At 47.2% G+C, this 113,338-nt stretch carries 107 protein-coding genes, 1 riboswitch and 2 other annotated features; of the genes, 85 read left to right on the forward strand and 22 right to left on the reverse strand.

Translation table 11 applies throughout. The features are described from left to right. Positions 1–227: group II intron maturase-specific domain-containing protein (locus BMW43_RS11805; protein ID WP_281246128.1), on the forward strand; the 227-nt coding region annotated here is incomplete at its 5' end. A 158-nt stretch (positions 228–385) separates the two neighbouring features. Here BMW43_RS11805 and BMW43_RS11810 read toward each other — a convergent pair. Then, on the reverse strand, positions 386–2,713 hold the full coding sequence (locus BMW43_RS11810; RefSeq protein ID WP_091747563.1) for an anaerobic ribonucleoside triphosphate reductase: 2,328 nt from the start codon (positions 2,711–2,713) through the stop codon (positions 386–388). A gap of 286 nt (positions 2,714–2,999) precedes the next feature. On the opposite strand from BMW43_RS11810, the gene BMW43_RS11815 reads away from it, so the two are divergent. Together BMW43_RS11815 and BMW43_RS11820 are read left to right on the forward strand one after the other, a co-directional pair. Then, complete coding sequence (locus tag BMW43_RS11815) at positions 3,000–3,500, forward strand: ferritin-like domain-containing protein (protein WP_091747566.1); 501 nt, start codon at positions 3,000–3,002, stop codon at positions 3,498–3,500. Between the two features lie 20 nt (positions 3,501–3,520). Further along, positions 3,521–4,669 (forward strand): 1-deoxy-D-xylulose-5-phosphate reductoisomerase, encoded by a 1,149-nt coding sequence (locus BMW43_RS11820; RefSeq protein WP_245732407.1) that lies wholly within the window; start codon positions 3,521–3,523, stop codon positions 4,667–4,669. 84 nt (positions 4,670–4,753) lie between these two features. Here BMW43_RS11820 and BMW43_RS11825 read toward each other — a convergent pair whose 3' ends face one another. Beyond that, a complete protein-coding gene (locus BMW43_RS11825; RefSeq protein WP_091747572.1) occupies positions 4,754–6,007 on the reverse strand; it encodes a dicarboxylate/amino acid:cation symporter in 1,254 nt (417 codons plus the stop codon). A 725-nt stretch (positions 6,008–6,732) separates the two neighbouring features. On the opposite strand from BMW43_RS11825, the gene BMW43_RS11830 reads away from it, so the two are divergent. Further along, a complete protein-coding gene (locus BMW43_RS11830) occupies positions 6,733–8,130 on the forward strand; it encodes an S-layer homology domain-containing protein (RefSeq protein WP_091747575.1) in 1,398 nt (465 codons plus the stop codon). 96 nt (positions 8,131–8,226) lie between these two features. Here the strand turns inward: BMW43_RS11830 and BMW43_RS11835 are convergent, their stop codons facing one another. Further along, on the reverse strand, positions 8,227–8,862 hold the full coding sequence (locus BMW43_RS11835; RefSeq protein WP_091747578.1) for a flavodoxin family protein: 636 nt from the start codon (positions 8,860–8,862) through the stop codon (positions 8,227–8,229). A 151-nt stretch (positions 8,863–9,013) separates the two neighbouring features. Here BMW43_RS11835 and BMW43_RS11840 point away from each other — a divergent pair, with 151 nt between their 5' ends. The 16 genes from BMW43_RS11840 (at position 9,014) to BMW43_RS11915 (ending at position 27,243) form a co-directional block, all read left to right on the forward strand. Further along, positions 9,014–9,727: an IclR family transcriptional regulator gene (locus tag BMW43_RS11840; RefSeq protein WP_091747582.1), complete on the forward strand. Its 714-nt coding sequence runs from the start codon at positions 9,014–9,016 to the stop codon at positions 9,725–9,727. A 522-nt stretch (positions 9,728–10,249) separates the two neighbouring features. Beyond that, positions 10,250–11,638, forward strand: a complete 1,389-nt coding sequence (locus BMW43_RS11845; RefSeq protein WP_091747585.1) for a PTS mannitol transporter subunit IIBC — start codon at positions 10,250–10,252, stop codon at positions 11,636–11,638. A 165-nt stretch (positions 11,639–11,803) separates the two neighbouring features. Continuing rightward, positions 11,804–13,885, forward strand: coding sequence for a BglG family transcription antiterminator (locus tag BMW43_RS11850; protein ID WP_091747588.1), 2,082 nt, complete (start codon positions 11,804–11,806; stop codon positions 13,883–13,885). 17 nt (positions 13,886–13,902) lie between these two features. Continuing rightward, positions 13,903–14,343 (forward strand): PTS mannitol transporter subunit IIA, encoded by a 441-nt coding sequence (locus BMW43_RS11855; protein ID WP_091747591.1) that lies wholly within the window; start codon positions 13,903–13,905, stop codon positions 14,341–14,343. A 17-nt stretch (positions 14,344–14,360) separates the two neighbouring features. Further along, a complete protein-coding gene (locus BMW43_RS11860) occupies positions 14,361–15,086 on the forward strand; it encodes a ribulose-phosphate 3-epimerase (RefSeq protein ID WP_245732409.1) in 726 nt (241 codons plus the stop codon). After that, a complete protein-coding gene (gene hxlB, locus BMW43_RS11865) occupies positions 15,083–15,658 on the forward strand; it encodes a 6-phospho-3-hexuloisomerase (protein WP_245732411.1) in 576 nt (191 codons plus the stop codon). The genes BMW43_RS11860 and hxlB overlap by 4 nt, the downstream gene beginning before the upstream one ends. 22 nt (positions 15,659–15,680) lie before the next feature. Next, positions 15,681–16,850 (forward strand): mannitol-1-phosphate 5-dehydrogenase, encoded by a 1,170-nt coding sequence (locus BMW43_RS11870; protein ID WP_245732420.1) that lies wholly within the window; start codon positions 15,681–15,683, stop codon positions 16,848–16,850. A gap of 418 nt (positions 16,851–17,268) precedes the next feature. Further along, a complete protein-coding gene (gene phnD / locus BMW43_RS11875; RefSeq protein WP_143050615.1) occupies positions 17,269–19,182 on the forward strand; it encodes a phosphate/phosphite/phosphonate ABC transporter substrate-binding protein in 1,914 nt (637 codons plus the stop codon). A 168-nt stretch (positions 19,183–19,350) separates the two neighbouring features. After that, positions 19,351–19,899: a hypothetical protein gene (locus tag BMW43_RS11880; protein ID WP_177173576.1), complete on the forward strand. Its 549-nt coding sequence runs from the start codon at positions 19,351–19,353 to the stop codon at positions 19,897–19,899. Between the two features lie 202 nt (positions 19,900–20,101). Beyond that, on the forward strand, positions 20,102–21,490 hold the full coding sequence (locus BMW43_RS11885) for an amino acid permease (protein WP_091747600.1): 1,389 nt from the start codon (positions 20,102–20,104) through the stop codon (positions 21,488–21,490). 180 nt (positions 21,491–21,670) lie between these two features. Then, positions 21,671–22,288: an outer membrane beta-barrel protein gene (locus BMW43_RS11890; protein ID WP_091747603.1), complete on the forward strand. Its 618-nt coding sequence runs from the start codon at positions 21,671–21,673 to the stop codon at positions 22,286–22,288. Between the two features lie 236 nt (positions 22,289–22,524). After that, a complete protein-coding gene (locus BMW43_RS11895; RefSeq protein ID WP_091747605.1) occupies positions 22,525–22,908 on the forward strand; it encodes a bacteriohemerythrin in 384 nt (127 codons plus the stop codon). Positions 22,909–23,068: 160 nt separating this feature from the next. Continuing rightward, the gene (locus BMW43_RS11900) at positions 23,069–23,836 is read left to right on the forward strand and encodes a DeoR/GlpR family DNA-binding transcription regulator (RefSeq protein ID WP_091747608.1); all 768 of its coding nucleotides are present in this window, start codon (positions 23,069–23,071) and stop codon (positions 23,834–23,836) included. A gap of 232 nt (positions 23,837–24,068) precedes the next feature. Continuing rightward, positions 24,069–24,752: a deoxyribose-phosphate aldolase gene (deoC, locus tag BMW43_RS11905; RefSeq protein ID WP_245732413.1), complete on the forward strand. Its 684-nt coding sequence runs from the start codon at positions 24,069–24,071 to the stop codon at positions 24,750–24,752. Between the two features lie 12 nt (positions 24,753–24,764). Further along, the gene (locus tag BMW43_RS11910) at positions 24,765–25,787 is read left to right on the forward strand and encodes a Gfo/Idh/MocA family oxidoreductase (RefSeq protein ID WP_218140669.1); all 1,023 of its coding nucleotides are present in this window, start codon (positions 24,765–24,767) and stop codon (positions 25,785–25,787) included. Between the two features lie 13 nt (positions 25,788–25,800). Continuing rightward, a complete protein-coding gene (locus BMW43_RS11915) occupies positions 25,801–27,243 on the forward strand; it encodes a PTS mannitol transporter subunit IIBC (RefSeq protein WP_245732414.1) in 1,443 nt (480 codons plus the stop codon). A gap of 54 nt (positions 27,244–27,297) precedes the next feature. On the opposite strand, the gene BMW43_RS11920 is transcribed toward BMW43_RS11915, so the two are convergent. Further along, positions 27,298–28,080, reverse strand: a complete 783-nt coding sequence (locus tag BMW43_RS11920; protein WP_091747611.1) for an epoxyqueuosine reductase — start codon at positions 28,078–28,080, stop codon at positions 27,298–27,300. Positions 28,081–28,426: 346 nt separating this feature from the next. Here BMW43_RS11920 and BMW43_RS11925 point away from each other — a divergent pair, with 346 nt between their 5' ends. The 5 genes from BMW43_RS11925 to BMW43_RS11950 all read left to right on the forward strand — a co-directional run bounded on the left by BMW43_RS11925 (position 28,427) and on the right by BMW43_RS11950 (position 34,176). Further along, positions 28,427–29,446, forward strand: coding sequence for an asparaginase (locus tag BMW43_RS11925; RefSeq protein ID WP_342725544.1), 1,020 nt, complete (start codon positions 28,427–28,429; stop codon positions 29,444–29,446). A gap of 302 nt (positions 29,447–29,748) precedes the next feature. Beyond that, positions 29,749–30,014 (forward strand) — a binding site (T-box leader). A gap of 211 nt (positions 30,015–30,225) precedes the next feature. Then, positions 30,226–31,065 (forward strand): 3-deoxy-7-phosphoheptulonate synthase, encoded by an 840-nt coding sequence (gene aroF / locus BMW43_RS11930; protein WP_091747617.1) that lies wholly within the window; start codon positions 30,226–30,228, stop codon positions 31,063–31,065. Between the two features lie 7 nt (positions 31,066–31,072). Then, a complete protein-coding gene (locus tag BMW43_RS11935) occupies positions 31,073–31,522 on the forward strand; it encodes an aminoacyl-tRNA deacylase (RefSeq protein WP_091747620.1) in 450 nt (149 codons plus the stop codon). 406 nt (positions 31,523–31,928) lie between these two features. Beyond that, positions 31,929–32,804 carry a PHP domain-containing protein gene (locus BMW43_RS11945; RefSeq protein ID WP_091747626.1) on the forward strand — a complete coding sequence of 292 codons (876 nt, stop codon included), beginning with the start codon at positions 31,929–31,931 and terminating at the stop codon, positions 32,802–32,804. A gap of 76 nt (positions 32,805–32,880) precedes the next feature. Next, positions 32,881–34,176: a glutamate-5-semialdehyde dehydrogenase gene (locus tag BMW43_RS11950; protein ID WP_091747629.1), complete on the forward strand. Its 1,296-nt coding sequence runs from the start codon at positions 32,881–32,883 to the stop codon at positions 34,174–34,176. A 62-nt stretch (positions 34,177–34,238) separates the two neighbouring features. Here the strand turns inward: BMW43_RS11950 and BMW43_RS21170 are convergent, their stop codons facing one another. The 4 genes from BMW43_RS21170 to BMW43_RS11965 form a co-directional block, all read right to left on the reverse strand. Continuing rightward, positions 34,239–34,379 carry a hypothetical protein gene (locus BMW43_RS21170; RefSeq protein ID WP_177173577.1) on the reverse strand — a complete coding sequence of 47 codons (141 nt, stop codon included), beginning with the start codon at positions 34,377–34,379 and terminating at the stop codon, positions 34,239–34,241. Between the two features lie 2 nt (positions 34,380–34,381). After that, the gene (locus tag BMW43_RS11955) at positions 34,382–35,545 is read right to left on the reverse strand and encodes a GerAB/ArcD/ProY family transporter (RefSeq protein WP_177173578.1); all 1,164 of its coding nucleotides are present in this window, start codon (positions 35,543–35,545) and stop codon (positions 34,382–34,384) included. Between the two features lie 110 nt (positions 35,546–35,655). Next, a complete protein-coding gene (locus BMW43_RS11960) occupies positions 35,656–36,900 on the reverse strand; it encodes a Ger(x)C family spore germination protein (RefSeq protein WP_091747635.1) in 1,245 nt (414 codons plus the stop codon). Next, entirely contained in the window at positions 36,897–38,477 is a 1,581-nt protein-coding gene (locus BMW43_RS11965; protein WP_218140670.1) for a spore germination protein, read from the reverse strand. Before BMW43_RS11965 ends, BMW43_RS11960 begins: the two co-directional genes overlap by 4 nt. Before the next feature lie 448 nt (positions 38,478–38,925). Between BMW43_RS11965 and BMW43_RS11970 the strand changes: the two genes are divergently transcribed. Further along, positions 38,926–39,888, forward strand: a complete 963-nt coding sequence (locus BMW43_RS11970) for a sugar ABC transporter substrate-binding protein (protein ID WP_177173579.1) — start codon at positions 38,926–38,928, stop codon at positions 39,886–39,888. Positions 39,889–39,938: 50 nt separating this feature from the next. Further along, positions 39,939–41,645 carry a methyl-accepting chemotaxis protein gene (locus tag BMW43_RS11975; RefSeq protein ID WP_091747641.1) on the forward strand — a complete coding sequence of 569 codons (1,707 nt, stop codon included), beginning with the start codon at positions 39,939–39,941 and terminating at the stop codon, positions 41,643–41,645. Between the two features lie 141 nt (positions 41,646–41,786). On the opposite strand, the gene BMW43_RS11980 is transcribed toward BMW43_RS11975, so the two are convergent. Further along, positions 41,787–42,239: a hypothetical protein gene (locus BMW43_RS11980; RefSeq protein WP_091747644.1), complete on the reverse strand. Its 453-nt coding sequence runs from the start codon at positions 42,237–42,239 to the stop codon at positions 41,787–41,789. A 247-nt stretch (positions 42,240–42,486) separates the two neighbouring features. On the opposite strand from BMW43_RS11980, the gene BMW43_RS11985 reads away from it, so the two are divergent. Beyond that, complete coding sequence (locus tag BMW43_RS11985; protein ID WP_091747647.1) at positions 42,487–42,909, forward strand: hypothetical protein; 423 nt, start codon at positions 42,487–42,489, stop codon at positions 42,907–42,909. A gap of 235 nt (positions 42,910–43,144) precedes the next feature. On the opposite strand, the gene BMW43_RS11990 is transcribed toward BMW43_RS11985, so the two are convergent. Beyond that, positions 43,145–44,629 carry a glutamate synthase subunit beta gene (locus BMW43_RS11990; protein ID WP_091747649.1) on the reverse strand — a complete coding sequence of 495 codons (1,485 nt, stop codon included), beginning with the start codon at positions 44,627–44,629 and terminating at the stop codon, positions 43,145–43,147. 15 nt (positions 44,630–44,644) lie between these two features. Beyond that, the gene (gltB, locus tag BMW43_RS11995; protein ID WP_091747652.1) at positions 44,645–49,234 is read right to left on the reverse strand and encodes a glutamate synthase large subunit; all 4,590 of its coding nucleotides are present in this window, start codon (positions 49,232–49,234) and stop codon (positions 44,645–44,647) included. A 482-nt stretch (positions 49,235–49,716) separates the two neighbouring features. On the opposite strand from gltB, the gene BMW43_RS12000 reads away from it, so the two are divergent. Beyond that, positions 49,717–51,168: a nicotinate phosphoribosyltransferase gene (locus tag BMW43_RS12000; RefSeq protein WP_091747655.1), complete on the forward strand. Its 1,452-nt coding sequence runs from the start codon at positions 49,717–49,719 to the stop codon at positions 51,166–51,168. Between the two features lie 62 nt (positions 51,169–51,230). Here BMW43_RS12000 and BMW43_RS12005 read toward each other — a convergent pair whose 3' ends face one another. Then, positions 51,231–51,692, reverse strand: a complete 462-nt coding sequence (locus BMW43_RS12005; RefSeq protein WP_091747658.1) for a hypothetical protein — start codon at positions 51,690–51,692, stop codon at positions 51,231–51,233. A gap of 196 nt (positions 51,693–51,888) precedes the next feature. On the opposite strand from BMW43_RS12005, the gene BMW43_RS12010 reads away from it, so the two are divergent. Together BMW43_RS12010 and BMW43_RS12015 are read left to right on the forward strand one after the other, a co-directional pair. Further along, positions 51,889–52,185: an ArsR/SmtB family transcription factor gene (locus BMW43_RS12010; protein WP_091747660.1), complete on the forward strand. Its 297-nt coding sequence runs from the start codon at positions 51,889–51,891 to the stop codon at positions 52,183–52,185. A gap of 86 nt (positions 52,186–52,271) precedes the next feature. Beyond that, a complete protein-coding gene (locus BMW43_RS12015) occupies positions 52,272–53,288 on the forward strand; it encodes an NADH:flavin oxidoreductase (RefSeq protein ID WP_177173580.1) in 1,017 nt (338 codons plus the stop codon). Positions 53,289–53,527: 239 nt separating this feature from the next. On the opposite strand, the gene BMW43_RS12020 is transcribed toward BMW43_RS12015, so the two are convergent. Then, positions 53,528–53,860, reverse strand: coding sequence for a winged helix-turn-helix transcriptional regulator (locus BMW43_RS12020; protein WP_091747663.1), 333 nt, complete (start codon positions 53,858–53,860; stop codon positions 53,528–53,530). A 111-nt stretch (positions 53,861–53,971) separates the two neighbouring features. Here BMW43_RS12020 and BMW43_RS12025 point away from each other — a divergent pair, with 111 nt between their 5' ends. The 3 genes from BMW43_RS12025 to BMW43_RS12035 all read left to right on the forward strand — a co-directional run bounded on the left by BMW43_RS12025 (position 53,972) and on the right by BMW43_RS12035 (position 55,960). Continuing rightward, positions 53,972–54,640: a flavodoxin family protein gene (locus BMW43_RS12025; protein ID WP_091747668.1), complete on the forward strand. Its 669-nt coding sequence runs from the start codon at positions 53,972–53,974 to the stop codon at positions 54,638–54,640. Beyond that, on the forward strand, positions 54,627–55,439 hold the full coding sequence (locus BMW43_RS12030; RefSeq protein ID WP_091747671.1) for a nitroreductase family protein: 813 nt from the start codon (positions 54,627–54,629) through the stop codon (positions 55,437–55,439). The genes BMW43_RS12025 and BMW43_RS12030 overlap by 14 nt, the downstream gene beginning before the upstream one ends. A gap of 314 nt (positions 55,440–55,753) precedes the next feature. Beyond that, on the forward strand, positions 55,754–55,960 hold the full coding sequence (locus tag BMW43_RS12035) for a small, acid-soluble spore protein, alpha/beta type (protein ID WP_245732416.1): 207 nt from the start codon (positions 55,754–55,756) through the stop codon (positions 55,958–55,960). Positions 55,961–56,129: 169 nt separating this feature from the next. On the opposite strand, the gene BMW43_RS12040 is transcribed toward BMW43_RS12035, so the two are convergent. After that, a complete protein-coding gene (locus BMW43_RS12040; protein ID WP_091747677.1) occupies positions 56,130–56,921 on the reverse strand; it encodes a hypothetical protein in 792 nt (263 codons plus the stop codon). Positions 56,922–57,329: 408 nt separating this feature from the next. Next, on the reverse strand, positions 57,330–57,713 hold the full coding sequence (locus BMW43_RS12045) for a carboxymuconolactone decarboxylase family protein (RefSeq protein ID WP_091747680.1): 384 nt from the start codon (positions 57,711–57,713) through the stop codon (positions 57,330–57,332). A gap of 75 nt (positions 57,714–57,788) precedes the next feature. Here BMW43_RS12045 and BMW43_RS12050 point away from each other — a divergent pair, with 75 nt between their 5' ends. Next, a complete protein-coding gene (locus BMW43_RS12050) occupies positions 57,789–58,157 on the forward strand; it encodes a MerR family transcriptional regulator (protein ID WP_091747682.1) in 369 nt (122 codons plus the stop codon). 535 nt (positions 58,158–58,692) lie between these two features. Further along, positions 58,693–59,373, forward strand: coding sequence for an HAD family hydrolase (locus BMW43_RS12055; RefSeq protein WP_091747685.1), 681 nt, complete (start codon positions 58,693–58,695; stop codon positions 59,371–59,373). A 169-nt stretch (positions 59,374–59,542) separates the two neighbouring features. Here the strand turns inward: BMW43_RS12055 and BMW43_RS12060 are convergent, their stop codons facing one another. Next, the gene (locus BMW43_RS12060) at positions 59,543–60,301 is read right to left on the reverse strand and encodes a DeoR/GlpR family DNA-binding transcription regulator (protein ID WP_091747688.1); all 759 of its coding nucleotides are present in this window, start codon (positions 60,299–60,301) and stop codon (positions 59,543–59,545) included. Positions 60,302–60,648: 347 nt separating this feature from the next. Here BMW43_RS12060 and BMW43_RS12065 point away from each other — a divergent pair, with 347 nt between their 5' ends. The 15 genes from BMW43_RS12065 (at position 60,649) to BMW43_RS12135 (ending at position 74,380) form a co-directional block, all read left to right on the forward strand. Continuing rightward, positions 60,649–61,503, forward strand: coding sequence for a sugar phosphate isomerase/epimerase family protein (locus BMW43_RS12065; RefSeq protein WP_091747691.1), 855 nt, complete (start codon positions 60,649–60,651; stop codon positions 61,501–61,503). Positions 61,504–61,527: 24 nt separating this feature from the next. After that, positions 61,528–62,397 carry a class II fructose-bisphosphate aldolase gene (locus tag BMW43_RS12070; RefSeq protein WP_091747693.1) on the forward strand — a complete coding sequence of 290 codons (870 nt, stop codon included), beginning with the start codon at positions 61,528–61,530 and terminating at the stop codon, positions 62,395–62,397. Positions 62,398–62,416: 19 nt separating this feature from the next. After that, positions 62,417–62,905, forward strand: coding sequence for a PTS sugar transporter subunit IIA (locus tag BMW43_RS12075; RefSeq protein ID WP_091747695.1), 489 nt, complete (start codon positions 62,417–62,419; stop codon positions 62,903–62,905). 109 nt (positions 62,906–63,014) lie between these two features. Then, positions 63,015–63,323, forward strand: a complete 309-nt coding sequence (locus BMW43_RS12080; protein WP_091747698.1) for a PTS fructose transporter subunit IIB — start codon at positions 63,015–63,017, stop codon at positions 63,321–63,323. A gap of 5 nt (positions 63,324–63,328) precedes the next feature. Beyond that, a complete protein-coding gene (locus tag BMW43_RS12085) occupies positions 63,329–64,354 on the forward strand; it encodes a PTS fructose transporter subunit IIC (RefSeq protein ID WP_091747701.1) in 1,026 nt (341 codons plus the stop codon). 23 nt (positions 64,355–64,377) lie between these two features. Further along, positions 64,378–65,295, forward strand: coding sequence for a cupin domain-containing protein (locus tag BMW43_RS12090; protein ID WP_091747704.1), 918 nt, complete (start codon positions 64,378–64,380; stop codon positions 65,293–65,295). A 93-nt stretch (positions 65,296–65,388) separates the two neighbouring features. Continuing rightward, the gene (locus tag BMW43_RS12095; protein ID WP_091747707.1) at positions 65,389–66,399 is read left to right on the forward strand and encodes a dihydroxyacetone kinase subunit DhaK; all 1,011 of its coding nucleotides are present in this window, start codon (positions 65,389–65,391) and stop codon (positions 66,397–66,399) included. A 1-nt stretch (position 66,400) separates the two neighbouring features. Further along, the gene (dhaL, locus tag BMW43_RS12100; protein WP_091747709.1) at positions 66,401–67,051 is read left to right on the forward strand and encodes a dihydroxyacetone kinase subunit DhaL; all 651 of its coding nucleotides are present in this window, start codon (positions 66,401–66,403) and stop codon (positions 67,049–67,051) included. Further along, positions 67,038–67,700 (forward strand): HAD family hydrolase, encoded by a 663-nt coding sequence (locus BMW43_RS12105; RefSeq protein ID WP_091747711.1) that lies wholly within the window; start codon positions 67,038–67,040, stop codon positions 67,698–67,700. Before dhaL ends, BMW43_RS12105 begins: the two co-directional genes overlap by 14 nt. A 50-nt stretch (positions 67,701–67,750) precedes the next feature. Then, on the forward strand, positions 67,751–68,821 hold the full coding sequence (locus BMW43_RS12110; RefSeq protein WP_091747714.1) for a zinc-dependent alcohol dehydrogenase: 1,071 nt from the start codon (positions 67,751–67,753) through the stop codon (positions 68,819–68,821). Between the two features lie 657 nt (positions 68,822–69,478). Further along, complete coding sequence (locus BMW43_RS12115; RefSeq protein WP_091747717.1) at positions 69,479–70,876, forward strand: PTS mannitol transporter subunit IIBC; 1,398 nt, start codon at positions 69,479–69,481, stop codon at positions 70,874–70,876. Between the two features lie 104 nt (positions 70,877–70,980). Continuing rightward, complete coding sequence (locus BMW43_RS12120; protein ID WP_091747720.1) at positions 70,981–71,502, forward strand: PTS mannitol transporter subunit IIA; 522 nt, start codon at positions 70,981–70,983, stop codon at positions 71,500–71,502. A 209-nt stretch (positions 71,503–71,711) separates the two neighbouring features. Then, positions 71,712–72,170, forward strand: coding sequence for a MarR family transcriptional regulator (locus BMW43_RS12125; protein ID WP_091747851.1), 459 nt, complete (start codon positions 71,712–71,714; stop codon positions 72,168–72,170). Between the two features lie 19 nt (positions 72,171–72,189). Continuing rightward, complete coding sequence (locus tag BMW43_RS12130) at positions 72,190–72,753, forward strand: cyclase family protein (RefSeq protein WP_091747722.1); 564 nt, start codon at positions 72,190–72,192, stop codon at positions 72,751–72,753. 427 nt (positions 72,754–73,180) lie between these two features. Further along, positions 73,181–74,380, forward strand: a complete 1,200-nt coding sequence (locus tag BMW43_RS12135; RefSeq protein ID WP_091747724.1) for a GGDEF domain-containing protein — start codon at positions 73,181–73,183, stop codon at positions 74,378–74,380. A gap of 94 nt (positions 74,381–74,474) precedes the next feature. Here BMW43_RS12135 and BMW43_RS12140 read toward each other — a convergent pair whose 3' ends face one another. Both BMW43_RS12140 and BMW43_RS12145 read right to left on the reverse strand, forming a co-directional pair. Then, positions 74,475–75,800, reverse strand: a complete 1,326-nt coding sequence (locus BMW43_RS12140) for a DUF1254 domain-containing protein (RefSeq protein ID WP_177173581.1) — start codon at positions 75,798–75,800, stop codon at positions 74,475–74,477. Between the two features lie 201 nt (positions 75,801–76,001). After that, positions 76,002–77,198: an MFS transporter gene (locus BMW43_RS12145; protein ID WP_091747730.1), complete on the reverse strand. Its 1,197-nt coding sequence runs from the start codon at positions 77,196–77,198 to the stop codon at positions 76,002–76,004. A 176-nt stretch (positions 77,199–77,374) separates the two neighbouring features. Here BMW43_RS12145 and BMW43_RS12150 point away from each other — a divergent pair, with 176 nt between their 5' ends. Beyond that, positions 77,375–77,956, forward strand: a complete 582-nt coding sequence (locus BMW43_RS12150) for a TetR/AcrR family transcriptional regulator (RefSeq protein WP_091747733.1) — start codon at positions 77,375–77,377, stop codon at positions 77,954–77,956. A gap of 167 nt (positions 77,957–78,123) precedes the next feature. On the opposite strand, the gene BMW43_RS12155 is transcribed toward BMW43_RS12150, so the two are convergent. Beyond that, positions 78,124–80,079, reverse strand: a complete 1,956-nt coding sequence (locus BMW43_RS12155; RefSeq protein WP_245732418.1) for a TonB-dependent receptor plug domain-containing protein — start codon at positions 80,077–80,079, stop codon at positions 78,124–78,126. Positions 80,080–80,692: 613 nt separating this feature from the next. After that, positions 80,693–80,950, forward strand: a binding site (T-box leader). A gap of 62 nt (positions 80,951–81,012) precedes the next feature. Here BMW43_RS12155 and BMW43_RS12160 point away from each other — a divergent pair. From BMW43_RS12160 to eutJ, 6 genes are all read left to right on the forward strand, one after another. Beyond that, positions 81,013–82,395, forward strand: a complete 1,383-nt coding sequence (locus tag BMW43_RS12160; RefSeq protein WP_091747735.1) for a TrpB-like pyridoxal phosphate-dependent enzyme — start codon at positions 81,013–81,015, stop codon at positions 82,393–82,395. Between the two features lie 176 nt (positions 82,396–82,571). Continuing rightward, on the forward strand, positions 82,572–83,171 hold the full coding sequence (locus BMW43_RS12165; protein ID WP_091747738.1) for a hypothetical protein: 600 nt from the start codon (positions 82,572–82,574) through the stop codon (positions 83,169–83,171). A gap of 310 nt (positions 83,172–83,481) precedes the next feature. Next, positions 83,482–84,699, forward strand: a complete 1,218-nt coding sequence (locus BMW43_RS12170) for a sensor histidine kinase (protein WP_091747741.1) — start codon at positions 83,482–83,484, stop codon at positions 84,697–84,699. 237 nt (positions 84,700–84,936) lie between these two features. After that, the gene (locus BMW43_RS12175; RefSeq protein ID WP_091747744.1) at positions 84,937–86,583 is read left to right on the forward strand and encodes a response regulator transcription factor; all 1,647 of its coding nucleotides are present in this window, start codon (positions 84,937–84,939) and stop codon (positions 86,581–86,583) included. Between the two features lie 170 nt (positions 86,584–86,753). Beyond that, complete coding sequence (locus BMW43_RS12180) at positions 86,754–87,836, forward strand: guanine permease (RefSeq protein ID WP_091747749.1); 1,083 nt, start codon at positions 86,754–86,756, stop codon at positions 87,834–87,836. A 29-nt stretch (positions 87,837–87,865) separates the two neighbouring features. Next, positions 87,866–88,681: an ethanolamine utilization protein EutJ gene (eutJ, locus tag BMW43_RS12185; RefSeq protein WP_091747753.1), complete on the forward strand. Its 816-nt coding sequence runs from the start codon at positions 87,866–87,868 to the stop codon at positions 88,679–88,681. A gap of 86 nt (positions 88,682–88,767) precedes the next feature. On the opposite strand, the gene BMW43_RS12190 is transcribed toward eutJ, so the two are convergent. Next, positions 88,768–89,928 carry an iron-containing alcohol dehydrogenase gene (locus BMW43_RS12190; RefSeq protein ID WP_091747755.1) on the reverse strand — a complete coding sequence of 387 codons (1,161 nt, stop codon included), beginning with the start codon at positions 89,926–89,928 and terminating at the stop codon, positions 88,768–88,770. A 327-nt stretch (positions 89,929–90,255) separates the two neighbouring features. Between BMW43_RS12190 and cobS the strand changes: the two genes are divergently transcribed. The 21 genes from cobS (at position 90,256) to BMW43_RS12295 (ending at position 107,252) form a co-directional block, all read left to right on the forward strand. Beyond that, positions 90,256–91,020: an adenosylcobinamide-GDP ribazoletransferase gene (gene cobS / locus BMW43_RS12195; RefSeq protein WP_091747758.1), complete on the forward strand. Its 765-nt coding sequence runs from the start codon at positions 90,256–90,258 to the stop codon at positions 91,018–91,020. 119 nt (positions 91,021–91,139) lie between these two features. Then, a riboswitch (cobalamin riboswitch) is annotated at positions 91,140–91,341 on the forward strand. A gap of 125 nt (positions 91,342–91,466) precedes the next feature. Further along, positions 91,467–92,495, forward strand: a complete 1,029-nt coding sequence (locus BMW43_RS12200; protein ID WP_091747760.1) for a nicotinate-nucleotide--dimethylbenzimidazole phosphoribosyltransferase — start codon at positions 91,467–91,469, stop codon at positions 92,493–92,495. A 300-nt stretch (positions 92,496–92,795) separates the two neighbouring features. Next, a complete protein-coding gene (gene eutS / locus BMW43_RS12205) occupies positions 92,796–93,137 on the forward strand; it encodes an ethanolamine utilization microcompartment protein EutS (protein ID WP_091747763.1) in 342 nt (113 codons plus the stop codon). Between the two features lie 3 nt (positions 93,138–93,140). After that, complete coding sequence (locus tag BMW43_RS12210; protein WP_091747766.1) at positions 93,141–93,584, forward strand: EutP/PduV family microcompartment system protein; 444 nt, start codon at positions 93,141–93,143, stop codon at positions 93,582–93,584. Further along, complete coding sequence (gene pduA, locus BMW43_RS12215; RefSeq protein WP_091747769.1) at positions 93,577–93,849, forward strand: propanediol utilization microcompartment protein PduA; 273 nt, start codon at positions 93,577–93,579, stop codon at positions 93,847–93,849. The genes BMW43_RS12210 and pduA (BMW43_RS12215) overlap by 8 nt, the downstream gene beginning before the upstream one ends. A 32-nt stretch (positions 93,850–93,881) precedes the next feature. Then, entirely contained in the window at positions 93,882–94,670 is a 789-nt protein-coding gene (gene pduB, locus BMW43_RS12220; RefSeq protein ID WP_091747772.1) for a propanediol utilization microcompartment protein PduB, read from the forward strand. A gap of 21 nt (positions 94,671–94,691) precedes the next feature. Beyond that, entirely contained in the window at positions 94,692–96,362 is a 1,671-nt protein-coding gene (locus tag BMW43_RS12225; RefSeq protein WP_091747774.1) for a propanediol/glycerol family dehydratase large subunit, read from the forward strand. A 23-nt stretch (positions 96,363–96,385) separates the two neighbouring features. Then, positions 96,386–97,033, forward strand: coding sequence for a propanediol/glycerol family dehydratase medium subunit (locus BMW43_RS12230; RefSeq protein WP_091747776.1), 648 nt, complete (start codon positions 96,386–96,388; stop codon positions 97,031–97,033). 19 nt (positions 97,034–97,052) lie between these two features. Next, positions 97,053–97,568: a diol dehydratase small subunit gene (locus tag BMW43_RS12235; protein WP_091747779.1), complete on the forward strand. Its 516-nt coding sequence runs from the start codon at positions 97,053–97,055 to the stop codon at positions 97,566–97,568. Between the two features lie 17 nt (positions 97,569–97,585). Beyond that, entirely contained in the window at positions 97,586–99,409 is a 1,824-nt protein-coding gene (locus BMW43_RS12240; protein ID WP_091747782.1) for a diol dehydratase reactivase subunit alpha, read from the forward strand. Positions 99,410–99,414: 5 nt separating this feature from the next. Beyond that, positions 99,415–99,942: a glycerol dehydratase reactivase beta/small subunit family protein gene (locus BMW43_RS12245; protein ID WP_091747785.1), complete on the forward strand. Its 528-nt coding sequence runs from the start codon at positions 99,415–99,417 to the stop codon at positions 99,940–99,942. Further along, positions 99,924–100,550 carry a BMC domain-containing protein gene (locus BMW43_RS21870; protein ID WP_091747788.1) on the forward strand — a complete coding sequence of 209 codons (627 nt, stop codon included), beginning with the start codon at positions 99,924–99,926 and terminating at the stop codon, positions 100,548–100,550. The genes BMW43_RS12245 and BMW43_RS21870 overlap by 19 nt, the downstream gene beginning before the upstream one ends. Further along, entirely contained in the window at positions 100,550–100,837 is a 288-nt protein-coding gene (gene pduA, locus BMW43_RS12255; RefSeq protein ID WP_091747791.1) for a propanediol utilization microcompartment protein PduA, read from the forward strand. The genes BMW43_RS21870 and pduA (BMW43_RS12255) overlap by 1 nt, the downstream gene beginning before the upstream one ends. A 51-nt stretch (positions 100,838–100,888) precedes the next feature. After that, positions 100,889–101,503 (forward strand): phosphate propanoyltransferase, encoded by a 615-nt coding sequence (gene pduL, locus BMW43_RS12260; RefSeq protein ID WP_177173585.1) that lies wholly within the window; start codon positions 100,889–100,891, stop codon positions 101,501–101,503. A gap of 20 nt (positions 101,504–101,523) precedes the next feature. Further along, positions 101,524–102,333, forward strand: coding sequence for a flavoprotein (locus BMW43_RS12265; RefSeq protein ID WP_091747794.1), 810 nt, complete (start codon positions 101,524–101,526; stop codon positions 102,331–102,333). Between the two features lie 18 nt (positions 102,334–102,351). Beyond that, a complete protein-coding gene (locus BMW43_RS12270) occupies positions 102,352–102,636 on the forward strand; it encodes a EutN/CcmL family microcompartment protein (protein WP_091747797.1) in 285 nt (94 codons plus the stop codon). A gap of 4 nt (positions 102,637–102,640) precedes the next feature. Then, positions 102,641–103,621, forward strand: a complete 981-nt coding sequence (locus tag BMW43_RS12275) for a cob(I)yrinic acid a,c-diamide adenosyltransferase (RefSeq protein WP_091747800.1) — start codon at positions 102,641–102,643, stop codon at positions 103,619–103,621. A gap of 24 nt (positions 103,622–103,645) precedes the next feature. Further along, complete coding sequence (locus BMW43_RS12280) at positions 103,646–105,055, forward strand: aldehyde dehydrogenase family protein (RefSeq protein ID WP_091747803.1); 1,410 nt, start codon at positions 103,646–103,648, stop codon at positions 105,053–105,055. A gap of 37 nt (positions 105,056–105,092) precedes the next feature. After that, positions 105,093–105,638, forward strand: coding sequence for a BMC domain-containing protein (locus BMW43_RS12285; protein ID WP_091747805.1), 546 nt, complete (start codon positions 105,093–105,095; stop codon positions 105,636–105,638). Between the two features lie 59 nt (positions 105,639–105,697). Further along, entirely contained in the window at positions 105,698–106,276 is a 579-nt protein-coding gene (locus BMW43_RS12290; RefSeq protein WP_177173582.1) for a manganese efflux pump, read from the forward strand. A gap of 337 nt (positions 106,277–106,613) precedes the next feature. Beyond that, a complete protein-coding gene (locus BMW43_RS12295; RefSeq protein ID WP_177173583.1) occupies positions 106,614–107,252 on the forward strand; it encodes an N-acetylmuramoyl-L-alanine amidase family protein in 639 nt (212 codons plus the stop codon). 361 nt (positions 107,253–107,613) lie between these two features. On the opposite strand, the gene BMW43_RS12300 is transcribed toward BMW43_RS12295, so the two are convergent. Then, positions 107,614–108,597, reverse strand: coding sequence for a P1 family peptidase (locus BMW43_RS12300; protein WP_091747814.1), 984 nt, complete (start codon positions 108,595–108,597; stop codon positions 107,614–107,616). Positions 108,598–108,897: 300 nt separating this feature from the next. Between BMW43_RS12300 and BMW43_RS12305 the strand changes: the two genes are divergently transcribed. The 6 genes from BMW43_RS12305 (at position 108,898) to agaV (ending at position 112,949) form a co-directional block, all read left to right on the forward strand. Next, on the forward strand, positions 108,898–109,629 hold the full coding sequence (locus BMW43_RS12305; protein WP_218140671.1) for a GntR family transcriptional regulator: 732 nt from the start codon (positions 108,898–108,900) through the stop codon (positions 109,627–109,629). Positions 109,630–109,840: 211 nt separating this feature from the next. Continuing rightward, positions 109,841–110,311, forward strand: coding sequence for a PTS galactosamine transporter subunit IIB (gene agaB / locus BMW43_RS12310; protein ID WP_091747819.1), 471 nt, complete (start codon positions 109,841–109,843; stop codon positions 110,309–110,311). Between the two features lie 26 nt (positions 110,312–110,337). Continuing rightward, complete coding sequence (gene agaC / locus BMW43_RS12315; protein WP_091747822.1) at positions 110,338–111,135, forward strand: PTS galactosamine transporter subunit IIC; 798 nt, start codon at positions 110,338–110,340, stop codon at positions 111,133–111,135. After that, positions 111,122–111,919, forward strand: coding sequence for a PTS galactosamine transporter subunit IID (agaD, locus tag BMW43_RS12320; RefSeq protein ID WP_091747825.1), 798 nt, complete (start codon positions 111,122–111,124; stop codon positions 111,917–111,919). The genes agaC and agaD overlap by 14 nt, the downstream gene beginning before the upstream one ends. 1 nt (position 111,920) lies before the next feature. After that, positions 111,921–112,352, forward strand: a complete 432-nt coding sequence (locus BMW43_RS12325; protein WP_091747828.1) for a PTS sugar transporter subunit IIA — start codon at positions 111,921–111,923, stop codon at positions 112,350–112,352. 123 nt (positions 112,353–112,475) lie between these two features. Beyond that, entirely contained in the window at positions 112,476–112,949 is a 474-nt protein-coding gene (gene agaV / locus BMW43_RS12330) for a PTS N-acetylgalactosamine transporter subunit IIB (protein WP_091747831.1), read from the forward strand. 164 nt (positions 112,950–113,113) lie between these two features. Here agaV and BMW43_RS12335 read toward each other — a convergent pair. Beyond that, on the reverse strand, positions 113,114–113,338 hold a 225-nt coding region (locus BMW43_RS12335; protein ID WP_143050578.1), incomplete at its 5' end, for a transposase.

The following is a 113,338-nucleotide window of genomic DNA, read 5'->3' on the forward strand; positions in this document are numbered from 1 at the left end:
CCTTGATCAAACAGATAAATGCCAAGCTGGTTGGGCACTTTCGCTACTATGGGGTAACCGACAACAGCAATGGAATCCATACCTTTGGATACTGCGTACGGCGTAAATTGTTTGAAATACTCAATCGCAGAAGCCAAAAGAAGAGCTTGACGTGGGAAGGATTTGCAAAACTAACAGATAGATTCCCGCTAGCAAAAGCGAGAATCTATGTGAATATCTATGGCTAAACGTAAGTAAATGCTGCTATGAAGAGCCGGATGCCTTAATAGGGCAAGTCCGGTTCCGTGAGGGGGGCTGGAATGTGAGTTCCGCCTCTACTCGACCGCCTTGAGGAAAAGAAAACTCCTGTCCAATCCCCTAGCGGATTTGACAGGAGTCTGTTCAATTAGTGATTTTTATTGACATTAAAGTGCTTGTATCTGTCTCTGACTTCGGCTCGTTTAGCGTTGTTGAACCGGTCAAGCGTACCGACAAGGTAGCCGGTGATGCGGCGAATCCGTTCAAACGGTATAGAGCCGGTCTCGCTGCGGCCGCATTTGGGGCAGGTTTCACCGATGATTCCTTTATAGCCGCATACGGGGTCACGATCGACCGGGTGGTTGATCGAACCGTAGCCTACACCTTGTTCTTTCATGCAGCGGATAACCGATTCAAAGGCGTCCAGGTTATCGGAGGGATCGCCGTCCAGCTCAATGTAGGTAATGTGGCCGCCGTTAGTAAATTTGTGATAGGGGGCTTCCAAACGGATTTTTTCAAAGGCGCTGAGCGGATAGTACACGGGAATATGGAAGGAGTTGGTGTAATATTCGCGCTCGGTGATGCCCGGCAGGCTGCCGAAACGTTTACGGTCGATTTCAATAAATCTTCCCGACAGACCTTCCGCCGGTGTGGCAATTAAGGAGAAGTTCAGCCGGTATTTGGCCGCTGCATCGTCCATGCGCCGACGCATATGAGCGATGATTTCCAGGCCAAGCCGTTGCATTTCTTCCGATTCGCCATGATGTTTTCCCGTAAGGGCTTTCAGGCATTCGGCCAATCCGATAAAACCAACCGTCAGGGTGCCATGCTTCAGCACTTCCCGTATTTCGTCATCAGGACCCAGTTTTTCCGAATCAAGCCAAACGCCGTCCCCCATCAGGAAGGGGAAGTTGCGGACTTTTTTGCGACACTGTATTTCAAACCGGTCTAATAGTTGATCAATGCATAAATCAATCAAATGGTCCAGGCGAGTATAAAATTCGGGTATGGTGTTGCTTTCAATACCAAGGCGCGGCAAATTAATGGAAGTAAAGCTAAGGTTGCCCCGGCTGTAGACGATTTCGCGGGTGGGATCGTTCACATTGCCGATGACGCGGGTACGGCAGCCCATATAGGCGATTTCGGTTTCAGGTTGTCCGTCTTTGTAATATTGGAAATTAAACGGAGCATCAATAAACGAGAAGTTGGGAAAGAGCCGCTTGGCGCTGACCCGGCAGGCCAGTTTGAACAGGTCATAGTTAGGATCGGTGGGGTGATAGTTAATGCCCTCTTTGATTTTAAATATTTGGATTGGAAAAATCGGAGTTTCTCCATAGCCCAGGCCAGCTTCGGTCGCCAGCATAACATTCTTGATGACCAGCCGTCCTTCCGGTGAAGTATCGGTGCCGTAGTTGATCGAGCTGAACGGAACCTGCGCCCCGGCGCGGCTGTGCATGGTATTTAGGTTGTGAATAAGCGCTTCCATCGCTTGATAGGTCGCCCGGTCGGTTTCGGTCAGGGCTTGTTCAAAAGCAAAGGCCTGGGCCTTTTGCAGCAGGCCGGTGTCAAAGGTACGGGAAAGGAGCGTTGCTTCTTCCGCCAGATAGCCGTTGGTGTTGGAAATTTCCGGCGTCAGGTGAAGGCGTTCACCAATATCGTTGGCGGTTTCGGCCACCAGGTCTTTGACTTCCTGTTTACTGCCGGCGGAGAAGGAAAGAATCTGGATTAGACTATCCAGGTATTTTCGGGCAAAGGTTTTACGGACGCCGTCGGACAGACCGTAGTCAAAATTGGGAATGCTTTGTCCGCCATGTTGGTCGTTTTGGTTGGACTGGATGGCGATGCAAGCCAGTGCCGAATAGCTGGCAATATCGTTTGGTTCACGCAGGTAGCCGTGACCGGTTGAAAATCCGTCTTTAAATAATTTTTGGATATCAATTTGACAACAGGTGGTAGTCAGTGTATAAAACTCAAAATCGTGAATATGAATATCGCCATCGCGATGGGCTTTGGCATGCTCCGGTTTGAGCATATACATTTCATTATAGATTTTAGCACCTTCGGAGCCATACTTCAGCATGGAACCCATGGCCGTGTCGCCGTCGATGTTGGCATTGTCCCGCTTCAAATTGCTTTCCCGGGAATCGCTATGAGTGATTTCCTCATAGGTTCTCATCAGGCGGGTGTTCATTTCCCGGGCCCTGGTCCGTTCCGCCCGGTAGAGAATATACGCTTTGGCTGCTTTCGACAGGTCGGCGTCGATCAGGACTTTTTCAACAATGTCCTGGATTTCTTCCACCGAAGGAGAATTCGTTGTGACCTGCGATGCCTCCTGGGCAACTTGACCCGCTAAGGTCATCGCCAGTCTTTCGTCACCGTTGCCTGCTGCCTGCAGGGCCTTGTTAATAGCTGTACTGATTTTTTCCAGATTGAAGGGAACTTCCCGTCCGTCACGTTTTACTATAGTTGTAATCATCGTTAATCGGGGCGCGGCATGCCGCTACCCGCCCTTCCTCCTCTGCATTTGGTCTCTTATTCATCATATTACCATATATTGTGTTTGTCAATATATTGACAAACTAGATGTTGTGTAGTAAGGAGCGGCTTTTCACAGATTGCAGTAAGTGCCGGGAAGCGAGGCAGCATCGGCCTAGGAAGGATTTTCCTCGGCTTGTAGAGAATATACAGAAAAAAATAGCTGGTTCTTCTCATGACTGATATTTCTATATATGGAAGCTAAAAAAGCGGGGGAGGTTTGACAAATGAACTTGTTTGATTTTGCCTTGACCATGGAACTGGATGGGGAGGCCTATTATAAGGAGCTGGCCGCCAAGACTGTACATCCTGATTTAAAAGCCGTGCTGGAGGGGCTGGCGGCGGAAGAACGGCGCCATTATGATATTATCAAGGCAGCTCAGGGCGGAGAATGGGGGATCGTGCCGGAGCAGCCGGCGCTGTCTGACGTGCCGAATGTTTTTGCTGACAAAACGTTTGATTTGGCTGATCAGGAGCGCACTATTCCGAGGCTTAAAGCGGAACCCATCGACTTGTACCGGGCGGCACTGGATAAGGAAAAAGAGAGCGTCAGCCTTTATCAGGAATTGGCCCAAAAGGCAGCAAGTCCGGAGGAAACGGCACTTTGCCAAAAACTAAGGGAAGAGGAAGCAAAGCATGTGGAGTTAATGGATAACATTGTTGAAATGCTAAACCGTGTACAGGATTGGGTCGAGTCGGCCGAATTCAACCATCAGGAAATATACTAACAAGAATGAGGTGGCCTTTTTTGGCAAGAAACATAGCAATATTAGGATCGACAGGCTCGATTGGAACACAGACCCTGGATGTGGTAAGACATGTTCCGGGGCTGAAAGTCTGGGGTTTGACGGCCCATGAAAATATAGATTTGCTGGAAAAACAGGTGCTGGAGTTTGAACCTGTTCTAGTTGCCGTTATGAATGAGCGGAAAGCGGAAGAACTCAGTATGAGACTAAGCGGCAGAACGGTGAAAGTGCTCGCTGGTTTGGAAGGGCTTGTGCAGGTGGCGACGATGGCGGAAATCGACACCGTAGTGACTTCGGTAGTGGGCAATGTGGGATTGAAGCCGACCTTTGCGGCGATCCAGGCCGGCAAGGACATCGCTCTGGCTAATAAGGAAACTCTGGTATCGGCTGGCGAATTAATGATCAACGCAGTCAAACAGTATCAGGTTAATATGTATCCGGTCGACAGCGAGCATTCCGCGATATTTCAGTGTCTCCAGGGTAACAGCGGCAATCCAATCAGCCGGCTGCTATTGACGGCTTCGGGCGGGCCGTTCCGGGGCAGAACCCAAAATGAGTTAAAACATGTAACTGCCGCGGATGCCTTAAAACATCCGAACTGGAGTATGGGTAAAAAGATCAGTATTGATTCAGCTACCTTGATGAACAAAGGGCTGGAAGTGATCGAGGCCAAGTGGCTGTTTGATGTGGAACTTTCCCAGATTGAGGTGCTGGTTCATCCGCAGAGTATTGTTCACTCGGCGGTGGAATATGAAGATCATTCGATTATTGCGCAGCTTGGCGAGCATGACATGCGCGTGGCCATTCAATATGCTCTCACTTATCCGCAGCGGGTAGTCAATCCCTATCCGAAAGTGGATTTTACGGTTAGAAATAACCTTACCTTTGAAAAACCGGACATGGAGACCTTTCGTTGCTTAAAACTGGCCTACCAGGCCATCGAAACAGGCGGTACGATGTGTGCCGTATTAAACGGTGCCAATGAGGTGGCGGTAGAGCGGTTCCTGGCCGGTGAAATCGGCTTTTTGGATATTGCCGTCGTGATTGAGCGGACTATGCAGGCCCATACGGTCATTTATCAGTACAGCCTGGAAGATCTGCTTGCCGCCGATGCGTGGGCCAAACAGCATGCGGCGCAAATTAAATTCTAAAGCGGATAAAAAGAATAATTCTATATGAAAAGGGCTGTCCCACGGCAAATACCGTGAGACAGCCCTTTGCTATGCACGAGAAGTCTATGATTCCTTTAATACGCGCTGGAGTTTTTCCTTATCCAGTTCATTCTCCCATTTGGATACCACTACAGTAGCGACGCCATTGCCAATCAAATTGGTTAAGGCCCTGGCCTCGGACATAAACCGGTCGATACCCAGAATTAAGGCCAGGCCGGCAACAGGGATGGCGGGAATGGCCGATAAGGTAGCCGCCAGTGTAACAAAACCGCTGCCGGTTACGCCGGAAGCTCCTTTGGAGGTTAGCAGGAGAACAGCAAGAATGGTCAATTGATGAGTCAGGTTAAGATCGGTGTTCGTTGCTTGGGCCACAAAGATAGCCGCCATGGTTAAATAAATGGAAGTGCCGTCCAGGTTAAAGGAATAACCGGTTGGGATAACCAGGCCGACAACCGATTTGGAGCAGCCCAGATTCTCCAGTTTGCGCATGATTCCCGGTAAAGCGCTTTCGGAAGAGGACGTGCCCAGGACAATTAACAGTTCTTCTTTGATATAATTAATAAATTGAAAGATATTAAAGCCGGTAAAGCGGGCGATCAGACCGAGTACGATAAAAATAAACAGTAAACAGGTCAGGTAAAAGCTGCCCATTAGTTTAGCCAGCGGCAGCAGCGAGGCCAGTCCGTATTTTCCGATAGTGAACGACATGGCGCCAAAGGCTCCCAGGGGAGCAAATTTCATAATCAAATTAACGATGGCAAACAGTACATGGGAAATTTCATCAATAAGCCCCAGCAGGCGGTTGCCTTTATCACCCATGGCCGACAGGCCGAACCCGAATAACAGGGCAAACAGCAATACTTGCAGGATGTCGCCTTTGGCAAAGGCGTCAACGACGGTATTGGGGATAATATTCATCAGGAAATCCACTGTTGTGTGCGTTGCGGCCTCTTTCGTATAGGAGGAGACTGCATTGGCATCCAGTGAGCTGATATCGGCATTCATGCCGGCGCCGGGCTGAACGACATTCACAATAATCAGGCCGATAACCAAGGCTACGCTGGAGACCAGTTCGAAATACAGCAAGGCTTTGCCGCCGACACGGCCTACCTTTTTCATAGAGCCCATACCGGCGATGCCGACCACAACGGTACAAAAAATAATTGGCGTAATGATCATTTTAATTAATTTAATGAAGCCATCACCAAACGGTTTCATTTGTACGGCCAGTGACGGATAAAAATGTCCTAAAAGAACCCCGACTCCAATAGCGAATAGAACTTGGAAATAAAGATATTTGTAAATAGGTTGTTTCATTTGCTAGATATAGCTCCTTTCACTTAGCTAAACTCCGGTTATGGCCGGTTAACAGCTAAAATCGGGGGAAATCAATCCCCTATCTAAATATAGCATCTTTTTTGGTAAAGTAAAGAGCAAAAAACTGTATACAAGATTGCCCTGTAGGCAGGAAAAATAGCGTAACCTACCGTTCTTGTCATAGTTTGTCGTACTGGTTCTAAAAAAACTCCTAAGAGGCAAATGGATTCGACAAATTGGTGAAAATAAAGGAATATTATAGGAGAAAAAATATAGGTAATTGATGGGATGGCATATGAAAATAGTCGGGACCTGTTGGCCCGACCAAGGCCAGATTAAAGTGGATGCGAGCGAGAACATACCTGAGATTGAATAAATGTATGAAAAGAGACTGCCGCCATTTTTTTATTGTGCAGTCTCTTTTTTATGGTGAAGTGTTTAATTATATTAATAAAATTTAACAAATAATGGACAGCCTTAAGTGTTTATTAAGAAACGGTTAACTCGCTGGATTGCCGCATTTTGGTATGATACTATGAAGCCGGAATGAATTTCCTGGCGTTCCAACCTCAAATATCATGCGGGAACAGAGTGCAAAAGAATCTTTCAATCGGCTTAGCATGGTGGACAAAGAGGAACTCAAAGAAACCAGCGAGGAAACGTGGAAACTCAATTGGTTTTTGAGAGTATTAAGGAAAAGAAAAAACTCTCAAGGAGCGAAAAGAATGAAAAAGAAGTTAGCGATTGCCTTAGCACTTATGTTTGTAACTACCACGGCTGGAACGGTGTTTGCTGCGGAAAACAATCCGTTTAGCAGCGTTCCGACCAACCACTGGGCCTATCAATCGGTTAATAAGCTGGTAAAAGCCGGTCTAATTGACGGTTACGGCGACGGCGATTTCCGTGGCGACAAACCCATCACCCGTTATGAAATGGCCAGTCTGGTAGCCAAAGCCATGTCTAACGAAGAGAAGGCTGATGCTGGTTTAAAAAGCGAACTGACTAAGCTGGAAGGCGAATTTTCCGACGAACTGAAAAATCTGGGCGTTCGGGTAACCACCCTGGAAAAAAACCAACCGAATTTCAAAATGAATGGGTCGTTTGATGTACGCTATACGGACAAGAGTTTCCCGGATGCCAATTCAAGCGGAGTGAAAAAAGCCACTGATGTTAAAGGGGAATACCGCCTAAGACTGAATGGTGAAGCAAAAGTCGACAGTAAAACAACCTTTGGCATGCGGATTGTAAACAACGGACCGAATAGTTCTAATTTTAATAACAATACCTGGCAAATTTTTGGTAACTCGGATAACAGTAATAGCAGCAGTACCGATAATGCCCGGATAGATCGTGCTTATTTTAATACTAAAATCGGTGTGTCCGATGCTACTATTGGCCGTCAGGCGTTAAAGCTAGATGCCAATGATTTGTTGGTCGATAGTGGTGCGTATAGCTATGACGGTATTAAATTGGCTACTAAGGTTAATAAATTTACCTTTGCCTTTAATCACGGCCGTTTTGCCAATGGCGTGACCTTTAAGAAAAATGATGGTACGGATATAAGCACAGCTACCGGAACTTACTATAATAACTATAGGAATATGGATGTAGATTCATTAGGGGTAAGTTATGCAGATAAACAATTTAACGCCGGCGTAACTTACGCTCAGTTGAAAAATTTCTCCAAGGATGATATGGATTTGAAAAAGTGGGTGGCTGTCAATGCCGGTTATTTGTTGAATCCTAAATTATCCGTTGCTGCCGAATACGTTACCAATAGCGCCGACCCGGTAAGCACTGGCGTAACCGGTGGTGATGATGCCTGGTTTGCCAAAGTTCTCTATGGTGACCAAGCATTGAAAAAAGCAGGACAGCAAAATATTGCTTTAAAGTATTATGATGTAGGCGCTAATTCCATTGTGCCGGCATTATTTGGTCCGGATCCGCTGACAAGAGACGGTGGCAGCATGGTTCACGATTTTAAAGGCTTGGGTGTAGATTATAATTATGCCTTTAGTCCAACCTTTACTGGAGAATTCAACTATCTGAAAGTGGACGATCAGGTTACTAGTGCCCAAAGCAGCTATAATTACTACAGAGCCGCTTTACACGTAAAATTCTAATTTCCTCATTGACAACTACATAGCTTCAGGCAGGCAACCCTCAGCCTTGCCGTCAATAAAGCCCGGACTTAGTCCGGGCTTTGGTTTATGTAGTGATTAGTGAATAAAGTTCATAAATACTTTTTCTTCGATTGCCGGCTCGGGGAAATTTGCTTTGCCGGACTCAACCAGTTTCAGCAGCCAGGCCATATTTTTACCTAGTATCCGCATAATCTGTTTTCCTTCTTCATCCTGATTGGCTTCGCCGGGTACTGTTCCGTGAATGACATTCCAATAGTTTGAGGTGGGTACCAGCATTTCGGCATAATTAATGAAATTGTTAAGCTGCTGGTAGGTGGGAAGACCGCCGGAACGTCTGACGGCGACAACACTGGCACCTACCTTGTGACGGAGCATACCGCCGTTTACCGAGGTAACATAGAAGGCGCGATCCAAAAAGGATTTCATCGTGCCGGCAATACCGGAAAAATAGACGGGAGAGCCGAGAATAATGCCATCGGCCTGTTTCATTTTTTGAATCCATTCGTTTACGGAATCGGTAGCGATAACACATTTTTCATTTAGATTTCTGGCACAGCCGTTACAGGCAATACAGCCGTGTATAGTCGAGTTACCGACATGCACAATTTCCAGATCGATGTTTGCCTTTTCCAGTTCCTGCGCTACCAGACGCAACGCGGTATAGGTATTTCCTTCTTTTTTGGGACTTCCGTTAAATGCGACAACTTTCATATGTTTTGACCTCCTTGAATATAAAAAATAAACTTCGATATTATCGAAGTTTATTTATCTATAGTGAATTAATAATAATCCCAACTATTGCTTTTTGTCAAGAAGCCATGTATAATGCCAGATATAAAAATGGCATCATAGCGGAGGTTGTATGAAAACCATTCAATCCATTGACAGAGCGATGCTGATACTGGAGTATATTGCTCAGCATAACAATACATGTACACTTACCGATATTAGTACGGCCCTGGAATTAAAACTTCCTACCCTCCATGGTTTTTTAGTAACATTGGAAGCCTGGAATGTAGTTAGTAAAAACGGCAATAAATATTCTCTGGGAGGAAAACTTTTCGAGTTAGGCAAGGTTTTTGAATCCCATTTGTCTGTACAAGCTATACTGCATCCTTATTTAGAGCAACTGGCCGCTGAATTTGATGAAACCATTTATTTGGCGATACCCAGCAATAAAAAATTGCTTTATATTGATGAAGTGGAGTCTAAGCATCCGTTGCGGTTATCTTCCATTGTGGGGACTACGGAAGCTTATGAAACGTCAGCTATTGGTATGGCCGTATTAGCCAATTTGCCGGAAGCTTTCTGGCAGGAAACAGCAGCACAAAGCGGTATGGAACTTGAACTGCTGCAAAGTAAATTGCTTGACATTCAAAAGAAAGGGTACTATATTCACCGTAAACCCAATTGTGACTGTTATTGTATTGCGGTCGCCTTATCCGGTATTCATCATACTACGATTGGTATTAGCATGTTTATTCCTGCTTATCGCTATACAGAAGAACTTGCGCAAAAGGTGATAGATGTAATGGTTAAGATGCGGGGGAGAATTAGGGCGGAATGGAAACGGTAATAGTCCTTGTTTAAATTAAGGTAGTACCATAAAAGTATAAATCTTGTATAACAAATGCTCCGGAGCTTAAAGCCCGGAGCATTTGTTATACAAAGAGTGATTGGAATTTTTAATTTTGACACTTGCCCTTCCTGACATTATGGTAGTTTCTTTTGATTGAAAACTCTGTAAACTCACCCTATAATAAGGCTGTACATGACCAGTGGTCTATTAATTTTGAAGTTGCAATTACTTTACGGATCTTTTTCCGCAAGGCTTCGTTACCAGCGATTTACCTTATGAAAAAGCCTCCGTGAATTAATTGGCACTTTCGAAGTTGACGGCCCACTAGTACCTTGCACTACTTAAAACATAGGTAAAGCTTGTAAGGACTTTTTCGTCCCCAAGGAGGAGCCGTGCATGTGGGACAGAGGGAAGGCGATGGCAACGAAGCGGAAGGGAAAAGACTACAGGATGCTTCATGTATTTAGGGGGGCAGGTACTAATGTACAAATACATAAACAGGAAGGGGCTAGAAAATGAATGATCACAAGAGCTAACATTCAGGCATTTGGCGGATTTCTCACAGGCATGGTGTTGCCTAACATTGGGGCCTTTATTGCCTGGGGGCTGATTACGGCGCTGTTTATTCCAACAGGCTGGGCTCCCAATGCCGACATTGCCAAACTGGTAGGACCGATGATTGTGTACCTGCTGCCGATGCTCATTGGCTATACCGGCGGCAAGGCGATAGCCGGTACCCGGGGCGGTGTCATGGGAACGATTGCCACCATGGGAGTTATTGTCGGTTCCAGTATACCCATGTTTATCGGTGCGATGATCCTGGGCCCGTTAGGTGGGTATGTCATCAAAAAGTTCGACGAAAAAATGGAAGGCAAAATTCCGGCCGGTTTTGAAATGATTGTAAACAATTTCTCCATCGGTATTTTAGGCATGATTCTGGCTGTTGCCGCCTATAAGACTATCGGGCCGGCTATTTTAGCGGTGAATGAGGTTGTCAGGGTGGGAATTGAAGCACTGGTACAGGCTAATTTGCTGCCTTTGCTGTCGATCTTTAATGAACCGGCCAAGGTCTTATTCCTCAATAACGCCATTGACCAGGGAATTTATGCACCGCTTGGTGTGCAGGCTGCTTTGGAGCAGGGTAAATCTATCTTCTTTATGGTCGCCTCCAGCCCTGGACCCGGCTTGGGTTTATTACTGGCCTACTGGATGTTTGGCAAAGGAGTCAGTAAGGAATCAGCGCCTACGGCTATCATCATCCACTTCTTTGGCGGTATTCACGAATTATATTTCCCTTACGTTCTAATGAAGCCCAAAATGATTGTGGCCATGATTCTGGGCGGCATGAGCGGTATTCTGACTTTCCAGGCTTTTGGCGCCGGGTTGGTTGCCTTCCCTTCACCGGGCAGTATTATTTCCTTTCTGGCAATGACTCCCAAGGGAGGCTATCTGGCAACATTAGCCGGTGTGGCGGTCGGCACGGCCGTATCATTCGTAGTATCTTCCTTCTTGTTGAAACTGGATACGCAGGAAGTAACGGAAGAAGACTTCGCGTCCTCCAAGGACCTTATGCAGCAGCTTAAAGGAAAAAAGACGGCAACCAGTGTTACGGCGACTCAAACTGTGGCGAAAGATATCAATTTAATTGTGTTTGCCTGTGACGCCGGCATGGGATCAAGTGCCATGGGCGCTTCCGTATTGCAAGAAAAGCTGAAAAAGTCCGGTGTGGATGTAAAAGTAATGAATACATCGGTAGAAAAAATTCCACAGGACGCCGATTTGGTGATTTGCCATGAAAGCCTTTTGGAGCGAGCAAAACGGGCCGCCGCACATGTGGAATTTATTACAATCAAAAACTACGTTGCGGCACCGCAATATGATGACCTGGTAAAACGGCTTTCTCATTAAAATAAAAAAAGGCAAATACAACGACTCGGGAGTGGAGTCCCGTTAGTTGCATTGCCTGGCTACTGAACAGCGGTTTTTGATGTATAGTTTCCCGCTACCATAAAGGCCGCTGTTCAGATAACAACAAGTAGAGAGTTTCCGGTTTAACGCGGAAGGAATGGTGTTATGGATAAGCAAGTAATGGCTATTTTAGAATTATTACTCAGTGAATATGAATACATCACGTATAGTTATATTTCGGACAGATTGGATATCAGTGTCCGGACGGTTGCCCGGCATATCAAGAGTCTGGAAGGGTATTTTCATAATCACCGTATCCAAGTTGACACCAGACGCGGCGAGGGAATCCGGTTAATTCTCCCTGACGAAGAACGAACGAAGCTGAAAAAACTGGTCAATAAGAATGACAGCAGCGGGTTACCGGCTGTTGAGCGTAAAATCGTCCTGATTTGTGAACTGCTAGGCCTGCAGGAACCGGCAAAATCGTATTATTTTTCATCGGCTTTAAAAATATCACTCGGTACGGTTGGCCGGGACCTGGAGGAAATAGAGCCATGGTTTTCCCAGCAAGGGCTGGTTCTTGTACGCTGTCGTGGCAACGGTCTCTTTGTGACAGGCGCTGAGAAAGCTTTTCGGGATGCCATCGTTAATTTGCTGATCAGCCATATTGATACGAGGAATATTCATTACAGCTATATTGAGTTTATGGGTCCTGACTTCTTTAAAAAGGAGCTATCGCGCTATACCAAAATCAAGCTGGCCGGATTGATGGATGGCCACCTGCTCGAAAATATCAAGAAAATAGTAGATAACTATGATAAGAATATCAAAGAAACACTTGTGGATGAATCATACTTTAAGCTGATTTTGCTATTAGGCCTGATGGTCCAAAGACAGGAGAAAGAACTTGTCCTGGACCGGGAAAACGTACAGGCGGTCAAAAGTTTTACCCAATACGATTATATCATAAAACTGCTGCGGGTTATTGAAAAATATTACAATCTGACTCTGCAGGACTGCGACGTATACAACATTTTGATTCATTTTGTGGCGGCGCGCCGGCGACAGGGCCTGGCCTTAGAACAGTCGCAGGCTGACAGCCAACTGGCGGAGCTTGCTTACAAGATCATCAATAATATTCAGCAGGAATTGCAGGTCAAACTTGACTATGACAAAGATTTGTTGAAACGGCTGCTTGACCATCTAAAGCTGTTAATGATCCGGGCCAGTATGGAAGTGAAGGTGACAAACAATTTTCTGGAACCGATTAAGACCGATTACCGACACATTTTTGAGGTAGTAAAAAAACATATTGCTTTTTTGGAAGAGGTTATCGGTAAGCCGGTCAGCGACGAGGAAGTGGGCTATATTACCATTCATTTTGCCGCATCGCTGGTTGCCCTGGAAAACAATGCAAAATCAATCCGGGCTATCGTGATCTGCATGAGCGGCATTGGCACTTCCAAAATACTGGTGGAAAAAATCAAACAGGAAGTTAAGCCGGTGAATATTGTGGCGACCATATCCAGTCATGCGATCAATGAAATTGAACTGTCGGAACAGGGGATTGATTTAATTATTTCTTCCGTGAAGATCGAAACCTTTATCCTTCCCGTAGTCGTGGTCAATCCACTGCTCAGGGAGGAAGACAAGCTGCGGTTGAACCGGAAAATCAATGAAATTGAAGAACGGAAAAACATTGTTTCCATTACGAAAAGAGTTACCGATAAGGCAGTTCAAACCAAGCAGCCCGAGACTGGTGGCAAGGATACGGGATATTATCTGGCGCTCATTCATCGACTGCTGGAGAATTTTTACTATCAGTACCGGCTTGTTGTGAAAACAAAACAAGAATTGATTGGCCACATCGCGAGGACCATTGTTGATACCGAGGTCCTGCAGGCAACAATTTTAAGAAATCTGCTTAAGAGAGAGGAATACGGCAGTACGGTCATTGATGAGAAAGGCCTGGTTTTATTGCACTGCCGGGCCGGTGATTGCCTGCGGGTGGGGATTGCCAGACTGGCTGTTCCGGTCGACGATTTGACTAACGATCCGCCGGCGAAAATCCGCACCGCCTTTATTGTTGTTCTGCCACAGGAAGATGATGACCGGATCGTAGAAATGGTCAGCCAGATCAGTAAAGCCTTAATCGTTGATAAAACATTCTTATATGAGGTTTGTGACGGGAATAAGGAAATAGCGGTAGAAAGCATCAGTCGCATTCTGTTTAACTTTATATCATAAGTCTGGGGGAAATGGATATGGAACAAACTATTTTATTGCCGGAAAATATTGCAATCAACCTGGCAACCACATCAAAGGAAGCAGCGATTATAGCGGCAGGGAACATGCTGGTAGATAGGGGTTATGTGCGCAAATCCTATATACAGGGCATGCTGGAACGGGAAACAGTTTGTAATACGTATATCGGCAATGGCGTTGCCATTCCTCACGGAACTCATGGAGCTAAACAGGAAATTCTCCGGTCCGGGATTGTTGTGCTGCAGTATAAAGAAGGAATTGACTATAACGGAGATAAGGCCTATTTAGTCATCGGCATAGCCGGTGCCGGCGACGATCATCTGGCGATTCTGTCCCGAATCGCCCTAACTATTCAAGATATGGCTACGGTCAACCGTTTGGTACAGACCGAGCAGGCTGCTGAAATATATGAAACTTTATTAAAACTTAATGAAGTCTGAGAAAGTGAGGAAAGCATGTGGGAAAGGCAGAAATGATAAAGCAAGAATTGGTAGAAATTTCTCCTTCGCTGATTTGTACGGACCTGTGCAATGTGGCTGAGGAAGTACAGCAATTGGAAGCGCTCGGCATTCGTTCGCTGCATGTCGATTTAATTGACGGCCACTTCAGTCCCAGCATGCCGTTGGGGCTGGCTACAGTGGCACAATTGCGTAAACGGTGCCGAATGGATTTTGATGTACATGTTATGGCTACCGATAATGAGTTTTTTATTAGGGAATTGCTGGCTATCGGAGTGCAAAGTATTACGTTCCATTATGAGGCGGCTTTTCATGTGGAACGGCTGCTGCAACTGATTAAGGCAGCCGGCTGCCAGGCAGGAATTGCCCTGAATCCGGCGACTCCTTTGTCGGTGCTGGATTATGTGCTTGAACACTGTGATTATGTATTGCTGATGTTGATTAGTCCGGGCTATGCCGGAAACCAGGGGGAGGCCATGGTGCCCTATGCTCTGCGAAAGATTGAGGAATGCCGGCAATATATCCGGCGCAGCGGCCGGGCGACGCGAATTATGGTGGATGGGCGGGTTTCCCTGGAGGCTATTCCGGCGGTGGTTGCTGCCGGGGCCGACTGCCTGGTGGCCGGAAGCACCAGCCTATTCAGCCGGGAACGGACTCGGGCTGAAAACTACCGTCAAATGAAGGACAAAATTGCCCAGGGTCTGGCGGCGAGGAATTTTTCGTGAAAGGATGGGTGACTATGAGTTACCGGGAGACGTATCAAACGATTCTGGAAGAATGCGAAACGGCACTGGGAAAAGTGAAGGAAGACGATGTGAAGCAATTTATTGAGCTGCTGCTAGAGGCAGAGAAGGTCTTTTTCATTGGTGTCGGCAGAGTGAAGCTGGCGGTGGAAGCCTTTGCCAAACGGCTGGCTCATTTGGGCATTGCTACTTATATTGTCGGTCAGATTACTGAACCGGCGATGACCGATAAGGATATGCTGGTAGTGGCATCAGGCAGCGGCGAATCGCTGGTTCCGGTAGCTATTGCCCGTAAGGCAAAACAAATCGGTGGCAAAGTCGTTCACCTGGGATCTAATCCACAAAGTTCATTGGCACCGATTACCGATTTGATGGTGAGAATTCCCGTCCAGACCAAGCTGTATTTAGCCGATGAAATCCAGTCCCAGCAGCCCATGTCGAGTTTGTTTGAACAAACGCTGCTGCTTTTGGGCGATACCATTGCCAAAATGATTGTGGAAAAAGAACAAATTGAGCTTAAAAGTCTGTGGCAGTTTCATGCCAATTTAGAATAGCGGCAGGGAGATGGATACTTTGATGAAGGCGGTGCATTTCGGCGCAGGCAATATTGGGCGTGGTTTTATCGGCAGCCTGCTGCACCATTCGGGCTATGCGGTTACTTTTGTCGATGTTAACAAAACGTTGGTGCAGGCCTTGCGTGAGAAGAAAAGCTATGAAGTGGTATTCATTGATGAACAGGACGGCAGGGAAGTCATTTCCGGTGTTTCGGCTCTTGATGCCGGTGAGGAACAGGCAGTTATTGAGGCCATTGTCAAGGCTGATTTGATTACCACGGCAGTATTTGTGACCATGCTGGACCATATTGCCGGTGCCATTGTCAAGGGCTTGCGGGAAAGAATAAAGAAAAATCAAAAGCCCTTGCATATTATGGCCTGTGAAAACGCGATTAACGCCAGTTCGGTTTTAAAAGCGGCGGTTTACCGGCAGCTTACACCGGCAGAACAACAGGCGGTTGAAGGAGTAATCGGCTTTCCTAATGTAGCCATTGACCGGCAGGCGATAAACAGGCAACAAGGAGAGATAACGACAGCCTATGTGGAACGGTTTTATGAAATGACCGTTAATGAAAGTCAGTTGATTGACGGTATAAAACCGCTGCAGAATGTCAGCTATGTGCGGGATCTGGAACCATATATTGAAAGAAAGCTGTTTTTAGTCAATGCCGCCCATGCCATAACAGCGTATATGGGTTATTTATACCAGTGTGCAACCATCCAACAGGCGTTGGAGCAGCCGGAAATTCTAACCGTTGTAAACCGGGCGTTGGCGGAGACCGCTTGCCTGTTACAGGTGAAACACGGATTTTCCCCGGTAGAGTTACAAACGTATATTCAAACGTTACTGCGGCGGTTTGCCAATCCTTTATTATCTGACCAGATAGCAAGAGTGGCCCGCTCACCCCTTCGTAAGCTGGGAATGAATGAGCGCCTTGTTGGTCCGGCCAGGCAACTGCTAGCCAGAAATCTGCCGGCCGAGTATGTAAGTATGGGGATTGCGGCTGCTTTGCTGTATGATGCGGAGCAGGATGAGGAAGCGGAACAATTGCAAATCTATTTGAGGGACAACGGTCTGGAGCAAACTTTGCTACACTACAGCGGTTTGGACAAGGAAGAGCCCCTGCTGAATTTGATTAAAGCAAAACTGGATGAGTTACGGAAATTAACGGGAAGGACTGGCAGGATATAAGCTGGTATGGCTGGCCGGGGAAAAGGGGTTTTACGGCGGCAATTAAGGGTTTTTCTAATATTTCACGCAAATCGCTTTATTGACAAAAAATAAAAAATTCTGTAAACTGTAGATGGTTGCAAATGTAAAAATAGAATAGCGGTTCGTGATTCGATATAAAAATACATAGTTACAATTGCATAAATAAACAGGATGGATAACTAGAGAATCCCCTTGTGTTCGTGGCAACGAGTACAAGGGGGTTTTATCTATATAAATAAGGCTGTTATACATGCAAAGATGGGGGCTGCAGGCAAACGACGGGGAGGAAGTGAGAGTGCGGTAACCGGACAGAGGCGAAGCCGGGCGACAGAAGTCTTTTCAGCCATCGCATGCAGAGGCATGTATAAAGTATACCAGGAGTAGAGGAGAGGTTGCATTGCAGACGAAATTGATCGGCTGTTTTGTTACGGTTTTAATTGTTACGGGAGTGTTGGCTGCTGTTATAGCGCAACAAGCGAGCTTTTTTTGGTCTGTTGGTGTAGTCATTTGCCTGGCAACCGTGGCAGGTGTCATCTTGTCCCGGCTTTCGCCTGAAGAAGCCAGGGAAGTTCCTGTAGCGTCAGAGCGCAAAGAAGCTGTTGTGCCCCAGGACGAAACGATTGATATGTATGGAATTGCGGAATCATTGTCTTTTATTTCCCAACAATTGGCCTGGGTTGTCGGCCAAAGCAGCACAGCCTTAAAAAAGATGACGAACATGTCCCATGACATTGCCCGGGAAAGTGAAACGACCGCCAGCAGTGCCGAGGAAACTTCGGCGGGGGTAGAGGAAATCGCCGCCAATTCGGCTGTAGTTGCCAATGCTTCCCAAGCGGCGCTGGAGCAATGTCAAGAGTCCTGTAGCTTGACGGTGCATAATCAGCGGGAAATTGTCAAATCCAGCAATAGTATGCTGGAGGTGGCAGAGGTGGTGCAGGACTCGGTAGTGGCGATGGATGAATTAATTGCAGCGTCACAAAAAATCGGTGAATTTGTCGGCAAAATCCAGGGCATTGCCAGCCAGACCAATTTATTGGCCTTGAATGCGGCTATTGAAGCGGCTAGAGCCGGTGAAGCCGGGCGTGGCTTTGCGGTGGTTGCCGAAGAGGTACGGAAATTATCCGGGGAAAGTGAAGCGGTAAGCCGGGAAATTGAGGAAACGGTAAAAGATATTACCGCCAAGACGCAGGCTGCCACAGCCAGTATGCAAAGCGGCAAGACAAAAATTGAAGGAATCGGGCAGATGGCCAAAGCTTCGGCCGAAGGGATGCAGGTGGTCGTGGGACGGGTTCAGCAGATTGAGGAAACGGTAGCCAAGCTGTGCCAGCTTTCTACAGATCAGCAAAGAACCACCGGTCAAATGGCCACTGCTGTGGAAAGCATCGGCTCGGCCACCGTGGAAATCGCCGGCGGCACGCAGGAGGCGCTGCAGAGCATTGCCCAGCAGGAAAAAAGCATGGAAGAAATTCTGTCCCATGCCAAGCAGATGACGGCTACGGTGGATAAAATTCAGGAAGTGGCTGTTCACTTTAAAAAGGCAAATGAATTGGTGTTCGGGTTTAATCCTTTTACTAACCCTCAGAATATTAAGGAAAACTATACGCCGCTGTTGGAAGCGGTGGGGCGGAAACTGGGCCTCCAGGTTCGTGTCATTATCGTTTCCGACTACGATTCGCTGGGGCGGTCTTTATTGCATAATACCATCGATTTAGGCTGGTTTTCTCCCTTTGCCTATGTTTCGGCCAAATCGAAAGGCAATGTGACCCCCTTGGTTACCACGGTAGTCAATAACAATGCATCCTATGTCGGATACATTGTTGCCCGCAAGGACAGTGATATTCAGTCGCTGGAACACCTGCGCAATAAACGGTTTGCCTTTGTGGACAAGCAATCGGCTTCCGGTTATATTTATCCCCGGGCGATGCTGCTACAGGCTGGTAAGGATCCGGAACACTTCTTTAGTGAATCGGTGTTCCTTGGCAGCCACAACCGGGTTATCGAGGCCGTCCTGGACGGAACGGTTGATGCCGGCGGGACCTATTCGGAAGCGGTCGATGCCGCGAAACTTGCCGGCCGGCCGGTGGACAATCTGCGCATTCTCACCAAGACGGAACCTATCCCCAAGGACGCCATTGCAGCACGTCCGGGCCTGGAGCCGGAAATTATACGGCAGATACAGCAAGCCCTGATGGCGATGACGGCACAAGGCGAAATGGGAGCAATTATGAAACGCAGCGGGCTGACTGGATTTATTGAAGCGAAAGACGAGTACTATGATGTGATCAGAAAGGTCGCCAATAGCAGCCGGTAAACAACGGAAAATAGCGAATGCGCAAAGGACAATCTTTTTTAGATTGTCCTTTGTGGTTTTTTGAAGGATTTGCCGGGAGGGCGTAAGAAGCACATGAATAGGTGCGGGCCCGGTGGTTATAATAGTATAAATTGAGAAAAAAGCGGATTTTTGCAAGGAGGATAACATATGACGGCAAATTTAATTCCGTTTTATTATACCATCGGTTTCACGGTGATTCTGGTAGCCCTGGTTCCCCGTCGGGATATTCGCCGTCTGGCTATTTACGGCATGATCTTTGGCGGCCTGGCCGATATTTTGGTAGTTAGCTTTGCCAATTATATTGGTGAGTTCCGGTACATTAATTATGAACCTTTTGGCTTGTTCGGCATACACTTTATGGCCCCGATTGCCTGGACGGTTTTTTTTATGCTGTATTTTTATTTTCTGCCGTCAGAGACTGTATACCGTTATGTTTATACGGTTATGGGCATGTTGTATAGCATGATGTTCTGCCAGACCATTACCAAACTGGGAATCCTGTCGCTGGCCAACGGTCTGATTGATTCGATTGCTCCCTTTGTTCCCTGGTATTTGGTGGCAACCTGGGGCTATATTAAGCTAACCGAAGAGGAGGAGCGACAGCCACGACGCAGCGGGACGTTTGCCGTATTGCAGCCGGCGGCTAAGCCGCTGCCGCCGGAGAGTGAGAAACTGCCGGATGGATCAAAATCTTGATCTATCCGGTTTTTTGTTAGTTTTAAGAATAAAGAAAGGGTTTTGTGTTTTTTAAATGAACAAAGAATAGAAATATATTGAAAAAACAGTATGAAGAAGGCTGAATTTTCTAAAATAAGCTGCGGAAAATAATGACAGGAAATCGGTGTTGTGTTAATATAAATAACTGGAGTTACTTTTTTGAACGAATGGGGAGATTGCCATGAAAAGGGAAAGTGCTTTGCAGGAAGAACTGCATCGCGGTCTGGAGGAGCGGCATATTCAGTTGATCGCGCTGGGCGGAGCCATCGGTGTTGGCTTATTTCTAGGCTCAGGGGCCGCCATCAAGACGGCCGGACCGTCTTTGATGCTAGTGTACGTGCTGGCGGGACTTATTATGTTTTATATTATGCGGGCTTTAGGCGAAGTAGCTGTTGCTTATCCGGTCTCCGGTTCGTTCAGCGCCCATGCCCATATTTTTTTAGGACCGGTGTATGGCTATATTACCGGCTGGACTTACTGGTTTATGTGGGTGGTTACCTGTATGGCTGAAATTACCGCCGTCGGAGTGTATGTGACTTACTGGCTGCCGGAAGTACCGCAGTGGATTCCGGCGCTGTTGGCGCTTGTGGCAATGACCGGTGTAAATATCATCAGCGTCCGTGCTTTTGGAGAGTTTGAGTTCTGGTTTGCGCTGATCAAGATAGTTACCATCCTGGCGATGATTGTCATTGGAGCGGGTATGATTCTATTTGGCCTGGGCAATGGCGGTGTGGCGATCGGCATATCCAATCTCTGGGTTAATCAGGGTTTTTTCCCTCATGGGGTGGAAGGGATGGCGATGGCCTGTGTAATGGTCATGTTTTCCTATCTGGGTATTGAACTGGTCGGCGTAACAGCCGGCGAAGCGAAAAATCCGGAAAAGTCGTTGCCTGCCGCCATTGATAAGGTGTTTTGGCGTATCCTGATTTTTTATGTTGGTGCGCTGTTTGTCATCATGTCGCTGTATCCCTGGAACCAAATCGGCACGATGGGCAGTCCCTTTGTGCTTACCTTTAATAAGCTTGGCATCCGGGCGGCTGCCGGTATCATTAATTTCGTGGTCCTTACGGCTGCACTTTCCTCTTGCAACAGCGGACTGTTCAGTACCGGCCGGATGCTGTATAATCTGGCTTTGCAGGACAAAGCGCCTGCCGCTTTCCGTCAGTTGAGCAACGACCAGGTACCGGTACGGGGGATTCTGGTTTCGGCCGTTTTTTTGCTGATTGGCGTGGTGCTTAATTATTTGATCCCGGCTCATGTATTCACCTATGTTACCAGTGTGGCCACCTTTGGAGCACTTTGGATCTGGGGGGTAATCCTGCTGGTTCAGAAAAAATACCGGCAGACATTGACTGACGAACAGGTCGGGCAGATTAAGTACCCAATGCCGCACACGCCATTTTCCACCTGGGCCGGGCTGGTATTCTTGCTTTTTGTCGTCTTTGTCATGTTTATGGATACCGACACCCGTGTCGCCCTGTATATTGCTCCAGTCTGGTTCGGACTGGTTGTTGCATCGTACTATGGTCTGGGGATGAATAAAAAGGACGATCTGGCGGAGCTGAAGTAGCAGGAAGTCTTGACACCCTTTGTCTAGCCATAGGAATTTCGGCGGCAGGTGGCATTACCAGATTTTTACGACAGACGTTACAGTTGACATAAGTAATATGGTAGTCTATGATTATTATTGAATTATAATAATGGTAGTGTAAAATATCTATGAGACTACTGAAAAGGAGATTTTTTACTTATGAAAAAAATGCTAGGTATTCTGTGCGGGCTGATGCTTGCTACTACTGCGGTTTGCAGCGCCAGTCCCATGCCGAGTTATTCTTTGGGCCATGTATCGCTTGATCTGAATATGGGTTCCCCGGATTTGTCCAGCGACAATGGAAAAGTGGACGGTAAACAAAATGTCGGTTACGCGCTTACCGTTGGGGTTGGTTTTGGCTACGCCGGTCAGTATACATACAATGATTTTAAAACCGATAACCCGTTGCATGGCAGCAGCGACATCAAAGCGCAGCAGCTCTTACTGGTCAATAACATGATTGACACCATTGCCAACGTATCTTTATTTGGCGGTGTGACGCAGACCCAGGCGGACGGAGGCTCCAAACGTAATGGGGTTGTTGTAGGAGTAGCCGGCAGCCTGCCGATTGCGCCTAAGACTAAAGCTTACGGTGTTCTAAGCACCGGCACCCGTGTTTCCGGTTATGAATTGGGACTTAGCTACAGCATGACGGATAATGCAAAACTGAACCTGGGTTACCGTGATACCAAATATAAGGGAGTCATCTTTAACGACGACACGAAGAGCGACGTTACGGCCAAAGGTCTGGTCGGCGGCGTGACGCTTTCCTTATAAGCTAGGGAACCGCTGATTTAATGAGCCTGCCTGGCTGCGCGGTGTGAATAAATCAGTGGTTCCCTAAATACCCGGAGTGGAAAGCAGGGCTGCCCTGGCAGTGACAATGCAGGGCAGCCCGTTGTTTGTCCAAAAATAAATGATAAAATTCGCAGCCTGCTTGAATTTTTAAGCAGGATTTTTTTCATTGCATCTATAATGTATGTAGTACGACAATTACATGAGGGGGTATTATTATGACATTCAAAGTTTGGAATGACAACTTTAGTGTAAATAATCCCACTATGGATGCCGATCACCAGAAGATGACGGAGCTGATTGGCCATCTACATGAGCTAGTGACTTTGCAGCAGAACCAGAGTCTGATCAGCCTGTTGCTAAATGAGCTTGTCCAGCATGCCGAGAGTCATTTTTGTCGTGAGGAACAGTTTTTGCGGGAAATAGATAGCAGTGATCTGGAGATACAGTCCATACAACACGAACTGTATCTGGAAAAGGTCAGGGAATGCAGAGCCTACATTGAGAGAGGCGAGTATAGCAAGGCCAGACAAATAGTTCCGTTTCTTAATAATTGGTTCCTGTATCATGTGGAAACAGTCGATATGAAATATAAACAATAAGAGATTCGTATTGAGGGCTCAACTGCTTGATAACAGTGGGCCCTTCTGTTGTAAGTGAAATGAGGTGCTCCGCGGGCCGAAAAGTAGAATTTTATTTGATGTTTATGGATAAACGACAGTGGGTACGATGTAATAAGGAATAATAAATAGGGGTTTTGGTATGTTTGCAGAAGAACGACAAAATAAAATTATGGAATTACTGAGGCGAAAAACCAGGGTTACTGTAGACGAATTAGTGACAGCTTTTTCGGTGACCGGTACGACGATACGAACCGATTTGAAGGAGTTGGAAGCTCTCGGGTATATAAACCGCACCCATGGAGGAGCCATCATCCGGGATGCAGCCGTTCATTCCGAAGACTCGATCCAGGAGAGAAAAGATAAAAACTTAGTACAAAAGATGCAGATTGCCCGCAAGGCCAGGGAGTTTATTGAAGAAGGCGATGTTATTATCATTGACTCCGGTACGACGACATTTGAATTAGCCAAGGAGTTAAGCACCGCTTCGAATATTACGGTCATAACCAATGATCTGAAAATCGGTATGGAATTGCAGCGGAATAAAGAACTGTCCTTGATCCTGATCGGCGGTAAGGTACGGAATAGCTTTGAGTGCACAGTGGGGATGACGGGGATTCGTCTTTTGGATATGCTAACCGTTGATAAGCTGTTTATGTCGGCCAATGCTCTCTCGGTTACCAAGGGAGCTACAACGCCTAATTTGGAGCAGGCGGAAATGAAAAGTAAAATGATTGAAATTGCCAAGACGGTGTATTTGCTGTGTGACAGTTCGAAAGTGGGACAAAGGACATTGTGCTCGTTTGGCAAAGCCGACACTTTTGACTTTATCATTACGGATCAGGGCATTTCGGATGAGGTGAAGACAAGCCTTAGTGAGGCCGGGGGAAATATTATTATCAGTGAATAATTTCATAGGAAGAAAACGAGCTGTTACCGCGCCAGGTAATGGCTTTTTTTGTTGGCGACTTGGCTTTTCGTTAAATATGAGCATAGAAAGATAAAACGACTAATAATTTACAAAACTATTTTTATTTTCTTTTTAATTCTTGCAAAATGAAAAACTAGCTGTTATAATAAAAGCAAATAAAACAAAATGAAAATATATGAAAGTTTAATAACCAATACAGGAGGTTGTATGTATGAAAATGTCAATTGAGCAATTAGCAGGTATGGTGGATCACACAAATTTAAAAGCCTTCGCTGATGAAGACATGTTCAAAAAGCTATGCGATGAAGCGCGACAATACAATTTTAAAATGGTTGCCATCAATCCGGCGCAGGTTGAGCGCTGCAAAAGGCTGCTTGCCGGTTCACCGGTGCATGTCGGGGCGGCGGTTGGATTCCCGCTGGGGCAGACTACGCTGGAATGTAAACTGTTTGAAACTCAGGATGCTATTGCCAAAGGCGCAGATGAAATCGATTATGTCATTAATATTGGTGAGTTGAAGAATAAGAACTATGAATATATCGAAAAGGAAATGCAGGGCATTGTAAGCTTGTGCCGTGAAAAGAACGTAATATCCAAAGTGATTTTTGAAAACTGTTATTTGAACGAAGATGAAAAACTGTTTCTGGCCAAAACCGCTTTGACGGTCCGGCCGGACTTTATTAAAACGTCCACCGGTTTTGGTACGGGCGGGGCCACTGTAGCCGATGTGGCGCTTATGAAACATACTGTCGGCGCTGCGGTGAAAGTAAAGGCGGCAGGCGGTATCCGCGATCTGGCCACTGCACTGCAAATGGTAGAAGCCGGGGCGGAGCGTTTGGGGACCAGCGCCGGAGTGGAGATTATAGAAGCCTATATGAAGGCTCACAACGAATAAAAGGACGGGTTGATGATGCAAAAGGTCAATGTGTGTTTAATTGGTTCCGGCCGGGCCGGCATGATTCATGCCCATAATTATAGTAAGAGCGTACCGCGAGGCGCTATCGTTGCCGTATGCGATCCGGTAGCGGCAACAGCACAGGCTGCTGCCGCAGAACTGGGTATTAGCAAATGGTATCAGGATTACCGGGAGGTCTTGCTGGACCGGGAAGTGGATGCGGTACTTATCGCCTGCCCCACCAAATATCATCGGGAAATTGCCGTAGCGGCAGCTGGCGCTAAAAAACATATTTTTTGTGAGAAACCGATGGCGATGAACGTCGCGGAGTGTGATGAAATGATTGCCGCTGCCGACCAAAACGGGGTAAAGCTGCAAATCGGCTTTATGCGAAGGTTTGACGAGAGCTTTCGGGAAGCGAAGAAAATGATCGAAGAGGGGGAGATTGGGGAGATCGTTTTGGTTAAGTCTCAAACCAGGGGACCGAGCAAACCGAAGGAATGGATGTTTGACATTGCCAAGAGCAATGGTCCTTTGGCCGAGGTAAACAGCCATGATATCGATACCTTGCGCTGGTTGACCGGCAGTGAGGTAAAGCGGGTGTTTGCCATTGGCGGCAATTTCCGGAATAAGGAGGTGGCTAATACCTATCCGGATTTTTATGACAACGTGATTATGAATATGGAATTTGAGAATGGAATGCAAGGGTGCATCGATGGCGCCATGTACGTGCAGTACGGCTACGATGCCAGAGTGGAGATTCTAGGCACAGACGGTGTGATTTGCATAGGGGACATGCACGAGAAAAAATTGCTTACCTGTACACGGCATCAGGCTATGAAGCGTCCTACCATGCATAGCTGGACCTATTTGTTTAAAGATGCCTATATTGCCGAAGATATCAGTTTTGTTAATGCCATTCTGGATAACACTCCGGTTGCGGTAAGCGGCTTTGATGGGAAAATGGCGGTATATGTGGTGAAGGCGGGCAATCAATCCATTGTAGAAAAGAAAATTATAGAATTAATAAAATAGAGGAGGCCGGAGAATGGCGCAGCAAGCAGTTGTACAAATGCCTGAAGGCAGTATAAGAGCAAAGGTGCAAAAGTTTGGCGGTTACTTAAGCGGTATGGTTATGCCGAATATCGGTGCTTTTATCACGTGGGGATTAATTACAGCTTGTTTTCTATCTACAGGGTGGTATCCAAATGAAAAAATAGCCCAGTTAATCGGTCCGATGCTAAAATTTTTGCTGCCAATATTGATCGGCTATACCGGTGGTAAAATGGTGTATGGCGATCGGGGCGGTGTGATCGGGGCGGCAGCGACGATGGGGGTCGTGGTTGGTGCGGAGATTCCTATGTTCATGGGCGCTATGATTATGGGACCGTTAGCTGCCGTTTGTATGAAGAAAGTCGATAAACTGTTTGACGGGCACATTCGCCCCGGTTTTGAAATGCTGGTTAATAACTTTTCCTGCGGCATATTGGGGATTTTTTTAGTCCTGCTGGCTTTTTTTGCGATCGGGCCTTGTGTTCAGGCGATTAATGCAGTCTTATCTGCCGGGGTAAAAGTAATCATTGACCATGGACTGATTCCTCTGGCCAGTGTATTTATTGAACCTGCTAAAGTCTTGTTTTTAAATAATGCCATCAATCACGGGATTCTAGGCCCGCTCGGTATTGTGCAGGCTGCCTCGGCGGGCAAGTCCATTTTGTTCATGCTGGAGCCCAATCCCGGTCCGGGTGTTGGCGTATTGCTGGCCTATACCTTTTTTGGCACCGGAATCGCCAAGAAAACTGCTCCCGGCGTTGCGATCATTCATGCCTTTGGCGGCATCCATGAACCGTATTTCCCGTTCATTCTCATGAAACCGGTCATGATTCTGGCCTCCATTGCCGGTGGGGTATCCGGAACCTTTATTTTTCAACTCTTTCATACCGGCTTGGTCGCTACCGCTTCGCCGGGGAGTTATTTTTCCGTACTGGCAGTGGCGGCTCCTACCGATTATTTACCCATCCTGTTTGGTATGGGAGTGTCCACAGTCGTATCTTTTGTTGTCGGTTCGATTATCTTAAAGGCATTTCCCGATAAAGAGAATGAAGACGGGTTGACAAAAGCTATTGAGAAAAAAGATGCTATGAAACAGGCCGGAAAAAGCGATGCTGCGGTTATATCGGAGGCCGGTGAGATTAACCTTACCGGTAAGTCGATAAGAAAGATTATCGTAGCTTGTGATGCTGGAATGGGTTCTAGCGCTATGGGAGCTTCCTTGCTGAAGGATAAACTCAAAAAAGCCGGCCTGGCAATAGAAGTGAAAAATGTAGCGATTCAGGATATCCCCGAGGATGCGGAACTGGTAGTAACTCATAAGTCATTGACTGAGCAGGCGCGCCAAAGAAGGCCGGAGGCCGTACATGTTTCGATCGAAAATTTTCTTGTCAGTCCTAAGTATGATGAAATTGTAGAAATGCTGCGCCATATAAAATGATTTTATAATATAAAACAGGAAGACCGGTGATGTAGAGCCGGTCTTCCTGTTTTACTATGCCCTTCTTGTGGATGTAACGGGGATTTTTTCTTCGCAGGGGACACCTGTCTGACATTTGCCGCAGCCGTAACGGGGACGGTAACGGGCCAGGACACGGTCAAGATATTCGGCGCAGACTGTGTTGTCCTTGCCCGCTTCGCTGATGGCCAGCGGGGGACAGCGTAAGATACAGGCACCGCATTTGGTGCAGTATTCATCGACCCTTTCATAAGGGCGGGGTGTTGGCTCCAGGTAAGCATCGACAATCAGACTGCCGAAGCGGCCGGCTGAACCTTGTTGGGTAATGAGTGAACGGCTCAGGCTGAAGGTCCCCAGACCGGCGATAAAGGCGACATGCCGTTCCGACCAGTTGCTGCGCCGTTCCAAAACGGCAAAGCGTTCATCGAGAGCCGGGGCAAGCGCCTGCCAGCCGGCTTGGCGAAAGGTATCTGTCAGATGTCGACGCAGGGTATTATTGAAGAGTTCACCTTCTATACGGCCGTACAGCCATTCTCGGGCGGCTATTCCCAGGCGGCGGTTTGGCCGGCGTATTTCTTCGGTAAACGGAAGAAAATAAGAAATAACCGATACGGCGCCAGGCAGCCATTCAACCGGTGAAAGATGGTGGCTGCCGATGGCGCCCTGGTCCTTAAGACGATCAAAATAGGGATCGCCGGCGCTGGCGATTCCGACCAACGGATCACCATACAGCTTCAGTGACTGCAGTTCCTCCAAACAGTTGAGGGGACTGGTGGCAACGAAGCTATACACGAGGCTTTGAATATCGTTTAATTGCATGATTCATCGGACCTCCTCTGGTTTATAAAAAAATTCTGGGTATTGCCTTCTGCTTTCCTTTCATTGTAAGCTATTAGACAGAATTTGTATAATTTTTTCGGTAGGAAACTAGTGGTCCACCAGCGCTGAAACTACAATTCCTTTACGGTACTTTCTCCGTAAGGCCTCGTTGTCGTCGACTTACCTATGTTCGATAGGTGCGTCTCCTCCGCCTTGCCTTGCGGAAAAATTCCCGCAAATTAATTTGCACTTTTTACGTTGGCGAACCACTAGGGATGAAAATGATTTTGCGGGATTTTTATGTATAGTGATATATCGAATATGGAAAAAATATTGAATTAGGTGTATACTATGTACATCTGAAGGGAATGAAAGTATGAAAAACATTGTAGTTTTAGCTACAGGCGGCACCATTGCCGGCGTATCAACTTCTTCGACCGACACAACCGGCTATCGGTCGGCTATTTTAACGGTCGACGATATTATCAGTCAAATCAGTCCGCTTAAGACGATTGCCAATATCACCAGTGAACAGTTTGTTCAGTTGGACAGTGCCGATATGACCCATGAAGTTTGGCTGGAGCTGGCGCGACGGATCAGCAGTCTGCTGGAGCGGGAAGAGGTGGACGGAGTGGTTGTCACCCATGGTACTGATACGCTGGAGGAGACGGCTTATTTCTTAAATCTGGTGGTCAACAGTGAAAAGCCGGTGGTTCTGGTCGGTGCGATGCGCCCATCCACTTCGCTTAGCTGTGACGGGCCGATGAATTTGTATAACGCAGTTATTTTGGCGTCCAGCCCCCAGTCCTGGGGTAAAGGAGTGCTGGTTACCTTAAATGATACTATTCATTGCAGCCGCGAGGTGACCAAGACCAATACAGCGTTGCAGGATACTTTTAAGACGCCGGATGTGGGGAATTTTGGCTATGTCGTGGATGGCACGCCCTATTTTTACCGGATGCCGATTCGCAAGCATACGTATATGACTTCCTTTCCGATTGAGAAAATAAAAGAGCTGCCGCAGGTGGATATTATTTACGGTCATGTCAATGACCGGGGTACCTTGGCTTGTGCGGCTGCTGAGGCCGGCGCCAAAGGCCTTGTCTATGCCGGACTTGGCAATGGCAATATGTCAAAGCACATGAAAGACGTATTGGGCGTGATTCAGAAGCAAGGTGTTATCGTGGTGCGGAGTACACGGGTGGGCAGCGGTGTAGTTACCCGCAATGGAGCCGTCGATGATGATCAGTACCGGTTTATTGCCGCCGATAACCTGAATCCGCAAAAGGCCCGGATTTTGCTGATGCTGGCATTAACCCAGACCGCTAGTCTGGAGGAGATTCAAGCAATTTTCTGGGAGTATTAGCAAAAAGTCTAGGGCGTGTCTTCACACCCTAGGGGAATAAATCTCCCGGCGACAGGGCATACTAAAAGCAAAGACAATAAGGGCTGTTTGTCACAGCCTTGTCATAATTGTTTTTTATCCTTACATATATGAGCGAGGTGATTGGAATGAAAACTTATAAATGGCGTACCCATCCGGTTATTTTGTTTACCAGCATGCTGGTGCTTTACACCGTTGGCCGATCGATAGCATCTATGATACAATAGATTTCTTCTTGACATACAGTATTTTACAGGATATCATATTCTATAACAACTGCATGCATAACAGCATTGAGCGGGATGAGTACATAGCTTTCCCCTTTAGTTCAGCGAGCCGGTGATCGGAGTTTCCGAAGGTGCAATGACCGGCCTATAAGGTGCTATGGAATGGCCCCGTGAGCTGCCCACCGAAGGTCTTTTGATTGGTAGGCTGGGCCGTACGCCAACGTTAGCGGGCTAGGGTATCGGATAGCAATATCCCGTGCCTGAACAGAGGAAAACGCAGGTTTTCGAAAAAGGGTGGCATTGCGAGCTATTTCGCCCCTTAGCGGGTGAAATAGCTTTTGTGTTCTCTTTGGAGAAATCATAGCGTCCATAAGGGTGGCACCGCAAAGTCATTTGCCCCTTACCGGGAAAATGGCTTTTTTTGTATTGTCACAAAGCATAAAGCTTCTGCCGGCGTCCAGAAAGATTTGGCACAGGCGGATCATTCTTAATTTTTATACTCAGCATATTAAGAAGTGATAAGGAGGGTATGATATGGCAAGCTACAGACTGGTTTCCCGGGAATATAAGGCTGAAGATACGGTCATCCGCTTAGGCGACGTGGTTATTGGCGGCACCGCCAAAGTGTTTATTGCCGGCCCTTGTGCCGTGGAGTCGCGGGAACAGCTATTGACTACGGCCAGACTGGTACGCCAGGGCGGCGCGCAGATTTTGCGGGGTGGCGCCTTTAAGCCGCGGACATCGCCCTACGATTTTCAGGGTTTGGCCGAGAAGGGGCTGGAGTATATGGCGGAGGCCCGGGCACTGACCGGGTTAAAAATTGTTACGGAAGTGCTGGAGCCGGACGCAGTGCCGGTCGTGGCACAGTATGCAGACCTATTACAGGTTGGCGCCCGGAATATGCAAAACTTTTCCCTGCTTAAAGCGGTGGGGCGATCCCAGAAACCGGTCGTGTTAAAGCGGGGGCTTGCAGCAACTATGGATGAATGGCTGCAGGCGGCCGAATATATTCTGTACGAAGGCAATCAACAAGTTGTTTTTTGTGAACGGGGAATTCGCACCTTTGCTACGCATAGCAGGAACACGCTGGACATGAGTGTTATTCCGGCGCTAAAGCAAGCAAGCCATCTGCCGGTCATCGTCGATCCCAGTCATGCAACTGGCCGGCGCGACCTGGTGGCCCCGATGTCTCTGGCCGGTTTGGCCGCCGGAGCGGACGGCATCATGATAGAGATGCATCCTAATCCGGAAATCGCCCTATGCGACGGTCCCCAGTCTCTGTATCCCCAGGAATATTTTTTGCTGATGCAGGAGCTTCGGGCCCTGTCTGGCTTTCTTGGCGGATTAGCACGGCAAAAAGCCGTTGGCGAGTAGGCGGCTTATGGATATAGTCGCAAACCTGTTGCGAAACAGTGGTTATGTATACGAATTGATGTTGCATGATACTCCCCTCTTTTCAGTGCAGGAGGGTGCTGCTTATTTTCATATCGCCGAAGGCCAAACGGCACCTACCTTGCTTTTAAAAACAGATGATGGGTATAAGGCACTGGTGATAGCCGGTGACCGGGGCAAAATTAATTTTAAGGAAATTGCCGCTCTGGTAAATTGCAAGCGGGTTTGCCTGGCAAGTCGGAAGGAAGTCGAACAGGTAACCGGCTTTGCTGCCGGCTGTGTTCCGATGATTGGCCTTTCTGTGCCTTATATTTTAGACCGGCGCTTGTTCCGCTATGATTTTGTTTATGGCGGGTCGGGACAGCCGACGCGTACCCTGAGAATTGAACCTGCAGCTCTTCAACAGCTAAACCGGATTACGGCCATGCTGGAAACATAAAAAATAGGTAATAAAATAAATCGATAAATGTATTGACGGAATTGTCTAAAGAGTCATACAATTATAGTAGAAGGAAAAATGTTTGGAAGGGGACGATGAAATGCGAAACCTGATCGTCATTTTATTCGGACTAGGCCTTCTCTATTGTATGGCATATCTCCCTTCATTTATTTTCTTCGTCTTTGTCGGACAGTATATTCAGCCTATTCTGGGAGTATCACAGAAAGTATTTTTCATGGGCCTGAATGTTGTTTTTGTCACACTATTTTTAAGTTATGTATTCCTCAATCACCATAGGCAGCGGTACCATTAAAGCCAGTTAACGTAATGGAGCCAAGGAGAAGTTTCCTTGACTCTTTTTTTGTCGGTATAGTATAATCGTGCTATTAAAATAGGGGGTGTTTTTATGCCGGCTGAAATTGACTTACATACACATTCCTATTTATCGGATGGTACGCTAAGTCCGCGGCAAGTGATTGAACTTGCCGCCAGGAACCATATCGGCGTGATTGCACTGACCGACCATGACTGTATTGAAGGAATTGCCGAAGCGCAGCAGGCGGCTGATGAGTACCAGGTTCAACTTGTGACGGGGATTGAGATCAGCGCCCGTTATAAGGACGGCAAAACACTGCATATTCTTGGTCTGGGCATTGATCTATATAATCGCGAATTTGCCGAAGCTTATCAAAAGATTAAAAAGAACCGGGATGGCAGCATTGACGGGATTATTGCCCGATTGAACGAACAAGGTGTCGCCATAAGCCGTGAACTCCTTATACCTTACAGGGCTGGCCAATATTTAGACCGGTATGCGGTATTGCGATATTTTATGGCGAATCGCTTATGTGTCGAACCTCAGGCTGTATGGGACATCTACCTGGATAAAATTCCCTATGGCGAGGGTGAAATGTGGACGGTGGAAAGTGCTTTAAAAACGATAAAAGCAGCGGGCGGACTTTCCTTTTTGGCCCATTATACCAAACGAATTGGGCTTGCCGGCTATTCACCGGCAGAGATGAAAAAGCATATATTATATTTAAAAGAAAAAGGGCTTGATGGGCTGGAACGGTTCTATCCTTCATTTAGCCCTGCTGAAACTGCCTATGCCGATGAACTGATTGCCGAATTTGATTTACTGCCGTCGGGTGGCACCGATTTTCATGGTTCCAACCGGACAGGCATTGACTTAGGCACAGGGGATGGGAGTTTTGGCGTGCCCCATTGCGTTTATGAAGCCATCCGGGAGGCTCTTAATTCCCCGCAAAGTGGCAGGAAATGACTTCAATAATAGCGAAGTAGTAACGATATAAAATACGGTAATACTACATGGGTAGGCTTACTCAGGAGGTAAGGGTATGAGTATGGAGACGTTGGCGCGGCAGGTAAAGGAAGCTTCGATCCAGTTGGCCGGAGCCGGTGCAGAACTGAAAAATGACGCATTGGCCCGCATTGCCGATGCGCTTCTGGCGCGTAAAGACGAAATTATAAAGGCCAATGAGGCAGATCTAAGACGGAGTGAACAGGAAAATTTGGCGGCTCCTTTGCTCAAACGCCTGAAATTTGATGAGGCAAAACTGCAGGATGCCATTGACGGGATTCATAGCCTGATTCGTTTAGAAAACCCGGTAGGCAAAACCATGCTGGCCACCGAATTGGATGAAGGTTTGGAGCTGTATCGGGTGACCTGTCCGATCGGTGTGATCGGTGTGATTTTCGAATCACGCCCCGATGCGCTGGTACAGATTTCCACCATTTGCCTGAAAAGCGGCAACAGCGTACTTCTAAAGGGCGGCTCGGAAGCCCGCGAAACCAACCGGATGCTGGCCGAGGTAATCCGGCAGGCTACGCTGGAAGCCGGCCTGCCAGCCAACTGGCTGGCGCTCTTAGAAACCCGCGAGGATGTCAGTGCCATGCTTAAAATGGACCGTTATATTGATTTGATTATTCCCCGCGGTTCCAACGAATTTGTTCAGTACATTATGAATAACTCAAAGATTCCCGTTATGGGCCACGCCGACGGAATTTGCCACGCCTATGTAGACGATGAGGCTGATGTGGCTATGGCGGTCAGACTGGTTACCGATTCCAAAACTCAGTACGTTTCGGTGTGCAATGCATTGGAGACGCTGCTGGTTCACGAGCGAGTGGCGCCGGAATTTTTACCCAGGCTCAAAGCCGAGCTGGACAAAAAGCAGGTGGAACTGGTTGGCTGTCCCAAAACCTGTTCCATCATTCCCATCGCGGCGGCTACGGAAGAGGACTGGAAGACCGAGTATCTCGACTATAAGCTGGCCATCAGACTGGTTGCCGGCCTGGAGGATGCTGTCTGGCATATCAATACCTATGGCTCCGGCCATACTGACAGTATCATCACCAAAAACCGGGAAAAGGCCGCACGGTTTATGGAATATGTGGATTCCGGCAATGTGATGTGGAACTGTTCGACCCGGTTTAGCGACGGCTTCCGTTACGGATTTGGCGCTGAAGTGGGAATCAGTACCAGCAAGATTCACGCCCGCGGCCCGGTCGGTCTGGAAGGTATGATTATCTATAAATATAAGGTGATCGGCAACGGTCATATTGTAGAGGAGTATGCCAACCGTTCCCGGCGCTTTACCCATAAAAAAATCAATAAGGATTTTCCTTTATAAAAAATTATAAACCTTACACAGCAAGTAGCTATCATGCCACTCGCTGTGTAAGGTTCTTTGTTTTAGCGGCGCACAAAGGAATAAAGGCAGACAAAAACATAATAGACGGCAACAAGGCCGGTAAAAAAGAGCGAGAACAAACCGCTTAGATAAATGCTGGCCGGATAGGGCCCGACGTTTTGCAAAAGCTCTAATGTCGGCACGGTTACTCTCCTTCCTGACAGTAATCTGTAGTTGTACATGAACGAGTCTTTTGGCCATCGCCGGTCGATTTTAATTTATTATTAAAAGCTTTCAGCCAGGTAATGACCAACAGCATCAGCGGGAGATAAATGGTATAAAGTTCATGGATATAACTGTTACCGAAGGAGATTCCAATAAAGCGATGGAAAACGAAATTGGGTATGGCGGTCAGGTTAATCCAGATCAGAAATGTTGCCATAGCGATAATGACCCTCTTTCTTTTAAACTTCAACAGGGTGGTCAGGGCCAGCACCGAGCCGTAGAAAAACAGCATGGCTTTAAATAGTCCGCCGACAAAAATCACGATGACGGCAATGGCATCGATATTGGTAATGATGTTGCCAATATTAATCATTTTGACAACTTCGATCAAGGGAATGGTTGTCGCTGCCGTAAAGGGGACGCCCAGCACGGTGATGATCAGTATGGTGGAAGCGACCAGTGAGGCACCTAGCATGAAAATCGCGGAAAACGCGTATTTTCGAATCAATTTGTTGTTATTTGCGTAACAGTAAAACATAAGAAAAACGACATCTTCGCCATAGGGAAAAGTGGAAAAAGAGGGATAAACCTCTGCCAAGACGGGCTTTATCCCGTTGGCCAGAATGGGCTGCAGTTCCTGAAGATGGACATTGCCGGATATGACAATTAATCCATACATCAGTATAAGGGATAACATGACAATAGGCATGAGAAATTCACTCATCCGGGCCAGTACTTCTATACCGTTAAAGGTAAGATAGATGATGAGCAGGATAAAAGCGCCCTGAATCGCCCAAACGGGAGTGTCGGGAAGTATGGTAATACCGATAAGTTCGGCAAACTCACTGAAATTTAAAGTGGAGACCCAGATGAAGTAGCCGGCAAAGGAAAGCGTGACAATGCTGCCTAAGAATTTTCCTAAGACGGCTGTATTGATTTCGGCCAGATTGTTCTCCGGGTAGTGTTTCTGCAATTCCGTGTGCAGCCATATGATGCCGAACCCAAGGACCAGACCGGACAGGACGACAAGCCAAGCGTCTTGTTTGGCCCGTATTCCCAGGGCAAAGATGGTGGAACTGCCTAAAGAATGCATAACCAGTAAACAGAAAATCTGATAGTTACTGATGTGTACAGTGCTTTTCATTGTACGGTTTACCTCGTTAATAATAAGTGAATTAAAAATTGCGTCAAGAAGAAGTTGCCGCCTTTTGCTGAAATAGTATGATCCGGCAACGAAACCACAGGGGGAAGCGGTCATTCTTCTCTTAACATATCATAGGGCCTGTTTCTGCTGTTTACTTCCGGTTCGGGCCCTTCCTTTTCGATGAGGGATTTTTGTAGTAACCCGGTTCTTCTGATTTTTGTGGTTACTTTTAGCGTATATTCCACGTGGGGGAAGATGTCCGGCCAGTCGGCCTTGATCTTTTGCCATTCATCAGGGTAGTTGTCATACAGCACTTTGCCAAAACCGAAAATATCGGCACCATATTCTTTTTGTACTTTATTAATCGTATCGCTGACTTCTGCTTCAATAGCCTGCTGTTGTGCCTGGTTGATTTCCGCCAGGACCGGAAGCTTAGAAATATCGTCAAGACTTTGTTGTTCGGCAATGTCGCCTTCTTCGGTAATTTTAATAGTAAAATGGTAGTTCCCATCCTTTAATTCAGGCTTGATATGGCTGGTAGCGCCTTTAATGTTAATCGTAATTAATTTACCAGCTTCTTTCGGTGAGGGAACCTGGATCATTCCATTCTTTACTTCTCCTGTCACCCAGTTGAGGCCTCTTGTTTCACGGTCAGTAAGAAAACCGGCCAGTTTATCTTTCTTGAATACGGCAGTACCGGCCAGGCTGACTCCTTTAGCCGCTCCTTCTTTATCGGCTGAGGGGAGGCATTCTACAATCTCCAGAGCTCCTGCAAAGGGATCATTTGTATCACTGCCAAGATCTTTTAAAAATTCCAATAGACTGGGGGTACTAGCTTCGGAATGAAACGTGCTGCGCCTAATGAGTGCATTTAAATAAGTTGCCTGGATATTTTCGATTCCGTGTTTTTCGCTGATGATTTCTCTGGCCGGTACCCCTTTGGCAATGAACAGCCAGAGTATGGGGCGTATTTCGGAAGATCTTCCCCAAAAATCTAAAAGCGGCAATAAGCCTTTACGGGCAAGCTTCTCATCGATGACTAGCAGCTTATTGTGAGAAAAAAATGGCTTTCGGTCAAGTTCTTTGGACATGTTTTTAATAGCGTCGGCTATGGTGGCACCTTTGGCGGTAATGAGTTGGACCGGTCTTTTTTCACCGCCGCTGCTGCCTTCTTGCTTCAGTGCTTCCGGTTTTACCACTTGTGCGGTTAAAAGGATACCGTCACTTTGCGGGTCCTGATCCAGGGCGACTGCCAGAACGATGCCAAGCTCATTTAATTCTTTGCGGCTCCAACAGCCTGTTAACAGCGTAAGGCAGAGGAGAATTATTGCCAGAGTAGAAAAAGTCCGGATCATTCAGTGTCACCTTCTTCGTGGTCGGGGGTGTGCGATCTTGCTGAAACGGCCTGGCGCCGTGAACGTTTCCAGGTAATTGATTTAGGGCGGGAGCGCATCATCCATAGCGGAGCCCGGACCAGGGAATCTTTTAATTCGGCTTTTATTGTAGGAGCAAATGGTGCCAAATAAGGCGAACCAAACGAGCGCAGAGAGCACAGATGGCCAAGAATGAAGAGAATACCCAGCGTAACACCGTATAAACCGAAAATGGCGGCCAAGCCAAGCAAGGTAAAGCGAAGCAGTACAATCGCGTCCAGCAGCGGCGTCAGGATGAAACCGGTAATGGCTGTCAGAGCTGCGATAATGACCATAGGCGCACTGATAATGCCTGCCTGTACGGCTGCCTGCCCAACTACCAGTGCACCGACAATGCTGACCGCCTGCCCGATAGGCCGGGGCATCCGGACACCGGATTCCCTGAGTATTTCAAAAATAGTTCCGATAATCAGCGCCTCGAGAAAAGCCGGAAAAGGAATCCCTTCTCTTGCCGCTGCCGCCGTGATTAAGAGAACGGTAGGAATCATCTCCTGGTGGAAGGTCTCTAACGCTACATATAAGGCGGGAGCTGTTAAGGTAATGAGGAAGGCAATAAAACGGAGCCAAAGCACCACGGTAGCTAAATAAGGACGGGAATAGTAGTCTTCGGCGGACTGAAATGTTTCGACAAATAACTGAGGAACGGTAAGGACGCAGGGAGTGCCGTCGCAGAGCAGGGCGATTCGTCCTTCCAATAGTTTGGCGGCTATAATATCCGGCTTTTCTGAATTGCCAATCGTGGAAAAAGGGGAAAAGGGGTTATCTTCAATATACTGTTCAATGTATCCCGATTCTAAAATAGCATCGGTATCGATCCGGTCAAGCCGGGCTTTCACTTCCTTCAGAATATTTTCATTGGCAATACCGCTGATATAGGCGATACAAATATCCGTGCGGGTCTGCCGGCCAAGTTTTTTAGTTTCCAAAACCAGATTGGGATTTTTGATTTTTCGCCTGAGCATGGAAGTATTGACACGCAGCGTTTCGGTAAATCCCTCGCGGGGGCCTCTGATTGCGTTTTCCGTATTCGGTTCGGAAATGTTTCTTGTGCTCCAGCCCCGTAGCCCCAAAATAAAAGCGGTATCATAGCCGTCGATAAATAAGACAACAGAGCCTGATAAAATGTTGTCCAAAGCTTTATTAAAGAATTGTGATTCCATGAGCTCCGAGACACTGAGAATGCTTTCCTTCACAAGGGTATAAGTATCTTGGGGCAATGCCTGGTTGGTGTTTTCTGTATCGCGGGCATCAATCATCAGTGCTTTGATAATGTGGGTATCCACTTTTTCCTTATCGGCCAAACCATCGATAAAACAGATAAAGGCCTTGGTTTGGGATGTATCACCGATTTTAAATTCCCGGAAAATTGTATCGCTGCTTTTCCCTAAAGCCCGTTTCAGATAGATTAAATTAGCTTCTAAGTCGGGGCTGATAACACCCTGCGTGACGTCTGCAGATGGTGTAAGGGGTGTAGCTTGCTGGGCCTGTAAAGATTGCAAAAAGCGTATACGTCTTAAGAATTTTTTGTAGATGCTTTTCACCCCAAATGCCGGAAGCAGGATCTAACTTTTTAGTATTATTTACTTTTGCTTATTAATTATTCCTCTCGAAGAAATACCTGGAACTTAATATGGCGGACTGGATTCTATACAATAGAAAACAACCTTCGTTTGCTATAGCAACCGGAGGTTGTTTTCTATTATCATCCAGCTATTGGCTTTAAGGGCAGGGTGTCCAAGCCGGCGCACTTTGCAAATAACCATTCATTCCTGATGAAAGTGATTGTTTGACACAAAAAGTCACAAATAGGGTTTAATTGACATTTGATTAGGAAAATGATAAATTTTAATCAATATTTAATCAAAAAATAATCAATAAATTGCAAAACTTTATAAAAATATACTCAAAAACATTATATATAGTAAAAAAATATAAAGGGGGATGAAAATGAACAGGTTGTGGATTATTGTTTTGACAGTTGCGATGACTGCTTTGCTGACAGCCGGCTGTAGCCGGCAGGTAGCGCCTGCCTTACAGGGGGGTGATCATACGGCGGGGAATGCAAAATTCGTTGTGGGCTATACGAATTTGGATGATACCGATGTGATTTGTACCAGCCGTAAGAATTCGCTTATGCGTTATGCCCAACAGGATGCCGGTATGGAAATTCGTTTTGCCGATGCTAAGGGCAATATCAACAAGCAGCTGGATCAGATTGATGAATTTATTGCTCAAAAGGTCAATGCCATTGTTATTCTGGCTGTGGATTCCAATGAAATTATCCCTGGCGTAAAAAAGGCCAATGCAGCGGGAATTCCCGTAATTGCCCTGGGGAATCAGATCAACGGAGGAGAATTTACCTTCATTGGGGTGCCCAATTATGATGCGGGGAAAATACAGGGGGAATTTATGCGGGACAGGCTTCCGCCAAAGGCCCGTATTCTTTATGTTCAGGGGACTAATGGCTTATATCATGCGACGGAACGCTGGAAGGGCTTTAAAGAGGCGTTGCTGGATAAAAGGCCGGACATTATCTTACTTGATAGTTTGTCAGGCAATTATGACCGGGCGGAAGGGTTAAAACTGGTAGAGAATTGGATACGGATTTTTCCGCAATTTGATGCGGTTATTGCTGCTAATGATCAAATGGCCATGGGCGCCATTGAGGCACTGAAAATGTCCGGTCGATTGCAAGGCGTAATGATTTCGGGTGTGGATGGAATCGATGATGCCTTACAGGCGATTAACCGGGGAGAGATGTCGCAAACCTTGCTGCAGGATACGGAAGGGCAGGGGAAGGTGTGCTATGAATTGCTGCAAAGTATTGCTAGAGGAGAAAAGCCGCCCAAGGAGGTTATGGTGCCGTTCAAGCCTGTTACCCGGGATAATCTAGCGGAATACTTGAAGTAGCTTTCAGGTTGGAACTGGTATGCTGCCTATTTGTGGAGGGAGGAATCATAATGTTTATCAACCGGAAAGTACAAACCAAGGTGTTGCTATTGTCTGCGGTCATGCTGGTCATTGTTTGTATTATTGGTGGATTTGGATATTTTTACATAGCCCAGTCCAAACAATCTATAGATTCTATTTACTACAATAATTTGCTGGCAACACAATATTTAAATGACGCCAGTAATCAATTGCGGGCGATGGAAGTCGACGCTACCCATGTTATTCTGTTAAGGCAAAAACCGGTCAGTAAGACCCTGCTTGCCGATTTGGAGCGAAAGGCAGCGGCTATGGCGGAGGATATTCAAAAACTGAAACAGGTAAAACAGAGTGAAAAGGCTATAGCGGTAATAACCCAGGTGGAAAGTGATTTAACTAAATACCGGGAGAATATCCGCCAGGCAGAGTCGCTGCAGCTTGCCGGTAGGCAGGATGAGGTCTTAGTGACGCTATTGTCTGTCAAACATATTGCCGATGCCTTTGCGGAACTGACTCCCGATAATGTCAGTCAGGCGAAAAAATTGCTCAGTCAAAATGACAGTTCTTTTAAAACTTCGGTGACACTGTTCGTTCTTATCATACTGGTAAGTCTTATTGTGGGAGGTGTATTGACCTCTTTAATTTCCCGGAGTATTTCCAAGCCGTTGGAAATTGCTATTAAACATTTGGATCATGTGGCGAGAAGAGATTTTGGCCAGAGCATTCCGTCCCAGTTGCTGGAGCGCCGGGATGAAGTCGGCAATATTGTCAGGGCTATCGCTACGATGAAACAATCGTTGACGGATACCATTCTTAAAATCAAGGATAAATCACAAACGACAGTGAGCGATGTAGGCTATGTTCAACAGTTAATTGAAGAACTGGATGCCAATACCAGGGATATTTCAGCATCAGCCATGGAAAGCTCTTCCCGGATTGAGGAATCGGCAGCGGCAGCTCAGGAAATAAAAAAGCTGTCGGACAGCCTGGAAGGTGATATTGACAGTATTGTCCAGCATGCTCAGGATGGGGAAGTGTATGCCGAGCAGATTAACGAGCGGGCTGCAAAATTGAAGGAATCGTCTTTGGCGGCAACGCAGCTTGCCGACCAGGTATATAAGGAGACAAAAGAGCATTTGGCAGCGGCGATTGAAGAGGCGAAAATTGTTAGCCAGATTAATATGCTGTCGGAAGATATTTTGAAGATATCGTCGCAGACTAATTTGCTGGCTTTAAATGCTGCTATTGAAGCGGCCCGAGCCGGTGAAGCCGGTAAAGGATTTTCCGTGGTGGCCGAGGAAGTCCGGAAACTGGCGGAACAATCCAATATGACTGCCGGACGGATTCAGCAAATAACAAACAGTGTGCTGATTTCAGTCAATAATTTATCGAAAGGCTCATTTGGCATTTTGGAATTCATCGATAATATTGTAAAGAAGGATTATGAGGCAATGGAGGTTACCGCGCAAAAGTACAGTGAAGATGCAAAATATATGAAGCAGATGGCCTCTGCCTCCAACCTTTCTTCGCAAGGCTTGGCTAACTCTGTTCGCACGATTGTGCGGTCTATGGAGGAAATTGCCCAGGCAACCATGTATAATGCGGAAGAAAATGTGAGGATTACGGAAAAAGTGACTGATATTGCCACGCAATCGGGTACTATTCTTTCTAAAACCACTGAGTTTCAGCTCAGTAGTTCCGATGTGCTGGCAGAGGTTTCTTTGTTTTCTATTCAATAAAAATAAATTTAGTGGGAGATAAGGAACTGACTGTAAGAAAAAACTGAAAGATAATTGAACTGTAGAGACAGCTGTTTTGAAAGCAAAAACTCCACCTGCTTACTGCAAGTGGAGTTTTTGCTTTCGGAATAACTAAACAAACTATAATATGATCGGGATAGTGAAGGTACTGGTTACACCGCCGGTGGCAGCATAAATAATCCGGTCGACATTGATGGCGACAAATGAGCCGGCCGCGAAGGTGGTAGATGTAAAGCCAAGGGCAACCGTGGTAACCACGCCGTCCACAAGGGTAGGAATCGCCGAAGTAAGCGAGGTTACTCCGGAGGCTTCCGATAATTGCAATACCAAAAATTCGCGGCTGTCTTCCACTTCCACTTCTAAATGACCGGGCTTGCAGCAGGGATCGGGTGGTTCCGGCTTCTTGCAGGGATCGGGCGGCTCGGGTTTACAGGGATCATGATGGCCGCCTTTGAATTGTTTGCGGTCATCATCCAGAACACCGATAAAACGGCCGGTAAGCTGCTGGAAGTCATCTAACACCAGGGTAACAATGGCTCCGCCGGCAAAGTCTAAACCTTTAGGAAGACCCATATCGTAATCGCTCCTTTGTTAATGTATTTGGTTTACCTACTTCATTGTATGCAGCCGCTAGGGGGATGGTTACTTAACAAGAATACCTGCAACTTCACTTGTTGCAGCCTATTTTTGAGGATATTTCCGACCGGAAAAGAAAAATTGGCGGCCCATAATTACTAACGCGTTCTGTGGCAAGCACATCACGGTCTGGATGGAATACAATATAGTAGACATAAGTTTCGGTGAGGTGAGAACGTTGTATATGAACTATCCAGGTGGTTTTAAACTGGAATTTGGTTCTCCGGTCACCGTGCTGACTACGGCAGCGACGGGAGGCCATAGCAGGCATAGGCGGCAAGGCGTGTTTACCGGGGTGGTTTTAGCGGAAAGCCAGCTTGATTTTAAACGGGGTAAACATATTTCCATTTCTTTTGCCGGTATGGGCGAAGAATCGTCCGAATGTGAAAGCGATTACGGTGAATACGAAGACTGTAAGGACAGTGAAACGGAAGAGACGGAAACTACAGAATACCAAAAACCGTTTAAAAAGAAAAAGGAAGAAGAGTTCCTGGTTATGGCCCTTACACAGCCTTCCTGTCCCTATGTAGCCGGTCAGATTGTATGGATCAATGTGGCGGAGATTGTTTCTATCGGTGCCGTATGCACTTCGCCGGTGCGGCGCTAGGTAACCGCTGATTAAATGAACCTGTCGGCCTGGTAGATTTTTTCGACTGGCAAGGAAGTAAAACCGCAGGAATAGCGGTCCCTATTGCAAGGTTTTGCTGACGCAGCCAGGCGGAAAAAGATCCGTCAGGACGTGCAGCGTGAATTAATCAGTGGTTACCTAGGGAGTTAGGCGTAAATAAAAGGACGGAGGATAGGCTCAAGCCTATCCTCCGTCCTTTTATTTATAACAGCCCCTACGGCAGGTCGGAATAACCCATTAGGTACTTATCGCATTCCCTGGCGGCGGCGCGTCCTTCCTGGATAGCCCAGACCACCAGGCTTTGACCGCGCCGGGCGTCACCGGCAGAAAATACTTTCGCCTGATTGGTGGCAAAGCTGCCATCCGGTGTTTTTATATTGCTGCGGCCATCCTGCTCGATCCCCAACTGGTTGAGCAAAGGCTCTTCCGGACCAAGAAAACCCATGGCTATGAGGACTAATTGAGCCGGCCAGATTTTTTCGGAGCCGGGGATTTCAACCGGAATAAATCTTCCGGCATCATCTTTCTTCCAGTCTACTTCCACAGTATGCAGTTCTTTGACCTGGCCGTCCGCATTGCCAACAATCTTTTTGGTCATAATGGCGAAGGCACGCGGATCATGGCCGAATAGGGCGATGGCTTCTTGCTGGCCGTAATCGGTTTTGAGTGTCTTAGGCCATTCCGGCCAGGGATTGGCAACAGTTCTTTCCAAGGCCGGGCGAGGCAGGATTTCAAATTGGACGACACTTTTGCAGCCGTGACGGATGGCGGTTCCCACGCAGTCGGTGCCGGTGTCGCCGCCACCGATGACGATGACATCTTTGCCGTGGGCAGAGATAAATTGTCCGTCTGCCAGATTGGAATCCAGCAGACTTTTCGTATTGGCCCGCAAAAAATCTACGGCAAAGTGGATGCCACGGTTTTCACGGCCCGGCGCGTTGAGATCCCTCGGCTTGGTAGCGCCGGTACAGAGGACGACAGCATCAAAGTCCTGCAGCAATTGGGTGGCGGGAAGTGTTTTGCCGATTTCCACGCCGGTGCGGATGCTGATTCCCTCATCAGACATTTGCCGGGTACGGCGCAGGACTACCTGCTTATCCAGTTTCATGTTGGGTATGCCATACATCAAGAGGCCGCCGGGCCGGTCGCGTCGTTCAAAGACGGTTACGGTGTGCCCAGCCTGATTTAACTGGTCGGCGCAGGCAAGGCCGGCCGGGCCTGCGCCGACAACAGCTACTTGCTTGCCGGTCCGTACAGTCGGCGGCTGCGGTTTGATCCAGCCTTGTTCATAGGCGCGGTCAATAATGGCGCATTCATTGGCTTTGATGGTAATCATCGGTTCATTGATGCCTAAGGTGCAAGAACCTTCACAGGGAGCCGGGCAGACCCGGCCGGTGAATTCGGGAAAATTATTGGTTTTTAGAAGCCGCTGCAGCGCTTTTTTCCAGAGACCGCGGTAAATCAGCTCGTTCCATTCGGGAATGAGATTGTTGATCGGACAACCAGAGGCGGCGCCACTGATCAGCAGGCCCGAATGGCAGTAGGGTATGCCGCAGTCCATGCAGCGGGCGCCCTGCAGGCGCTGCTCTTCTTCCGGCAGTCCGGCGTGCAGTTCGCTCCAGTCGCCGACGCGTTCCAACGGTGGCCGGTCTGCCGGTACTTTTCGTTCATATTCAATAAATCCAGTCGGTTTTGCCATCACTCTAACCTCCCGTCAATTTCCGCCGACCCGGGCCAAATCGCGGTGATTTTCTTCAAAGGCCGTCATCAAGGCCTCGTCACCGGTTAAGCCCTTGCCGTAGGCGCGCTCAATGGCTTGCAGCATGCGCTGATAATCTTTGGGAATGATTTTGACGAAAGCAGTCCGGAAGGTTTCCCAATTTTCCAGCAGGTACCGGGCCCGGCGACTGCCGGTGTAATCCCGGTGCTTTTGAATCATGGCTTTTACCTGCGTCGCTTCCGCCTCGTCCGTCAGGCCGGTCAGTTCGACCATTTCCTGGTTGCAGCGGCGCGAAAAACTCCGGTCTTCGTCCAGTACGTAAGCAATGCCGCCGGACATGCCTGCCGCAAAATTCCGGCCGGTGGGGCCGAGAATTACGACCCGGCCGCCGGTCATGTATTCGCAGCCATGGTCACCGACTGCTTCCACTACGGCATGCAGGCCGCTGTTGCGAACGCAGAACCGCTCGCCGGCTACGCCGTTGATGTAAGCTTCGCCGGAAGTGGCGCCATAGAAGGCGACGTTGCCGATAATGATGTTGTCTTCCGGCGGGAAGCTGGCGTTTTGCGGGGCGCGGACGATGATTTTGCCGCCCGAGAGCCCTTTGCCGGTATAATCGTTGGCGTCCCCTTCCAGCAGCAAAGTTATGCCGCGCGGCACAAAGGCACCGAAGCTCTGTCCGGCCGAACCGGTGAAGGAGAGCCGGATGGTATCTTCCGGCAGGCCGGCGGCGCCATATTTACGGGTCAGTTCACTGCCCAAAATGGCTCCTACAGCGCGGTCGGTGTTTTCGATCGACAGGCTGGCCGTCACGGCAGTCCCTGTCTCTAAAGCCGGCCGGCAGAGGTCCAGTAAAACCCGGCGGTCCAGCGATTGTTCCAGCGCGTGGTTCTGTGGTATCTGGCAATAGCGGCCGACGGTTGCCGGCACCTGAGGCCGGTGTAATATACCCGAATAGTCCAGTCCTTTGGTTTTCCAATGTTCAATGGCGGGCTGCATTTCCAGCAGGTCGGAACGTCCCACCAGTTCTTCCAGTCTCCTGATGCCGAGCATAGCCATGATTTCCCGCAATTCTTCGGCGATAAACCGCATGAAATTCACCACATGCTGTGGATCGCCGGTAAATTTCTTCCTGAGCTGCGGGTTTTGTGTAGCAACCCCTACCGGGCAGGTATCGAGATGGCAAACCCGCATCATGACGCAACCAAGAACAACCAGCGGTGCCGTGGCAAATCCGAACTCCTCGGCGCCCAGCAGTGCGGCAATAGCCACATCACGGCCGGTCATCAGCTTACCGTCGGTCTCCAGGACCACCCGGCTGCGCAGATTATTTAAGAGCAGCGTCTGATGAGTTTCAGCCAGGCCCAGTTCCCAGGGGAGTCCGGCATGGCGGATGCTGGTCCGTGGCGACGCGCCTGTGCCGCCGTCGTAGCCACTGATTAAAATGACATCGGCCAGTCCTTTGGCCACGCCGGCGGCAATGGTGCCGACGCCGGCCTCGGAAACCAGTTTAACGCTGATCCGGGCCTGCGGGTTGGCATGCTTCAGATCGTGGATAAGCTCTTTTAAGTCTTCAATGGAATAGATATCGTGATGGGGCGGGGGTGAGATCAGTCCGACACCCGGCGTGGAATGACGCACTTTGGCAATCCAGGGGTACACTTTGCCGCCGGGGAGCTGGCCCCCTTCGCCCGGTTTTGCTCCCTGGGCCATTTTAATTTGCAACTCCCGGGCGCTGACCAGGTATTCGCTGGTTACGCCAAAGCGGCCGGAGGCCACCTGCTTGATGGCGCTGCAGCGGGAATCGCCGTTCCCATCGGGTGTGAAGCGGGCCGGGTCTTCACCACCTTCGCCGGTATTGCTTTTGCCGCCAAGCCGGTTCATGGCGATGGCCAGCGTTTCATGGGCTTCCTGACTGATTGATCCGAATGACATGGCGCCGGTTTTGAATTTTTTTACAATGCTTTCCACCGTTTCGACCTCTTCCAGTGGAATGACTGTAGCGGTTTTAAACTGCAGCAGCCCGCGCAGGGTGCAGCGCTTTTGATTGGCGTCGTTGAGCAGCCGGGAATATTCCTTAAAGGTCTGGTAATTGCCGGTGCGGCAGGCATATTGCAGCTTGTGAATGGTTTCCGGATTGTACAGATGATGTTCGCCGTCCCGACGGTATTGGTAGTAGCCGCCGCTGTCCAATTCCACCGCAGTGAAAGGACTGCGGGGAAAGGCGCTGCGGTGGCGAAGCTGTGTTTCCCGGTGGATTTCCTGGCTGCCGATGCCGCCAATGCGGGAGGGGGTCCGGGTAAAGTAGGTATCGATGAAATCGACGTTTAACCCGACGGCTTCAAAAATCTGAGCGCCATGGTAGCTTTGGATGGTGGAGATACCCATTTTGGAAAGAATTTTGACGACTCCCTTGGTGGCCGCTTTACAGTAGTTGGCGATGGCCTTGGCCGCCGGAATACCGGTGAGAAAGCCCGTGTCAATCAACTGTTCAATCGAAGCAAAGGCAAGGTAGGGATTGACGGCTGATACTCCGTAACTCAGCAGGCAGGCGAAATGGTGAATTTCCCGCGGTTCCCCCGATTCCAGAATCAGGCTGGCCCGGTTTCTAAGACCGGTGCGGATTAAATGGTGGTGCAAACCGGCGACTGCCAGCAAGGAAGGAATTGCAGCCTCCTGTGGGTTGATACCGCGGTCGGACAGGATGAGCAGATTGGCGCCAGCCTCAATGGCGGCAGCAGCCCGGTCACAGAGGACCGCCATTGCCTTAGCCAAGCCGTCTTTTTCCGGGGAAGCCGGATAGAGCAGGGACAGGGTGGCCGTTTTAAAGCCGGGGAGGTTAAGCTGTTTTAACTTTTGGAGTGCCTGGTTGTCAAGAATGGGTGTGGCCAGTTTAAGCCGGCGGCAGCTGGCGGCCGTAGGCCGGAGCATATTGCCTTCCGAGCCCAGCAGTATATCCGTGGAGGTTACGATGGCCTCGCGCAGGGCGTCAATCGGTGGATTGGTGACTTGCGCAAAGAGCTGTTTAAAATAGTCGAACAGAAGCTGCGGCTTTTCCGATAAAACCGCCAGTGGAATATCGATACCCATAGCGCCGATCGGCTCAATGGCCTCTTTGGCCATGGGCGTTAAAATGATGCGAAGCTCTTCATAGGTATAGCCAAAGGCCTTTTGCTGCTGGACGAGCGTTGCCGCGTCAACAGCAGCGGCTGGTTCCGGTGCCGGCAGGGTGTCGAGCGAAACCATGTACTGGTTGAGCCATTCGCGGTAAGGCTGACTCGCAGCCATCGTATGCTTCAGTTCCTCGTCGTTGATCATGCGGCCTGCTTCGGTGTCGATGAGCAGCATTCTTCCCGGATGGAGCCGTTCCTTTTGCCGGATTTTTTCCGGCGGCATATCAATAACTCCCACTTCGGAAGCTAGGATAACGGTATCATCGGTAGTGACGTAGTAACGGGAGGGGCGCAGACCGTTTCTGTCCAGTACGGCGCCAATCTTCGTGCCGTCGGTAAAGGCCATGGCCGCCGGGCCGTCCCACGGCTCCATCAGGCAGCTATGATATTCGTAGAAGGCTTTTTTCTCATCACTCATGCTTTCGTGGTGAGTCCACGGTTCGGGGATCATCATCATGATCACATGGGGCAGTGCCATGCCTGCATGGAGCAGAAATTCCGCGCAATTGTCAAACATGGCTGAATCGCTGCCATTCTGATTGATGACCGGCAGTACTTTGGGCAGATCATTGCCAAAGCTGCTGTCTTTGAACATGGCTTCCCGGGCGTGCATTTGATTGACGTTGCCCCGCAGGGTGTTGATCTCGCCATTGTGGATCATGTAACGGTTGGGGTGAGCTCTGGGCCAACTGGGGAAAGTATTGGTGCTATAGCGGGAGTGAATAAGCGCCAGCGCTGTTTCGCAGGCGGGATCGGTCAGATCGGGGTAAAAGCGTTCCAACTGATCGGCCTTCAGCATGCCTTTATAGACAATGGTACGGGAAGACAGACTGGCTACATAAAAGTCCTCCGGGGCTTGTGCTGCCAGCCGGGCAGCCACCTTCTCGGCGCTTTTGCGGATGACAAACAGTTTTTTCTCAAACTCCTGTGGTGCCAGTCCCGCGCCGGCAATAAATACCTGACGGATGTGCGGCCGGCAGTCGTGCGCCGTCTTACCCAGGCAGGACGGGTCGACCGGAACGTCACGCCAGCCCAACAGTTGCTGTCCTTCTGCTTGAATGATTTCTTCCAGGCTGGTTTCATACTGGTGGCGCAGTGTTTCCTGGAGAGGCAGGAAAACCATACCTACGCCATACTGGCCGGGCGGCGGTAGCGTGATATGCTGATCGGCGCAAACCTTAAGAAAAAAACGGTGGGGGATTTGCAATAAAATCCCTGCGCCATCGCCGGTATCCGGCTCGCTGCCAACACCGCCGCGATGAGTAAGATTTTTCAGGGCTTGTAAAGACTGACGGAGTATGTCGTTGGATTTTTCTCCTTTCATATGTACGACAAAGCCCATACCGCAGGCATCATGTTCGAATTGCGGGTCATACAGTCCCTGCTTTTCCGGTACGTTATAACTTCTCATATCTCGCCATCCTTTCCGCATGATTCATGCCAAGTCGCTGCCTGATTGCAGGCAAAAGGCTGAACCGATTCTGCTTTATCCTTGCATGCTTTAATGTAATAAAAAGAAAAAGTGGTGTATAAGTAGTTACTTTCGAAATATGGTATCAAATTCCTGCAAGCTGGGAAGGTTTTTATTGGTATTTGTCGTAAGCGGTAGATAAGGCCGCTGCAGGTATTATATATAATAGGAATTACTATGTTAGTCTGAGGGAAAAAATATCAGCCCATGTAATTCCTTCTAATAAATTTTTGTCGGTGAAGCAGCAGCCAGCAGTTTGGCCGTCGGAAAATTCCGGCAGGCAACCGCTAGGCAGCTATACTCAAGGCGCCGCTCACTTGACATTTAGCGCAGAGATTACTACAATGAGGGACGAGTACTGTAAATTATTTCATCATAATAAATAAAAAGGTCCTGCTATATGGAGTTTGGAGGAATTATAGATGAGCTTTGAAGAAACGCTGAATTTGACTATGCTGGCCGACTTTTATGAATTGACCATGGCCAATGGATATCTTGAGGGCGGTCTGGAGAACCGGATTGCCTATTTTGATATTTTTTTCCGGAAGATTCCTGATAACGGCGGCTTTGCCATTATGGCAGGCGTCGAGCAGGTGATCCGTTATTTGGACAAGCTCCAGTTTAACGAGGAAGATATTGCCTATTTGCGCAGTAAAGAATTATTTAGTGAGAAATTCCTACAATATTTAAGCAAATTTAAGTTTAGCTGTGATGTATGGATGGTGCCGGAGGGAACGCCGATATTCCCGCACGAACCTATCCTCACCGTTCGGGGACCTGTCATTGAAGCGCAGTTTATCGAAACCATGCTGCTCTTAACGATCAATCACCAAAGTCTGATTGCTACCAAGGCCAACCGGATAGTCCGGGCGGCGGAGGGCCGGCCGGTCATGGAGTTCGGCTCACGGCGGGCCCAGGGTTATGACGGGGCGATTTTTGGCGCCCGGGCCTCCTATATCGGCGGTTGCGTAGGCACGGCCTGCACGCTGGCGGAGCGGGATTTCAATATTCCGGCCTTTGGGACGATGGCCCATAGCTGGGTGCAGATGTTTCCCAGCGAACTAGAGGCGTTCCGGGCGTATGCGCAGACTTATCCTTACGACTGTGTATTCCTGGTTGACACCTATAACGTACTCAAATCCGGTGTGCCCAACGCCATTAAGATTTTTGATGAAGAACTGGCGCCCCGGGGTATCCGCCCCAAAGGAATACGTCTGGACAGCGGCGACATCACCTATTTGTCCAAGCAGGCCCGCAAGCAGCTGGACAGAGCTGGCTATCCTGATTGCAAAATCGTAGTATCCAATTCGCTTGATGAATATATTATCCGTGAATTGCTGGTCCAAGGAGCTAAAGTTGATTCCTTCGGAGTAGGGGAACGCCTCATCACCTCCAAGTCAGAGCCGGTGTTCGGTGCGGTCTATAAACTGGCGGCTATCGAAGAGGACGGGATTATGACACCGAAAATCAAGATCAGCGAAAATGTGGAAAAGCTGACCAACCCCGGTTTTAAACAGGTATGGCGCTTTTTTGACCGGGAAACCGGCAAAGCCATTGCCGATGTCATTACGCTGGCGGACGAGGAAATTGACGAAAGCCGTACCTATGAGCTGTTTGATCCATCACATACCTGGAAGCGCAAGCGGGTTACCAATTTCCACGCCAGAAAACTGTTGGTTCCGGCTTATGTGAAGGGCGAGTGTGTCTACGACATTCCCGACTTAAAGACCGTCCGGGCCTACTGCCAGGAGCAAGTGGATACCCTGTGGGATGAAGTTCTTCGGTTCGAAAATCCGCATACCTATTATGTCGATTTGTCCAAAGCCTTGTGGCAGTTAAAAGAAGATTTGCTGGCAGAGTACTTGATAAAATAAACGACATAGAGAACCGACTGACGGGCTTAGGCCTGACAGCCGGTTCTTTTTATTTGGCGGAACTACTGCTGTACCGTGATCCAGAGATCGGCAGCACGGTTCTCCTCTGTGCTGTTGGGGATAATCTGCAATTTTCCTTTTCCTGCTTTGAGCGCCGTAAACACAACCCGGCCGGCATCCTTGCCCTCCTGTTCCTGTTTTACTATGTCGCCAATATAGGTATCACCGGAGGACCGGAAACGGGTGTTCTTGGTAAGGCCTGCCGCCGGTTCCAGTATCAGCTTCTGCCCCGGCTTGAGGGTCACATTGGCGTTGGTTAATTGGACCGGACCGGTGTCACCATATTTGTATATAACCTTAACCTCGGCGGGGGTGACTACCTGGGAGGGCGGTTTGGGCGTCGGGCTTGGCGAAGAGGGAGAAGTTTGATCAATCGGATTAATGTCAGTACAGCCACCGGCAAAGAGCAGTACTGTCAGCAGGACTATGGCTACCGGATACAGCCATATGGATTTGTATTTCATCACAACAACCTCCTCAACGGATTCCTTTCACCTTTAGTATGAATCAGTTTAAGGGCATTTATAACTCTTGCCATATATAAAGCAATATGTTACTGTGCCAATCCGGAGTGGGGACAGGTTGACAAAAATAAAAATATGAATTAAAATCAATTTGATAATTATCAAAGTATGATATAGTACGATAGAGGTTGTAAAAATGGATACAAAAAAAATGGCAAAGATATTTAAGGCTCTGTCACATCCCAATAGATTAGAGTTATACTTAAACATCGTTAAAGCGCATGAAGCCAGCTTTGAAACCGGAGATGAATGTTTTGTTACAGATATTATCGATTCTTTAAAAATCGGCGCACCGACTATTTCCCATCATATCAAGGAACTGGCTAATGCCGGTCTGATTTACACGGAGAAAAAGGGAAAGTTTTTAGTATGCAAAGTGAACGAAGAATTAGTGGAAGAAGTCGGTAATATGCTGGCATTACAACGAAAATAATTTTGCCATGAGTTTTTCTTTATCTAATAATTCGATACTTGTAAAAATATTAAATTGTTAAAAATTTATTATAGGAGTGAAACAGAATGAAAACGTTATTTGATCAGACCCGTATCGGCAACATCCGGTTAAAAAACAGGCTGATCCGTTCGGCAACAGGAGAGACGCTGGCTAAAGAAGGACATCTGTCTGCAGAACTCTTAGAAGTTTATGAAGAGTTAGCCAGGGGAGGAGTGGGAACCATTATCACCAGTTTTGCCTATGTTGTTGAATCGGAACAGCCTTTTCCTGGAATGCTGGGAATCTATAACGATTCTTTCATTGAAGAGTATAAACGGCTGACTGATATGGTCCATCGCTATGAAACCAATATTATTCTTCAGATGGTACATTGTGGTTCCTATAGGATGAAAGAAGCGGGTGGACAGGAAGTCTGGGGGCCCAGTGCCGTAGAAAATCTGCAGACTCATATTCAGCCTGGAGAGATGACAGTAGAGAATATCCTTGCCTTGCAGAAAGCGTTTGCCACTGCGGCGGCCAGAGCGAAGCAGGCAGGCTTTGACGGCGTTCAGATTCATGCTGCCCATGGCTTTTTATTGAACCAATTTCTGTCGCCTTACTATAATCGCAGAACGGATGAGTACGGTGGCACAATTGAAAATAGGTCGAGAATGATTTTGGAAACGTATTCGGCTGTTCGCGAAGCAGTTGGTGATAGGTATCCTGTGCTTATTAAACTCAATAATTCGGATGGCATGGAGCAGGGAATGACTATTGAAGATTCCAAATATGTGTGCCGGAGACTGGCAGAAGCGCGAATCGACGCCATTGAAATCAGCGGAGCATGGCACCAGTTTACAGCCCGCCAGGATTCCTATTTTAAGGAAACTGCTGCAGAAATAGCCGTGGAAAATAACATCCCGGTCATAGTAGTTGGCGGCAACCGTGATTATCAGGCAATGACGGAAATCCTTAACCAAACGGCCATCAAGTATTTTTCATTTTCCCGCCCCTTTATAGCAGAACCAGGGCTGGTCAACCGGTGGCAGCGGGGGATGTCAGCAGGGCAAAGTGTATCAGCTGTAATAGCTGCGCCAATTTAAACGGTGGATTAACCTGTATCCTCAACCGGTAAGAGAATTCTCACTCGGAAAAGAAAAGTTGAGGGAGTTTGGTTATCTTGATAACCCGGCGTGATTATCCCGGACAGCTTGAAGGCGAGACCGGAAATAGCTTCTGGTCTCGCCTTTTCTTCTTATTATGTAAGTATACGAAGTAGTTTCTTAAGAGAGTCTTTCCCTGATTTAGGACCCATGACTGAATAAGGAAGAAAGATGTTCGTCTATTTAACCGCCGGCTTGTTGGCGGCGCCCCATTGACTCATAAGTTCCAGAACAGGGATGAGCGTTTCTCCCTTGGTTGTTAGAGAGTATTCCACCTTAGGCGGGATTTGAGGATATTCTTTTCGGTTAATCAGGCTTTCTTCCTCCAGCTCCTTTAACTGCTGGCTCAGCATTTTATGAGTAATCGGTGGGATGCTGCGTTTGATTTCACCATAACGCTGGACGCCGTTTTGAAAGAGTTTGTATAAGAGAAGCCATTTCCATTTACTGCTGATAATAGATAAGGTATAAGTAATAGAACAGGTGCAGGTTTCTGTTGACCACTTTTTCATATATACTCTCCTTTTGGGTAGTAACTATCTTAAAAGTACATACTTCTCATTTCTTTTCTTTATTATACAATTATAGCAGAGTTTCTTATAAAAAAGAAAGGCAGGTATGCTATGAAAAAGGTGATTGCAGTCAATGGGAGTCCCCGCAAGCAGGGAAATACGGCGGTTTTACTGGAAAAGGCATTGGAGGGGGCCAGAGCAAGCGGTGCCGAAACCGAACTGATTCATCTGTATGATTTGCATTTTACAGGCTGTAGAAGCTGTTTTGCCTGCAAGCTGAAAGGCGGCAAAAGTTATGGCAAATGTGCTGTTGCTGATGATTTGCAGCCTGTTTCAGGCAGAATCGAAGAGGCCGATGCCTTAATTCTGGGATCGCCGATCTATCTGGGAACGGCAACGGGAGAAATGAGGTCGTTTATGGAGCGGTTGATTTTTCCGTATTTAGTTTATGATGAAGCCGGTACATCCTTGTTTCCGAAAAAGGTTGACCTAGGTTTTATTTACACGATGAATGTTTCTGAACAAGTTATGAAAGAATGGGGCTATGATCAATATTTTTCCTTCAATGAAAAAATGGCCGGTCGTATATTCGGCAGGGTCGAATCGCTTTACGTTACCGATACGTACCAGTTCTCCGACTATTCCAAATATGAATCGTCCAGATTTGATGCCGCGCACAAGCTCAAACGGCATCAGGAAGTATTTCCTATAGACTGTGAGAGTGCTTTTCAGATGGGAATCCGGCTGACCGGGGGAGACGGTGACAATGGCGCTGATTGAGGTCCGACCAGACTTATGCGTACAATGCGGCATTTGCTGCGAGGTATGTCCGATCAAAGTATTAAAAATGGAGGAAAATAAAGGCCCTATAGCGGTCAATCCGGAATTTTGCAATAGTTGTGGTCACTGCGTAGCTGTTTGTCCGACCAAAGCGCTGAATCATGAACGGGCGCCGCTGACAAAGCAAACGGAGATTCATAGTAGTACAAAAATTTCGGCGGAACAGGCAGCACTTTTTTTGCGTTCCCGGCGCTCCAGTCGGCGCTACAAACAGGAAGCTGTACCCCATGAGCAGTTGGCAAAGCTGGTGGATATGGCCCGCTTTGCTCCGACGGCAAGCAATAGCCAGAATATATCCTATATGGTTATTGAACAGCGGCAAATTTTGCGGGAGGTGGTGGAACTGACGGTGCAATGGATGGAAGCGAAGGTTGCTACACCGCCGTTTCACAAGAGTATGCCGCTCCATATACAGGCTTGGCGACAAGGGAAAGAGGACACGGTCCTGCGTAATGCACCGCATTTGATACTGGCCATGGCGCCGAAAGGTTTTGCCAGGGGACGGGAAAATACCATTTCCGCTCTTTCCTACTTAGAACTTTTTGCCCCTGCTTTGGGCTTGGGTTCTTGCTGGGCTGGAATTTTGGAAATGTGTATCTTTGATGGCTATGCTCCGTTGCTTGCCTTATTTCCGGTCCCGGAGGGAAACGTAATTACAGGCGCTGTTATGGCCGGCTACCCGCAATATACATTTAGACGCCTGCCGGACAGGGACCCGTTATCAGTCATTTATGTCTAATGTAAAAATATATAAACTCAGGAAATTTATGATTTGATAAACAAACTATTCACAGGATTGTGCTGCTGTTTGGATATATTTTAATAGAATATCTCCCGGCATAAAACAAATACTACATTTAAGGAACCACTAATTTAATGAGCCTGCCGGCATGGCGAGAGATTTTTTATCTGTCAGGGAAGTAAAAACAGCAGGAATAGCTGGACTATTTCAAGGTTTTTGCTGACTCAGTCAGACGGAAAAAGATTCGCCAGGACGTGCCGTGCGAATAAATTAGTGGTTCCCCAAGCTTCCTAAACTATAATTGGAGGTGGATGTATATGGGAAAAGTTATGTCGGAAGAAACGAAATATAAATTAGCGCACGATCTCGGGTTTGGTGAAAAGGTCGAAGACCATGACTGGTCGGATGTAACCACCGGCGAAGTCGGTTCGATGGTCAGAGAAGCAATCAAACGCGGTGAGCAGGCAATCGCAGAAGAAGCGAAAGCCAATGGCGAAATTCATCAGAATGTAAAATAAATGAAAGATGTCTTGGAGCTTGTATTGAGCTTCAAGACATCTTTTTTATTATGAATAGAATATTATGCTGTTGAGGTAGTTTATTTACCTTTTGGGTGGCACACTTATCATCCCTGTGGTACCATGCATTATTAATTGACTAGCTTCGCCAGTTAATTCACTGCACTTGTTACTTCGAAGCCTTTACAACAATGCCTTTATCATCAAATTCTACTGTAGTGCCAGCTTCATAAGCCTTAATACTGACTGCTGACAGAATACCGCCTAGTGACAGCAGCTTGGTATTTTTGTTTAATGTGCCCTTGAGTACTTCGCCTTTCTCATTTAGCATAATTGCTTTACCACCCTTGAATTCAACAAGTCCCGAGCAAGCCGAGTTATCTGTATAGTTTTCCGTTAAAATTTGTAGCCAGCCGACAGGCCGCAGATAGGAATCATTGGACAAATTACACATGGCTACCATCCCATTTTTATGAAAACTTATCTCGCCGTTAGATACAAGTATATGATTTGTTTGATTTAGGGTGATACTCTGATTAGAACCATTTATTGTACCATGAATAACTTCACCCTTATCATTGAATGTAACTTTTGTGCCACCCTTAAAGGAAAGAACTCTGTATGTTGGTTCCTGCGTTGTATAGGAGTAAAAATAAAATGGAACAGGCGTGTATGCTGTCCTGGCAGCATCCTGAGCTGTCCCGGTTTCATATGGCAAGCTTATATCTTCAGCTAATGTACCTTCAAAGACCTCACCATACTCGTTAAGCGTAACAGCGGTTCCTTGCTTAAACTTAGGGATATTAGACCATGTTGCCACTATAACCCCAGCCGGCGTTATTCTTGTATCCTCCGTTAAAGTTCTGGTATATAGCGCCGCTTCAACACTTGCAATATAACTGAAAAGTAAAAATGCGCTAAGTATAACCCCGGTTAATACTTTTAGTAAATCTTTCTTCATATAAATCCCTCCATCATTTTGTACCATAAATTCCCATTCGCTATAACCCGCATTATCCCTTCCGTCTTATGCCATTTTTTATATAATGGCAAAGGTATAAGCCCCTTACTATTAATCACAGGAACTCATTGGAATCCTACCGCATTGGTCGGATAATAAGCACCGGCGAAGTCGGTTCGCTAGTCAGAGAAAGGGTTAAATGCGGTGAGCAGGCGATAGCAAAAGCAGCGAAAGCCAATGGAGCAGTCCAGCAGAATGCAAAATAAAGTAGAACCCGAAAGTTTAAATTTGGACTTTCGGGTTCTACTTTATTTTCAGGCATTGAAAGTGTGGCATGATTTTTTTAATACGGTATTGAATATTTAATTAGTTGAACGCTAGCTAGATATTAAATCTTGGTATATTACTTTACAATACTTCTTTACGTGCAACAAAAACTTTCCTAGCAACTCCAATCGCATTTAAAATCCGCGGAAATCCTGTATAAGGGATGCATTGCATAAAAACTTCAATAATTTTATTTGGCGTAATTCCTACGTTTAGTGCCCCATTGATATGTACCTCCAACTGATTCTCACAACCGCCTTGGGTTAATAAGCTTGATAAGGTAACAATTTCCCGTTCCTGGAGGTTTAATTCTTCCCGGCTATATATATCACCAAAAGCAAATTCGACAATGTATCTGCCTAAATCGGGTGCAATATCCTTAAGAGCGTTAATTACATTTTCTCCGGCTGTACCATCTACCTCTCCTAGCTTTTGTAATCCCCGTTCAAATCGACTTAATTCCATTGTTGTGACCTCCTGTATTTAGTATAATTGAATTGTAAATATTAAAGTATACTTTAAGTCAAGAGGATTTTTTCAATGAATTATTCAATAGGACAATTTTCAAAGCTGATCAATCTTAGTGCACCCACACTTCGCTACTACGAGCAGGAACAATTGATTGTTGTCAAGCGAGATTCTGGTAAACGGCGGTATTATACGACAGAAGATATTGACTGGATTTTGTTTATCAAAAAGCTAAAAGATACCGGTATGCCCATAAAAGATATTAGAGAGTACGCTGTACTGCGCTATCAAGGCGATTCGACCACTAGACGAAGATTAGAAATACTCGAAACCCACAAAATGAAGGTTATGCGGGAAAAGGCCCAATGGGATAATAACCTGAGAAATCTGGAAGAAAAAATTAAGATATATCAACACAAATTAGACAATAATGAGTCATAATAACGAGATTGGGTAATGTAAATCCGGTTGGTATCGACTATAATAGAGAATTTTATATAATCGTACTGACGATGGCATGATATTGCAAAAGAAGCGAAACCCAATGGAGTAGTTCATCAAAATGCAGAATAAAAGAAGATGGCCTGAAGTGATGTTGCTTCAGGCCATCTTTCTTTATTATAATAGACAATGGGTATGATAAGATGATAAGTTACCTATTAAGTAGTATTAGAGCAATGTGTATCGAGTGTTGTAATAAAGAAGAAAAAGCAAAAAGGTTATAGTGTCATCTCAGCGATATCATCTTAGTTATGAATATTTTTTACGAACTGTTTGGATTTATTTGGCGATTTGGACTATTTCAATATAATGTATAATGTAAATAGTTCAATCCATTTTTAAACGCACGAATTTGAAAATCACTTCTAGGTTTGTTGAATAAAAAATAAAAATGGTGTATTGTAATTATTTGCTAGTATCATTTTTAATAAGTATTTTTAACTTATTTAGAAGGTTTTAGAAAGGAGAGGATTTTATGAATCATCCTGCACTAGTTATTTTCGATATGGATGGATTAATGTTTGATACGGAAAATATTTCGCATGAAACATGGATTGAAACATCTGAAAAATTTGGTTTTTCTATGGATCGAGCTATTACTGATCGGTTTATAGGAACGACAGGAAAGAATGTAATGCGTATTATGGCTGAGATTTATGGCCTGGAAGTTCCACTCACGGAATGGAGAGCGTATCAGCAGGCTTTAAAAGCAGCAAAGGTCGATTGTAATATATCGAAAGAAAGTTTTAAAAAAAGAGGGCTGTATTCATTACTAAAGTATTTAAAATTGAATAATATTACAGCCTGCGTAGCTTCTTGTAGTGAAGCGTATAAAGTCAGTAAACTTTTGCAAGACACTGGAACATTAGAATACTTTGATTTTTGGATTGCAGGGGATGAAGTTGTTTGTGGAAAGCCGGAACCTGAAATATTTCAAAAGGCCTGTAAGAAAGCAGGTATTCTCCCGGAGCAAGCGTTGGTTCTTGAAGATTCTTTATCCGGGATTAGAGCCGCACATCTGGCGGGGATTCCTGCATTTTTTATTCCGGACCGTATTGAGACAAACGATGAAATAAAAGCTAAAGCAGTCAAAATATTTGATAATTTAGAAGAAGTTAAATGTTATCTTAGTACTTTAAAAAGCGATATTAATTGACATAAATTCTATATATTATTTGAAAAAGGTTGTAGATAGACAGTCTATCTACAACCTTTTTTTATTATCTGGAAACCATCTCTAAAATCTATATGAGTGTTAAAGGACGAACGAACCCAATGTACATGAATTTATGCTCTATTTTTCTATTATGCTTACTGGCGGAATGTTAGTAATCCATGATAGTTAATAATTCCGGAAAATGTTTTCTTTCCTCCGGAGTCAGTTTTCTTTCTGTAATCATTAAATCAAAGGCAGAGAAAGAGGCATACCGATAGAGGCTTTCCGTAAAAAATTTATCGGTATTAGCCATTAGGATCGTTTTTTTGGCGCTTGTGATTACGGCTTGTTTTATTTCGAGTTCACGGTAAGAGTGGATGGATGGGCCATCAGCATGAAAACCGCTGCAGGAAAGGAAGGCGACATCAATTTTAATTTGTTTGATGGCTTGTAAAACCCAATTGCCAACATAAGAAAAGCTCCTTTTGCGCAATTCGCCACCGGCAATCAAAACCTGATTTGTCGAAGTTGACAATACCTGGGGAATTACCGCCGAGTTAGAAACGATTATCAAATCGTTTCGTAAATTTAGTATTTTGGCCAACTGGAGGGCCGTCGTGCCCGAATCGAGAAATACGACGCCGTTTTGAGGAACTTGTGTTGCTGCTCTCTGGGCGATGTGAATTTTAGCATCCAGGCATTCTCTTTCTTTCAAGGCAAATTCGTTTTCCAGGTAGGAGCTGGCAGCTGTAACTGTTCCATGTCCTTTGTTTAAAATGTTATTTTCATGTAGATAGGCAAGATCCTTACGGATGGTTTCGGTCGACACGTTGAACTTCTCAGCCAGTTCAATAACGGTTACGGAACCGTTATTAATGACATAGTTGACAATATTGTTCCTACGTTCATTATTAATTGGCTTTGCCAAGTTAACATCTCCTAATTATTGTTTTATCAAAATTATATATAATTTTAAGATTTTAAGTCAAGTAAAAGAAGAAAAATGATTAAGTTTTATAATTGACAACAATCAAATCAAGATATATAATTTGTTTATAGTTGGTTTTAAGACTAAAAAACAATAATTTAAGTTGTAATCAAAGTTATTGCGGGCGTTGAACTGCTTGCCGGCAGCGAACAATGTTAGATGTCAGGTTCCTGCCTTTAAGATCTTTTGCAATACCTACATAAAAGGGGGAAGATCGCTATTCTTACTCAGATTTAATTTTACATGGTAAAAATAGCGAAATTTATAAATCAACTGGAGGGATTCTAATGCAGTTTGGTGTTGACACATTTATCTGGACGGAGGTATTTACCAAAAAGGATTTATGGATTATCAAAAAAGCGGAGGAACTGGGATTTGAGGCCATCGACTTTGCCATTGCTCATCCGGAAACATTTCCCATTCAGGAAGTAAAAAGTGAATTAGCCAAGACGAAACTAAAGGCTGTAACCAGCACAACATTAAATGAAAAAAACAGCCTTATTGCCGATGAGCCGGCCATCCGGGCAAAAGGAATTGAATCGTTGAAAAAATTGGTAGATATCAATTTGGAATTAGGCTCGGACATTCTTGGCGGTGTGAATTATGCCGGATGGGGTTGCTTAACCGGAAAACCAAAAACAGAAAAAGAATGGGACCATTCAGTGAGCAGTATGCGTATCGTAGCTGAATACGCATTGCAGAAACACCCAAATTTGAAAATTTGTGTTGAGCCGGTGAATCGTTTTGAGACTCATTTCATCAATACGGCAGAAGAGGGAGTACGTTACTGCAAAGCTGTAGGAACAAGCAATATGGGGGTTCATTTGGATTGCTTCCATATGATTCGGGAAGAAACCAGTTATACGGAAGCTGTTAAAACCTGTGGCAAAGAATTCCTTGGATATGTACATGTTTGTGAGAATAACCGAGGCATACCGGGAACCGGATTGGTTCCCTGGAAAGAGTTTTTTACTGCTCTTAATGAAATCGGCTATACAGGACCCTGTGTAATTGAGTCGTTTGATCCCAGTTTTGAAGAATTGAACGGTCAATGCGCTATTTGGAGAAAGTTTGCCGATACAGGCGAAGAGTTGGCTGTAAAAGGGTTAGCTAACCTGAAGAAAATTGTTCAGGAACTATAAATAAAAACTAGGAGGAAGTTAGCTATGCTAGTAAACATGCAAGAAATTTTAAAAGATGCAGAGGAGAAAAAATATGCGATTGGCTGCATTAACACACCGAATGTAGAAGCAATCCGGGCTATCATTGGTGCAGCGGAGGAACTGAATGTTCCCATTATTATTGATCACGCAGAAGTGCATGATCCGTTAATTCCCATTGAAAGTATTGGGCCTAAAATGGTGGAGTATGCCAAACTGGCTAAAGTACCGGTGTGTGTACACCTGGATCATGGTACTGATTACAATTTCATTATGAGAGCGATTCGCTGCGGTTTCTCTTCGATCATGTACGATTGCAGTGCCCTGCCGTTTGAAGAGAATGTGGAAAAATTGCAAGTCTTTACTAGAGTTGCCCATAACCTGGGTTTAACGGTGGAAGCCGAACTGGGGATCATGTCCAGTACGGAAGAAGATTCCCATGGCGGTAAGCCGTTAACGCGGGAAGATATTCGTAAAAGCTTTACCGATCCGAAGCAGGCCGCTGAATTTGCCGCAAGAACCGGAGTAGATGCACTGGCTGTATGTTTTGGGACGATGCACGGCATTTACGCAGAGGAACCTCAATTGGATATTGACCGGGTAAAGGCTATTCGGGCGGCGATGCCTAAAGACTGCCGCGTAGTCATGCACGGCGGCAGTGGTGTCGATGCTGATCAGGTACGGGCGGCGATTAGTGCCGGCTGCTCCAAAATTAATTACTATTCCTATATGGCGAAAGCAACCAGCAGACACATTTACCAAAAGTTAAATGCAGTAAATGGCAATGCTTTCTATCATGAAATTCAGGAAGAAGCTTACCATTTTATGAAAACGTATATAAAAGATGTGCTGACCGTATTTAAAAACGGGAAATAGCAGACAGGAGAATTTATATATGAGTCAGGTTAGTTTAGCAGAAGTCTTAGTTAAGGAGGCTGTTATACTGGATGCCGGCCATATCAGAAATAAACAAATGGCATTTCATTGTCTAGCCAGTAAGTTTCAACAAGCCGGTGTAATAAAAAATGCTGATCAATATATTGAATCTCTGGAAGAACGGGAGAATAGCGGATCGACCTTTATGGGAAATTTGATTGCTTTGCCCCATGGCAGGAGTGAGACGGTGATAAAGCCGGCAGTCGGTTTTATCAGATGCAAGGAACCTTTCCGGTATCGATCTTTTGATGAGGAAGGTGATGTGCGGTATGTTTTTATGCTGGCGGTTTCTGCGGGAGAAGAAGGCTCTAATGAACATTTGCGTGTGTTAGCTTCTTTGGCGCGGTTGCTGGCCCATCAGGAGTTCATTAGAAAGCTGGACCAGGTAAAAACGTATGAAGAAATGCTTGCAGGCGTGAGAGCATGCCAGCAGGAGATGGAAGGCTAAACCTGTGGCGGGAGTGTGGTGGCTGTACAGGGTACCGCCAGCAACTTCCCGCCGGTTGGGGCCAGGGTAATGCCTGCCAGGTACGCAAAGCAGCAAGGGAGGAAAAACAGTGAAGGTGATTGGTGTTACTTCCTGTGCGACAGGTGTTGCGCATACATATATGGCGGCGGAGGCCATCAAGAAAATATGTAAGGAACGAGGCTTCGAATGCAAAGTCGAGTGCCAGGGTGCGTTAGGTATTGAAAATAGGCTGTCAACCAGCGATATTGCAGCAGCCGATCTGATTGTATTTGCCAACGATGTGAGGGTCAATAAGGCGGAACGCTTTGACGCCTATAAAGACAAAATTTTTAAATGTACACCGCATCAAGTGGTTCAGAATCCAGCGATTATTTTTGATAAGGACGGGGAGGAATAAGGGTTATGAGGGAAAGAGTGCGGGAGATACAAGAAGCTCTATTGTCCGGTGTATCGTATATGCTGCCCTTTGTTATTTCGGGCGGAATTTTGATTGCCCTGGGATTTGCCCTGGGCGGCTATAATATTCCCACGTCGGTTAAGGAGTTTGGCAGCTTTGCCTCTACGCTGTTTTGGGTGGGAAAAAAGGCCTTTGCTTTGATGACTCCGGTGCTGGGGGCATATGTTGCTTATTCCATAGCTGACAAGCCAGGTATATGTGCCGGTATGGTTGGCGGGTTTTTAGCCGACTATCTGGGAGCCGGATTTTTAGGGGCGTTAATTGCCGGTATTTTTGCCGGTTATCTGGTCAATGAACTGAAAAAGATCCCGCTGCCTGCTTCGTTGCGCTCCTTGCTGCCTACGTTAATCATTCCTTTGTTGAGCGTTTCGATTATGGGTGTATTTATGGTATACATCCTTGGTGGGCCTATTGCGACTTTAAACCAGGTTTTGCAGAGTTTTCTCAAAAGTCTGCAGGGCGGTGGATTAATCATTCTGGGAATTATCCAGGGCTGCATGTTGGCCTTTGATATGGGCGGTCCATGCAACAAGGTTGCCTATGCTTTTGCCCTTGCGGCGGCGGAAGCGGGTAACTGGGCGCCCATGTCGGCTAACTTTATTGCTTCCATGGTTCCGCCGCTGGGACTTGCGATTGCTTGTCTGGCGGCAAAACAGAAATTTACAGACAATGAGAGGGCGGCTGTGCCTGGCCTATTTGCCGGTGCCTTTGGCATGATTACCGAGTTTGCCATTCCGTTTGCCGCAGCTGATCCCTTGCGTGTGATTCCTTCGTTGATGGCAGGTTCAGCCGTGGGCGCCACCTTATCTTATTTGTTTGGACTGACTATGAATGCACCCCATGGTGGATTGTTTGTATTCTTTTTATCCAATAATATTCTGCTGTTTTTAGTCGCTTTGCTTTGCGGCGGATTCGTTACGGCAGCGTGCTTGTCAGTTCTCAAAAAAACACAGGTGGCAGAATCAGTATAATTTATTAAACCGGAGGTTTTACTATGGCAAAGTTAGTTGATATTTTGGAAAAATTCCCCTTTGAAGTAAAGGACAAACGACCGATGCTGATCCGAAAGAGCGAGTATTCAACAGCGCTGTATCCGCCGGACAATGCATTTACCAGTGATAATACCTTTACCATGGTGTCCACCGATACCTTTATGCTGGGTATTTACGAATTAGGTCCCGGCGGTGTATTTGCTCCGCTGGACATTCATCCCGGCGATGAGTCCTACTATATTTTAAATGGTCCGGTAGTACAGCGGAGCGGCAATGGACAATTTGCTTATCTACAGACAGGCGAGGGCTTGTTCATGCCGGAAGGCGCCTGGCATTGCTGCCATAACTTTGCCGATAGCAAAGCAAGAATCCTGTATTTCATTACGCCTAAGGCCTGGAGTGAAAACATTCCGCCGGCGGTTATTCCCAGTGACGAAGAGACCAAGTATTACAAGGGAGCCAATAATGATAAACTTCCGGATATGAAGGGGAAAATAGCGGATATTTCCCGCCAGGGATGTACCGACGACATCGGTGCGTGGCCGGTTGATGCTCATGAGGCGAGAAAAACAGGTGCGGTTTACGGTGTACGGGATTTTGAAAAACTGAATAATGTCCACGGTACCAAGCATCCTATGCTGATGCGGTTTATTACCAGCAATGATTATGGCCATTTCGGCGAATTCGTTCTTCCCAACGGTGGGGGCTATGGTCCCAGATGTTCGGACCCGGATAAGCATGCCGGAGATGCGGCACTCTATTGCGTTGACGGGCCGCTGACGATAAACCTGGTGGATTTGCAGGAAAGCTTTGTTATGGAGCCTGAAGACACCTTCTTTATTCCGGCCGGTACTTCATACCAACTGGTAAACTTCGAAAATCATCAGGTGAAGGCTGTGTTTGCCATCACAAAACTTTAAGAAGTAAAGCCATACGGTCATTGCAGAACCAATGGCTGTATGGCTTCTAACAACCATGGATCAAGGTTAATACAAAGCTGAGGAGGAGAAGGAATGCAGAGAATCATTAATGAACCCGGTTTTGTCGTGGAAGATATGCTGAAGGGTTTTGCCAAATGCCATAAAAACATGATTCATGTTGATCCCCAAAATCCCAGGGTGGTTGTCTCTAACTTTTGCAAGAATAAAAAGAAGGTCGGCGTTGTAACCGGTGGCGGCAGCGGGCATAAACCGGCATTTATCGGCTATTGCGGCAAAAATATGGTGGATGCGGTTGCCGTGGGAGAGATATTCTCCTCGCCTACTGCCAAATCATTTTATGATGCCATTTGCGCTGCCGATCAGGGGCAAGGCGTGGCCTGTCTCTATGGAAACTATGCCGGTGATAATATGAATGTAAAAATGGCGATGGAACTGGCAGAAGATGCGGGAATCGCCGTCAAAACGGTGGTGGCCAATGATGATGTAGCCAGTGCACCGAAAAGCGAAAGCGAAAAACGCCGCGGCGTGGCCGGCGAAATCTTCATGTGGAAGGTTGGCGGCGCGAAGGCCAATCAGGGCGCGAGCTTGGATGAGGTGATACGGGCAGCGCAAAAGGCGATTGATAATACGCGAAGTATAGGCGTTGGGCTGGGGCCTTGTACCATTCCGGCCAATAAGAGGCCGAACTTTTCAATCACTCCGGGAACGATGGAGTTTGGTATTGGCCACCATGGCGAGCCGGGTATACGGGTGGAGAAGCTGGCAAGTGCTAAAGAAATCGCCAAAGCGATGACGAAGCTTGTCATAGAAGATGTCCCCTTTGTAAAAGGAGCTGAGCTGGCTGTGCTGGTGTCCGGGCTGGGAGCTACGCCGGTTATGGAACAGTATATTTTCTTTAATGAAGTGGAAGAACTTTTGCGGGAGCAAGGACTGTCGCTATATGCTTCTTACGTGGGGAACTATTTCACTTCGCTGGAGATGAACGGAATAACCTTGACCGTCATGAAACTGGATGACGAATTGAAAGAATGCCTGGATGAAGAAGTGGAAACGATGGGCATGACCCAGCTTAGGAGGAGTTGAAATGGAGTTCATCAGGAACAGCAATAATGCCGTCATCGTTTTGGATATTATAGAAGCCATTCACCAACACGCCGGCTATTTGAGCGAAATTGATGGGGCGACCGGGGATGGCGACCATGGCATTAACATGGATAAAGGCTTTATGCTTGCCAAAGAACGGATTGCAGCCGATATGTCCTTATCCGAAGCTTTTAAGATACTGGGGCAAACCTTGGTTATGGATATAGGCGGCTCTATGGGGCCCATATATGGTACATTTTTTTCACAGTTCAGCAAGGTTACCAGAGGAGTAGAAAATATTATTCTTGAGACTCTGCTGGCAGCTTTGGAAACCTCAACGGAAAAGCTTACTGAGCTGGCAGGGGCAAAGCCTGGCGATAAAACACTGCTTGATACGATATATCCGGCAAAGGCAGCTTTAGAAAAAGCCCTGAAGAGCAATCAAAGTTATGCTGAAGCGCTCCGGGCAATGGCTGCAGGAGCAAAAGCGGGAAAAGAGCATACCAAAGAATTGGTGGCCAAAATTGGCCGGGCAGCCCGGTTGGGTGAACGAAGCAAGGGTTTCCTGGACGCCGGTGCAGCTTCCTGCTGCATTATATTAGTAACCATGGCGGAAGCCATGCAAAAGGTAATTGTCAATGAACAAGTATAAGGGAATTATCTTTGATCTGGACGGTACCTTGCTGGATACGTTGAGTGATCTGGCCAATAGCGTGAATGAGGTGCTCGCTGTCTATGGCTATCCCACCCATACCAAGGAGGCATACCGGCTAAAAATTGGCAGGGGGTTTCGCAATCTAATCGAGCAGAGCATGCCGGAAAATACAGATACGGCTATTATTGAAGCCGGTTTGCAGCGATTCCTGGAAGCTTACGACAGGAACTATTGTAAGGAAACAAAACCTTATGAGGGAATTGTTCCGGTGCTTCGGGCATTACGCCGGAACGGAATCTTACTGGCTGTAAATTCAAATAAACGTGATGATTATACCAGGCAATTAATTAAATTGCTGCTGCCGGACATTGAGTTTGTCGCTATATACGGGGAACGTGAGGGTGTTGCGAAAAAGCCGGATCCGCAGGCCGCCTGGGAGATTGCTAAACAAATGGCACTGGATACTAAAGACATATTGTATGTAGGCGATTCCAAAACAGATATGGTTACTGCGACGAATGCGGGTATGAATAGCATCGGTGTTTTATGGGGGTTTCGCGACGAAAAAGAATTAGACGAGCATAAAGCGACTTACATAGTAAAAAGACCTCAAGGCATCTATAATATTGCAGTTTTTGGCTCTTAGTCGGCAAATCCTATGTCGGATTGAGAATTTAATTGAAAGAGGCGATCACTATGAAAAATGACAGTATTCCTGAAAAAATCAAAATTGCCGTGCTTACCAAGGCTCACACTCTTGAACTGCAAGAAATTCCTATGCCGGAGTTAGGGGAAGAGGATGTTTTAATAAAACAGGAAGCCTGCAATATTTGTACGACCGATTATGGCCAATGGCTGGGACTGAGGGAGCATCAGGGGTATCCTATGGCCGGTGGTCATGAAGGCTGTGGAATTATTGTAGCTAAAGGCAGCAGAGTGAACGCCGAATTGCAGATAGGCGATAGAGTGGGGGTAGCCTATTCTTATTGCGGCAAGTGCAAAGCTTGTAAAGTGGGACATACCATTGCCTGCGTAGACCGCAATTCGCTGATGGGGTATACCTATAAATCGAAGGAAGGCTTTTACGGCACCTACGGCTTTGCTACGTACTTCGTTAGAAAATCCAGATATCTAGTAAAGCTGAGCAAAGACATAGCAGCGGGCGAAGCCGGCTTTTTAGAACCGGTGGCAACTGTGATTAACGGAATGAAAAAATTGCGGGTTAAACCAATGGAAACGGTGGCCGTCATTGGTGCCGGAACCATGGGCTTGGTCAATGCTCAAGTGGCCCGTGCTTTTGGGGCGAGAGTCATTGTTTCCGATCTAATGGATAAGAAAGTGGCTTGTGCCAAAAAGATGGGGTTTGAAGTAATTCATGCTCATCAGCAAGAGCCGGTTGAAGAAATAAAAAGACTGACTGATGGCGAAGGCGTTGATGCTGTTATTGTTGCTGTTGGAGCAACGAGAGCGAACGAACAGGCGTTGAAGATGGTGAAAGAACTGGATGGTCGTATTTTGTTTTTTGCGGCCGGTTTTCCGATCCCGGAACTGAGAATTGATTCGAATGTCATTCATTATAGAAAACTGGAGTTAATAGGAGCCTTCGAGGCAGACCACCAGGATTTTTGCGACGCGGGAAAGCTATTAAGTCAACGGCAGATTGATGTAAAGCCATTGCTGGAAACTTCGTTTCCGTTGGACAGAATAGAAGAAGCCTTCCAAGTTGCCAGTACGCCAGGAAATTATCGCGTCACCGTAAGATTATGAAACTGATTTAAAAAATAAAGTGTTACTGCTGAGCATAGAATTGACTTGCCCTTGTAGTGAATGCATAGTTAGCAGACTCTTTGCAAGTTCATTTGTACTATAACCGGACAATGCAAAGAAGACTCACTTTAATAGTTTGAATATTTAAAATGTTTTAATTAAATCTTTTTGAAGTACTCATTTACAACAAGCATTCACACGATGCATAGAGGCGCTACAAGCAAGGACAAAATACCTTCTTTGAAAGGAGGTAATTATCAAAAAATAGCTAGGGCGTGTTTCCAAACTATCCGAAAAGCTCCCTAGCGGCGCTTTTTGTGCCATACTTCACTAAAATTTTTTGAAATAGGGGCCGCTATTTCTGCAAAATTTTATTTCGTCTGACTCAAAAATCACTCGCCATGGATCATTCCGTTAATATGAAGACACGCCCTAGGGAATCGCTGATTAAATGAGCCTGCCGGCCTGGCGAGAGATTTTTTCGGCTGGCAAGGAAGTAAAACCGCAGGAATAGCGGTCCCTATTTCAAAGTTTTGCTGACGCAGCCAGACGGAAAAAGATCTGCCAGGATGTGCAGTGTGAATTAATCAGTGGTTCCCTATAGAAGCGAAAGTTAATTTTCTTCAAGAAATTATTTTATTTAGGAGAGGATAATGTATGAGTCAAGTAAGTTTGGTTGAAGAAAATACTGGTATTCGTGTAAAACTCCAACAGTTTGGCAGGTTTCTAAGTGCTATGGTAATGCCTAATATTGGCGCATTTATTGCCTGGGGGCTTGTTACGGCCTTTGTCATTCCAACAGGCTGGATGCCTAATGAATATTTAAGTAAATTAGTGGGGCCGGGCATTACTTATTTACTGCCGCTTTTAATAGGCTATACCGGCGGTTATAACATGTATGGCAGACGTGGTGGTGTGGCCGGAACGATCGGTACTATCGGAATGATCGTCGGTTCCAGTGTTCCCATGCTGGTAGGCGGCATGATTATGGGGCCGCTTGGTGCCTTTTGTATTAAGAAGATTGATGAAATGTTTAAAGGAAGGGTTAAACCCGGACTTGAGATGCTGGTAGATAATTTTTCCATGGGTATTATGGGCGCCGTCTTAATGCTTTTAAGTTATGTAGTTGTTTTACCCGTATATAGTGTTATTCAGTCTTTTCTTACAGCCGGAGTAGCCTTTATTATAGAACATCAGCTTTTGCCGTTTGCGCCGGCCTTTATTGTACCTGGACAAGTTCTGTTTTTAAATAATGCAATTAATCACGGGATTTTTACTCCGTTAGGTGCCGCTCAGGCCGCTGAAACAGGAAAATCTATTCTGTATCTAGTGGAAGCAAACTGTGGTAACTGGGCCGGACTGGCCCTGGCCTTTTGCTTATTTGGTAAAGGAATAGCGAAAAAATCCGCACCGGGTGCAGCGGCTATTATGATTATTGGCGGTATCGGAGAAGTAGTTTTCCCCTATGTATTGATGATGCCGAAAATTATTTTTGCTCCTATCCTGGGTAATATGGCTGCATTAGCATGGCTGACAGCTTTCAACGGCGGTGCCGTTGCGCCCGTATCGCCGGGAAGTATTATTGCACTGATCGCAATGACACCAAAGGGCATGATGTTTGTGAATGTTGCATCGTATGTCATTGGTGCAGCCGTATCGTTTGTTGTGGCCGCTTTAGTCTTAAAACGGGATAAATCGCAGATGGATGATGATGACAGTTTGGCCAGGGCAACCGATGTCATGCGGGAATTAAAAGGAACAAAGAGTGGAAAGCCGGAGATTAAAAAGATTGTTTTTGCCTGTGATGCAGGTATGGGTTCCAGTGCGATGGGAGCATCGATGTTGAATAGTAGAATGAAAAAAGCTGGAATTCATGTGTTGGTGGAAAACAGTGCGGTAAATGAAATTCCTGAAGATGCAGATATTGTTGTTACTCACAAAGACCTAACGGAAAGAGCAAAACAGTGCAGGCCGGATGCTATCCACGTATCTGTTGCAGATTTTTTGAATAGTCCTGAATACGAAGAACTAATAAATCAATTAAAGAGTAGATAGGATTAATGGGGAGATTTTAGAAATTGATTATACCATTCAAGTCAGGTGAAAAGATAATTTTTACCTGACTTGAATAGTAATGAAGCTAAGGAGGACAATTTGTGATGTCTGTGTTTTTTTACAGAAGGGGGAATTCAAAGGAGGATGCGACTGTGTCCGGCCCACAGGGAAATGCTGACACAAACGGTATAAATGATGTCTTGGTATTAAAAAATATATTGGTTAACCAAAAAAGTGTGTCAAAAGATGCGGCGATAGAAAAGGCTGGACAGCTTCTGGTTGATGGAGGCTATGTATTACCTGAATACATTGTTGCAATGAAGGAAAGAGAAGCGCAGTTGACAACATATATTGGACATGGCGTGGCAATTCCCCATGGGGTAGGGGTAGCGAAGGATAAAATTCTAAAAAGCGGTATATCCGTTATTCAATACCCTGACGGTATTGTTTTTGATGAAGACAAGGTAGCTTATCTTATAGTAGGAATTGCCGGAAAGGGGAAGGAGCATCTAAAAATTCTTTCTAATTTAGCAGAATTTATTATTGAGGAAGAGGAACTCCTGAAAGAGCTATTTAGTACAGAAGTTGCGACAAAACTCTATAGTGCGTTTACAAGGAGAGTTTAGAAGAATTACAGTATATTTTTTATAGTGTAGTTCATCAGACTCTAACATAAATGAAAATACCTCGAAGTTTGTTACAAACTTCGAGGTATTTTTGCTGGTATTTCACTACTGACAGGCCGTCCCCAAGCGTCACTGAAGTTCTGTCATTTTAATGAGTTCTATTTCCCTCTCAGTTGACAAGCAAATAGAGCAGGTGTAATATTGTGTCCATGGACACAATATATGAAGTTTTATTATCACAATTTGCAGAGCTATACGAAAAGCAGGATATTTTAGCTAAGCTTACATCACAGGAGTTTCTTCATGGCTATGGCTATTCAGAAATTCACTGTATTGATGCAATCGGCCGGATGGAAAATCCCAACGCTGCCCGAATAGCCAAGAAGCTAGTCATGACCAGAAGCGCTATCAGTAAAATAACTAAAAAACTTATCCGCAGCGGCGATATCATCGGTTATCAAAATTCAGATAATCAAAAAGAAATTTGCTTTAAATTAACGCCCAAAGGATATTTTTTATTTAAAGAGCATGAGCAGCGGCATTTGGCTTGGGAAAAGCGTGATAGAGAGTTTCTAGAAAAAATCAATCCTGAAATACTAGAGAATGTCAGCACTTTTTTAGGTGATTTCAACAATTATTTACATGAACGAATTAAAGCATTTAAATAGATAGAGGAGGAAAATACATATGTTAACAGACTTAAGTGTTAAAATATCACCTGAAATCAACAGCGATGCCGCCAATAATGAAAAAAAGGTTTCTTATGGTCATTTAGGTACTCACTTTGATGTAATGAACAAGGAATTTCCCTTGGAGTTTGTCAAAAGAAAGGCCATCGTCTTTAATGTCCAAAATATTATAAATAGAGATATCTCAGTCCAAGATATAGACATTAACCTCATTGAAAAAGATATGTTCGTTGCATTTTATACGGGATTTATTGAACAAGAATCTTATGGAACCAAGACATATTTTACCGGGCATCCGCAGCTGTCCAATGAATTGATTGATGCGCTTTTAAATAAGGAAATCTCCATTATTGGCATTGACTGTGCGGGTGTAAGGCGTGGAAAGGAGCATACCGCAAAAGATCAATATTGCGCGGACAGGGGCGTTTTTATCGTGGAAAACCTTTGCAACCTGTCGGCAGTTTTAGCTGGGGAAATGGTACATATCTTTGTAGCAAATACTTATCCCCTAAACTTTTCCGGAATGACCGGTTTGCCGTGCCGGGTAGTCGCTGAATTATGATATGGTAAACAATACGGTAGCTTACGGAAGCGTGATGGGAATGTATCGTTGAAGTACCGCTAAAGCCGGGAAGATCTGCAATAAATAGAAATGATCTGGAGTTTATCAATAGCCAGATCATTTCTATTTATTTTATTTTGCGAAGGTCTCCATGATTATGTCGATAAAAGCGCGTAATGCCGGTGAAATCCATTTGTCTTTGTGGTAAATGATTTGGTCTTTGATATTAAATGGTGTATATCAGGTTGCCGCATTTGTATTGACATTTGCCCGGCCAATGCTTTGGATGGACATACTGTTGAACAACGAAAACGTCGTAGAATACAATGTGATCACGGTACCTGTGATGACAAAAGATGTCGAAATTGGTATAATAAAGGAATTCAGGGCTAGTTTATCGTACTTGTGAAAGGATTTTAATAATATCATGACAAAGATAATGTCAATTGCAACTACAATTCCATTTGCTTTGTTAATTGTGGCAAGTATAATCTATCTGTGCGTTCCCATTGAACAGCCTTTGTTATCTATCACATACTATTCTTCTTATGCAATATATTGTGTTGGTTTGATGCTGAGCTGGTGGTTTAACCGAAGCCGGTTTTTTTTCACAATAACTGTTATTGCTCTGGTACAAGTGGCACTCAGTGATTGGGCAGCGGCAACTATCGGTATTACGGCTTACAGAATAGTGATTTATCCGATTGTTTGTGTATTACTGCCTATTAATATATTTGTCTTTTCCCTGTTAAAAGAACGGGGAATTTTTAATGGCTGGGGCTTACAGCGCTTTGGAATTATCTTCTTTCAGATATTTTATATAGCTGTAGCTGTAGTGTCAAATGATAATGCGTTAGTTAGCTTTTTCTACAAAAAACTGCTAACGGAACCTTTGCCTTTGGTTACGGCTATTCCGCAACCAGCTATTTTAATTTATGGTATTGTATTTTTGTTATTTTTATTAAAGCTGGGAAAGAACAAATCACATCTGGACAGCACTTCTACCGCCGTTTTAGCTGCTACCATGATTGGATTACATTTAAAGGCAGAACCGCTGGCTATGCCTGCATTCTTTTCTTTGGCCGGAATTATTTTTATTATTACTGTGATTCAGGCTTCCTATTCTATGGCCTATCTGGATGAATTGACAGGTTTGCCGGCTCGCCGGGCGCTCAGAGAAAATATGATGAAACTTAGCGGTGAGTATACCATAGCTATGTTGGATATTGATTTTTTTAAAAAATTCAACGATACCTACGGCCATGATACTGGTGATGACGTACTGCGCCTTGTCGCATCGCTGCTCCAAAACATAACAGGCGGTGGAAAAGCCTTTCGTTATGGCGGTGAAGAGTTTACAATTATATTTCCCAATACTAAAATTGAGGAAGCTATGCCTCACCTTGAAAAGTTGCGGATGGCGGTAGAAAAATGTCCGCATGTTTACGAAGGGAAAACTGAACGAACAAGAAAGAAAAAAATATCTTCCAAGCAACTCTTTGTTACTATCAGCATAGGTGTCGCCGAGCGTAACAAAAAATATAGGCATGTTGACGAAGTGATCAAAGCTGCCGATACGGCCCTCTACCGCGCTAAGAAAAAAGGACGCAACTGTGTGAGTAAATAGTGCACAAAAAACATGATCAGTTAGTGTTATGTTCCTGACTTTTATACTTGCCACATAACAGATTGAGATGGGGCGCTTAGGCGTATATTCAGAACTATATTCGAATTACTGGAGGAGGTTTCCAGGTACCTGCAAGCAAGGCGTGCTTAGGCCAGTACATTCTCATTATCAGATTAAATTCGTCTATGGGTGTAGGCAGCCAGTTGGAATAATAGTCGTTTTCAGGCGGGGAATTTCCGATGAAAATGTCTAATGAGCCATCGATATTATAGAGCAAGTTGTTTAGATGGGGACTGAGTGTATAACGGTCAATCGAATTTTCAGTCAAATATCCCCGAGAGTTGTAGACGGTGATAGACCAGAAGGCATTGACCGGTGGGAATTGTTCTTGGTTGAAGTGAATCATGTAGTCATTAAATCCAACTAAAGGAAATCCTTCTTTATCGATAAATGCGGAAGCATATATGGAGTCTTTTGGTAAATTAGCTCCAATTCCTGTCATTGCAATGATTGCACGCAGCAGGTAATTTGCTCCGTAAAAACCTATGCCGCTAGTCAAGAAAAACCAGCCGTTGTCGTTGTAATTTGCGTAATTCCCTTCAGCGGCTGCTTTGATAAATTGGGGGCCATATTGGGAAGCTGCGCTAAGAGCCTGCTTACTAGCTGAACTTAAGCTTTGGTAGTTGAAAGATTTGGACGGAATTAATTCTAATTGTCTTAGCGTTGTATCCATTAGCGGATCCTCCACCCAAGGCGGATTTACATACATTTGTTGCATCATAAGCGTAAAAAAGGATGCGGCATCCATGGATGCAACCTTATCAACAGGATTTACCCTGATTTTTTTTTGATGTGTATTTTTGTGGTGAGTTTTTGCTGGAGGCCAGCAGCTCAGTGGGACCAACAAATAATTGTCTTGAATTTCATGTACGGTATGGTAGTCGTTTTTGCCATTTGTTTGGGTCCGGCCAATAATCCATACATCTCTGGTAGGGGCATCAATTCTAATCATCCCATTTGGGAGAGGTTGGTTCCAGTCGGGACCTGCAATGACAAAAAGACTTGCCCTGGTGCCGGTTGTGCGTGCCCCAAGGGATGAGAACACGTTGGTCCAGCTATCTAGGAGTTCCATTAGATAATATTTGTTGTGAGTATTGGGAAGTGATAATACTATAGGCTCTTCTGAGAGATTCAACCATGCCATGGAATATAGCGTGTCTACATTCGGTCTGACAATAGTGGAGTATTCGGGGGTAGGAAAAAATCGTTCGTTGAAAAATTCATTTAATTGATGCCCGCTGGTGAGCATGATTTTTTTCGTGGTTTCTGTAATTACGAGAGAATAACCATAAATATAAGCAGCTAGTGCCAGGTTATAAAGAGTATGGTACTTGCCAGGATCAAACTCGGACTCCCACATATGCATATCCTCTGTTTCTAAGTTATATTGTAGTATATTCTTACAGATGAAAAATGCATATGGGGGCATAGTAAAGTTAAGATTGCATGAATAGTGATGATAGATAAGGCTAAATAAAATGACCTGAAGTCTCAGGAATGAAACTTCAGGTCATTTTTTATTGCATAACATCTAACGAGTTGAATGCTTATAGATATGTTATCAATATGTGCTAATTGTTTTTTCTGTGAAATAATACAATAGTGCTATAACTGGCAGGCATAGTCCGAATATAGAGGCAAGCAGCCAGCCTCCATAAGCATAGGCCCAGCCGCCTAAGGCAGATCCGGTGGCCCCGCCGATAAAGAAAACAGCCATAAATACTCCGTTCACTCGTCCGCGTATTTCGCCACCCAGTGAATAAATCGCACGCTGACCAAGAACGAGATTGCCGGAAACAGCCATATCTAACGTGATGGCGGCTATGACAAGAAACGCTAAAGCGATGAGTGAAGCATCTGTATATATGTGTGTAAGCAAAAAAGATATAATCGCAATGACAATGGCCAACCCGGTCAATTGTTTGGTCCAACCCTTATCAGCCAATCTTCCGGCAATTGGCGCAGCTATGGCACCTGCCACCCCGGCAAGGGCAAATAAAGCGATACCTTGTTGAGATAAATGAAAATGACTAGCCAGCCATAGCGGGATTACCGTCCAAAACAGACTGAATGCACCGAACAAGCAGGCTTGATAAAAGGCACGGCGGCGTAATACGGTTTTCGTTGCAAAAAGCGACCACAAGGAGCGAATTAAATCACCATAATTCATAGTTGGGGATGGGGCCCGTTTAGGAAGAACGAAAGCTAGCAGTACAGCCAGTATCGCTGTAATCCCGGCAGAGAGAAGAAAAACTGCCTGCCAGCCCCAAAGATCGGTAATAAAGCTTGCTGCCGGTCGGGCAAGCATGATGCCGAGTAACAGCCCGCTCATTACATTGCCAACAACTTGGCCGCGCCGTTCTTCTGTTGCCAGATGGGCTGCATAGGGGACCAGTATTTGTGTTGCTACAGAACCTAGCCCGATGAACAGTGCTGCCATAAGAAAAAATAGTGCATTTTTCGTAAGAGCTGCTGCAACTAATGCGCAAATTACAATGACTAAGGTGGAGGTGATTAACCGTCGATTTTCAATGAGATCACAAAGAGGAACAATGAATAATAGCCCGGCAACATAGCCAATTTGCGTTAACGTTACGATTAATCCCGCTGACGCCAGAGGAAGATGGGTAGCAATACTGATCGGGCCAACTAAAGGTTGTGCATAATAAAGATTAGCAACAATCACGCCACAGGCAATAGCTAGCAGAACGGGGATCCAGTTGGGGATTTGCTTGGTTTTTACTTGTATAGTGTTCATCATTATCCCTGCCTTAATTTTTTTACGCCTAGCATTTAAATACTGAACGTATAGTTTATTTAATGATTAAATTATAAACTGCACGTCTAGTATTTGTAAAGTGTTTTCTTGTGATAAAATATTTAGTATAATGTACGTATAGTTTATCTGGTGCGAATATACAGGGAGGTATTGGTTTGGAAAAGAAAAAAGGACGTCCTCGTGATATAGCGACGGAAAAAGCGATTCTTGCTGCTTCCTATGATTTATTGCTGGAGAATGGCTTTGGAACCATAACTGTTGAGAAAATTGCTGAGCGGGCCAAGGTGAGTAAAGCGACTATTTATAAATGGTGGCCCAACAAAGCGGCGGTTGTCATGGACGGCTTTCTATCTGCGGCGATGGCCAGACTTCCTGTACCGGATACAGGTTCCGTGATTGATGATATAGTCATTCAGGTCAGTAATTTAGCCAGTTTTTTAACTAGCCGGGAAGGCAAAGTAATCAATGAATTAATTGCCGAGGGACAATTTGATGTAAAGCTGGCGGAAGCGTATCGAGCACGGTATTTCAATCCTCGCCGATTTGATTCGCGGCGAATTTTGGAGCGAGGGGTGCAAAGGGGCGAGCTGAAGAAGGACCTGGATATTGAATTGTGCATTGATTTAATTTATGGTCCGCTTTTTTATCGGTTGCTGGTAACCGGTGAAAAAATAGATGAGGTTTTTATAAAAACCTTAATACATTATGCTTTGGAAGGTATTTGGGTAAAAAGATAAATAAATAGGGTTATTTAAAACGCCACTATTCTTGTCATGAAAAGTCCGATTTACACAAAATTATTTGCAGGCTATAAAAAAATGTACTGCCAACTGTTTTCGAGTTGGCAGTACATTTTTTTCGTAAAAGTAAGTTAGTTGTCATTAAACTTTTAGGATAAGTCGATTTACATACGGTGCTCTACACCAAGATAGAAGCTGCGTCCCGGCATAGGATAAGATCCGGGGCCATTACCTAAGGTGCCCGCGGAAGTTAACTCATAAGCCTCATTAGTTAAATTATAGGCTTTGAGGTAAATACGGGTAGCGGGATTAATTTTATAGTTGACTAGCATGTCGAGAGTTACATAAGATTTCGAGGTGAATTCTTCCAGGCTGCGGCCGGTTGCACTCCGAAGTGTAAGACCTGCATCCCATTTATCCTGATCGTACTGTACGTTTAGACGATACCCATTGGGCTGGCTATTGGAAGTATAGTTTACATAATTTCCGTTTTCGTCCTGGACTTGCGTTTTGTTATAGGTGTAGCCAAGGCCTACTGTCCATTGCGGTGATAATTCCCGTGTTAAGCTCAGGTCTAAGCCACGTCTTTTTTCATGACTTGCATTATAGTAGTAGCCAGGGACGTAATAACCATAGCCGGAGATGTAGGAAGCATCAGGGTCACTGGCGTCTGAATCGTATCCACTCTTAAATTCAAGAGCATTTTTAAGCCGGCTGCTGTAAACACTGGCTTGTAATTTGGTTCCATCGCCCAACTTCGTATTAATACCTAAAGTAGTTGTCGTTCCTTCTTCCGGTTTGAGGTTGGGGTTGCCAATGGTCCAGCCGTTATCCCAAAAAAGATCCTGCATGGTAGGATTTTTTACATACTGTCCCCAGGAAGCGTAAACATTTGTATCAGCGTTAAGCTCCTTATTTACGGTAAGACGTGAGGTCGTATTCTCGCCGCTGATACTATGGTCATCATAACGCCCGCCTGCCGTGATAGACCAATTATTGACAAACTGCCAGCGATTTTCCAAGAAGAGAGCCTTGCTTGTATAGCCTTTGTTGATTGACTCTTTGTCATCCAGATGTTCTTCTCGCCAGTCGGCGCCGCCGGTTAGGGTATAATTTTTCGCAAGCTGCCAGTTTTGCTGCCAGTTAAATCCGTTGGCATAAAGATCGGCAATAGAATTAAAGGAGTCCCAATATTTCAGGTCCGTTTCATTGTGATAGATACGGAAGAAGTTTTCTGCCCCGTTATTCTGCCCCCAGTGGTAGGTTAAGGCAATATTATCATCTACTTGTTTACGGTAGCCGTTTGGATAAACGAAATAGGGATTATTAGTTCCGGAATAGCCAGATTTGTCATCCGCATGTTCCAGGTCTAAAGAAAGAGAACGGTCATTACTAAGATCTTTATCTAATCTCATTGTCAGATATTCCTGATCAAATCCACTATTGTTCTTGGTTTCTGTTTTGCCGGTTGAGGGATTTTTGTATTTAAAGTCATCCCGTGTTTTCTTTTCTGCGGTGATCAGGTAGCCAATTCCATTTTCTTTGCCTTCCGTGGTCAGGCTATACCGCTCGAAGCCCCAACTGCCAAACTCGGATGAAATAGAAGTATTAGCCGTTTTCGCTTTGCGTGTAATAATATTAATAATACCGCCGACCGCATCGCTGCCGTATAGCGAGGAAGCCGGACCCCGGACGATTTCAATGCGTTCAATATTTTTGATTGGTAAGGAATTAAGGTCTATTCCTGCATGCGAATTTCCACTTATAACAAGATGGTCCCAGCCGATTCGGCGGCCATCCACCAGAACCAATACGCGGTCATCGCCATTGATCACAGGAACGGTACTGGTACCGGTTTCTTGCAACGCGATATTGCTTTTCTTTAAAATATCAGGCAAATTGGTAAAGCTGCCTTTTTCAATTTCTTCCTGCGTGATAACTGTTACATTAGCTGCAACTTCAGATTTTTTTACAGGCATACGGTTAGCTGTTACAACGTATTCATCAAAATTAAAGGTTTCTTCGCTGGCTGCGTCTTCAGCAAATATTATTTGCGATGTACCTAGCAGCACGGCGCTACTGAGCAGCGAGCATAATAATTTCTTTTGGTTTAATTTCATAAAAATCTCCCTTCGTTCTCTGTTCGTAGGTTTTGTGAATAGAATGAATAAATCCATTTTCAACAGGAGTCCATCAGAAACTGCGAATGAATAAATGAATATGTATGGGAATAATTAGTTGACTGACAGCAGTCGGTCGGTGAGTATAAAAAAAGTTATTTGACTGACGACAGTCAGTCGATAATCAAAATAATTTTATATTTTCATTTCACACACCTTTCTTTTTATATGTGTGTACCAGTGATGTGAGAGGATTGATCTTGTTGGGCGATTGCCATCCAGGATCAAGGCTGCCCGTAAATAAACAAATTCTTATGATTGACAACAGCTATAAGAAATAAAGATAAGCCTAAACGATTATGATTATCAATATCATGGACAAATACGATTATATTCTTTTGGAAAATGTAAGTCAATACTTTTCTAATACCTTTCTAATCCGTTGTAGAACAAAGTGAGATGGTTTAATTAAACCTAACAGGCATATTCTTACAAACAAACTGCGGTAAGGCTCGGATGAAGTAGAAATGTGTCTCAAAAGTCATTGCAAAAGAAGAGGAGAGGATTGACAAAATTTTCTCAAAAGCGTATAGTAATGTTAATAAAATATGTATTGAAACCAATGATTAAGAAGAGTAAGCTTTGTGCCGGTCACTTACAGAGAGTTGCGGGTGGTGAAACGCAACAGGGAAGCCTTAGCCGAATGGACTTAAGAGGGCAGACGAACAGCCGCCGCAGGCAGCTTAGTAGTAGCTGACGGGAACTTCACCCGTTACCAAGGAAGTGCATATCATGTTGTATGCAGAAGAAGCGGGTGCGTTTTCGCACCAAGTTGAGTGGTACCACAGAAGTATAGGCTTTTGTCTCAGTGAGAATTGAGATAAAAGCCTTTTTTTATTATCCAAAATCAGATATATGAGGGGAGACGGCAGTATGGCAAAGAAAATTCCACACAGATTATATTTAACCGAGGAGCAGATGCCGACACAATGGTACAACTTGCGGGCTGATATGAAAGAAAAGCCTGAGCCTATGCTAAATCCGGCAACAGGAAAGCCGGTGGAACCGCAAGACTTATATCCCGTATTCTGTGAAAAGCTGGCCCATCAGGAATTGGATGATACAACTAGATATATTGACATCCCGGAAGAAATTCTGGAAATGTACAAAAATTACCGTCCTTCCCCGCTATGCCGTGCCTATAGTCTGGAAAAAGCGTTAGGGACTCCGGCGAAAATTTACTTTAAGTTTGAAGGCAACAACACATCTGGCAGTCATAAGCTGAACTCGGCTATTGCCCAGGCTTATTATGCCAAGGAGCAGGGACTAAAGGGACTGACTACGGAAACGGGTGCCGGGCAGTGGGGGACGGCTTTGTCGGAAGCCTGCTGTTATTTTGGGATGCCGCTTACGGTATATATGGTCAAGGCATCCTATGAGCAGAAGCCTTTCCGGAAATCCATTATGGAAACCTTTGGGGCCAGCGTGATTTCCAGCCCCAGTCATACGACGGAAGCCGGCCGAAAGATTTTAGACGCCAATCCGGGAACCTCGGGCAGTCTGGGCTGTGCAATATCGGAAGCGGTGGAAAAGGCCGTTACTACCGAGGGCTATAAATATGTGTTAGGGTCGGTACTGAATCAGGTACTGCTCCACCAGTCCGTCATCGGTCTGGAAAGCGAGAAGGCGATGGAAATACTGGGTGAATATCCCGATATTGTTATCGGCTGCGCCGGCGGCGGCTCCAATCTTGGCGGTCTAATTGCGCCGTTTGTGAGAGATAAAATTACTGGCAAGGCGAATCCGCGGTTAGTGGCGGTAGAGCCGGTTTCTTGTCCTTCGCTGACCAGGGGGAAATTTGTATATGATTATTGTGACACCGGAAAGATTACCCCGATGGCCAAAATGTACACTCTCGGCTGCACGTTCGCACCGTCGCCCATTCATGCCGGCGGTCTGCGTTATCACGGCATGTCGCCGGCTCTTTCCAAGCTGTATCATGATGGCTATATGGAGGCGGTGGCAGTAGGCCAGACCAAAGTATTTGAAGCGGCGATTTTCTTTGCCAAGTATGAAGGCATTCTGCCGGCTCCCGAATCTTCCCACGCTATTCGTGTTGCGATAGATGAAGCCTTAAAATGCAAAGAGACGGGAGAAGAAAAGACCATTCTCTTTGGTTTAACCGGAACAGGATATTTTGATATGACAGCCTATAATTCCTTCCATGAAGGGACAATGAGCGACTACATCCCGACCGATGAAGAGCTCCAGAAGGGCTTTGCGGAACTTCCTAAAATCCCGGGAATCCAGGAGTAGTCACCTAATCAAAGTTACTGTGAGTTTAATCGGTGGTTAAGCTGCTTTTATGCCAATATCCGGTGAACTCGCCTCGATCGTTACAGGAGCCCGTGTACTCTTTCTTACATACTACTTAATTTTTCCAGAAAACTATCGATATAATAAGTAGTATAGTTATGGATGGAGTCGGGACTATGGCGATTGATCAAAATAGCTTGAGCAGTTTGCTGGCGGTCTTCGCGCCCCGCAGCAATATGACGGCTCTGCGGGAACAGCGCGCAAATCTCTTGCAGAAGCTGCAGCAAAATCCTGGTGATCCGGACGGTGACCGGCAACAGGCATCGGATATAAAGAATAACTTTCGGGAGCTGGCCGCCGTCGATCAGCAAATTTCTCAGGCCATGTATGACGAGATAGCCGGGAAGCTGGAAGAAGAGCGATTAGAGCAGGAGGCCGCGTCTGCCAGAAAAGAGCGGATCCGGGAACGGGCGCTGGCTAAACATGAGCGTTTCTTAGAAAATAAGAGTATGGGCAAACTTTTGTCCGCTGCTCTTAAGTCAGGTTATCCGAGCGGCATTGGCAGTCCTGGCGTTAGCGGCAGTGGACAGGGCGATATAAGTTATATTTCCGATGCCGAACGCGATTTACAGGAAGCCGTGCAATATGGAATTGCTGCGGCGGAAGTGGCTGCGCGCCGGAAAAATGCGGAGACCAAGGCACAAACCGAGGAAAACGCTCAAAAGCGGCAGGCTGCGCAGCGGAAAAAGGCTAAGTCTGTCAATATAATAGTTTGATCGTTGCAAAATAACTGTTTTTTTAATGAAAACAGTTATTTTTTTGATAATCATTTGAAGTGGGTTTTGTAAATGAAAAAATAGCAATTTTTTTACATTGTATATAAAAAAATTGCTATTTCTTTTTAATGAAATAGGAAAGTGGGAATCGTTGGCGAAATAGTATGACGATTCATACAGTTCAAATTTTATTCCGGAAGATATTTGCCGAGAAATTCGGAAAAAGGATTGGAGTTTTTTCACTTTCGACCTATTGGGCTGTCTTTTTACGGAGTTATTATGTAGGGGGCTTCATAAGGGGGAAGAAGGGATGGACCGATCAACAAAGTTTACCTTAGGGGAAACGGTAAATGTTCAGGTTTTACAGGAAATCCAAGATAAGTTTTCCGATGCTACGGGCCTTGCGGCGGTTATTGTCGATTCGGAAGGAAATCCTCTAACGCGGCCAAGCAACTTTACCCGGTTTTGTAAGGCTATACGATCAACAGCAAAAGGGCTTGAGCGTTGTATAAATTGTGACGACCAAGGCGGACGGCGTCGTCAGAAACCATCGGTATATCAATGCCACGCGGGACTTACCGATCTGGCCGCTCCAATTATTGTACATGATCAATATATTGGAGCTTTTTTGGGCGGACAAGTTTTGATTTCGCAAAAAGAGTATGATGCGAAGGAAAATATGTATCAGTGTACCAAAGATCTGGATATTGACAAAGAAAAACTGACGGCTGCTTTCCACGAGGTGAAGGTGATGCCTAAAAAACGCATTCAGGCAGCGGCTGATCTCATGTATATCATGTCAAACTATATTGTGGAAATTGGTGCTGCCAATATTTCAAGCAATTTGCTTATGGAGGAAATGAAGGCGAAGGCCAATCTGGAGGCGATGCTGCGGGCGACTGAATTAAAGGCGCTGCAATTGCAGGTTAATCCGCATTTCCTCTTTAATACGCTCAATACGATCGCCCGTCTTGCCCTTTTGGAAGGAGCGGCGCAGACTCAGGAAGTGGTGTATGCTCTGGCTGATTTATTGCGGAATAACCTGCGTGATATGGATGATCTGCGGACACTGTCGGAGGAAATCAAATTGATTACGGATTATTTAACGATCCAAAAGGTCCGTTTTGGCGAGCGTATTCGCGCTGATATTGACGTGGATCCGCAGCTTACCAATACGAAGGTTCCGGCCCTAACGCTGCAGCCTATTCTTGAAAATGCCATCATACACGGTTTGGAACGGAAGGTCGAAGGCGGCAAAGTAGGGATTGTGGTACGCCGGCAGGACGATCAGGTCGTAATTTCTGTTGTCGATACGGGTGTCGGTTTGTCGCCCGATAAAATTCATGAGATTTTTCAGGCCGAAACGCGGAAAGAAACTCACGGGCAGACGACCGGACTTGGCATTTTAAATGTACACAAACGGATTCAGCATTATTTCGGCAAGGAATATGGCCTTAAAATCAACAGTGTGTTAGGGGAAGGTACGACCGTAGACATTTATTTACCCTATCAATTTCAAACTATCTGAAACGTCCCTGACGGCGCTTTTTGCGCCATGGATCATTCCGTCAGTTTGAAAACACACTCTAGGGCGTGTTTTCAAACTATCCGAAACGCTCCCTGGCGGCGCTTTTTGTGCCATACTTCACTAAAATTTTTTGAAATAGGGGCCGCTATTCCTGCAAAATTTTAATTCGTCTGGCGCAAAAATCACTCGCCATGGATCATTCCGTTAGTTTGAAAACACACCCTAGGGGAGAGTAAAATGCATAAACTTCTGATTGTTGACGATGAAGAGATTGAAAGAAAAGCTCTGCAGGTTATTATTGAAAAGAGCAGCCAGCCGATCCGCGTTGTTGCTGAAGCGGGCGATGGCGGCAGCGCCTGCCGTATCGCTGCCGCCGAGAAACCGGATATTATTTTGATGGATATCCGTATGCCCGGGATGAACGGTATTGATGCGGCGAAGAGAATCCATGCAGCATTGCCGGAAACCTCCATTATCATTCTTACGGCCTTCGATGAGCTTTCCTATACTAAGGAAGCGATTCGAATCGGTGCCGTGGAATATTTGCTCAAGCCGGTCCGTCCTGCCGATATTACGGCTGTGCTGCAGTCCACTTGCGCGAAAATTGCGGGGCGAAAGGCGAAGATCGAGGAGGAAGAACAACTGCGGGCCAGTGTTGCCGCGGCGCTGCCCTTTATTCAGATGTCTTTTGTATATGATCTTATCTCCGGTGCCATTTATGACAGTGAAATTTTGCGGGAACGGTATCATTTTCTGGGGCTGTCTATTGCGCCGAGTGTAGCGCTTGTGGCTGACATAGATAATTTCCGTCAACTGACCATGCAAGGGTCGGAACTTGACAAGCAGGTAATCAAGCAAAAGGTCTATCAGTTGATTGTCAAACTTTTTGGCACAGACAGCCTGGTTACGCCTCTGGGCAGTGATAATGTGATTATTTTGCTGGGCTTTTTGGAAACTGCGCGGGAAAAAGTGGAACAGTTGGCGCGGCAGCAGGCAAAACGCATTCGTGATGCCGTTGCCAGTGAACTGGGGCTGAGTGTTACCATCGGAATCGGCAACTACTATGCTGATATTTGCGATATCCATAAATCCTATGTGGAGGCTTTGGCCGCCAAGCGGCAGCGTTTTTACCTGGGGGACAATCAAATTATCCATATTAAGGATATTCCTCATTTGCAGGAAGGCCCGCTGCAATATCCCTTTCAGTATGAACGGGTATTATTGGAACAGGTTCGCTGTGGTAACAGGGTCCAGGCCAAGGAAGCCCTTGTTTTGCTGCTGAAAGAAATTTTTTCCAGTCACGCAAACATGGACATTGTGAAAGCCTGTATTTTGGAACTGCTGATCGTTTTATCACGGGCCGTTGTGGAGGGAGGATCCAATTTAGACAAACTGACTTTGCTAGATTTGAACTGCCTGGAAGAATTGCAGCGGTGCACCAGCCAGGAAGAAATTGAACTATGGCTGACCGGGGTATTGGAAAAAACAATGGATCATATGCTCGAAAACCGCGCCAGCATGAATGTGCGGGTCATTCATAAAGCTTGCGAGTACATTACCAAAAACTACAATCGAAACATTTCGTTGGAAGAAGTGGCGCAGACCGTTCATTTAAGTCCCTTTTATTTCAGCCGGCTGTTTAAACAGGAAAGAGGCTATAATTTTGTTGATTTTCTGACCAAAGTGCGCATTGAGAAGGCGAAAAAAATGCTGCAAAACTCTGATTATACGGCGATTTGCATTGCCGCGGAGGTGGGCTATAAGGATGCCAGCTATTTTAGCCGCGTATTCCGCTATGCTGTCGGTATGACGCCGAATCAATACCGTCACGCCGTCCAGTCCGGCCAGCTTCTGCTGCCAACAGGCTGCCCCGAAAGCAATTAAAGACAGGGAACGTTAAAAAGGAGTCTGCCTTAAGGCAGGCTCCTTTTGGCCTATGGGACTTTTTTTACTTTTTCTGATAGTTTTATGTCAATTCACCTTCCAGTAGTAGGAAGGACGGCAGCTAAGCCGAATAGTAGGAACATACACTTGATAAAATGGGGGTCTCCGGGGTGAATATACAGGATATTCTAGCGGCAATCAGTGTGCTTATTAACGGGATTCCGGCAGGGTTGTATGCCATGTCTTTTGGTTTTGCCGCCGTGCCTACGGCCATCGGTTTTGCCGTCGGCGTTATCGGCTGCGGTTTGTTCGGGCTTGTCACACCGATTTCCTTTCAGGCGGAAACGATTACTTTGGCCGGAACGTTGGGAAAATCACCGCAGGAACGGTTTTCGATTATTTTTCTGGAAGGGGCTATTCTGCTTGCCGTTGGCCTGCTTGGCTTTTTCCAGGCGCTTGTAACCTTTATTGGACCTGTTATTACGAGCGGAATGATGGCCGGGGTAGGCATTATTTTAGCCCGTGTAGCCGTTGAGATGGTGCGGCGGCGGCCAGTCGTAGGCGCCGTATCGGTTTTGTCGGCGCTGGTCGCTTATTATATAACACCGAATCCCGGCGACAAGCTTGTTTATACGATTGTTGTGTCCGTTATTCTCACATCGGTGGTAGAAACCCTTTGGTTCCGGTCGGAACAACAGGCCGGTGCTGTGACCAAAGAACGATTTGTGCTGCAGAAGCTGGTTATGAACCGGAATGTTGTCCGCAGTGCTTTGGCTATCTGTGCATTGAATGTGGGCGCCAATATTGCTTTTGGCTCTATTACGGCTAAAACATTGGCAAACAGCGAGGTGAACCTGGATCACCTTACCATCGTAAGCAGTCTGGCCGATATGGGATCGGCGCTCTTTGGCGGCGGACCGGTGCAGGCCATTATTTCCGCTACCGGCGCTGCGCCTCATCCCCTGTGGTCGGCCCTGGCCATGATGGCCATGATGGCTCTTCTGTTATTGAGCGGCATGTTGCCCAGGCTGGGACGGTATGTCTCAGGCGAGTCCATCGCCGGTTTCCTGCTCGTGCTCGGTGCGATCGTAACGGTTCCGGCCAATGCAGCACTGGCCTTACAGGGCGGTATCGGCAGCGCCGGTTCCGTGATCGGCGGCGTCACGCTGGCGGTGACGGCTGTTACCGATCCGTTTATCGGTATGCTTAGCGGTCTTTGCGTGCAATGGCTGCTCAGCGTATTTTCCTTGTAAACCTTAGACCGGAGAGAGGAGTAAAACCTATGGAGCCTTATGCAAAGATTTATCAACTGCAGGAATTAATCGAGACGAAGCGGGCGGCGGACCGTCCGGGTCCCTATAAGGTAGGCGTCGATCTGGGCACAGCTGATGTGGTGCTCGTTGTGACGGACAGTGAAGGGAATCCTGTGGCCGGCAGCATGGAATGGGCGTCTGTCGTAAAGGACGGTCTTGTTGTTGATTTTCGTGGTGCCACAGAGATTGTGGAGCGATTAAAAAAAGAAGTGGAAGGTATTCTCGGCGTGACTCTTGATAAGGGAGCTACGGCGATTCCGCCCGGGACGGTCGGGCGAAATGCTGCTGCCTGCGGCCATGTCATTGCCGGCGCCGGTCTCGATCCGGTCTGCCAGGTCGACGAACCGGTGGCGGCCGCAAGGGCACTGGGCATTAAAGACGGCATTGTTATCGATATCGGCGGCGGTACGACAGGTGTTGCGGTATTGAAAAACGGCGAGATTGTTTTATCGGAAGATGAGGCGACAGGCGGTACCCATATTACTTTGGTACTGGCAGGCGCCTTTCATATCAGTACGGACGAAGCGGAAAAAATGAAGCGCGATTCGTCACGGCACAAGCAGCTTTTACCGGTTATCCTGCCTGTTATTGAGAAAATGGCAACCATCGTGAGAAACATGCTGGCCGGTCACGGGGAATATGACGACTATCCCGTTTATGTGGTCGGCGGCACGGCGTATCTGACCAACTTCGGCGAAGAGTTCAGCAAGGCTTTTGGACGTACTGTCCATGTGCCGCCTCATCCATTGCTGGTGACGCCGCTGGGCATTGCCATGTTTGCCTAAGTATAAGTAATGAAAATAGGAAAATGTAAAGGAAAAAGACGAAAGATCCGGAAGATCTTTCGTCTTTTTCCTTTACGGCAGTTATATCAGATGGCCGCCCGGAAGAGGTTTTCCATCTCTTGTTGTGTAGCCTGGCGGGGGTTAGTCAGGCTGCACATGTCCTTCAGGGCATTGGCGGCAAGGAGGGGGATATCGTTTTCGTTGAAGGCTTTGATTTCCCGAAGCCCCGGCGGAATGCCCACCGCCTTTGATAAGGTGCGGATGGCGATGATTGCCGCCTGGGCGCTTTGTTCCAGCGACATATTTCGCGTATCGATGCCGAAGGCTTCACTGATATCACGGAATTTTTCCAAGGTTACAGCGGAATTGTACTCCGCCACGACAGGCAGCATGATGGCGTTGCACAGGCCATGGGGCAAATTGTAGAAGCCGCCGAGTTGATGGGCTGCTGAATGCACATAACCGACGCTTGCATTATTAAAGGCGATGCCGGCCAGGTAGGCCGCATTGATCATCATTTCACGGGCTTCCAGGTCCTTGCCGTTATGGACGGCCGTAGGCAGGTAATTGGCCACCAGCTCGATTGCTTTCAGGGCCTTGCAGTCCGTTACCGGCGTGGCATTGGTGGAGATATACGCCTCAATGGCATGGGTTAAGGCGTCCATGCCGGTCGCCGCGGTTAAGGAGGGCGGCATATCGATCATTAAGGTCGAATCGTTGACGGCGATACGCGGCGTGATGCGCCAGTCGGAAATGGTCATCTTCACGTGCCGCTCTTCGTCCGTGATGACGCAGAAACGGGTCAGTTCACTGCCCGTACCTGCCGTCGTATTGATTGTAAAGAGCAGGGCCGAAGGTTTTTTCAGCTTGTTCAGGCCCTCATAGTCATTGATCCGTCCACCGTTAGTGGCCAGAAAAGCGACAGCCTTGGCACAGTCGTGCGGTGAGCCGCCGCCAAAGGACATAAGGAAATCACAGCCGTTGTCGGCAAAAAGCTTCAAGGCTTCCTGGGCATTGGTGACGGTCGGATTGGGATGAACGCCGTCATACATGACATAAAGCAGTCCAGTGCTTACCAAGACGCCGGTTACGCGCGCCATAAGCTTGCTTTGCGCCAGAAAGGCATCGGTTACAATGAGTGCCTTACGCAGCTTCATCGGTTTCAAATATTCGGCAAGTTTTTCCAGACTACCGGCACCGATCAGGCTGATTGGCGCCATAAAATATTCATGGATCTGATTGTCCACTCTTTGTCAGCTCCCTGTCATTGATTCGTCTGTTTCATCGTATCATTTCATTTTGGCGCTTACAAGAGCCGGAGGGGCCTTTTGGGGCAAGTCGGCAAGATAAGTCTATAATGGGAAAAATTATTAATGAAAGGTCTGTCTGTAGTGCAAAAAGGCTTCTAACCCATTAGGGGGAAGAAGAGCAATTTATTATCATAATGAAGCAATTATCTGGCTTAGATGGATATTCATTTCATTATATAATAAGACTAACATGTTTAAATGGCCATTGAACTGAGTGCCGAATTTTCCATCTTCTTATCCTTAAACTTTGTGAGGGATCTATCCATGAAACCAAAACAATGGCTGGACGATTTTATTACCGGTTTTCAGTTCTTAACGCGGATAGAAATCTGTAAGCACCATGACAGTTCGTTGGAGAGTTTTGGACGAAGCGTCAAATTCTTTCCGCTCATCGGAGCGATGCTTGGTCTGCTGTTAGCGGCATTTCTGTGGGGGGCCAGACAGTATTTCGGCGGTTTGGGACCGCAGAATACGCTGGTAGCCGCTTTGATCATCGGGGAAGTGGTCCTTACCGGGGCGCTTCACTGGGACGGTTTTATGGATACCTTTGACGGTGTATTTTCCGGCCGGGACCGGGAGCGCATGCTCGAAATCATGAAAGACAGCCGTGTCGGCGCCTTTGGTGCTATGGCCTTGGCTCTGGCGCTGTTAGCCCGGTTCACCATTCTTACTGATCTGGAGCCGCAACTGCTGCCCGGGGTGGTGATCCTGATGCCTGTAGCCGGCAGGCTCGCTGTGGTCATGACCATTACCTTCTTTCCTTATGCCAGGCCGAGCGGCCTGGGCCATGTCTTTCCTTCTCACCGGGAGACAGGCAATCTTTATGTGGCGCTTTTGTTTGCGGCAGCCATGTTCGCCTTTCTGGGTCTGAAAGCTGCCATAGCCGGCAGCAGCGCCGTTGGCTGCGGTCTTTTGTTTGCTGCTTATGTGAGCGGCAAACTGGGCGGTGTCACCGGTGATGTATACGGCGCTGTCAACATTGTTACGGAGTTGGCCGCAGCCGCGCTCTTTCTGTTTTTGTTTTCGTAACAAGCGCTGCTTTTGAGGAAAAGATAGGACTTTTTTTACAGCCTTGCCGACTTTTTTGCTGACTCGGGAAAATGGATAGGAGAAGGTCTTTTCCTAGCGAAGTGCTAGGTATAATTTCATAGAGATGCCACCAACCAGGTGCCTCTTAGCCTAACAATAAGAGGAGAATAGGGAAGCTCGGACAGGACATAGTCCTGAAACGACGCGGTCGCGCCACTGTAATCGGGGAGAATTTTCAGCACATGCCACCGGAAAGCCGGGAAGGCGCTGAACGTTTTTTGATCCGCTAGCCAGGAGACCTGCCTGTTATGGCTGTCATTTTTCTCCGCGTCAGAGAAAATGCCGGAAGGATAGGAGCTGGAAGTCAAAGCACCTGCCTTTTAGGCAGGTGCTTTTTGTCGGTCGGGATGATTACGGACAATAATTCACCATAGGAGGGAAAGACGATGGATTTTGAAAAAGTGGTTGATGAACTGATTGACGGTGCGGCCAAGCCGCTCCATAGCCTGGGCCTTTTGGAAAAACATCTGAAAAAGGTGCTTTTGGCCTGGGGCAGACTTGATAAGAAAATTCGCCCCTATCACATCATTTATGCGGCCGATAATGGTGTCGTCGAAGAGGCTGTCGCGCCGGACCCGGTTGAATTTACCTATTTGCAGGCGCGCAATATGGCGGCCGGTCTGGCAACAGTCAGTTGCTTTTGTCAAATCAATCAGATTCCCTATGAAGTGATCGACATAGGCATTCGCGATAAGCGCGAAGCAGGCATCAACAAAAAAGTTGCCTTCGGGACAAAAAACTTTATGAAAGAAGAAGCGATGAGCCGCGAGGAGTTTCAACAAGCCTGGCAGGTTGGCGTGGAACGGGTGCAACAAGCCGTAAGGGAAAAACAAGCAAATCTTTTGTCCTTTGGCGAAATGGGCATTGGCAATACAACGACTTCGTCGGCGGTGCTCCATGCACTGACCGGGATGCCGCCTGAATTTGTCGTCGGCCACGGCGCCGGACTCAAATCGCCCGAAGCACTGCGGCGCAAGCGGCTTATTGTAGAGAAGGGCGTCGAAAAGCACATGGTCAAGCTTCACGACGTAGAAGATATTTTGCGCTGTGTGGGCGGTTTTGATATTGTGGCCATGTGTGCCAGTATGGTCGAATGCGGCAAACTAAAGATTCCTTTTGTGCTGGACGGATTTATTACGGCTGTGGCTTACGCCTGTGCCGTCCGCATCGACAGCAAACTGGACCGTTACGCGCTGCCGTCCCATATGTCCAAGGAACCCGGTATGGCCTACTGTCTCCTGTTGGGCAACATTATGGCTGAAGATGTGATCATTCACGCCGGCATGGGCCTCGGGGAAGGTACCGGCGCAGTGCTGATGGTGTCTATGCTGAAAACCATGCTTTATGCCATGCAGCATGTGGCGAGGATTTCCGATTTTTTGGCCGAGGCGGGCAAGAAGGAACTGGCCATGTAGGAAACCGGTCATAGCGAGTGGTCTGTCCCTCCTTGCGGTAAAATCCTTTTGCGTTTTTAAATTAGGAAGAGAAAGTACCCTTCTTAGTAAAGAAGGGCGCTTTCTCTTTTTTTGTAAAAGAAATAGGGTAATACAACAAAATAATCCTATTGCTTTTTCCCTGGGGAGGAAGGGGGAAAAAAGCTTTTTTGAAAGCAGCAATTATGTACGGTCGCTTGGCAAAATTTAAGCAAGGTAGAAAGACAGAAAAATCAAATATGTGTAAAGACAACGATGATTTAGCACAACGTGGAGGATGCTATGGCCTTAGACAAACCGCGCATGGTTCAAGAGTATGTGCCGGGCAAGCAGGTGACTCTTGCTCATTTGATTGCCAATCCCAAAAAGGATTTATGCGAAAAACTCGGTCTCACTGCTGTTTCGGCGATCGGAATTTTAACGATCACTCCCTGTGAAGCAGCCATTATCGCCGCCGATGCGGCAACGAAGACCGCCGCTGTGACCATCGGTTTTATGGACCGTTTTACGGGTTCTGTGGTTATTACCGGCAATATTTCGGCGGTGGAGGCGGCGCTTAACCAGGTCGTTCATCTGCTTGGTGACGGACTGGGCTTTTCCGGGCCGAAGGTTACGCGCTCCTAGCCGATGCGGCAGGTTATGTTTGTCGGCGCTGTCGGTGCAGGGAAGACATCGCTGATTCATGCATTGGAAAAAAAAGAGCAACAGGTGGCAAAGACGCAGGCCATCATGTTTCATGACGGTACGATTGATACACCGGGCGAATATGCCCAGATGCCGCGGCTTTACTCGGCGCTCATGGTAACCGCGTCCCAGGCGTCGCTCATTGCGGTTGTGCAGGATGGCATTCGTACCGGTCCGGTACTGCCGCCCGGTTTTGCGACCATGTTTGCCAGGCAATCCATCGGGATCATTACGAAAATCGATTCGCCTGAGGCCAGACCGGAACAAGCTCGTGTTCGTCTTTTGGAAAGCGGGGTCAGCGGTCCTATTTTTGCTGTGTCTGCTTTTACAGGAGAAGGAATAGAAACATTGCTGAAATTCCTCGAAAGGAGGTGCGACAATGAGTGAAGCTTTAGGAATGGTGGAAACGAAAGGCCTGGTTGGCGCGATTGAAGCGGCTGATGCCATGGTCAAATCGGCCAACGTCATCCTCGTCGGCTACGAAAGGATCGGTTCCGGTCTTGTAACCGTTATGGTGCGGGGTGATGTGGGAGCCGTCAAATCGGCTGCCGATGCAGGCGCAGCGGCAGCCCGTAAGGTAGGGGAGGTCGTTTCCGTTCATGTAATTCCTCGTCCTCATACTGATGTGGAAAAAATTTTACCGAAGGTGTAAGCCAGGGAAATATTATGGAGGTGACCAGATAAATGCAAGAACAATTGATTGACAAGGTAATGGATGAAATTAAGAAAAGGATGGAAGAGCAGGCGCCGGCCAGTAAAGCTCAAGCCGCGGCTTGTCCGGCAAATCCGGGCATGACCGAATTTGTCGGAACGGCCATCGGCGATACGATTGGCCTTGTGATTGCCAATGTAGACCCTTCGCTGCATGAAATGATGAAGATTGACCCCAAGTACCGCTCTATCGGTATTTTAGGCGCCCGTACCGGTGCCGGCCCTCACATTATGGCTGCCGATGAAGCGGTCAAAGCGACCAATACGGAAATCGTAGCCATCGAGTTGGCCCGTGATACGAAAGGCGGCGCCGGCCATGGCAGCTTGATTATTTTTGGGGCCGAAGAGGTTTCCGACGCAAGACGGGCTGTGGAAGTGGCCTTGAAGGAACTGAACCGCACGTTCGGTGATGTATACGGCAATGACGCCGGCCATATTGAACTGCAATATACGGCCCGGGCCAGCTATGCAATCAATAAAGCTTTTAACGCGCCGCTCGGCAAAGCCTTCGGTCTGATTGTCGGCGCGCCTGCCGCTATCGGTGTGCTCATGTCCGATGTGGCGGTAAAAACGGCCAATGTTGAATTGATCGGTTATTCCAGTCCCGCTCAGGGCACCAGCTTTTCCAACGAAGTGATTATCATGATCAGCGGTGATTCCGGTGCTGTCCGGCAGTCTGTTCTGGCCGCAAAAGAGGCGGGCAGAAAGCTGCTCGAAGCGATGGGCGGACCGGCTCCGTCTTCGACAACGCCTTATATCTAACTGACGAGGAGGGGATTTAGCATGAAGAGATCAAAACGCGTGCAAGCGTTGGAAGCCCGTCCCGTCAATCAGGATGGGTTCGTAGTAGATTGGCCGGAGGTCGGGTTGATTGCCATGGGCAGTCCGAATGATCCGACGCCGAGCATTAAGGTGCAAAACGGTAAAATCGTAGAAATGGATGGTATTCTCCGCGACAAGTTCGATTTTATTGATCAGTTTATCGCCGACTATGCGATCGACGCTTCGATCGCCGAACAGGCGATGGCCATGGACAGCACGGAAATCGCCAAAATGCTTGTTGATATTCACGTGCCCCGCCAGGAAATCGTCAAAATCGTTCGCGGTCTTACGGCGGCCAAACTGGTCGACGTATTTAATCAGATGAACGTAGTGGAAATGATGATGGCTTTGCAAAAGATGCGCGCCCGCAAAACGCCTTCAAACCAATGCCATATTACGAACGTGAAAGACAATCCCGTACTGATTGCGGCCGATGGCGCCGAAGCGTCCCTGCGCGGTTTCGACGAAATGGAAACGACCGTTGCCGTTGTCCGTTATGCCCCCTTTAATGCGCTGGCCCTGCTGTTGGGCAGTCAGGTTGGCCGCGGCGGCACACTCATTCAATGCGCCCTGGAAGAAGCGACGGAGCTTGAACTGGGCATGCGCGGTATCACGGCGTATGCGGAAACGATTTCCGTATACGGTACGGAAAATGTATTTGTCGACGGTGATGATACTCCCTGGTCGAAGGCATTCCTCGCATCGGCCTATGCCTCACGGGGTCTGAAAATGCGCTTTACATCCGGGACCGGTTCAGAAGTACAGATGGGTTATGCCGAGGGCAAATCGATGCTGTATCTGGAAATCCGCTGCATCATGGTCACCAGAGGTGCCGGTGTGCAGGGACTGCAAAACGGTTCCGTAAGCTGCATCGGTGTACCGGCAGCCGTTCCCTCCGGTATCCGCGCTGTTCTGGCGGAAAATCTCTGCGCCGCCATGATCGACCTGGAAGTTGCCTCCAGCAATGACCAGACCTTCACTCATTCCGACATTCGCCGTACGGCCCGCACACTTATGCAGTTCCTGCCGGGTACGGACTTCATCTGCTCCGGCTACAGCGGAACGCCGAACTATGACAACATGTTTGCCGGTTCCAACTGGGATGTAGAGGATTATGACGATTGGAATATTCTGCAGCGTGACCTCAAGGTCGACGGTGGTCTCCGCCCTGTTTCGGAAGAAGAGATCATCCGTGTTCGCAATAAAGCAGCGAAGGCCATTCAGGCTGTTTTCAGAGAACTGGGCTTCCCGGCCATTACGGACGAAGAAGTGGAAGCCGCCACTTATGCCCATGGCAGCAACGATATGCCGCCGCGCAACATTGTTGAAGACCTGAAAGCTGCCCAGGAGCTGATGAGCCGCGGGATTACGGGGCTTGATGTGATTAAAGCCTTATCGAAAGCCGGCTTTAATGATGTGGCTTCGAATGTACTCAATTTGCTTAAACAGCGCATTTCCGGCGACTATCTCCATACAGCCGCCATTTTGGATAAAGACTTTAATGTCATCAGCGCCGTTAATCAGCAAAATGACTACCAGGGCCCCGGAACCGGTTATCGTCTCAGCGATGCGCGCTGGGAGGAAATTAAAAATATCAGTCAGGCGATCAATCCGTCTGATTTCGATGTTTGAGTCGGGAAAGAGGTGCGTAAAAAATGCAAATTAGCGAACAAATGATTCGTGAAATTGTCCTGCAAGTTATGCAGGGAATGGAACCGCCGACTGCGGCAGCACCAAGTAAACCGGTGGTGCAGGGCCGTCCGATGACACTGGTGGAAAAAGGCGACGCCCGCCCGGGAACGCGTACCGATGAAGTGGTCATCGCCCTGGCGCCGGCTTTTGGTAAATACCAGAATAAAACAATTGTCAATATTCCTCACAGCGATGTTCTGCGGGAAATTATCGCCGGTATTGAGGAAGAAGGCATTCAGGCCCGTGTTGTACGGGTGCTCAGAACATCCGACGTGGATTTTGCCGCCCATGACGCAACAAAATTAAGCGGCTCCGGAATTGCCATCGGCATCCAGTCGCGCGGCACGACGGTTATTCACCAGAAAGATTTGCCGCCCTTGAGCAATCTGGAGTTATTTTCACAGTCGCCGCTCATTGATCTGCCTACGTATCGCGCTATCGGCAAAAATGCGGCCAAATACGCCAAAGGCGAATCGCCTACGCCGGTTCCGACGAAAAATGATCAGATGGCCCGGCCAAAATACCAGGCCAAAGCAGCCGTGCTTCATATCAAAGAAACGGAACACGTTATTCCCGGCAAGAAACCGGTAGAAGTAGAAGTGAAATTTTAAGTCAACGGAGGTGAACACCATGTCTCAGGAAAAATTAGTGGAAGAAATCGTTCGGCAAGTATTGCAGTCCATGTACCAGGGGGGCGCTGCGGCCGCGCCGCAGGCAGCTCCGGCTAAGACGGGCCTGTGCCCCGCCAGCGATTATCCCTTGTCGGCCAAACGGGCTGACTCGCTAAAAACTCCTACAGGAAAAAAACTGGCCGATATTACGCTGGACAGCGTACTGGCCGGACAGGTTGCGCCGGAGGATGTGCGTATCGCGCCGGAAACGCTGCGCATGCAGGCTGAAATCGCCGACGGCGTCGGCCGGACGCAGTTCGGCAACAATCTGCGCCGGGCAGCGGAACTGACCGCTGTTCCTGATAAACGCATATTGGAAATCTACAATGCACTGCGCCCCTATCGCTCCACGAAAGAAGAACTGTCTGGCATTGCCGATGAACTGGAAACCAAATATAAAGCCGTAATGAGCGCAGCTTTGGTCCGCGAGGCGGCTGACGTATACGAGCGGCGCAACCGGTTAAGAGCAGACTAGAGTAGGATGGGGTTGCCATGACAATCATTGCAGGCGTAGATGTTGGAAACTCAACAACCGAAGTTTGCCTGGTTCAGGTTGACAGCAGTACCAGGCGTACCTATTTATCAAGCAGTATTGTGAAAACCACCGGTATAAAAGGAACGGTCGCCAATGTGCCGGGCATTATCGTCGCCTTGCAGGAGGCTGTTAAAGCATCGGGCGTTTCCCTGAGCGATATCAAAGAAATCCGCCTGAATGAAGCAACACCGGTTATTGGTGATCTGGCTATGGAGACGATTACGGAAACGATTATTACGGAATCGACAATGATCGGCCATAACCCTTCCACGCCGGGCGGCATCGGTCTTGGCGTCGGTGTTACCATTCCCTACGGGGAGCTGACGGCTGCCGGAGCAGGAGCAAAAATTATTTGCGTTGTACCTGGCGGCATTGACTTTGAAGAAGCGGCAAAAACGCTTAACCAGGCGATTGACCGCGGCGTTGATTTGCAGGGAGCGATCGTACGCCAGGACGATGCCGTGCTGATTACCAACAGGCTGCGTAAAGCCATTCCGATCATCGATGAAGTCACGCTGATCGACAAGGTCCCGCTGCACATGCTGGCGGCCGTAGAAGTGGCTTTGCCCGGTCAGACCATTCAGACGCTGTCTAATCCCTACGGGATTGCCACGGTTTTTGAGCTGTCGCCTGATGAGACGAAGCTCATCGTTCCCATTGCCCGTGCGCTGATCGGTAACCGGTCCGCCGTTGTGGTACGGACCCCGGCCGGTGATGTGAAGGCAAGAACGATTCCGGCCGGGTTTATCACACTGGTCGGTGAAAAGGGCCGCGAAGATATTGATGTGGAAGCAGGCGCCCGCAAAATTATGGAAACGGTGGAACGGGTGCAGCCGGTGATTGATATCCAGGGCGAGAAGGGAACAAACGTAAACGGTATGCTCGAACGGGTCAGACAGGTTATGAGCGATTTGACGTCGCAGCCTGTGGGCGACATGAAAATCCAGGACCTGCTTGCCGTGGATACCTTCGTACCGCAAAAAGTACAAGGTGGCCTGGCCGGTGAATTTGCCCTGGAAAACGCTGTGGCCTTAGCCGCCATGGTAAAAACATCGCGACTGCCGATGCAGCAGATTGCCGATCAATTGCAGGAACGGCTGCAGGTTTCCGTGGTTATCGCCGGCGTGGAAGCCAATATGGCCATCCGGGGCGCGCTGACGACACCCGGTACGGACAAACCGCTGGCCATTCTCGACATGGGTGGCGGTTCGACCGATGCAGCCATTATTACCAGGCAGGAAAAAATCGAATCCATTCATTTGGCCGGTGCCGGCGATATGGTAACGATGCTCATCAATTCGGAACTGGGGCTTAATGACTTTGATCTGGCGGAGGATATCAAGAAGTATCCCCTGGCGAAGGTGGAAAGCCTTTACCATATCCGCCTGGAAGACGGCACGGTCCGCTTTTTTGAAGAAAATCTGCCGCCCCAGGTATTTTCCCGTGTCGTTATTTTAAAAGAAAACGACATGGTGCCCATTCCGTCCGATCATCCCCTGGATAAAATCCGTCATGTGCGGCGTGAAGCAAAAAAACGCGTTTTTGTGACCAATTCGCTGCGTTCATTGGCCCGGGTAGCGCCGACGGGCAATATTCGCCATATTGAATTTGTCGTTCTCGTCGGCGGATCAGCCCTTGATTTTGAAGTAGCCGATATGGTCACCGACGCGCTCGGCGAATACGGCATTGTCTGCGGCCGCGGTAACATCCGCGGTACGGAAGGCCCGCGTAATGCCGTCGCGACCGGTCTGGTCCTTTCCTACTTTGCGGGAGAGGAGTGAGGAATATGCCGGCTAATCAAGGTGCCAACAGGCCCTGCATTTTTATTCGAATCGTTCCGCACAAAGACAGGGAGAGAAAACTGCGCGAACTGACGGCAGGCATGGAAGAGGAAGGCATTCCCTGTCAGATCGCGGATGCGACAGAGCAAGAAGAAGGTGCCGGTGTTCTGGCCCACGAGGCGGCCGTGCAGTCACAGCTTGCTGTCGGTGTCGGTGTGACAGATGGGGAGATAGCGGTCCACTATGCTAAGCTGCCAGTGGGAAAACCGCTCTTTCTATCAGCGGAACAGCAGCCTGCTGTCTGGCGGTCTCTGGGCTACAATGCGGCCAGACTGGTAAAGGGAATCCCCTTTAAAGGGATTGAGCCGGAACCGGAGACAAAGGCGGCAAGCTGCAGGGAGCAGCAAAGTATGGCTGTAGAACAAGATACTGCTGCAATGGAGAGCCTTGTAGCCGCCATCGTGCAGCGAATTTTACAAGAATCGGCTAACGGCCATGGGGGAGGTGTAGGAACATGGTCAGACAAGCGCTAGGCTTAATCGAAACAGTCGGCTTGGCAGCCGCTGTTGCGGCAGCCGATGCGGCTGTGAAGGCGGCGAATGTAAAACTTCTCGGCTATGAACTGGCCAAAGGCGGCGGCTTGACAACCGTCAAATTGTTTGGCGACGTAGGGGCCGTTACGGCCGCCGTTGCGGCAGGGAAAATGGCTGCTGCCCAAATGACTTCCGTTTGGGGTGCTCATGTAATTCCCCGGCCTCATGGTGAAGTCGATAAGTTGTTGTTTACCAAAGATACGGTCGGTTACCGGCAGCCTGTTCCGGTGGAGCAGCCGCCGGAGGAGACGCCTGCGGTTGCAGCAAAAACGCCGGTTTACCAGGCGACGGTGCCTGTTGACAATGATCCGGCAGCAGTCGAACAGAGCCAAGCCATGGCCGGGGCGGCCATACCGGAAGCCGTGCAGGCAGCGGCTGAAACGTCAAAGGTTCCGGCAGAGCCGGCAACAAAGGCAGGCTTGGCCCTGCAGAAGCAACCGGAAGAGCTTTGCAATCTTTGCGGCGATCCACTTTGTGACAGACACAAGGGAGAACCGCGGGCAAATTGCATCCACTATAACGAACTCAAACATAAGGAGGAATCATAATGCGGGGAGAAGCATTAGGAATGGTTGAAACAAAAGGTCTTGTCAGCGCGATTGAAGCGGCTGACGCCATGGTTAAAGCAGCCAATGTCATACTCATTGGTTATGAAAAAATCGGGTCAGGCCTTGTTACGGTGATGGTCCGCGGGGACGTAGGCGCTGTAAAGGCAGCGACCGACAGCGGCGCCGCTGCAGCGGGAAAAGTGGGAGAACTCGTTTCCGTTCACGTGATTCCCCGTCCCCATACGGATGTGGAAAAAATTCTGCCTAAAATTGGCGGCGGCGAGTAAGACAGCCCAGACAACGGGAGAACGGCGGGAGTGAGTCAGTTGGAAGAAGAGATGCTTATTAAGCAAGTGGTGCAGCAGGTTATGGCTGCCCTTCATCAGCCGGAGGGGATACCAGTTGGTGTATCGAACCGTCACATCCACCTTTCTGCTGAACACATGGAGATCTTGTTTGGCCGCGGGAAAAGCCTTACGAAGAAAAAAGAATTAAATCAAATCGGCGAATTTGCCGCCGAGGAAACGGTTACGCTTGTCGGGCCGAAGGGAACGATGCGTGGTGTCCGCATCTTGGGACCGCTCCGGAGCTTTACGCAGATAGAACTTTCCCTGACCGATGCGTTTGGCCTGGGCATCAAGCCGCCGTTTCGTAACTCCGGCGACATAAAGGGATCGGCCGGCATTGTTGTTGTCGGTCCCTGTGGCGCCGTTACATTACAGGAAGGTGTCATCTGTGCCATCCGGCATATCCATATGAACTGCGAAACGGCGCAGCGTTTTGGTGTGCGGGACGGTGATGTGGCCACCGTATCATTCGGCGGTGTCCGCGGCGGTACCCTTAAGGAAGTTTTAATTCGCGTACAGGAGCATTTCCGGCTGGAAATGCATGTTGATACGGATGAGGCCAATGCCTTGGGATTAAAAAATGGCGATACCGTTACTTTGTTATAGAGTCAGGAGGTGCATCATAGATGGATTATGATGTGCTGGTCGAACAAATTGTGGCGGAGGTACTGCGCAGACTCGGTGAGGCGCCGCAAACTCCGCCGCCTTTTTCCCAAAAGGTCTCGGCACTGGCCGTATTTACCGGCGGCCTGCTGGGACTTGAGGAAAGCCTGGCGCAGGTAAAGACTTTGCAGACCCGCGGCTTTTCTTTTACGGTCCTTTTATCGGCAGCGGCCGAAACGGTGATTGGTCTGGAGCGGATTCAAGCGCAGCTCGGGCGGGACGTGAAAATCATGACCGGCCGGTCTCCCTATCCGGGAAAAGAATTGCGGGAAGCGGAACTTGTCTTGATTCCTGTCCTAACGCAGAACACGGCGGCGAGAATAGCGGCGACGCAGGCAGACTCACTTTGCAGCACCGTTATTATGCAGGCGCTGATGATGGGAAAACCGGTCGTCGCGGCAAGCAATGCAGCCGATCCACAGGATGGGAGCCGAAAAGAAAAAAATATGGGGAAAGCAGCGCCGGCCTTGCTGGAGAAGCTTAGAAAAAACCTGGAGACTATTTCTTTATATGGCGTTCAGCTTGTTGCTGCCAGTGAGCTGGCAGCGGCCTGTGCGGCTTCTTGCGGTAAAGCGGCACGGCAGAAGACAAACGTGGCGAAACCGGCGGTGAAAGAACGGGGAAAACGGACGGTGCTTGACGCGAAAGCCGTACAGGCCGCTCTGGCGCAAGGCGTCCAGACCCTTTCGCTGTCACCGGAAACGATCATTACGCCGCTGGCCCGCGATATGGCCAGAGACGCCCATATTATCTTTCAGTTTGAAGAAGCTTAAGCGATAGGAGCGATCGTTATGTGGTTGGGAAAAGTTGTGGGAACACTTGTCGCAACACCAAAAGATGATAGTCTGACAGGGTGCAAACTTTTAATTGTGAAGCCTTTAAAGTTTTGCCATAGTCAAGGCGACAGCCTTGTTGTAGCCGTTGATGCAATCGGCGCCGGCACCGGTGAGTCTGTGCTTGTCGTAACAGGCAGTTCGGCAAGGCATGTAATAGGAGATCCGGAGGCGGCTGTTGATGCGGCGATCATCGGTATCATCGATACGATCGAGCTAAATCAATTGCTCGTTGAGGAGTAACCATATGAAGGTATATACGAAAACAGGCGACAAGGGCGAGACAAGTCTTTTCAGTCGGGAACGGGTTCCGAAGGACCATGTGCGCATTCAGGTCTATGGTACGCTTGATGAAGCGTCAGCAGCCCTTGGGATGGCCAAAGCCTTAGCGAAACAGCAGTGGGTTTGTGAAAAAATTGAACAGGTACAGCAGGATTTGATTTTGCTTTGTGGTGACTTGGCGACACTGGAGCTAAAGAAGGACCGGCAGTATCTCATTACGGAAGGTCATATTGCATCGCTGGAGCAGCAGATTGACGAACTGGAAGAAAAGCGGATTCCGCAGAAATATTTCATTACGCCGGGAGCCAGTGCGGTCAGTGCGGCGATTGATTTGGCAAGAAGCATAGTCAGAAGGGCGGAACGAGCTGTAGTGACAGCAAAGCGGACGGAAACGATTCCGCAAACGGTTTTTCTTTATATGAACCGCCTGTCGGATTTTCTATTTGTCTTGGCCCGCTGCGCCGAACAGGAGGAAATCATCGCTGCGGCGACACGCGGTGTGCTTGGCGCACTGCAGGAAGCGGTTGCCGATGGCGCCAGGAAAGGAGAAGGCAGCATGCTAGCCAAGGCCAAACAGGTGGTAGCCGCCGCTGAACAAAAGGCAGTCGAAATGGGGATTCCCATGGTTATTGCCGTGGTGGATCAGGGGGGCAATCTCGTTTTACAGGAACGAATGGACAATTCGGTCTTAGCCGGTATTGCTTTGGCTGTGGATAAAGCCTTTACGGCTGTATCGCTAAAAATGCCGACCAGCGAAGTGGCGAAAGCCGTACAGCCCGGGCAGCCGCTTTTCGGCCTTGCGTCAAACGGACAGGGACGCTATGTCGTATTTGGCGGCGGCTTTCCCTTAGAAGCGGGAGGACAGGTAGTCGGTGCTATCGGTGTCAGCGGCGGGACGGTAGAGGAAGACATGGCTGTGGCTAAAGCTGGTCTTGCTGTTTGGTAAAACGAACCGAATGGGGGTAACGAAATGAATGTAGATCAAACGTTGATAACAAAAATTGCGGCCCAAGTGCTGGCCAAGCTGCAGCAGTCTGCAGCCGGCGGCAACGACGGCGGCGATTACGGTGTTTATCAGACTGTAGATGAAGGCGTTGCCGCTGCGCGGGAAGCTTATAAGCAATTACGGGCCCTTTCCATTGCCGAACGGGAAAAACTCATAAAGGCGATGCGGGAAGCGGCTTATAACCATGCGGAACTGCTGGCGAAAATGGCTGTGGAAGAGTCCGGTATGGGCCGGGTGGCCGATAAGATTATTAAAAATCAAATGGGCGCCATGAAAACACCCGGTACGGAAGACTTGCGGACGGAAGCGCAGACCGGCGACCATGGATTGACGCTGTATGAAATGGGACCTTATGGCGTGATCGGGTCTATTACGCCGACGACCAACCCGTCCGAGACGATTATCTGCAACGGAATCGGCATGATTGCCGCCGGCAATGCTGTTTTCTTCAGTCCCCATCCGACGGCGAAAAATACGTCGCTTACGACGATCAAAATTTTAAACAAGGCTATTATTGCCGCCGGCGGGCCCGCTAATCTGCTTACGGCCATTGAAAAACCTTCTTTGGAAGCAACCAATGCGATGATGAGTCATCGGGATATTAATATGCTTGTTGCTACAGGCGGCCCCGGTGTGGTGAAAGCAGTTCTTTCCTCCGGGAAGAAGGCTATCGGCGCCGGCGCCGGCAATCCGCCGGCCGTTGTCGATACAACGGCCGATATTCCGAAAGCGGCGAAGGATATCGTGGCAGGTTGTTCTTTTGACAATAATCTGCCCTGTATTGCCGAAAAAGAGGTTATCGTTGTCGGTGCTGTTGCGGACGAACTTATTTCTTATATGCAAAAATACGGCGCTTATCTGATCGCAGGCAAGCAGATCGATGATCTTCTCGCTGTCGTCATGACGGAAAAACCCAAGAAAGCCTATGGCATCAACAAGGACTATGTGGGAAAAGATGCTCAGTATTTGCTCAGCCAAATCGGCATTACGGTACCTGACAGCATCCGTGTCGTTTTATGTGAAACCGAAGCAGACCATCCGTTCGTTATAGAAGAGCTTATGATGCCAATTCTGCCCGTCGTGCAGGTCAAGGATATCGACGCGGCCATTGAACTGGCCGTAAAGGTTGAACATGGCAACCGTCATACGGCGATTATGCATTCGAAAAATGTTGATCATTTGACGCGGCTGGCTAAAGCGATTGAAACGACAATCTTTGTAAAAAATGCTCCTTCCTATGCCGGCATCGGCGTGGGCGGTGAAGGTCATACGACCTTTACGATTGCCGGTCCGACCGGGGAAGGTCTTACTTCGCCTCGAAGCTTTACGAGACAACGACGGTGCGTTTTGGTAGACGGCTTTTCCATTGTCTAAGCCGGTGCAAAGGCGCGCCTGACCGGAGGTTGGCAGTGTGAAACAAGCGGTAGGTATTGTGGAATTTAAAAAAATTACAAGAGGAATTGTGGCGGCTGATGCCATGTGCAAGGCCGCCGCTGTGGAAATTATAACGGCCCAGGCGATTTGTCCCGGCAAATATCTCATACTCGTAGCCGGCGATGTGGGTGCCGTAAACAGCGCTGTCGCCGCGGCCGCGGCCGTTACGCAGGAAAGCGACCGGGTCGCCTCGTTTGTCATACCAAATTTGCAGCCAAGCGTTATTCCTGCTCTCAAGCGGCAGGGCGCACCAAAGACGCTGCGGGCCTTAGGCGGTTTGGAATGCTATTCGGTAGCAGCCGCCATCGTCGCCGCTGACGCGGCGGTCAAATGCGCGCCGGTGACGCTTATTGAAGTACGTTTGGCACGCTTTATGGGAGGCAAGGCCGTTGTGACGTTGACCGGCGATGTGGAGGCCGTAACGCTGGCCATCGGGGCGGGACGGGGCGCCGTTCCCGGCAAGGTCATTGACTCGTTTGTCCTGCCGTCGCCGCATAGCAAGCTGGGCACTGTTATTTTTTAAGGTAAATGAGAGTAGGGCTGATCCCTACTCTTTATTTGTATAGGGAGGGCGTGATCGATGTGAGCTGGTCTCTGGCCTTGCTTACGGCCTTGACGGCAAATCTCGATAACCTGGGCGTAGGTCTTGCTTACGGCGTCAAAGGAATTAAACTTTCCTGGCAGGCGAACGGTGTCATTGCCGTGGTTGCTTTTGCCTTTACCTGGTTTGCCGAAAGAGCCGGCAGCTTGATAAAACTCTATTTCGGTGTGGCAAGCGCTCATGTGACAGGGGCCGTACTCATTATGGCAATCGGTAGCTGGATTCTTGGCGGCGCCGTTTTTTCCACCAACCATATGTATCGTCCGGAACAGGCCGACCGTGACCGGTCACAGCATATCAGTGCGCAGGAGGCGCTTATCCTGGGGATTGCCTTATCGGTCAATGCCATTCCAATCGGGTTTGAAGCGGCGGCATTTTCTTTTCCTGAGCTGATTATGCCTTGTCTCATTGCCATTTTCAGTTTTTTGACTTTATGGTGCGGTGTTGTTTTCGGAAAGCTGTTGGGGGCGGCTCATACGGGAAAGCGGACAACTATTCTGTCCGGTGTGCTTTTGGTAGTGATCGGACTGTATCAGCTTTTTTCATTCATTTCGCCGTGAAACGGGATTACTATAGATCGAGGTTTTCGGCAGTTTGCGATAAACGGTAGTGATGAGCAAAGCAAAATATATACTGGAAATGACCTAAAGTCCGCTGAGGATTTTAGGTCATTTCCAGTATAGTCAGCTCTAAATGATTCAAATGTTTAATGCTGGAAATAGCTGTTTTTATTATGTATTGACAAAATGTTGCAAACCTTGGCTGGTGGCAAAAAACAGCGAGATGACGGGCAGCTTAGAAACGAAGGCAGCGCTGGCCGGAATTGTATTCAATTGCCGGAACTTCCACCTTATTCTTAACATAATATGTAGCAAAGCGAATATTGGAGGAATAACCATGCGGCCCTGTAAGATTTGTCATCAGAAGGATTTTGGTGAATGGTATGATGATTGCATTGGCGAAGATAAACCATTAGTAAATCACGTTGTGGTCCTTGATCCCGGCCATGGCGGTGCGTATTCGGGGGCGATAAACTATGGATTTCGGGAATCGGATATTAATCTGGCGGTCGCCCGTAAACTGCGCAAGAAGTTAAAACAGGCAGGCGCTACGGTGACTATGACCCGGACGCGGGACGTTAATCTGGCACCACCCGGCGCGAATCTTGACGCCGACCTTCAAGCCAGAGTGGATGTCGCTAAGCGGGCGAAAGCGGATATTTTCGTAAGCCTTCATGTCGATGATATACCTAATATTAATCTTACCGGCCCGGCCAGTTATTTTCCGAAAGGACGTTCTTACAGCCTTGCCTGCGCCATTCAAACACATTTGACGGAGGAAATCTGCGCAGAAGGCCATGGGGTAAGCCCGGCCGATTTTTATGTGCTTGTTCATAATGAGATGCCGGCAGCCTTAATTGAAATGGGCTATCTGTCCAATCCGGCGGAAGCGTTGTGTCTTGTGGATAGCGCCTACCAAAATCTACTGGCCGAAGGGATTTTTAAGGGGATTGTTAGTTATTTTCTGTATGAATAATTTTGTTTTGCGTCACGGTGTAGCTGCAATATGCTTGTTTTTAGTGTAAAACAAGGGGTGGTACTGGTAGCTTGCTGAACACATGCCAATTACAAGCTACACTGCCATCCCCTTGTTGTTTTTTTTCAATCATAATAAAACAGATTTTAACTTTTAAAATAGCTAGGTATATATCATTCGCAGTATTATCAAATACGAAGGAAAAGACCGGCAATTCAAGAATGGATCGAATGTCCAACGGCAATGAGCATAAGCTTACCGCCTAAAGCAGGCTCAATGGGAATCGGTGAGGGAGTTCCTTCCTGGAGTAACTATAGAAGAAATAGTGTGATCTGAGCCGGAAGGTGAATAGAGAGAACCATTACTTAGCATTTTGATCAACGATATTCCTAATATCCCGGTAACTGATATATCCATCAATGGATTGCGCTTTCGTTACACCTTGAATTATTGCTTTTTCTACGGCTATTGCTGCCAGCATCCCCACGGTACTTACATCCGATTTTTCTTCTCCTGTGGCCATAGTAAAAATGGTGTCACCATCGAAAAGGGTATGAGAGGGACGCAACGTCCGGGCATAACCGTTATGGGCCATCGCAGATACCTTATTTGCCTGTGCCTTGGTCAGCTTTGCATTAGTGATTACAGTACCAATCGTTGTATTGCTGATAAAAGGATTAATATTCGTAGCGGAAGCCATCATTGTCTGTTCTGTATTTAGAAAGAAACCTTGTTTTCTATCATAAGCACCGGCGATAATGTTATTTCCCTGCAATGGATCAATTACATCGCCAAAGCAGTTAACGGCAACAATGGCGCCAACTTTAAGACTGCCTGCCTGCAAGCAGTAAATTCCCAATCCGCCTTTCATGGCAAAACGGGGGCCAAAGGCTTTGCCTACCGTAGCGCCTAATCCGGCGCCTACGCTACCTTCGGCAGGATACTCACAGGCGTTAAGGCAAGCCTGTAGCCCCATATCACGGTCTGGGCGGATTTTGCTGTCACCGACCGCCAGATCAAAAAGCACTGCAGAACAAACGATAGGAACCCTGGCTACACCGACGTCAAAACCAATACCCTGTGTTTCAAGATATTCCATTACACCGGTTGAGGCAGCCAGCCCGAAGGCACTTCCGCCGGCCAGGACAACGGCGTGTATTTTTTCTATAAGGTTAAGCGGATTTAATAAGTCTGTTTCTCGCGTACCTGGGGCACCGCCTCTGACATCTACGCCGCCGACTGCGCCATCACGGCAAAGAATGACTGTGCAGCCGGTGATCCCTGTCTCGCTTTGGGCATGCCCTATTTCGATTCCGTCAAACGCGGCTATTTCTATTTGTTTCATAAAAACAAACTTCCTTTTCAGTTTTTCTTATCTTGTTCACTGTGAGTACTATCGGAACAGTAGCAGTATGGACATCAAGTCTTCCTGTTCGGTTTCCTAAAGGGCTACTGACGGTTTCATTTTATATATTTTTTAATTAAATGTAAATAAAAAGGCCAGCAAAATCAATGCCGGGAAGTATGGTTTTTACATATCCGGCAACCAAGCTTTGATCAGATGGCAATAAAAGTGATTGACAGACTATTCAGAAGAGCTATATAATAAACACAAATGGTACGTACCACTAAAGGAGTTACTGAAGTGACCAGAGCGCACGTAGACAAATTGAGCCGGATTCCTCTTTATTGCCAGCTTATGGATATTCTGATTGAGGATATTCAGCAGAATATGAAAGAAGACGATCAAATACCATCGGAACGCGAAATATGTGAACAATATAACGTTAGCCGGTCCACCGTCCGGCAGGCTATGCAGGAAATGGAAAAGGACGGATATATTTATCGCGTTCATGGCAAGGGTACTTTTGTTGCGCCCTTAAAATATAATCAGGATTTATTAAAATTTTACAGCTTTACCGAAGCGATGAAAAAGCTGGGGAAGATTCCAGCTTCCAGGGTTTTGAAGTTTGAGGTGCTTTCCTGCGACCGGAAAGTTGCCCGCAAACTGGAGGCTGAGGAACACAGCAAAGTATATAAGTTTGTACGGTTGCGTCTGGCTGATGACAGGCCTATGATGTTGGAAACGACGTATCTTCCGGTCGGAAGATTTCCTGGATTAACGAAAGAAAAGCTGGAAAGTATGGCTATGTACGATATGTTCTCCCAGGAGTTCAGTACCAGCATCAGTTCAGCCAAGGAAGTCTTTCAGGCTGTCAGCATCAACGAAGAAGAAGCCTGGTATTTGCAAATTGACAAGGCGGTTCCCGGTCTTAAAATTGAACGCTATACCTATGAGCAGGACAATATAATCGAATATACGCGTAGTATAGCCAGAGGGGACAAATTTGAATATTGCATTACATTGAACAAGTAGCCGGCTTGCCGATGTAATGTTTTTTTAAACCTGAACTGGTACGTACATCATTACCTATTTTGCGATAATATATGACAAAACCAGGAGGAGGTGATGGACTGAGAAGCCGTTTTTTTGATCGCGCCAACACATTCATACTAACGAGAGGAGGTTCTGGCAACAGTTTTGTCAGGTAGCAGGGAACCGGAAGATGTGACAAGGGGGAGAGCCAATGGGAACACCTAATATTTTGCTAACCCGGATTGATAACCGGCTGGTGCATGGGCAAGTGGGCGTGACGTGGACCACTTCACTGGGAGCTAACTTACTGCTGGTAGCGGATGATGAAATTGTCAAGGACCCGCTTCAGCAACAATTGATGGCGGTTACCGCGGAAACATCCGGTGCGCAGATCCGCTTTTTTACGGTGGAACATACGGTAAACGTCATCCATAAAGCCTCGGCAAATCAAAAGATATTTATTATTTGCCGGACACCGGGAGAAGTCAGACGATTGGTTGCGGGCGGTGTGCCAATTAAAGAAGTGAACGTGGGCAATATGCATTTTGTTCAGGGTAAATGGCCGTTAAGCAAAAAGGTGTATGTCGACGATACCGACGTGCAGGATCTAAAGTATCTTCTGGAGCAGGGCGTAAGCGTGTTCATTCAGGATACGCCGGGAGATATTAAAAAATACATTTGAATCATTCATGGGGAGGGGAAACAGGTATGCACACCATTACTTTGCTGCAGGGTTTGGAACTCGGAATTATGGCAGTGATTATGGGAATTGATTTCTGGCTGGAAGGGTTGTTCTTGTTCCGGCCGATTATTGTCTGCACGTTTACCGGAATTATTTTAGGTGATTTGAACCTGGGACTGGTTGCCGGAGGATTAACGGAGCTGGCTTTTGCCGGTCTGACTCCGGCCGGTGGTACGCAGCCGCCCAATCCTATTCTGGCCGGGGTAATGACGACCATTATTGCATTTACAACCGGCGTAGAAGCGCAAACGGCAATTGGCCTGGCTTTACCGTTCAGTTTCCTGATGCAGTATATCATTTTGTTTTACTATTCCAGCTTTTCCTTTTTTATGGCGAAAGCCGATACCTATGCTCAGGAAGCCAATGTGGCGGCTTTTGTCAAACTAAATATTTTGACGACAGCGATTGTGGCGCTAACTTATGGAATCGTCGTATTTTTGTGTACTTATGTTGCACAGGAGCCGATGCAAGTGCTGGTACAATCCATGCCCGCCTGGCTGACTCATGGTTTTGAAATTGCCGGCGGCATTTTACCGGCCGTTGGGTTTGGCATGTTGTTAAAAGTTATGCTGAAACAGCAGTATATCCCCTATTTAATCATTGGCTTTTTGTTTGCATCCTTTATTCAATTCTCCAACTTATTGCCGGTAGCTTTGCTGGGGACGGCATTCGCTATTTATGAATACTTTAATAGCAAGGACAGGTATCCGGTGATGCCGGCTGTCGGCGGGATGAAAGGGGAGGATTGCGATGAAGGAATCTAAGGTACTGCTAAAAAGTGATATTACCAGGCTGGGCGTTATCTCATCTTTCCTACAGGCGAGCTTTAATTATGAAAGAATGCAGGCCGGCGGGTTTACCCTTGCCATGCTGCCAGCCCTGCGCAAGATCTATCAGGGCGATAAGGCCAAGCTGGCGGCAGCGATGAAAGATAACCTTGAGTTTATTAATACCCATCCCAATCTTGTCGGGTTTTTAATGGGGCTGCTTATTTCTCTGGAGGAAAATGGAGAAGACCGGAGTCTGATCAAAGGATTGAAGGTAGCCTTGTTTGGTCCACTGGCTGGGATTGGCGATGCCATTTTCTGGTTTACTCTTTTGCCGATTGTCGCAGGTATCAGTGCTTCCTTTGCCCTGCAGGGAAGTGTTATCGGCCCGGTACTGTTCTTTGCGGTATATCTTACCGTATTTGCCCTGCGCATTGCCTGGACCCATTTAGGCTATAACCTGGGACTGAATGCTCTGGAAAAAATAAAAGATAGTTCGCGGACCATAGCCAAAGCGGCAACTATTTTAGGGGTAACGGTAATCGGCGGCTTGATAGCGTCCTATATCCACATTGAGGTCTTATCGGAGATTGCCATTAATGCGGAGCACAGCGTATCTTTACAAAAAGACTTTTTCGATAAAATCTTCCCCAATCTTTTGCCCATGAGCTATGCCTTGTTCATGCTGTATCTGTTAAAACGCCGGAAAATGAACCCTTCGCTGTTAATCCTGGCGACTTTTGCAGCAGCCATATTCTTTTCTTTTGTAGGAGTATTGTAAAATGAAAAAAATCATGATTGTTACCGGACACGGACAATTTGCCACAGCATTACAAAGTACCTTTGAACTATTGCTGGGCCCTACGGATGTACTGTATTTTGTGGACTTTACCGCTACAGATACGGATAAATCCTTAAAAGAGTGTTTTGAGAGCATACTGGCGGCAAATGAGGACAGACAGGTTTTATTTGTGTGCGATATCCTGGGAGGGACTCCCTTTAAAGTTGCGGCGGAACTGGCCCTGCAGGCCGAGAACAGAGAAGTAGTGGCCGGTGTAAATATTGGCTCCATCATTGAAGCGATTTATCAGAATGAACAAATGTCGGTGCAAGCCTTGGCGGATGCCGTTGTCAGAGCAAGCAGGAAAGGGACGCTGAGATTTGAAAAGGTGATAATTTCCCAGCCCTGTTCCGGACATAGTAATGGAATTTAGCAAGCAAGGCCAGGGTCGTATCAAAGGGGTGCGCCGATCAGGGATTCTCCATATTTACTGGTACGCACATCATGACAATGCCAGATCGGTTGTATTAAGTAAAGAATAAGGGGCGTGATTATAGTGCCGAACATTTTATTAACCAGGATTGACAATCGTTTGATTCATGGTCAGGTCGGCATGACCTGGACGAACCATTTGGGAGCCAATTTAATTGTAGTGGCCAATGATCAGGTTGCCACTGATGAAGTGCAGCAAAATCTGATGGATATGGCAGTGGCGGAACCCATTGAAACCCGGTATTTTACGCTTCAGGAGACCATTGATAAAATTCATTATGCTGCAGAGGATCAACTGATTTTTCTGGTTGTCAAAACGCCGCAGGATGTATTGCGGCTTGTAGCAGGGCAGGTACCGATTAAAAAAGTTAACATTGGAAATATGCATTTTAGTGAAGGGAAAAAGCAAATTTCCAGTACGGTATCGGTAGATGATGAGGATGTACGGGCCTTTCACAGGTTGCATGAATTAGGTGTGAAATTGGAAATACGTCGCGTGCCTGATGAGAAGAGCCTCGATATTTTAAAATTTATTTAACATAGCACAAAGCGTGAATGTCTGTTCAGCAAGAGAATGAATGATAAACAGAAAAATGAAAAGACCAGCTATGAAAAGTCAAGTACCACAAGTTAAGAAATCTAAAAGGAGGTTATTTTTGGGCACAAGAAATAAGCCTATAATAGGCAAAGGATTTCAATAAGTTAAGCTAGAGGCACATAGGGTTTCTGATTTCTAAGAACTGCATGAATTATGTATGTGAGCTTCCTAGCAACAGCACCAGTTGCGGAAAAAGAATGCTTGCCTTGAGCGATTTTTTGGGTGTAAAAGTCTTTCAAAATGGGGTTATGTATTTTGGCAACATTAGCAGCTAACCAGATAGCTCTGCGCAAATAAGGGGAGCCACGTTTGGACATATGATTTTGGTT

This window comes from Propionispora vibrioides, from assembly GCF_900110485.1.
Lineage (GTDB): Bacteria > Bacillota > Negativicutes > Propionisporales > Propionisporaceae > Propionispora > Propionispora vibrioides.

Bases quoted from the DNA above. Each gene is read 5' to 3' on its own strand.
- BMW43_RS11810 (WP_091747563.1), bottom strand. From the start codon at position 2,713: ATGATTACAACTATAGTAAAACGTGACGGACGGGAAGTTCCCTTCAAT.
- BMW43_RS11815 (WP_091747566.1), top strand. From the start codon at position 3,000: ATGAACTTGTTTGATTTTGCCTTGACCATGGAACTGGATGGGGAGGCC.
- BMW43_RS11825 (WP_091747572.1), bottom strand. From the start codon at position 6,007: ATGAAACAACCTATTTACAAATATCTTTATTTCCAAGTTCTATTCGCT.
- BMW43_RS11830 (WP_091747575.1), top strand. From the start codon at position 6,733: ATGAAAAAGAAGTTAGCGATTGCCTTAGCACTTATGTTTGTAACTACC.
- BMW43_RS11835 (WP_091747578.1), bottom strand. From the start codon at position 8,862: ATGAAAGTTGTCGCATTTAACGGAAGTCCCAAAAAAGAAGGAAATACC.
- BMW43_RS11840 (WP_091747582.1), top strand. From the start codon at position 9,014: ATGAAAACCATTCAATCCATTGACAGAGCGATGCTGATACTGGAGTAT.
- BMW43_RS11845 (WP_091747585.1), top strand. From the start codon at position 10,250: ATGATCACAAGAGCTAACATTCAGGCATTTGGCGGATTTCTCACAGGC.
- BMW43_RS11850 (WP_091747588.1), top strand. From the start codon at position 11,804: ATGGATAAGCAAGTAATGGCTATTTTAGAATTATTACTCAGTGAATAT.
- BMW43_RS11855 (WP_091747591.1), top strand. From the start codon at position 13,903: ATGGAACAAACTATTTTATTGCCGGAAAATATTGCAATCAACCTGGCA.
- BMW43_RS11870 (WP_245732420.1), top strand. From the start codon at position 15,681: ATGAAGGCGGTGCATTTCGGCGCAGGCAATATTGGGCGTGGTTTTATC.
- BMW43_RS11880 (WP_177173576.1), top strand. From the start codon at position 19,351: ATGACGGCAAATTTAATTCCGTTTTATTATACCATCGGTTTCACGGTG.
- BMW43_RS11885 (WP_091747600.1), top strand. From the start codon at position 20,102: ATGAAAAGGGAAAGTGCTTTGCAGGAAGAACTGCATCGCGGTCTGGAG.
- BMW43_RS11890 (WP_091747603.1), top strand. From the start codon at position 21,671: ATGAAAAAAATGCTAGGTATTCTGTGCGGGCTGATGCTTGCTACTACT.
- BMW43_RS11895 (WP_091747605.1), top strand. From the start codon at position 22,525: ATGACATTCAAAGTTTGGAATGACAACTTTAGTGTAAATAATCCCACT.
- BMW43_RS11900 (WP_091747608.1), top strand. From the start codon at position 23,069: ATGTTTGCAGAAGAACGACAAAATAAAATTATGGAATTACTGAGGCGA.
- deoC (WP_245732413.1), top strand. From the start codon at position 24,069: ATGAAAATGTCAATTGAGCAATTAGCAGGTATGGTGGATCACACAAAT.
- BMW43_RS11910 (WP_218140669.1), top strand. From the start codon at position 24,765: ATGATGCAAAAGGTCAATGTGTGTTTAATTGGTTCCGGCCGGGCCGGC.
- BMW43_RS11915 (WP_245732414.1), top strand. From the start codon at position 25,801: ATGGCGCAGCAAGCAGTTGTACAAATGCCTGAAGGCAGTATAAGAGCA.
- BMW43_RS11920 (WP_091747611.1), bottom strand. From the start codon at position 28,080: ATGCAATTAAACGATATTCAAAGCCTCGTGTATAGCTTCGTTGCCACC.
- aroF (WP_091747617.1), top strand. From the start codon at position 30,226: ATGGCAAGCTACAGACTGGTTTCCCGGGAATATAAGGCTGAAGATACG.
- BMW43_RS11935 (WP_091747620.1), top strand. From the start codon at position 31,073: ATGGATATAGTCGCAAACCTGTTGCGAAACAGTGGTTATGTATACGAA.
- BMW43_RS11945 (WP_091747626.1), top strand. From the start codon at position 31,929: ATGCCGGCTGAAATTGACTTACATACACATTCCTATTTATCGGATGGT.
- BMW43_RS11950 (WP_091747629.1), top strand. From the start codon at position 32,881: ATGAGTATGGAGACGTTGGCGCGGCAGGTAAAGGAAGCTTCGATCCAG.
- BMW43_RS11955 (WP_177173578.1), bottom strand. From the start codon at position 35,545: ATGAAAAGCACTGTACACATCAGTAACTATCAGATTTTCTGTTTACTG.
- BMW43_RS11960 (WP_091747635.1), bottom strand. From the start codon at position 36,900: ATGATCCGGACTTTTTCTACTCTGGCAATAATTCTCCTCTGCCTTACG.
- BMW43_RS11970 (WP_177173579.1), top strand. From the start codon at position 38,926: ATGAACAGGTTGTGGATTATTGTTTTGACAGTTGCGATGACTGCTTTG.
- BMW43_RS11975 (WP_091747641.1), top strand. From the start codon at position 39,939: ATGTTTATCAACCGGAAAGTACAAACCAAGGTGTTGCTATTGTCTGCG.
- BMW43_RS11980 (WP_091747644.1), bottom strand. From the start codon at position 42,239: ATGGGTCTTCCTAAAGGTTTAGACTTTGCCGGCGGAGCCATTGTTACC.
- BMW43_RS11985 (WP_091747647.1), top strand. From the start codon at position 42,487: ATGAACTATCCAGGTGGTTTTAAACTGGAATTTGGTTCTCCGGTCACC.
- BMW43_RS11990 (WP_091747649.1), bottom strand. From the start codon at position 44,629: ATGGCAAAACCGACTGGATTTATTGAATATGAACGAAAAGTACCGGCA.
- gltB (WP_091747652.1), bottom strand. From the start codon at position 49,234: ATGAGAAGTTATAACGTACCGGAAAAGCAGGGACTGTATGACCCGCAA.
- BMW43_RS12000 (WP_091747655.1), top strand. From the start codon at position 49,717: ATGAGCTTTGAAGAAACGCTGAATTTGACTATGCTGGCCGACTTTTAT.
- BMW43_RS12005 (WP_091747658.1), bottom strand. From the start codon at position 51,692: ATGAAATACAAATCCATATGGCTGTATCCGGTAGCCATAGTCCTGCTG.
- BMW43_RS12010 (WP_091747660.1), top strand. From the start codon at position 51,889: ATGGATACAAAAAAAATGGCAAAGATATTTAAGGCTCTGTCACATCCC.
- BMW43_RS12015 (WP_177173580.1), top strand. From the start codon at position 52,272: ATGAAAACGTTATTTGATCAGACCCGTATCGGCAACATCCGGTTAAAA.
- BMW43_RS12020 (WP_091747663.1), bottom strand. From the start codon at position 53,860: ATGAAAAAGTGGTCAACAGAAACCTGCACCTGTTCTATTACTTATACC.
- BMW43_RS12025 (WP_091747668.1), top strand. From the start codon at position 53,972: ATGAAAAAGGTGATTGCAGTCAATGGGAGTCCCCGCAAGCAGGGAAAT.
- BMW43_RS12030 (WP_091747671.1), top strand. From the start codon at position 54,627: ATGGCGCTGATTGAGGTCCGACCAGACTTATGCGTACAATGCGGCATT.
- BMW43_RS12035 (WP_245732416.1), top strand. From the start codon at position 55,754: ATGTATATGGGAAAAGTTATGTCGGAAGAAACGAAATATAAATTAGCG.
- BMW43_RS12040 (WP_091747677.1), bottom strand. From the start codon at position 56,921: ATGAAGAAAGATTTACTAAAAGTATTAACCGGGGTTATACTTAGCGCA.
- BMW43_RS12045 (WP_091747680.1), bottom strand. From the start codon at position 57,713: ATGGAATTAAGTCGATTTGAACGGGGATTACAAAAGCTAGGAGAGGTA.
- BMW43_RS12050 (WP_091747682.1), top strand. From the start codon at position 57,789: ATGAATTATTCAATAGGACAATTTTCAAAGCTGATCAATCTTAGTGCA.
- BMW43_RS12055 (WP_091747685.1), top strand. From the start codon at position 58,693: ATGAATCATCCTGCACTAGTTATTTTCGATATGGATGGATTAATGTTT.
- BMW43_RS12065 (WP_091747691.1), top strand. From the start codon at position 60,649: ATGCAGTTTGGTGTTGACACATTTATCTGGACGGAGGTATTTACCAAA.
- BMW43_RS12070 (WP_091747693.1), top strand. From the start codon at position 61,528: ATGCTAGTAAACATGCAAGAAATTTTAAAAGATGCAGAGGAGAAAAAA.
- BMW43_RS12075 (WP_091747695.1), top strand. From the start codon at position 62,417: ATGAGTCAGGTTAGTTTAGCAGAAGTCTTAGTTAAGGAGGCTGTTATA.
- BMW43_RS12085 (WP_091747701.1), top strand. From the start codon at position 63,329: ATGAGGGAAAGAGTGCGGGAGATACAAGAAGCTCTATTGTCCGGTGTA.
- BMW43_RS12090 (WP_091747704.1), top strand. From the start codon at position 64,378: ATGGCAAAGTTAGTTGATATTTTGGAAAAATTCCCCTTTGAAGTAAAG.
- BMW43_RS12095 (WP_091747707.1), top strand. From the start codon at position 65,389: ATGCAGAGAATCATTAATGAACCCGGTTTTGTCGTGGAAGATATGCTG.
- dhaL (WP_091747709.1), top strand. From the start codon at position 66,401: ATGGAGTTCATCAGGAACAGCAATAATGCCGTCATCGTTTTGGATATT.
- BMW43_RS12105 (WP_091747711.1), top strand. From the start codon at position 67,038: ATGAACAAGTATAAGGGAATTATCTTTGATCTGGACGGTACCTTGCTG.
- BMW43_RS12110 (WP_091747714.1), top strand. From the start codon at position 67,751: ATGAAAAATGACAGTATTCCTGAAAAAATCAAAATTGCCGTGCTTACC.
- BMW43_RS12115 (WP_091747717.1), top strand. From the start codon at position 69,479: ATGAGTCAAGTAAGTTTGGTTGAAGAAAATACTGGTATTCGTGTAAAA.
- BMW43_RS12120 (WP_091747720.1), top strand. From the start codon at position 70,981: ATGTCTGTGTTTTTTTACAGAAGGGGGAATTCAAAGGAGGATGCGACT.
- BMW43_RS12125 (WP_091747851.1), top strand. From the start codon at position 71,712: ATGGACACAATATATGAAGTTTTATTATCACAATTTGCAGAGCTATAC.
- BMW43_RS12130 (WP_091747722.1), top strand. From the start codon at position 72,190: ATGTTAACAGACTTAAGTGTTAAAATATCACCTGAAATCAACAGCGAT.
- BMW43_RS12135 (WP_091747724.1), top strand. From the start codon at position 73,181: ATGACAAAGATAATGTCAATTGCAACTACAATTCCATTTGCTTTGTTA.
- BMW43_RS12140 (WP_177173581.1), bottom strand. From the start codon at position 75,800: ATGTGGGAGTCCGAGTTTGATCCTGGCAAGTACCATACTCTTTATAAC.
- BMW43_RS12145 (WP_091747730.1), bottom strand. From the start codon at position 77,198: ATGAACACTATACAAGTAAAAACCAAGCAAATCCCCAACTGGATCCCC.
- BMW43_RS12155 (WP_245732418.1), bottom strand. From the start codon at position 80,079: ATGAAATTAAACCAAAAGAAATTATTATGCTCGCTGCTCAGTAGCGCC.
- BMW43_RS12160 (WP_091747735.1), top strand. From the start codon at position 81,013: ATGGCAAAGAAAATTCCACACAGATTATATTTAACCGAGGAGCAGATG.
- BMW43_RS12165 (WP_091747738.1), top strand. From the start codon at position 82,572: ATGGCGATTGATCAAAATAGCTTGAGCAGTTTGCTGGCGGTCTTCGCG.
- BMW43_RS12170 (WP_091747741.1), top strand. From the start codon at position 83,482: ATGGACCGATCAACAAAGTTTACCTTAGGGGAAACGGTAAATGTTCAG.
- BMW43_RS12175 (WP_091747744.1), top strand. From the start codon at position 84,937: ATGCATAAACTTCTGATTGTTGACGATGAAGAGATTGAAAGAAAAGCT.
- eutJ (WP_091747753.1), top strand. From the start codon at position 87,866: ATGGAGCCTTATGCAAAGATTTATCAACTGCAGGAATTAATCGAGACG.
- cobS (WP_091747758.1), top strand. From the start codon at position 90,256: ATGAAACCAAAACAATGGCTGGACGATTTTATTACCGGTTTTCAGTTC.
- BMW43_RS12200 (WP_091747760.1), top strand. From the start codon at position 91,467: ATGGATTTTGAAAAAGTGGTTGATGAACTGATTGACGGTGCGGCCAAG.
- eutS (WP_091747763.1), top strand. From the start codon at position 92,796: ATGGCCTTAGACAAACCGCGCATGGTTCAAGAGTATGTGCCGGGCAAG.
- BMW43_RS12210 (WP_091747766.1), top strand. From the start codon at position 93,141: ATGCGGCAGGTTATGTTTGTCGGCGCTGTCGGTGCAGGGAAGACATCG.
- pduA (WP_091747769.1), top strand. From the start codon at position 93,577: ATGAGTGAAGCTTTAGGAATGGTGGAAACGAAAGGCCTGGTTGGCGCG.
- pduB (WP_091747772.1), top strand. From the start codon at position 93,882: ATGCAAGAACAATTGATTGACAAGGTAATGGATGAAATTAAGAAAAGG.
- BMW43_RS12225 (WP_091747774.1), top strand. From the start codon at position 94,692: ATGAAGAGATCAAAACGCGTGCAAGCGTTGGAAGCCCGTCCCGTCAAT.
- BMW43_RS12230 (WP_091747776.1), top strand. From the start codon at position 96,386: ATGCAAATTAGCGAACAAATGATTCGTGAAATTGTCCTGCAAGTTATG.
- BMW43_RS12235 (WP_091747779.1), top strand. From the start codon at position 97,053: ATGTCTCAGGAAAAATTAGTGGAAGAAATCGTTCGGCAAGTATTGCAG.
- BMW43_RS12240 (WP_091747782.1), top strand. From the start codon at position 97,586: ATGACAATCATTGCAGGCGTAGATGTTGGAAACTCAACAACCGAAGTT.
- BMW43_RS12245 (WP_091747785.1), top strand. From the start codon at position 99,415: ATGCCGGCTAATCAAGGTGCCAACAGGCCCTGCATTTTTATTCGAATC.
- BMW43_RS21870 (WP_091747788.1), top strand. From the start codon at position 99,924: ATGGTCAGACAAGCGCTAGGCTTAATCGAAACAGTCGGCTTGGCAGCC.
- pduA (WP_091747791.1), top strand. From the start codon at position 100,550: ATGCGGGGAGAAGCATTAGGAATGGTTGAAACAAAAGGTCTTGTCAGC.
- pduL (WP_177173585.1), top strand. From the start codon at position 100,889: ATGCTTATTAAGCAAGTGGTGCAGCAGGTTATGGCTGCCCTTCATCAG.
- BMW43_RS12265 (WP_091747794.1), top strand. From the start codon at position 101,524: ATGGATTATGATGTGCTGGTCGAACAAATTGTGGCGGAGGTACTGCGC.
- BMW43_RS12270 (WP_091747797.1), top strand. From the start codon at position 102,352: ATGTGGTTGGGAAAAGTTGTGGGAACACTTGTCGCAACACCAAAAGAT.
- BMW43_RS12275 (WP_091747800.1), top strand. From the start codon at position 102,641: ATGAAGGTATATACGAAAACAGGCGACAAGGGCGAGACAAGTCTTTTC.
- BMW43_RS12280 (WP_091747803.1), top strand. From the start codon at position 103,646: ATGAATGTAGATCAAACGTTGATAACAAAAATTGCGGCCCAAGTGCTG.
- BMW43_RS12295 (WP_177173583.1), top strand. From the start codon at position 106,614: ATGCGGCCCTGTAAGATTTGTCATCAGAAGGATTTTGGTGAATGGTAT.
- BMW43_RS12300 (WP_091747814.1), bottom strand. From the start codon at position 108,597: ATGAAACAAATAGAAATAGCCGCGTTTGACGGAATCGAAATAGGGCAT.
- agaB (WP_091747819.1), top strand. From the start codon at position 109,841: ATGGGAACACCTAATATTTTGCTAACCCGGATTGATAACCGGCTGGTG.
- agaC (WP_091747822.1), top strand. From the start codon at position 110,338: ATGCACACCATTACTTTGCTGCAGGGTTTGGAACTCGGAATTATGGCA.
- agaD (WP_091747825.1), top strand. From the start codon at position 111,122: ATGAAGGAATCTAAGGTACTGCTAAAAAGTGATATTACCAGGCTGGGC.
- BMW43_RS12325 (WP_091747828.1), top strand. From the start codon at position 111,921: ATGAAAAAAATCATGATTGTTACCGGACACGGACAATTTGCCACAGCA.